Source organism: Pseudomonas sp. 7-41 (assembly GCF_021233075.1).
In the GTDB taxonomy this organism is placed as follows: domain Bacteria; phylum Pseudomonadota; class Gammaproteobacteria; order Pseudomonadales; family Pseudomonadaceae; genus Aquipseudomonas; species Aquipseudomonas veronii.
This window is the reverse complement of sequence record NZ_CP089551.1, coordinates 402,303-517,645: the sequence shown is the minus strand read 5'-3', so window position 1 is coordinate 517,645 and position 115,343 is coordinate 402,303. Positions and strand designations below refer to the sequence as shown.

98 protein-coding genes, 1 tRNA gene and 3 pseudogenes (2 of these 102 cut by a window edge) are annotated in these 115,343 nt (G+C 60.2%); 51 read left to right on the top strand and 51 right to left on the bottom strand.

The window, feature by feature from the left end:
• The 3 genes in view from LQ249_RS02275 to LQ249_RS02265 are tightly spaced (at most 26 nt apart) and all read left to right on the top strand, a layout consistent with a single transcriptional unit that may run on beyond the window.
• Positions 1-895, top strand: partial view of a sensor histidine kinase gene (locus LQ249_RS02275; protein ID WP_046385040.1) — the 3' portion only. Its footprint begins 914 nt before the window's first position; only the last 895 of its 1,809 coding nucleotides appear in the window; its start codon lies beyond the left edge, outside the window; its stop codon occupies positions 893-895.
• The gene (locus LQ249_RS02270) at positions 892-2,277 is read left to right on the top strand and encodes a sigma-54-dependent transcriptional regulator (protein ID WP_046385041.1); all 1,386 of its coding nucleotides are present in this window, start codon (positions 892-894) and stop codon (positions 2,275-2,277) included. The genes LQ249_RS02275 and LQ249_RS02270 overlap by 4 nt, the downstream gene beginning before the upstream one ends.
• Positions 2,278-2,303: 26 nt before the next feature.
• On the top strand, positions 2,304-2,759 hold the full coding sequence (locus tag LQ249_RS02265; protein ID WP_046385042.1) for a thioesterase domain-containing protein: 456 nt from the start codon (positions 2,304-2,306) through the stop codon (positions 2,757-2,759).
• 59 nt (positions 2,760-2,818) lie between these two features.
• Here LQ249_RS02265 and cysQ read toward each other — a convergent pair whose 3' ends face one another.
• Positions 2,819-3,655, bottom strand: coding sequence for a 3'(2'),5'-bisphosphate nucleotidase CysQ (cysQ, locus tag LQ249_RS02260; protein WP_046385043.1), 837 nt, complete (start codon positions 3,653-3,655; stop codon positions 2,819-2,821).
• Positions 3,652-4,218, bottom strand: a complete 567-nt coding sequence (gene nudE / locus LQ249_RS02255) for an ADP compounds hydrolase NudE (RefSeq protein ID WP_017848557.1) — start codon at positions 4,216-4,218, stop codon at positions 3,652-3,654. Before nudE ends, cysQ begins: the two co-directional genes overlap by 4 nt.
• Before the next feature lie 87 nt (positions 4,219-4,305).
• On the opposite strand from nudE, the gene yrfG reads away from it, so the two are divergent.
• Positions 4,306-4,968, top strand: a complete 663-nt coding sequence (yrfG, locus tag LQ249_RS02250) for a GMP/IMP nucleotidase (RefSeq protein ID WP_232566160.1) — start codon at positions 4,306-4,308, stop codon at positions 4,966-4,968.
• A gap of 42 nt (positions 4,969-5,010) precedes the next feature.
• On the opposite strand, the gene lysM is transcribed toward yrfG, so the two are convergent.
• A complete protein-coding gene (gene lysM / locus LQ249_RS02245) occupies positions 5,011-5,454 on the bottom strand; it encodes a peptidoglycan-binding protein LysM (protein ID WP_046385045.1) in 444 nt (147 codons plus the stop codon).
• A 131-nt stretch (positions 5,455-5,585) separates the two neighbouring features.
• Here lysM and LQ249_RS02240 point away from each other — a divergent pair, with 131 nt between their 5' ends.
• The 4 genes from LQ249_RS02240 to LQ249_RS02225 all read left to right on the top strand — a co-directional run bounded on the left by LQ249_RS02240 (position 5,586) and on the right by LQ249_RS02225 (position 10,431).
• The gene (locus tag LQ249_RS02240; protein ID WP_017848560.1) at positions 5,586-6,473 is read left to right on the top strand and encodes a LysR family transcriptional regulator; all 888 of its coding nucleotides are present in this window, start codon (positions 5,586-5,588) and stop codon (positions 6,471-6,473) included.
• 97 nt (positions 6,474-6,570) lie between these two features.
• Complete coding sequence (fdhD, locus tag LQ249_RS02235) at positions 6,571-7,410, top strand: formate dehydrogenase accessory sulfurtransferase FdhD (protein ID WP_046385046.1); 840 nt, start codon at positions 6,571-6,573, stop codon at positions 7,408-7,410.
• The gene (locus LQ249_RS02230; RefSeq protein WP_232566159.1) at positions 7,407-9,755 is read left to right on the top strand and encodes an FdhF/YdeP family oxidoreductase; all 2,349 of its coding nucleotides are present in this window, start codon (positions 7,407-7,409) and stop codon (positions 9,753-9,755) included. The genes fdhD and LQ249_RS02230 overlap by 4 nt, the downstream gene beginning before the upstream one ends.
• Before the next feature lie 199 nt (positions 9,756-9,954).
• Positions 9,955-10,431 carry a glycine zipper domain-containing protein gene (locus tag LQ249_RS02225; RefSeq protein WP_017848563.1) on the top strand — a complete coding sequence of 159 codons (477 nt, stop codon included), beginning with the start codon at positions 9,955-9,957 and terminating at the stop codon, positions 10,429-10,431.
• A gap of 118 nt (positions 10,432-10,549) precedes the next feature.
• Here the strand turns inward: LQ249_RS02225 and LQ249_RS02220 are convergent, their stop codons facing one another.
• The 3 genes from LQ249_RS02220 to LQ249_RS02210 all read right to left on the bottom strand — a co-directional run bounded on the left by LQ249_RS02220 (position 10,550) and on the right by LQ249_RS02210 (position 14,404).
• Positions 10,550-10,981, bottom strand: coding sequence for an acyl-CoA thioesterase (locus tag LQ249_RS02220; protein ID WP_169881831.1), 432 nt, complete (start codon positions 10,979-10,981; stop codon positions 10,550-10,552).
• Positions 10,982-11,004: 23 nt separating this feature from the next.
• A complete protein-coding gene (locus LQ249_RS02215) occupies positions 11,005-12,942 on the bottom strand; it encodes a RecQ family ATP-dependent DNA helicase (protein WP_232566158.1) in 1,938 nt (645 codons plus the stop codon).
• 286 nt (positions 12,943-13,228) lie between these two features.
• A complete protein-coding gene (locus tag LQ249_RS02210) occupies positions 13,229-14,404 on the bottom strand; it encodes a tetratricopeptide repeat protein (RefSeq protein WP_057005767.1) in 1,176 nt (391 codons plus the stop codon).
• 160 nt (positions 14,405-14,564) lie between these two features.
• Here LQ249_RS02210 and LQ249_RS02205 point away from each other — a divergent pair.
• From LQ249_RS02205 to LQ249_RS02190, 4 genes and pseudogenes are all read left to right on the top strand, one after another.
• Positions 14,565-14,723, top strand: a pseudogene (locus LQ249_RS02205) (Fic family protein); the annotation flags it as partial.
• 365 nt (positions 14,724-15,088) lie between these two features.
• Positions 15,089-15,571, top strand: a complete 483-nt coding sequence (locus LQ249_RS02200; protein WP_046385050.1) for a hypothetical protein — start codon at positions 15,089-15,091, stop codon at positions 15,569-15,571.
• Positions 15,572-15,576: 5 nt separating this feature from the next.
• Positions 15,577-16,212: a DUF1493 family protein gene (locus LQ249_RS02195; protein WP_232566157.1), complete on the top strand. Its 636-nt coding sequence runs from the start codon at positions 15,577-15,579 to the stop codon at positions 16,210-16,212.
• A 269-nt stretch (positions 16,213-16,481) separates the two neighbouring features.
• A complete protein-coding gene (locus LQ249_RS02190) occupies positions 16,482-16,838 on the top strand; it encodes a DUF1493 family protein (protein ID WP_017848567.1) in 357 nt (118 codons plus the stop codon).
• Between the two features lie 86 nt (positions 16,839-16,924).
• On the opposite strand, the gene LQ249_RS02185 is transcribed toward LQ249_RS02190, so the two are convergent.
• Positions 16,925-18,466 carry a phosphoenolpyruvate carboxykinase gene (locus LQ249_RS02185; protein ID WP_017848568.1) on the bottom strand — a complete coding sequence of 514 codons (1,542 nt, stop codon included), beginning with the start codon at positions 18,464-18,466 and terminating at the stop codon, positions 16,925-16,927.
• 179 nt (positions 18,467-18,645) lie between these two features.
• Positions 18,646-19,548 (bottom strand): Hsp33 family molecular chaperone HslO, encoded by a 903-nt coding sequence (hslO, locus tag LQ249_RS02180; protein WP_057005852.1) that lies wholly within the window; start codon positions 19,546-19,548, stop codon positions 18,646-18,648.
• A 126-nt stretch (positions 19,549-19,674) separates the two neighbouring features.
• Here hslO and LQ249_RS02175 point away from each other — a divergent pair, with 126 nt between their 5' ends.
• Positions 19,675-20,478 carry a phosphatase PAP2 family protein gene (locus LQ249_RS02175; RefSeq protein WP_169881833.1) on the top strand — a complete coding sequence of 268 codons (804 nt, stop codon included), beginning with the start codon at positions 19,675-19,677 and terminating at the stop codon, positions 20,476-20,478.
• 45 nt (positions 20,479-20,523) lie between these two features.
• Here the strand turns inward: LQ249_RS02175 and LQ249_RS02170 are convergent, their stop codons facing one another.
• A complete protein-coding gene (locus LQ249_RS02170; RefSeq protein WP_017848571.1) occupies positions 20,524-20,931 on the bottom strand; it encodes an RNA-binding S4 domain-containing protein in 408 nt (135 codons plus the stop codon).
• 116 nt (positions 20,932-21,047) lie between these two features.
• Between LQ249_RS02170 and rimA the strand changes: the two genes are divergently transcribed.
• Genes rimA through rimK form a run of 3 tightly spaced genes read left to right on the top strand, consistent with a single transcriptional unit; the run spans position 21,048 to position 23,225 of the window.
• Entirely contained in the window at positions 21,048-21,827 is a 780-nt protein-coding gene (gene rimA, locus LQ249_RS02165) for a S6 modification regulatory phosphodiesterase RimA (protein WP_017848572.1), read from the top strand.
• A gap of 13 nt (positions 21,828-21,840) precedes the next feature.
• Entirely contained in the window at positions 21,841-22,323 is a 483-nt protein-coding gene (gene rimB, locus LQ249_RS02160) for a retropepsin-like aspartic endopeptidase RimB (RefSeq protein WP_026140222.1), read from the top strand.
• Positions 22,320-23,225, top strand: a complete 906-nt coding sequence (rimK, locus tag LQ249_RS02155; RefSeq protein ID WP_003213178.1) for a 30S ribosomal protein S6--L-glutamate ligase — start codon at positions 22,320-22,322, stop codon at positions 23,223-23,225. The genes rimB and rimK overlap by 4 nt, the downstream gene beginning before the upstream one ends.
• 97 nt (positions 23,226-23,322) lie before the next feature.
• On the opposite strand, the gene LQ249_RS02150 is transcribed toward rimK, so the two are convergent.
• The gene (locus tag LQ249_RS02150) at positions 23,323-24,636 is read right to left on the bottom strand and encodes an ATP-binding protein (protein WP_017848574.1); all 1,314 of its coding nucleotides are present in this window, start codon (positions 24,634-24,636) and stop codon (positions 23,323-23,325) included.
• 117 nt (positions 24,637-24,753) lie between these two features.
• Positions 24,754-25,494 carry an osmolarity response regulator transcription factor OmpR gene (gene ompR, locus LQ249_RS02145; protein WP_003213175.1) on the bottom strand — a complete coding sequence of 247 codons (741 nt, stop codon included), beginning with the start codon at positions 25,492-25,494 and terminating at the stop codon, positions 24,754-24,756.
• A gap of 357 nt (positions 25,495-25,851) precedes the next feature.
• On the opposite strand from ompR, the gene LQ249_RS02140 reads away from it, so the two are divergent.
• The 7 genes from LQ249_RS02140 (at position 25,852) to tauD (ending at position 34,077) form a co-directional block, all read left to right on the top strand.
• A complete protein-coding gene (locus tag LQ249_RS02140) occupies positions 25,852-28,176 on the top strand; it encodes a Tex family protein (protein WP_232566156.1) in 2,325 nt (774 codons plus the stop codon).
• Positions 28,176-28,559: a PaaI family thioesterase gene (locus tag LQ249_RS02135; protein WP_017848576.1), complete on the top strand. Its 384-nt coding sequence runs from the start codon at positions 28,176-28,178 to the stop codon at positions 28,557-28,559. The genes LQ249_RS02140 and LQ249_RS02135 overlap by 1 nt, the downstream gene beginning before the upstream one ends.
• A gap of 214 nt (positions 28,560-28,773) precedes the next feature.
• Positions 28,774-30,357: a glutamate--cysteine ligase gene (gshA, locus tag LQ249_RS02130; protein ID WP_126587746.1), complete on the top strand. Its 1,584-nt coding sequence runs from the start codon at positions 28,774-28,776 to the stop codon at positions 30,355-30,357.
• A 262-nt stretch (positions 30,358-30,619) separates the two neighbouring features.
• Complete coding sequence (gene tauA / locus LQ249_RS02125; RefSeq protein ID WP_017848578.1) at positions 30,620-31,597, top strand: taurine ABC transporter substrate-binding protein; 978 nt, start codon at positions 30,620-30,622, stop codon at positions 31,595-31,597.
• A gap of 16 nt (positions 31,598-31,613) precedes the next feature.
• The gene (gene tauB / locus LQ249_RS02120) at positions 31,614-32,393 is read left to right on the top strand and encodes a taurine ABC transporter ATP-binding subunit (RefSeq protein ID WP_017848579.1); all 780 of its coding nucleotides are present in this window, start codon (positions 31,614-31,616) and stop codon (positions 32,391-32,393) included.
• Positions 32,390-33,226 (top strand): taurine ABC transporter permease TauC, encoded by an 837-nt coding sequence (tauC, locus tag LQ249_RS02115; protein ID WP_017848580.1) that lies wholly within the window; start codon positions 32,390-32,392, stop codon positions 33,224-33,226. Before tauB ends, tauC begins: the two co-directional genes overlap by 4 nt.
• Before the next feature lie 14 nt (positions 33,227-33,240).
• Entirely contained in the window at positions 33,241-34,077 is an 837-nt protein-coding gene (tauD, locus tag LQ249_RS02110) for a taurine dioxygenase (RefSeq protein WP_079442629.1), read from the top strand.
• 143 nt (positions 34,078-34,220) lie between these two features.
• On the opposite strand, the gene mgrA is transcribed toward tauD, so the two are convergent.
• The 4 genes from mgrA to epsC form a co-directional block, all read right to left on the bottom strand.
• Positions 34,221-35,258 (bottom strand): L-glyceraldehyde 3-phosphate reductase, encoded by a 1,038-nt coding sequence (mgrA, locus tag LQ249_RS02105; protein ID WP_017848582.1) that lies wholly within the window; start codon positions 35,256-35,258, stop codon positions 34,221-34,223.
• A 108-nt stretch (positions 35,259-35,366) separates the two neighbouring features.
• Positions 35,367-36,695, bottom strand: coding sequence for an OprD family outer membrane porin (locus LQ249_RS02100; protein WP_082107807.1), 1,329 nt, complete (start codon positions 36,693-36,695; stop codon positions 35,367-35,369).
• Positions 36,696-36,907: 212 nt separating this feature from the next.
• Complete coding sequence (gene betT / locus LQ249_RS02095) at positions 36,908-38,869, bottom strand: choline transporter BetT (protein WP_017848584.1); 1,962 nt, start codon at positions 38,867-38,869, stop codon at positions 36,908-36,910.
• Between the two features lie 1,100 nt (positions 38,870-39,969).
• Complete coding sequence (gene epsC, locus LQ249_RS02090; protein ID WP_108526209.1) at positions 39,970-40,896, bottom strand: serine O-acetyltransferase EpsC; 927 nt, start codon at positions 40,894-40,896, stop codon at positions 39,970-39,972.
• Positions 40,897-41,062: 166 nt separating this feature from the next.
• Between epsC and LQ249_RS02085 the strand changes: the two genes are divergently transcribed.
• The 13 genes from LQ249_RS02085 to LQ249_RS02025 all read left to right on the top strand — a co-directional run bounded on the left by LQ249_RS02085 (position 41,063) and on the right by LQ249_RS02025 (position 53,011).
• Complete coding sequence (locus LQ249_RS02085; RefSeq protein ID WP_046385058.1) at positions 41,063-42,058, top strand: D-cysteine desulfhydrase; 996 nt, start codon at positions 41,063-41,065, stop codon at positions 42,056-42,058.
• A gap of 279 nt (positions 42,059-42,337) precedes the next feature.
• Positions 42,338-43,132: a cystine ABC transporter substrate-binding protein gene (tcyJ, locus tag LQ249_RS02080; protein ID WP_017848587.1), complete on the top strand. Its 795-nt coding sequence runs from the start codon at positions 42,338-42,340 to the stop codon at positions 43,130-43,132.
• Positions 43,132-43,797 (top strand): cystine ABC transporter permease, encoded by a 666-nt coding sequence (gene tcyL, locus LQ249_RS02075; protein ID WP_017848588.1) that lies wholly within the window; start codon positions 43,132-43,134, stop codon positions 43,795-43,797. Before tcyJ ends, tcyL begins: the two co-directional genes overlap by 1 nt.
• Before the next feature lie 3 nt (positions 43,798-43,800).
• A complete protein-coding gene (gene tcyN, locus LQ249_RS02070; RefSeq protein WP_046385059.1) occupies positions 43,801-44,547 on the top strand; it encodes an L-cystine ABC transporter ATP-binding protein TcyN in 747 nt (248 codons plus the stop codon).
• A 306-nt stretch (positions 44,548-44,853) separates the two neighbouring features.
• Positions 44,854-45,618 carry a hypothetical protein gene (locus tag LQ249_RS02065; protein WP_104904127.1) on the top strand — a complete coding sequence of 255 codons (765 nt, stop codon included), beginning with the start codon at positions 44,854-44,856 and terminating at the stop codon, positions 45,616-45,618.
• 198 nt (positions 45,619-45,816) lie between these two features.
• Positions 45,817-47,058, top strand: a complete 1,242-nt coding sequence (locus LQ249_RS02060; protein WP_126587740.1) for an SfnB family sulfur acquisition oxidoreductase — start codon at positions 45,817-45,819, stop codon at positions 47,056-47,058.
• A 41-nt stretch (positions 47,059-47,099) separates the two neighbouring features.
• Positions 47,100-48,293 carry an SfnB family sulfur acquisition oxidoreductase gene (locus LQ249_RS02055; protein ID WP_057005860.1) on the top strand — a complete coding sequence of 398 codons (1,194 nt, stop codon included), beginning with the start codon at positions 47,100-47,102 and terminating at the stop codon, positions 48,291-48,293.
• On the top strand, positions 48,294-49,655 hold the full coding sequence (locus LQ249_RS02050; protein ID WP_177030239.1) for an LLM class flavin-dependent oxidoreductase: 1,362 nt from the start codon (positions 48,294-48,296) through the stop codon (positions 49,653-49,655).
• Positions 49,656-49,765: 110 nt separating this feature from the next.
• Positions 49,766-50,575: a MetQ/NlpA family ABC transporter substrate-binding protein gene (locus LQ249_RS02045; RefSeq protein WP_102617773.1), complete on the top strand. Its 810-nt coding sequence runs from the start codon at positions 49,766-49,768 to the stop codon at positions 50,573-50,575.
• Positions 50,576-50,577: 2 nt separating this feature from the next.
• Complete coding sequence (locus tag LQ249_RS02040) at positions 50,578-51,693, top strand: methionine ABC transporter ATP-binding protein (protein WP_232566155.1); 1,116 nt, start codon at positions 50,578-50,580, stop codon at positions 51,691-51,693.
• Complete coding sequence (locus tag LQ249_RS02035) at positions 51,683-52,327, top strand: methionine ABC transporter permease (RefSeq protein WP_010214125.1); 645 nt, start codon at positions 51,683-51,685, stop codon at positions 52,325-52,327. Before LQ249_RS02040 ends, LQ249_RS02035 begins: the two co-directional genes overlap by 11 nt.
• Before the next feature lie 99 nt (positions 52,328-52,426).
• Positions 52,427-52,624 carry a hypothetical protein gene (locus LQ249_RS02030; protein ID WP_232566154.1) on the top strand — a complete coding sequence of 66 codons (198 nt, stop codon included), beginning with the start codon at positions 52,427-52,429 and terminating at the stop codon, positions 52,622-52,624.
• 189 nt (positions 52,625-52,813) lie between these two features.
• A complete protein-coding gene (locus LQ249_RS02025) occupies positions 52,814-53,011 on the top strand; it encodes a hypothetical protein (RefSeq protein WP_156180012.1) in 198 nt (65 codons plus the stop codon).
• A 92-nt stretch (positions 53,012-53,103) separates the two neighbouring features.
• Here the strand turns inward: LQ249_RS02025 and LQ249_RS31480 are convergent, their stop codons facing one another.
• Entirely contained in the window at positions 53,104-53,232 is a 129-nt protein-coding gene (locus LQ249_RS31480) for a hypothetical protein (RefSeq protein ID WP_262376866.1), read from the bottom strand.
• Between the two features lie 409 nt (positions 53,233-53,641).
• On the opposite strand from LQ249_RS31480, the gene LQ249_RS02020 reads away from it, so the two are divergent.
• Complete coding sequence (locus LQ249_RS02020) at positions 53,642-54,286, top strand: class I SAM-dependent methyltransferase (RefSeq protein WP_232566153.1); 645 nt, start codon at positions 53,642-53,644, stop codon at positions 54,284-54,286.
• On the opposite strand, the gene LQ249_RS02015 is transcribed toward LQ249_RS02020, so the two are convergent.
• From LQ249_RS02015 to LQ249_RS01975, 9 genes are all read right to left on the bottom strand, one after another.
• Positions 54,272-55,588, bottom strand: coding sequence for an amidohydrolase family protein (locus tag LQ249_RS02015; protein WP_232566152.1), 1,317 nt, complete (start codon positions 55,586-55,588; stop codon positions 54,272-54,274). The genes LQ249_RS02020 and LQ249_RS02015 overlap by 15 nt on opposite strands.
• A gap of 153 nt (positions 55,589-55,741) precedes the next feature.
• Positions 55,742-58,789: an efflux RND transporter permease subunit gene (locus LQ249_RS02010; RefSeq protein WP_232566151.1), complete on the bottom strand. Its 3,048-nt coding sequence runs from the start codon at positions 58,787-58,789 to the stop codon at positions 55,742-55,744.
• Complete coding sequence (locus LQ249_RS02005; protein ID WP_232566150.1) at positions 58,786-59,856, bottom strand: efflux RND transporter periplasmic adaptor subunit; 1,071 nt, start codon at positions 59,854-59,856, stop codon at positions 58,786-58,788. Before LQ249_RS02005 ends, LQ249_RS02010 begins: the two co-directional genes overlap by 4 nt.
• A complete protein-coding gene (locus LQ249_RS02000; protein ID WP_169881837.1) occupies positions 59,853-60,956 on the bottom strand; it encodes an efflux RND transporter periplasmic adaptor subunit in 1,104 nt (367 codons plus the stop codon). The genes LQ249_RS02005 and LQ249_RS02000 overlap by 4 nt, the downstream gene beginning before the upstream one ends.
• Positions 60,957-61,535: 579 nt before the next feature.
• Positions 61,536-62,318 (bottom strand): MetQ/NlpA family ABC transporter substrate-binding protein, encoded by a 783-nt coding sequence (locus LQ249_RS01995; RefSeq protein ID WP_046488782.1) that lies wholly within the window; start codon positions 62,316-62,318, stop codon positions 61,536-61,538.
• Between the two features lie 131 nt (positions 62,319-62,449).
• Positions 62,450-63,370 carry a sigma 54-interacting transcriptional regulator gene (locus LQ249_RS01990; protein WP_232566149.1) on the bottom strand — a complete coding sequence of 307 codons (921 nt, stop codon included), beginning with the start codon at positions 63,368-63,370 and terminating at the stop codon, positions 62,450-62,452.
• Between the two features lie 49 nt (positions 63,371-63,419).
• A complete protein-coding gene (locus LQ249_RS01985) occupies positions 63,420-64,001 on the bottom strand; it encodes an alpha/beta hydrolase (RefSeq protein ID WP_017848603.1) in 582 nt (193 codons plus the stop codon).
• A gap of 228 nt (positions 64,002-64,229) precedes the next feature.
• Positions 64,230-64,595 (bottom strand): response regulator, encoded by a 366-nt coding sequence (locus LQ249_RS01980; RefSeq protein WP_046385071.1) that lies wholly within the window; start codon positions 64,593-64,595, stop codon positions 64,230-64,232.
• Between the two features lie 38 nt (positions 64,596-64,633).
• A complete protein-coding gene (locus LQ249_RS01975) occupies positions 64,634-65,320 on the bottom strand; it encodes a Crp/Fnr family transcriptional regulator (RefSeq protein WP_232566148.1) in 687 nt (228 codons plus the stop codon).
• A gap of 83 nt (positions 65,321-65,403) precedes the next feature.
• On the opposite strand from LQ249_RS01975, the gene LQ249_RS01970 reads away from it, so the two are divergent.
• Complete coding sequence (locus LQ249_RS01970; protein ID WP_057005865.1) at positions 65,404-65,931, top strand: Mpo1 family 2-hydroxy fatty acid dioxygenase; 528 nt, start codon at positions 65,404-65,406, stop codon at positions 65,929-65,931.
• A 109-nt stretch (positions 65,932-66,040) separates the two neighbouring features.
• On the opposite strand, the gene LQ249_RS01965 is transcribed toward LQ249_RS01970, so the two are convergent.
• The 6 genes from LQ249_RS01965 to dibA form a co-directional block, all read right to left on the bottom strand.
• Positions 66,041-67,021, bottom strand: a complete 981-nt coding sequence (locus LQ249_RS01965; RefSeq protein WP_017848607.1) for a sulfate/molybdate ABC transporter ATP-binding protein — start codon at positions 67,019-67,021, stop codon at positions 66,041-66,043.
• Positions 67,022-67,024: 3 nt separating this feature from the next.
• Positions 67,025-67,897, bottom strand: coding sequence for a sulfate ABC transporter permease subunit CysW (gene cysW, locus LQ249_RS01960; RefSeq protein WP_017848608.1), 873 nt, complete (start codon positions 67,895-67,897; stop codon positions 67,025-67,027).
• A gap of 13 nt (positions 67,898-67,910) precedes the next feature.
• On the bottom strand, positions 67,911-68,729 hold the full coding sequence (cysT, locus tag LQ249_RS01955; RefSeq protein ID WP_017848609.1) for a sulfate ABC transporter permease subunit CysT: 819 nt from the start codon (positions 68,727-68,729) through the stop codon (positions 67,911-67,913).
• 168 nt (positions 68,730-68,897) lie between these two features.
• Positions 68,898-69,908 (bottom strand): sulfate ABC transporter substrate-binding protein, encoded by a 1,011-nt coding sequence (locus tag LQ249_RS01950; RefSeq protein ID WP_104904136.1) that lies wholly within the window; start codon positions 69,906-69,908, stop codon positions 68,898-68,900.
• A 177-nt stretch (positions 69,909-70,085) separates the two neighbouring features.
• Positions 70,086-70,268 carry a sulfur starvation response protein OscA gene (oscA, locus tag LQ249_RS01945; protein ID WP_010565387.1) on the bottom strand — a complete coding sequence of 61 codons (183 nt, stop codon included), beginning with the start codon at positions 70,266-70,268 and terminating at the stop codon, positions 70,086-70,088.
• Positions 70,269-70,507: 239 nt separating this feature from the next.
• On the bottom strand, positions 70,508-72,421 hold the full coding sequence (gene dibA, locus LQ249_RS01940; protein ID WP_046385074.1) for a phosphodiesterase DibA: 1,914 nt from the start codon (positions 72,419-72,421) through the stop codon (positions 70,508-70,510).
• A 166-nt stretch (positions 72,422-72,587) separates the two neighbouring features.
• Between dibA and desA the strand changes: the two genes are divergently transcribed.
• On the top strand, positions 72,588-73,772 hold the full coding sequence (gene desA / locus LQ249_RS01935) for a delta-9 fatty acid desaturase DesA (RefSeq protein WP_046385075.1): 1,185 nt from the start codon (positions 72,588-72,590) through the stop codon (positions 73,770-73,772).
• Between the two features lie 201 nt (positions 73,773-73,973).
• Positions 73,974-74,975: a sensor domain-containing diguanylate cyclase gene (locus tag LQ249_RS01930; protein ID WP_232566147.1), complete on the top strand. Its 1,002-nt coding sequence runs from the start codon at positions 73,974-73,976 to the stop codon at positions 74,973-74,975.
• Between the two features lie 64 nt (positions 74,976-75,039).
• Here LQ249_RS01930 and LQ249_RS01925 read toward each other — a convergent pair whose 3' ends face one another.
• The 3 genes from LQ249_RS01925 to gabD form a co-directional block, all read right to left on the bottom strand.
• On the bottom strand, positions 75,040-76,248 hold the full coding sequence (locus tag LQ249_RS01925; protein WP_046385077.1) for an HDOD domain-containing protein: 1,209 nt from the start codon (positions 76,246-76,248) through the stop codon (positions 75,040-75,042).
• Between the two features lie 139 nt (positions 76,249-76,387).
• Positions 76,388-77,665 (bottom strand): 4-aminobutyrate--2-oxoglutarate transaminase, encoded by a 1,278-nt coding sequence (gene gabT, locus LQ249_RS01920; RefSeq protein ID WP_017848615.1) that lies wholly within the window; start codon positions 77,663-77,665, stop codon positions 76,388-76,390.
• A gap of 181 nt (positions 77,666-77,846) precedes the next feature.
• Positions 77,847-79,289, bottom strand: coding sequence for an NADP-dependent succinate-semialdehyde dehydrogenase (gabD, locus tag LQ249_RS01915; protein WP_017848616.1), 1,443 nt, complete (start codon positions 79,287-79,289; stop codon positions 77,847-77,849).
• A gap of 370 nt (positions 79,290-79,659) precedes the next feature.
• Between gabD and LQ249_RS01910 the strand changes: the two genes are divergently transcribed.
• The 4 genes from LQ249_RS01910 (at position 79,660) to LQ249_RS01895 (ending at position 82,023) form a co-directional block, all read left to right on the top strand.
• Positions 79,660-79,736 (top strand) — tRNA-Arg (locus LQ249_RS01910).
• Between the two features lie 105 nt (positions 79,737-79,841).
• On the top strand, positions 79,842-80,126 hold the full coding sequence (locus LQ249_RS01905) for a hypothetical protein (protein ID WP_232566146.1): 285 nt from the start codon (positions 79,842-79,844) through the stop codon (positions 80,124-80,126).
• A 96-nt stretch (positions 80,127-80,222) separates the two neighbouring features.
• Complete coding sequence (locus LQ249_RS01900) at positions 80,223-81,344, top strand: PIN domain-containing protein (RefSeq protein WP_232566145.1); 1,122 nt, start codon at positions 80,223-80,225, stop codon at positions 81,342-81,344.
• Positions 81,345-81,498: 154 nt separating this feature from the next.
• Positions 81,499-82,023, top strand: coding sequence for a hypothetical protein (locus LQ249_RS01895; RefSeq protein ID WP_232566144.1), 525 nt, complete (start codon positions 81,499-81,501; stop codon positions 82,021-82,023).
• Positions 82,024-82,328: 305 nt separating this feature from the next.
• Here LQ249_RS01895 and LQ249_RS01890 read toward each other — a convergent pair whose 3' ends face one another.
• Positions 82,329-85,682 (bottom strand): P-loop NTPase fold protein, encoded by a 3,354-nt coding sequence (locus LQ249_RS01890; protein ID WP_232566143.1) that lies wholly within the window; start codon positions 85,680-85,682, stop codon positions 82,329-82,331.
• 169 nt (positions 85,683-85,851) lie between these two features.
• Between LQ249_RS01890 and LQ249_RS01885 the strand changes: the two are divergent.
• The 3 genes and pseudogenes from LQ249_RS01885 to LQ249_RS01875 all read left to right on the top strand — a co-directional run.
• Positions 85,852-85,941: pseudogene (locus LQ249_RS01885) on the top strand (AraC family transcriptional regulator); the annotation flags it as partial.
• A 630-nt stretch (positions 85,942-86,571) separates the two neighbouring features.
• A pseudogene (locus LQ249_RS01880) lies at positions 86,572-86,781 on the top strand (transposase domain-containing protein); the annotation flags it as partial.
• Positions 86,782-86,959: 178 nt separating this feature from the next.
• Positions 86,960-88,579, top strand: coding sequence for a methyl-accepting chemotaxis protein (locus LQ249_RS01875; RefSeq protein WP_232566142.1), 1,620 nt, complete (start codon positions 86,960-86,962; stop codon positions 88,577-88,579).
• A 276-nt stretch (positions 88,580-88,855) separates the two neighbouring features.
• Here LQ249_RS01875 and LQ249_RS01870 read toward each other — a convergent pair whose 3' ends face one another.
• The 7 genes from LQ249_RS01870 to LQ249_RS01840 all read right to left on the bottom strand — a co-directional run bounded on the left by LQ249_RS01870 (position 88,856) and on the right by LQ249_RS01840 (position 96,127).
• The gene (locus LQ249_RS01870) at positions 88,856-89,920 is read right to left on the bottom strand and encodes a 2,3-butanediol dehydrogenase (RefSeq protein ID WP_226926362.1); all 1,065 of its coding nucleotides are present in this window, start codon (positions 89,918-89,920) and stop codon (positions 88,856-88,858) included.
• A 417-nt stretch (positions 89,921-90,337) separates the two neighbouring features.
• Positions 90,338-90,925: a hypothetical protein gene (locus LQ249_RS01865; protein ID WP_232566141.1), complete on the bottom strand. Its 588-nt coding sequence runs from the start codon at positions 90,923-90,925 to the stop codon at positions 90,338-90,340.
• The gene (locus tag LQ249_RS01860; protein ID WP_232566140.1) at positions 90,922-91,494 is read right to left on the bottom strand and encodes an RNA polymerase sigma factor; all 573 of its coding nucleotides are present in this window, start codon (positions 91,492-91,494) and stop codon (positions 90,922-90,924) included. The genes LQ249_RS01865 and LQ249_RS01860 overlap by 4 nt, the downstream gene beginning before the upstream one ends.
• A 38-nt stretch (positions 91,495-91,532) precedes the next feature.
• Positions 91,533-93,155 (bottom strand): vWA domain-containing protein, encoded by a 1,623-nt coding sequence (locus LQ249_RS01855; RefSeq protein WP_232566139.1) that lies wholly within the window; start codon positions 93,153-93,155, stop codon positions 91,533-91,535.
• A gap of 1,249 nt (positions 93,156-94,404) precedes the next feature.
• The gene (locus tag LQ249_RS01850; protein ID WP_017848622.1) at positions 94,405-95,058 is read right to left on the bottom strand and encodes a DUF799 domain-containing protein; all 654 of its coding nucleotides are present in this window, start codon (positions 95,056-95,058) and stop codon (positions 94,405-94,407) included.
• A complete protein-coding gene (locus LQ249_RS01845) occupies positions 95,055-95,417 on the bottom strand; it encodes a DUF4810 domain-containing protein (RefSeq protein WP_017848623.1) in 363 nt (120 codons plus the stop codon). Before LQ249_RS01845 ends, LQ249_RS01850 begins: the two co-directional genes overlap by 4 nt.
• A 29-nt stretch (positions 95,418-95,446) precedes the next feature.
• Positions 95,447-96,127: a CsgG/HfaB family protein gene (locus LQ249_RS01840; RefSeq protein WP_017848624.1), complete on the bottom strand. Its 681-nt coding sequence runs from the start codon at positions 96,125-96,127 to the stop codon at positions 95,447-95,449.
• Between the two features lie 328 nt (positions 96,128-96,455).
• Between LQ249_RS01840 and LQ249_RS01835 the strand changes: the two genes are divergently transcribed.
• From LQ249_RS01835 to LQ249_RS01825, 3 genes are all read left to right on the top strand, one after another.
• Entirely contained in the window at positions 96,456-97,067 is a 612-nt protein-coding gene (locus LQ249_RS01835; protein WP_046385095.1) for a hypothetical protein, read from the top strand.
• Between the two features lie 16 nt (positions 97,068-97,083).
• The gene (locus tag LQ249_RS01830; RefSeq protein WP_046385096.1) at positions 97,084-97,671 is read left to right on the top strand and encodes a hypothetical protein; all 588 of its coding nucleotides are present in this window, start codon (positions 97,084-97,086) and stop codon (positions 97,669-97,671) included.
• A 553-nt stretch (positions 97,672-98,224) separates the two neighbouring features.
• Entirely contained in the window at positions 98,225-98,482 is a 258-nt protein-coding gene (locus LQ249_RS01825) for a hypothetical protein (RefSeq protein ID WP_046385097.1), read from the top strand.
• A 170-nt stretch (positions 98,483-98,652) separates the two neighbouring features.
• Here LQ249_RS01825 and LQ249_RS01820 read toward each other — a convergent pair whose 3' ends face one another.
• The 3 genes from LQ249_RS01820 to LQ249_RS01810 form a co-directional block, all read right to left on the bottom strand.
• Positions 98,653-98,874, bottom strand: a complete 222-nt coding sequence (locus LQ249_RS01820; protein ID WP_128192263.1) for a hypothetical protein — start codon at positions 98,872-98,874, stop codon at positions 98,653-98,655.
• Between the two features lie 101 nt (positions 98,875-98,975).
• Complete coding sequence (locus LQ249_RS01815) at positions 98,976-99,422, bottom strand: pentapeptide repeat-containing protein (RefSeq protein WP_227778761.1); 447 nt, start codon at positions 99,420-99,422, stop codon at positions 98,976-98,978.
• A gap of 29 nt (positions 99,423-99,451) precedes the next feature.
• Entirely contained in the window at positions 99,452-100,723 is a 1,272-nt protein-coding gene (locus LQ249_RS01810; RefSeq protein ID WP_057006051.1) for a DUF637 domain-containing protein, read from the bottom strand.
• 254 nt (positions 100,724-100,977) lie between these two features.
• On the opposite strand from LQ249_RS01810, the gene LQ249_RS01805 reads away from it, so the two are divergent.
• Positions 100,978-101,232, top strand: coding sequence for a hypothetical protein (locus tag LQ249_RS01805; protein WP_057006050.1), 255 nt, complete (start codon positions 100,978-100,980; stop codon positions 101,230-101,232).
• 147 nt (positions 101,233-101,379) lie between these two features.
• Here the strand turns inward: LQ249_RS01805 and LQ249_RS01800 are convergent, their stop codons facing one another.
• The 6 genes from LQ249_RS01800 to pgaB all read right to left on the bottom strand — a co-directional run.
• Positions 101,380-102,045 carry a hypothetical protein gene (locus tag LQ249_RS01800; RefSeq protein WP_079442594.1) on the bottom strand — a complete coding sequence of 222 codons (666 nt, stop codon included), beginning with the start codon at positions 102,043-102,045 and terminating at the stop codon, positions 101,380-101,382.
• A gap of 663 nt (positions 102,046-102,708) precedes the next feature.
• Positions 102,709-109,779, bottom strand: a complete 7,071-nt coding sequence (locus tag LQ249_RS01795; protein WP_232566138.1) for a two-partner secretion domain-containing protein — start codon at positions 109,777-109,779, stop codon at positions 102,709-102,711.
• A 31-nt stretch (positions 109,780-109,810) separates the two neighbouring features.
• Positions 109,811-111,532: a ShlB/FhaC/HecB family hemolysin secretion/activation protein gene (locus LQ249_RS01790; RefSeq protein WP_046385104.1), complete on the bottom strand. Its 1,722-nt coding sequence runs from the start codon at positions 111,530-111,532 to the stop codon at positions 109,811-109,813.
• Positions 111,533-111,964: 432 nt separating this feature from the next.
• The gene (pgaD, locus tag LQ249_RS01785) at positions 111,965-112,447 is read right to left on the bottom strand and encodes a poly-beta-1,6-N-acetyl-D-glucosamine biosynthesis protein PgaD (protein ID WP_046385105.1); all 483 of its coding nucleotides are present in this window, start codon (positions 112,445-112,447) and stop codon (positions 111,965-111,967) included.
• Positions 112,444-113,790, bottom strand: coding sequence for a poly-beta-1,6-N-acetyl-D-glucosamine synthase (pgaC, locus tag LQ249_RS01780; protein WP_046385106.1), 1,347 nt, complete (start codon positions 113,788-113,790; stop codon positions 112,444-112,446). Before pgaC ends, pgaD begins: the two co-directional genes overlap by 4 nt.
• 2 nt (positions 113,791-113,792) lie before the next feature.
• A protein-coding gene (gene pgaB / locus LQ249_RS01775; RefSeq protein WP_046385107.1) for a poly-beta-1,6-N-acetyl-D-glucosamine N-deacetylase PgaB crosses the window boundary here: on the bottom strand, positions 113,793-115,343 show its 3' portion. Its footprint extends 447 nt past the window's final position; 1,551 of the gene's 1,998 nt are visible here — the last part of the coding sequence; its start codon lies off the right edge, out of view — the gene reads right to left on this strand; its stop codon occupies positions 113,793-113,795.

The window sequence follows — 115,343 nt, the reverse complement described above, 5'->3', positions numbered from 1 at the left end:
ACACTACCTGGACCGCATCGCCTTCGAAGCCAAGGCCCGACGCGAACTGGAAATGCGCGTGGCCGAGCGTACCAGCGACCTGGAAGGGCTCAACCGGCGTCTGAAACAGGAAGTGCTGGAGCGCGAACATGCGCAGCAGGAACTGGTGCGCGCCCAGGACGACCTGGTGCAGGCGGGCAAACTGTCGGCGCTGGGCACCATGTCGGCGAGCATCAGCCACGAGCTCAATCAGCCCCTGGCGGCGATTCGCAGCTACGCGGAAAACGCCGAAATCCTGCTCGACCATGAGCGAACCGACGACGCGCGCGGCAATCTCAAACTGATCAGCGAGCTGACCGGGCGCATGGCCTCGATCATCGCCCACTTGCGCGCGTTCGCCCGCCGCGATCGGCATGCGCCGGAAAGCGTCGCCCTGCAACCGGCACTGGACGACGCGCTGGCGTTGCTGGCCAAACGGCGGCGCGCGATGGAAGTCGAGCTGATCCGCGATTTGCCCGAGGCGACCTTGTGGGTCGAGGCCGGTGAAACCCGCCTACGCCAAGTGCTGGGCAACCTGCTGGCCAATGCCCTCGACGCCCTCACCGAAAAAGGCCCGCCGCGCAAACTCTGGCTGAGTGCCGAAACCACCGAGCAGGGCGTCAACCTGTACATTCGCGACAACGGCCCGGGGTTTTGCATGGAAGCCCTGGGACGCGCCAGCGAGCCGTTCTATACCACCAAGACCCGCACCCAGGGCCTCGGGCTGGGCCTGGCGATCTGTGACACCTTGATGCGTGCCTTTGGTGGCGAACTGCTGTTTGCCAACCACAAGCAAGGCGGCGCGCTGTTAACCTTGAAATTGCGTGCCGGCTCGCCGGGCGTCAGTCTGCAACCGTCCGAGGACCGCAGTGTATGAGTATCGATAACCAGATTCAGGTGGTGTTGATCGACGACGATCCACACTTGCGTCAGGCCCTGTGCCAGACCCTGGACCTGGCCGGGCTGAAAGTCCTGCCCCTGGGCGAAGCCACCGGCCTCACCGCGCAGCTGTCGCGGGATTGGCCGGGCGTGGTGGTCAGCGATATCCGCATGCCCGGCATGGACGGCCTGGAGTTGCTGGCCGAGCTGCACGGCCAGGACCCGGAGCTGCCGGTGCTGCTGATCACCGGCCACGGCGATGTACCGCTGGCGGTGCAGGCCATGCGTGCCGGTGCGTATGACTTCCTCGAAAAGCCGTTCGCCAGCGACGCCCTGCTCGACAGCGTGCGCCGCGCCCTGGCCCTGCGCCGGCTAGTGCTGGATAACCGCAGCCTGCGCCTGGCCCTCAGCGATCGCCAGCAATTGAGCACGCGCCTGGTCGGGCATTCCCCGCAAATGCTGCGCCTGCGCGAGCAGATCGGCGCGCTGGCGGCAACCAAGGCCGATGTACTGATCCTCGGCGAAACCGGCGCCGGCAAAGAGGTGGTCGCCCGCGCACTGCACGACTTGTCGAGCCGGCGCAGCGGGCCTTTCGTGGCGATCAACGCCGGGGCGCTCGCCGAGTCGGTGGTCGAAAGCGAGCTGTTCGGCCACGAGCCGGGCGCCTTTACCGGCGCGCAAAAACGCCGCATCGGCAAATTCGAATTCGCCAACGGCGGCACATTGTTCCTCGACGAAATCGAAAGCATGAGCCTGGATGTGCAGGTCAAGCTGCTGCGCCTGCTGCAGGAGCGCGTGGTCGAGCGCCTGGGCGGCAATCAACTGATCCCGCTGGATATCCGCATCATCGCCGCCACCAAGGAAGACCTGCGCCAGTCCGCCGACCAGGGCCGCTTCCGCGCCGACTTGTATTACCGCCTCAACGTCGCGCCGTTGCGGATTCCGCCGCTGCGTGAGCGCGGTGAAGATGCGCTGATGCTGTTCCAGCACTTTGCCGACGAAGCCAGCAGCCGCCATGGCCTGCCGCTGCACGAATTGCAGCCGGGCCAGCGCGCACTGCTGCTGCGCCACAGTTGGCCGGGCAATGTGCGGGAATTGCAGAACGCCGCCGAGCGCTTCGCCCTGGGCCTGGAGTTGGCGCTGGACAACACCCCGGACAATCTCTCCGCCGGCCTGCTGACCTCCACCCCCGGCGGCCTGAGCGAACAAGTCGAACAGTTCGAAAAAAGCCTGATCGCCGCCGAACTGAGCCGCCCCCACAGTTCCCTGCGCAGCCTCGCCGAAGCCCTCGGCGTACCGCGCAAGACCCTGCATGACAAACTGCGCAAGCACGGCCTCAACTTTGCCGACAGCGCCAGCCACAGCAGCGACGACGAATAACCCACCCTATCCGCCAAGAGGCCGCCATGAGCCGCGACAGCCGTTACCTGGAATCTATCCTCCACCACGACATCCCCCTCACCCGGGAAATGGGCCTCAAGGTGCTCGACTGGCAAAACGGCCAATTGCAACTGCACTTGCCCCTGCAAGCCAATATCAACCACAAGAGCACCATGTTCGGCGGCAGCCTGTACTGCGGCGCGGTCTTGGCGGGTTGGGGTTGGCTGCACTTGCAGTTGCGTGAAGAAGGCATTGAAGACGGGCATATCGTGATCCAGGAAGGGCAGATCAGTTACCCGCTGCCGGTCACACGAGACGCGACCGTGATCTGCCAGGCGCCGGAGGAGAAAGTGTGGAAGCGCTTTGTGGCGACGTACAAGCGCCATGGCCGCGCACGGTTGACCCTGGAAACGTGGATTGTGAATGACGGCAGTGACGAGCGGGCGGTGGTTTTCAGCGGCCAGTACGTCCTGCACCGCTAGCCGCCGCGCCACAAAACAAAGTGGGAGCAAGCCCCCCTACATTTTGATCTGCTGAGGCCTTAAGCGCGAGCCAGGGTGAGCAGGCGTTCGCGCCACGCGGCTTTGGCCGGCAGCGCCAGGAAGAACGGGTTCAGCAACGATTCCCGCGCCGGATAGCTGAACGGCTCGCCGCTCAACTCCAGCACTTCGCCGCCCGCACCTTCGAGCACGCCCTGGGCTGCGGCGGTATCCCACTGGGAGGTCGGCGCCAGGCGCGGGTAGCAATCGGCACTGCCTTCGGCCAACAGGCAAAACTTCAACGAGCTGCCGATATTCGCCAGCTTCAACTCACCCAAGCCTTCGCTCAAGCCCTGGAGCAAACGCTCCTGCTCAGGGCTGCTGTGTCGGCGGCTGGCAACCACGGTAAACGCCTCGCCGGCGGCCGGGGCCAGGCGCACCTGGATCGGCCTGGGCGCTTCGTTCACATCGGAGCGCCACGCCCCCAGGCCCGCGCCGCCAAAGTAGCAACGGCCGCTGGTGGGCATCGACACCACGCCAAACACCACGCGGCCCTGTTCGATCAACGCGACGTTGACAGTGAATTCATCGCTGCCGGAAATGAATTCCTTGGTGCCATCCAACGGGTCCACCAACCACCAGCGCTGCCAGCCGGCACGCACGCTCTGGTCGATATCGGCGTCTTCTTCAGAAAGCACCGGGATGCTCGGGTCCAGCGCGGTAAGGCCGGCGAGAATCAGATGATGAGCGGCAAGGTCGGCCGCCGTCACGGGTGAATTATCGGACTTGGACGTCACGGCCACATTGGCGCGCCAGAACGGCATGATGACTTCACCGGCCTGGCGCGCCAGCTCGATCACCGGGGCAATGAATGGGTGGCCTAGAAACAATTCGCTCATGCGCTGAACACTCCACGCTGGGTCAACAGGTCTCGTACCAGGTACAGCGCGGCCAGGGCACGGCCTTCGCTGAACTGCTCGTTTTGCGCCAGTTGCGCCAGCTCGCGCAGGTTGACCCGGTCTACACGCATCGGCTCGGGTTCATCGCCTTCCAGGCGTTCTTCATACAGATCGGTGGCCAGTACCACCTGGATTTTCTGGCTCATGTAGCCAGGCGACAGCGAAAGCTCGGTGAGGTGCTCCAACTGGCGTGCGCCATAGCCGGCTTCTTCCTTGAGTTCACGGTCCGCCGCCGCCAGCACATCCTCGCCCGGCTCGATCAAACCCTTGGGCAGCGAAAGCTCGTATTCGTCGGTCCCGCCGCAGTACTCCTCCACCAGCAACGCATGCTCGGCGTCGATCATCGCCACGATCATCACCGCGCCGTAGCCGGCACCGCGCCCCACCAGGCGCTCGTAGGTCCGTTCTACGCCGTTGGAAAAGCGCAATTGCACTGCTTCCACGCGGAACAAACGGCTACTGGCGACTATTTCGCGGGAGAGGACGGTGGGTTTCTGGCGCATAAGCGGCTCCTTGGGGTGATCGGGTTACTATACCGTGGCTTTTCCGATTGTCTGTGTCGGATATCTTTACTTACGTGAGAACGCCCCATGCCCTCTTTGCCCTGGCACGCCATCGACACCGTCCTGCTGGACATGGACGGCACCCTGCTCGACCTGCATTACGACAACCACTTCTGGATGGAACACCTGCCCCAACGCTACGCTGAGTTGCACGGGGTGAGCCGTGCCATGGCCGAGATGGAGTTGCAGCCTCTGTTCGAGCGTAACGCCGGCCAGTTGCAATGGTATTGCCTGGATTTCTGGAGTACCGAGCTGAAAATCCAGGTGCGCGAACTCAAGCAGGAAACCGCCCACCTGATCGCCCTGCGTGCGGATGCCGATACGTTTCTGGCGGCGATCCGACAGGCCGGCAAGCGCGTGATCCTGATCACCAACGCGCACCGTGATTCACTGTCATTGAAGATGGAACGCATCGAGCTGGCGCCGTATTTCGAGCGGATGATCAGTTCCCACGACTACGGTTTCGCCAAGGAAAACCCACAGTTCTGGGACGCCCTGCAGGCCGATATCGACTTCGACCCGGCGCGCAGCCTGTTCATCGACGACACCTTGCCGATCCTGCGCAGCGCCAGGGACTTCGGCGTGGGGCATTTGCTGGCGGTGAAAGAGCCGGACAGCAAAAAAGGGCCAAAGGACACCGGGGAATTTGCGGCAGTCGAGGACTACCGGGATCTCATTGTCGGACTCTGAACCCATGTGGGAGCAAGCCCCCACACAGGTTTACCGCGTGTACTACTCGGGAATGCGCAGCGTCTGCCCCGGGTAGATCTTGTCCGGATGCGACAACATCGGCTTGTTGGCCTCAAAGATCTTGTTGTACAGATTGGCGTTGCCGTACACCGCCAGGGAAATCGCGCTGAGGGTGTCGCCCTTTTTCACCACGACAAAACGCGCCGCCACAATCGGTGCGGGGTCGGTGACCTTGATCTGGTCATCCACACTCGCGACCCCGGCAATATTGCCCAGCGCCAGCAGGATCTTCTCTTTCTCTTCCTGGCTGGCAACTTCGCCGGTCACGGTCACCTTGTCGCCGTCAACCGTGGTCTGTACGTTCGGATTACCCAGACCGACCTTGGCCACATGCTCTTTCAACTGCTCGCTGGCGTTCGCATTACCCGGCGTCAACAGGTCGATCAACTTTTCGCCGGCTTCCTTAACAAAGCTAAAAATACTCATGCTGCTCTCTCCTTGGGTTTGAGTTCCAGATGCCAAAGACTAGACCAGCCCAACAGATCTGGGTTCCCAGCCGCCTAAAGACCCAAACACGCTAGAATCCCCCCGCCATTGGAATAAGCCCTGGAGCGAAGATGGACATCAAGCAACTGAAATTCCTCATCGCCCTCGACGAGACGCGCCACTTCGGCCAGGCGGCCGCGCGTTGCCATATCACCCAGCCGACCCTGTCGATGCGCCTGCGCAGCCTCGAAGAAGAACTCGATCTGCCACTGGTCAACCGTGGCCAGCGCTTCGAAGGCTTCACCGCCCCAGGTGAGCGCGTGCTGGCCTGGGCGCGCACGGTGCTGGCGGCGTATGACGGCCTGCTGGCCGAAGCCGCAGCCTGTCGCGGCAACCTGGTGGGGACGTTGCGCCTGGGTGTGGTGCCGCTGTCGAGTTTCGATCCGTTGGCGCTGATGCAACAACTGCACACAGAACACCCAAGTCTGCGCTTTGAGCTGTCGGCCCTCAGCTCCGAACAGATCCTCGAACAATTGGCGAGCAATCGCCTGGACCTCGGCGTGTCCTACCTCGACCGCCTGGACAACGAGCGCTTCGACTCCCTGGCCCTCGGCGAAACCCGCATGGGCCTGCTGTACGACCAACGCTATTTCAGCTTCGGCGAAAAGCCCCTGAGCTGGGAAGCCCTGATCGAACTGCCGCTGGGCATGCTCACCAGCGGCATGCACTTCCGGCAGTCCATCGATCACAACTTCCATAGCCGGGGCCTGCACCCGCAACCGTTGTTGCAGACCGACGCGGTCCATCAGTTGTTACAAGCGGTCCACGGCGGGCTGTGCTGTGCGGTGATGCCCTTGGACGGTGGCCTGGACGCGCTGACCGAGCATCTGCGCCTGCAACCGATCGAAGACGCCCACACCCTGGCGCGCCTGGGGCTGATCATGCGCCGCAGCGCCCCGCGCTCTGCGTTGGCGGAAGCGTGTTTCGCGCTGTTTCAGAAATCGCAAACCGAGTCTTGATCGACGTCATCTATCGGTAGATCAGTACTGGCAATTAGACGCGACGCTTTGTCGCGCCTAGTCTAAACACTGACCCATCCGCCGTCGGTACTGCCTCATGAACGCCAAGCGCCCAGTCTGCGCGGCGCCCGCTGTTCAAACGCCCGCGCCCGCCGCCAGCCAGAGCTACCAGTTTTGCACGCTCGAACACACGGAAGTCGCCAGCACCGCGTTGGCGGAAGAAGTGGCGTTGGCGATTGCCTATAACGACATCAGCCAGGCCGTGATGCTGGTGACGCCGACGGACCTGGAAGACTTCATTGTAGGCTTCAGTATCGGCAGCGGCATTATCGCCGACGTTAGCGACATTTATGACCTGAAACTCAGCGGCACGGGCTCTGCCCAGTACGCTCAGGTGCAGATTTCCAGCCGCGCGTTCTGGAACCTCAAGCAGCAGCGCCGCCAACTGGCCGGTACCAGCGGTTGCGGGTTGTGCGGCGTGGAAGCGCTGGAACACGCCCTGCCGGACCTTGAGGTACTGCCCGGCGCGCCCCTGCCGCCGGCCGAGTGGCTCGACGGCCTGCGCCAGCGCATCAGCGCGTTCCAGCCTCTGGGCCAGCACAGCGGCGCGGTGCATGCGGCGGTGTTCATGAACAACCAGGGCGAACTGCTGCTGGGCCGCGAAGACATCGGCCGACACAACGCCCTCGATAAATTGATCGGCGCGCTGATCCGCCAACGGATTCCAAGCGAAGGCGGCCTGGCCATTGTCACCAGCCGTTGCAGCCTTGAGTTGATCCAGAAAGTCCTGCGCGCGGGCATCCAGACCCTGGTCAGCCTGTCGTCGCCCACCGGCCTGGCCCTGCAATGGGCACGCCGGCACAACCTCAATCTCATCCACCTGCCGCAGAAAAGTGCGCCGCGGGTCTACAGCCCTGCGATGGAGAAACAGCCATGAGCAATCACCACCAAGCCGACCAAACCCCAACCCCGCGCTACAAGCCTTACAAGGGTGCGGCGGGCGGCTGGGGCGCGCTGATCAGCGTGGCGCAGGCATGGCTGACCAGCGACAACGCGCTGAAAAACCTGCGCATGATGCTCAAGACCAACCAGAACGGCGGCTTCGACTGCCCGGGCTGCGCCTGGGGCGACTCGCCGGAAAGCGGCATGGTCAAGTTCTGCGAAAACGGTGCCAAGGCAGTCAACTGGGAAGCCACCAAACGCCGCGTCGATGCCGCGTTCTTCGCCAAGCACAGCGTCACCGCGTTGCTGGAGCAAAGTGACTATTGGCTGGAATACCAGGGCCGCCTGACCGAGCCGATGCGCTACGACGCACAGACCGACCGTTACCAGCCCATCAGTTGGGAGGCGGCGTTCGAGCTGATCGGCCAGCACCTCAACGCCCTGCCGAGCCCGGACATGGCCGAGTTCTACACCTCGGGCCGCGCCAGCAACGAAGCGGCGTACCTGTACCAGTTGTTCGTGCGCGCCTACGGCACCAACAACTTCCCGGATTGCTCGAACATGTGCCACGAAGCCAGTGGCGTGGCCCTGGCGCAAAGTGTCGGCGTCGGCAAAGGCACCGTGACCTTTGACGACTTCGAACACGCCGACGCAATTTTCGTCTGGGGCCAGAACCCCGGCACCAACCACCCGCGCATGCTCGAACCGCTGCGCGAAGCGGTGAAGCGCGGCGCTCAAGTGGTGTGCATCAACCCGCTGAAAGAGCGCGGCCTGGAACGCTTCCAGCACCCGCAACACCCGCTGGAAATGCTCACCAACGGCGACAAGCCGACCAACACCGCATACTTCCGCCCCGCGCTGGGGGGCGACATGGCCATCCTGCGCGGCATGGCCAAGTTCCTGCTGTTGTGGGAGCGCCAGGCCCAGGCCGAAGGCAAGGCAGCGGTGTTCGACCACGACTTCCTTAACGAACACACCACCCACGTGCTCGATTACCTCGGCCAGATCGACGACACCTCCTGGGAAGAAATCGTCGCGCAGTCCGGCCTGCCCCTGGTAGAAATCGAGCAAGCGGCGCGCATGTACGCCAAAGGCAAGAACGTGATCATGTGTTGGGCGATGGGCATCACCCAGCATCGTCACTCGGTGCCGACCATCCAGGAAATCGCCAACCTGATGCTGCTGCGCGGCAATATCGGCCGCCCAGGCGCCGGCCTGTGCCCGGTGCGCGGCCACAGTAACGTGCAGGGCGACCGCACCATGGGCATCAACGAACGGCCGCCGGTGGCGTTCCTCGACGCCCTGGAGCGGCGCTTCCAGTTCCAGGTGCCGCGCACCAACGGGCACAACGTGGTCGAGGCGATCCACGCCATGCTGGAAGGCCGCGCCAAAGTATTTATCGGCCTGGGCGGCAACTTCGCCCAAGCCACCCCGGACAGCCCGCGCACCTTCGAAGCCCTGCGCAATTGCGACCTGACCGTGCAGATCAGCACCAAGCTCAACCGCAGCCACCTGATGCACGGCAAAGACGCGCTGATCCTGCCGTGCCTGGGCCGCACCGACATCGACATCCAGGCCGAAGGCCCGCAGGCGGTGACGGTGGAAGACTCGTTCAGCATGGTCCACGGCTCCAACGGCCAGCTGCAACCGCTGTCGAGCCTGATGAAATCCGAGCCGGCCATTCTCGCCGGCATCGCCGCCGCCACCCTGGGCAGCCAACCGGTGGACTGGAACTGGCTGGTGGGCGACTACGGACGTATTCGCGAGCTGATCGCCGACACCATCCCAGGCTTCAAGGACTTCAACGAGCGGATCAAAAACCCGGGCGGTTTCTACCTGGGCAACGCCGCCGGGGCACGTCGCTGGAACACGCCTTCGGGCCGCGCCAACTTCCGCCCGAACGTCCTGCCCAAGGACCTGATCCACGAACGCACCCACGCCACAGGGCACGTGCCGGACCTGATCATGCAGTCGATGCGCTCCCACGATCAGTACAACACCACCATTTATGGCCTGGACGACCGCTATCGCGGGGTCAAAGGTCAACGCGACGTGTTGTTCGTCAACGAAGCCGACATCATCCGCCTGGGCTTCAAGCCGGGGCAAAAGGCCGACATCGTGTCGCTGTGGGAAGACGGCCGTGAGCGCCGCGTAAAAGGCTTCACCTTGCTCGCGTTCGATATTCCGGCGGGGCAGGCAGCGGCTTACTACCCGGAAGTGAACCCGCTGGTGCCCTTGGAAAGCACCGGGGATGGCAGCCATACGCCGACGTCGAAATTTGTTGCGATCCGCCTGGAAGCGGCGAGCGACAATGGCCTGATCATGGCGCGCTCGGCGTAAATCCCAGGCACAAAAAAGGCCGCTTTTGCATAAAAGCGGCCGTTCCGAAGTAACTAAAGACCCGCCGAAATCACTTAAGTTCCCTAGCTAAAACAGTAAGTTAGAGAATTGTGTACAAGTCGTGTTACTGGTCGGATTTCTATTGTCACAATGTCGACACAGCCTCAGGATCGCGCCGTCATCCTCTTGAGGTCTCTCTATGAAGTTCTCCTCGATTCTCTTGTTGTCCCTTGGCCTGGTCAGTGGCGCAGCCATGGCCGGTGGCACCACCGAAGCCGGTGTAGGCGGCGCATTGGGCGGGGTACTCGGTTCGGTTGTCGGCCAGCAGGTCGGCGGTAATACCGGTTCAGCCATCGGTGCAGCCCTGGGCGGCGCGGGCGGCAGTGCGGTCGGCGCTGACAAGCGCAGCCGCGGCGAAGCAGCCATTGGCGGCGCCCTGGGCGCAGCGGGCGGCAACGTGGTAGGCCGCAGCATGGGCGGCACCACCGGCAGCCTGATCGGCGCAGCCGCTGGCGGCGGCGCGGGCGGCGCGCTGGGCAACTACATGGGCAACAAGAGCGATGACGACGACCGTCGTTACCGTGGCCGTGACGACCGTCGCTACTACCGGGATGGTCACCCTGGCCGTGGCCATGCCTATGGCCATCGCAAGAACAAGCATCACTACCGTGATTGATCAGATCTAAAGAACACTGAAGAAACACTGTGGGAGGGAGCTTGCTCCCGATAGCCGAGTTTCAGTCACCCATGTGCTGGCTGATACACCGCTATCGGGGGCAAGCCCCCTCCCACAGTCAGGCCACCAACCGCTGCAACGCCTCGCGCAACCGCTCCGGAATCGTCACCGGCTGGTTCGTCCCCCGATCCACGAACACATGCACGAAGCGCCCCGCCGCACAGGCGTCCTCCTCGCCTGCCTTGAACACCGCCAACTCATACTGCACCGAACTGTTGCCCAACTTGCCGACCCGCAGGCCTATTTCGATGCGTTCGGGAAAGGCGACGGAAGCAAAGTAATCACACGCCGAACTCACCACAAACCCCACCACCTCGCCGTCATGAATATCCAAGCCACCGTGTTCGATCAGGTAGGTATTCACCGCAGTGTCGAAGAAGCTGTAGTAGGTCACGTTGTTCACATGGCCATACACATCATTGTCGTGCCAGCGCGTAATGATCGGCTGGAAGTGCCGGTAATCGGCGCGTTGGGGCATGGAGTCAGGCATCGGCGCGTCTCGTCAAAGTGGGTTTACAGGTTATTCAAATGGATTTCGGCCCACTCGCGTACCTCGGCGTAGGGGTAGTCCTCCAGCGCAGCAAAACCAGGGATGCCGCGTGCCTTCAATTTGGTGAACAGCGGCACGCTGATACCGCCCAGGAACCGCGTCAGCCGTTCGGCGCCGGGCAGTTGGCCGCAGTACTCATGATGCCTGTGGATAAAATCACCGCACAGCCCCATGAAGTTTTTATCCACAAGCGGCGCCAGGCTCGGCGGCGCCGGCAAATGCGCGACATGGCCGTGGCACACCGAACAATGCCCGCAGCGCTGCGGTGCATGTTCATCACCGAAATAGCGAGCCAGGCGCTGGCCCAGGCAGTGTTCGGTGGCGAACAGGTCGAGCATGGCGTGAATCCGTGCCACTTCCGTGACCTCGTGTTGCTTGAAGCCTGTGTATAACTCGGCGCTCAACACCTGCGGATCGAAATCGGTCTTCAGCAGGCTGTAGACCTCCGTCATCTGCTTGCTTTCCAGCTCGATCAGGCCCTGCTCCTGGAAGTAATCCAGCGCTTTCACCACGCGATTGCGCTCGGCCTGGTGCTGTTGATAAAGCGTGTCGAAATCCACTGTCGCCCAGGTCTTGGCCCGCTTGCACACCTGGACGATCGCTGCGACAAACGCCTGCCGCTCCCCGGAAAACCGCGCCAACAAGGCGTCGGGCTCGATCAGGTACTTGAACCGGTACTCGGCGTAAAACGCGTAGCGCGGCGCAATCACGCCTTTGAGTTCCAACTGCACCAGCAGCGTCTTGAGGGGCAGCTCGCGGATGTTGCTGTGGTCCGACAGCGAGCGCAGCAGAAACTCCCACTGCCCGTCCCCTCGCGCGGCCTGCAACTCGTCCAGCACACGGCGAATGCCTTCCTGCTCAGGCGTGTCGCCGTACACGAAGTTTTCCAGCACATTGAGGCTGTCGCGGTTGGCGAGCACCAGGCAATCCGAGGATTGCCCGTCACGCCCGGCGCGGCCGATTTCCTGGCTGTAGTTTTCGATGGATTTGGGCAGGTCGAAATGCACCACGTTGCGGATATCGCTCTTGTCGATGCCCATGCCAAACGCGATGGTGGCGACGATGCAATTGGAGCGCCCACCCATGAAACGCTGCTGGATGCCCTCGCGTTTGTCGTGGGGCAAGCCGGCGTGATACGCCTCGGCCTGGATGCCATGGCGATTCAGGTGCTCGGCGATCTGCTCGGCGGTTTTCTGCAAGGTGACGTAGACGATGCTCGGCTGGCCGGGCCGCTCGTTCATCCATTGGACCAGCCGCCGACGCTTGTCCGCGCCGCTCACCGGCTCTACCAACAGGTTGAGGTTCGGCCGGTAGAAGCCCGTGGTGATCACGTCGTCAGGCGCAATGGCGAACTTGGCCTGCATGTCGGCAATCACCTTGGGCGTCGCTGTAGCCGTCAGCAGCAGCGCTTGTGGGATCTTGAACTGACGCTGGTAGTCCGGCAGCTTCAAATAATCCGGACGGAAGTTGTGGCCCCATTCGGAAATACAGTGCGCCTCATCCACCACCAGCAATGAAATGGGCACGCTCTGCAGGAAGTTGCGAAAGCGCTCGTTCTTCAAGCGCTCCACGGAAATCATCAGGATTTTCAACTCGCCCGAGCGCGCGCGCGCCATCACCTCATTGGCCTCATCGCGGCTTTGCGCCGAATCGATACTGCCGGCCGAGATGCCATGGCGTTGCAGGAAACCCAACTGGTCCTGCATCAGCGCCAGCAACGGCGACACCACCAGCGTCAGGTGCGGTAGCAACACCGCCGACAGCTGGTAACACAGGGACTTGCCCGACCCGGTCGGAAAAATCGCTGCCGCCGAACGACCGGCCAGCACGGCGCTGACCGCGGCTTCCTGGCCCAAACGAAATTGTGGATAACCAAAGACCTGCTGGAGGGTGTCGTGCATAAGCTGTCACTCCATTGACCGCTGAAGGTGGCTCAAAAACATAGCCTGGGACGCTCAGCGAATCGAGATAGGTCGCAAGGAAAAAAGAGACAGGATGATACACAGGCTGGGGCAATGGCCTTGGGCCAAATATGACAAGTTCGACTGTGTAAGTAGGAACATCACAAACCAAATGTGGGAAGGGGATTGCTCCCGATGGCGGTGTATCAGTCAGAAATTAACCGACTGAGTTACCGCCATCGGGAGCAACCCTCTTCCCACACCTTAGAACGGCCCTACAGCTAAATCAGCGGTTCTGCACACGCTCGATCGCCGTGTCATACACCGGATTGGCCTTCTGTTCCTTGGCCAACTGGTAGTGACGCAACGCATCCGCGAACTGCCCCGCCGCTTCGTAGATCCGCGCAATATTGTAGTAGGCGCCGGCACGCACGGTCGCGGCAGTGGCACCGTTCGCCAGGGCGATGGCCTTGCGGTTGGCCCAGATCGACTCGGCGGTGTTGCCGGCCTTCTGATACGCCAGACCCAGGTTGCCGTAGGCTTTGCCGAAGCTATTGTCCAGGTCGATGGCCTGACGGAACAGGTCGATGGCTTCATCCAGCTTGCCAGCCTGGTAGGCCGCTTCACCTTGCAGGTTCAGACGCTTCGCATCGGTTTGCGCGGAAGAGCTGACAGCCACGGCCGCGACTGCAACGCTGTCATCCAGCAACGGTTTGACTTCATTGAGCACGTCCTTGGCTTCCACCTTCACACCGCTGAAGGTGTTGATGTCCTGGAAGTCACCGCTACCGGTCATGCGGAACACTGTCCACAGGTTACCGCTGCGGTTTTTTGGCACGTAGTAGGTACGCACAAGGGACTGGCCCATGTACACGAACACCTTGGCCTCGCTGTTGGACAGCTGACGCGAACCTGGGTTCTCGATGTTGGTGAAGTCATGCACGGCATACACGTAGCTTTCGCCGAAGTGTTTTTTCTGCAGGGTAATGGTTTCCGGACCGTAGCTGTCGACGTCGTCCACATCCAGCTCGGCATCGGCACCCTGCTGATTCTCGAAGTAGATGTTGTTGCCGGGGAAAATCATGTGGGAGTCGAGGTCTTCCGGGGTCTTGCCCCAAGTCAGCACCACACGCAGGCCGTCGAGGTTTTCCATCACCGGGCTGATGGCGTAGGTCATGCCGGCGCAGGGGCACTTCACTACCAGGTTGGAATAGCCGGGCTTCTTGATGATCAACAGGTTGCTGGCATCATCGGCCGCTTCGCTGGTGAGGGTCACCTGGCCCTGGGCGTTGGTGCGGCCCACCACGTTCTGTGCGCCGTTACGTTGCAGCAGGACTTCGGCGTCGGCGATTTTCTGGTCCTTGACCACCGCACTGAGCACCTCGATCGGCAACTGCTCGGCCTGGATCGAAAAAGCCACTGCACACAATGACATCGCCGAAGCGACACGAAGCAAACCCATGCTTAACTCCCTTTAAGTAGTGGACGGGATCGTCCTACAAGATTTTGCGGTGAAACATACGCTGAATTTAGAGCCCTTGCGGACTTTTTATACAAAATGTGACGTGATTTTATTTCGCTACAATCAAGCCTTGCTACCCCGGTAACGGCGTCCTGCGTAACCGCCCTACGACCTCGACCGCCTGCAACACATCCACCGCACGCTGTTCGACGACATCTACGACTGGGCTGGCGAGTTGCGCAGCGTCAACATCCAGAAAGGCAGCACACTGTTCTGCACCCCGGAACGCATCCCGCCGGAAGCGGCGAAAATCATCCAGGGTGTATCAGTAGGCCTGTCAGTGCCTGATCGAACCACGAACGGCTAAACCAGCTATTAAGCAAACACAACCAAGCCAGCCACACAGCTAAAACTGTGGGAGTGGGCCTGCCTGCGACGGCGAAACTTCAGGCTACATTTCTATACCTGACCCACCGCCATCGCGGGTAAGCCCGACTCCCACAATTGATTGGCTTTGCCCTGCAAATCTCGGTGAAATTGAAAATGCGGGAATCTTCCGTAAGAAACTATCTATTACTACGTAGTCCCCTTCCCAAACTGCTCAAAACACCCGCCCAATCCTCTACATAACCCCTCTTCGCATGGCCGAAACTATTGATCTCTCAACTGCCTCGGCAAAAACCCATGGACATCGAAAGGACTCAACACATCGGCCACTACGGCGTCACCTTCACGGTCATTCGCCTTACCGTTCTCCCCACTCACAAGCATGCTCTGGCAAACCTTTGCTTGTTAGAAGCCGGTGCTTCAGCAAACGAGGTGCGCTATCGACTGGTGGATCTTTATGAAAAGATGTTTGCTCGTGATTTGCCCTGCAAGATGACTGTCGCGATTTCCAAGCCGCTGACCCGGCAACAAGCCGATCTGCTTAACGAACGCGGGACCATCGTCGCCTTATTATTGGCAGGGGCCTTCGGTGCGCCCATTCACCCGCTTTCAAAACCTGTAGCACGCGTCGTTGGCACCACGGTGGGCTTAATCATCAAAAGCATCATCCGTAGCTACCCCGCTGGCGACGTGGTCATTGGAATTGAAGCCCAGGTCGAAGGCGGGATAGGCCCTCAACGCTCCATGTCTGCCATTGTCGTCCCGTTCCTAGGCGGTTAAGCCCAATGATTGAATATTTTCAATGGATCGTTTTTATCGTTTTGGACATTGTCCTTGTCAAAAAAATCAGATCCCATAACCTCAGGAAATACGCAGGCCTGTCCCTACTGGCTGCGGGGCTGATCTGTTCAATATGGCTCCCTTACTGGATAACTGAAATCCAACTTCCCAGCATCCCGATAGGCGCTATCCTAATAGGCTCAGGATTGTTCTTGGACCGCGACCGCTACAGTCGAATCAGGTCAACTCACCCGCTACTCGTCGCCCCAACGTTGAACCTGGCCCCCGGTTTTCCTGACGATCCTGTCATGCTCCATCTTCTGCAGCTAATTCATGAAGATGTAGGTCTGCCCAAACACCAAATCATAACCATCAATACCTCAATCAACCATGATCTCGGCTGTAACGGCGTCGAGGCAAAACAACTGATGGCAGCGCTGAAACAATATTTCGGCATAAACCTCGGCGACTATAAAAACAACCGCTACTTCAAGCACCGAGGTTTTGATGCGTACTTACGACTCGTGGAAAGAGGCTGCGAGGGAAAGATCCCGCTAACCATCCACATGCTCTATCAAGCCGTCAAAGCCAAACGCTGGGATACCCGAACACTCGAAGCGACGGGACCTCAGAAGCGATGAATTTCTACCTGCAATTAATGTGTTTCCTCGGGTTCTACCTTGTGCTGCACTACCAAATAACCGACTGCACGCTCAGAAAGCGCTTGGCAATCACATTTCTCGCAACCGGCCTGATTTTCACCTTCCTACTACCCTACGTAGCAGTAATCCTTAGAATGCCCTTCCTGCCTGTTTTTCTATTCTTGATAGGCTTGGCACTCTTCATCACCCGAAACAAATTTCGCCTCAAACGCGACCGTCCCCCTCACCCACTCCTGCGTGCTCCCACCATGAACCTCGCCCCCAACTTCCCCGAAGACCCGGTCATGCAGCAACTCCTGCAACTGCTGCACGAAGAAATCGGCCTGCCGAAACACAAGACCATTCGCCTGCAGACCTCACTCAACTTCGACCTGGGCTGCGACGGCAGCGAAGCCAAGCAACTCATGGAAGCGCTGGAACAGGAATTCGCCCTCGATCTGGGCGACTACGACACTTATCGTTACTTCAACCCACCGGTGTTTGATGTGTTCCTCAAGCGGCGGGCCAAGGGGCGTGGCGAAAAGGTGCCGCTGACCATCGGCATGCTTTATCTGGCGATCAAAACCCACAGCTGGGACACGCAGACGCTGGAAAACTTGAGCTAACCGGCAAAACAGCGGCAGGCGCCAACTGACCGTTCGCGCACAAAAAAGCCGCCCACAAGGGGCGGCTTTTTCACAACGACCGAATCTTACAACTTCGGACCCGCTGCCTTGATCGCATCGCTCACGTCAAACTTCTTGAAGTTCTCGATGAACAGACCCGCCAGCGCCTTCGCCGCTTCGTCGTAGGCAGCCTTGTCAGCCCAGGTGTTACGTGGGTTCAACAGGCCGGTCTCAACACCCGGTACAGCCAATGGCACGTCCAGGTTGATGGTGTCGAGGTGTTGCGTTTCAACGCCGATCAACGCGCCGCTCTGGATCGCTGCGATCACGCCGCGGGTGGTCGGGATGTTGAAGCGTTGGCCGACGCCGTAGCCGCCGCCGGTCCAGCCGGTGTTGACCAGGTAGACCTTGGAGCCGAAGCCGCGGATGCGCTTGATCAGCAGCTCGGCGTATTCGCCGGCCGGGCGTGGGAAGAATGGCGCACCGAAGCAAGTCGAGAACGTCGACTTGATGCCGCTGCCCGAACCCATTTCAGTCGAGCCCACCAGTGCGGTGTAGCCGGACAGGAAGTGGTAGGCCGCTTGTTCTTCGCTGAGGATCGACACAGGCGGCAGTACGCCGGTCAGGTCGCAGGTCAGGAAGATCACAGCGTTTGGCTCGCCGCCGAGGTTCTTCTCGGAACGCTTGGCCACGTGCTCGAGCGGGTAGGCGGCACGGCTGTTCTGGGTCAGGCTGACATCGCTGTAGTCGGCATGCTTGGCCTCGTCGATGACGACGTTTTCCAGCACCGCGCCGTGCTTGATGGCTTTCCAGATAACCGGCTCGTTCTTCTCCGACAGGTCGATGCACTTGGCATAGCAACCGCCTTCGATGTTGAACACCACGCCCTTGCCCCAGCCGTGTTCGTCGTCACCGATCAGGTAACGGCTTTCGTCGGCGGACAGGGTGGTCTTGCCGGTGCCGGACAGGCCGAAGAACAGGGTCACGTCGCCTGCTTCGCCAATGTTGGCGGCGCAGTGCATCGGCAGTACGTCGGCGGCCGGCAGCAGGAAGTTCTGCACCGAGAACATGGCTTTCTTCATTTCACCAGCGTAAAGCATGCCGGCGATCAGCACTTTTTTCTGGGCGAAGTTGAGAATCACGCAACCGTCGGAGTTGGTGCCGTCACGCTCAGGCACGCACTCGAAATTGGCCACGTTGAGCACTTGCCACTCGTCACGGCCGGCCGGGTTGTACTGGGCCGGGTTGATGAACAGGCAACGACCGAACAGGTTATGCCAGGCAGTCTGGGTGGTCATCTTCACGGCCAGGTAGTGGTCTTCGGAGGCCCCTACATGCACGTGGGAAACAAAATGTTCTTGCGCGTTGTTGAACGCCTCGACGCGAGCCCACAGGGCATCGAACTTGTCGGCCGGGAACTTGCGGTTGATCGGGCCCCAGGCAATGGCGTCCTGGGTCGAAGGCTCTTCAACGATGAAACGGTCGACTGGCGAACGGCCGGTACGGTGACCGGTTTCTACGACCAGTGCGCCAGTATCGGCAAGCACGCCTTCACCGCGCTGCAGGGCTTCTTTGACCAGATCGTCAACACTCAGATCGGTGTATACGGCGTTATTGGCTTGCGTCATGAGGTTCCCCGTCGGCCTGTGGCCGAGTGCTCCAAACGTTTTGTAGTAGAAAGTTGCGCACTACTACCGCGAAAAAAGTGGGCCGGATTATGCCAGAAAAGCCCAAAAAAAGTAGGGCCCTCCCGTCAGAACAGCGCTAATCCGGCATTTGTCAGGTGATTTACCTGTGCTTAAACGTTTTAGTGGCGGGTATCGGAGGGGGTACCGATACCGGCGCCGGCGAACAATTGGACGATATCGGCGGCGTCGAACAGGTAGCGCTGGTTGCAGAACTGGCAGTCGATTTCGATCTGACCACCGTGTTCCACCACCAGATTTTGCGCATCTTCCAGGCCGAGACTGACCAGCGCGTTCGCCGAACGCTCGCGAGAGCAACTGCAATGGAAGCGCAAACCCTGCGCGTCGAACAAGCGCACAGTCTCTTCGTGGTACAGGCGATGCAGGATGGTTTCGTTGTCCAGGGCCAGCAATTCTTCGGCGGTCAGGGTGCCAGCCAGGGCGGTGAGGTTGCGCCAGCTTTCGGCGCGTTCGTCGTCGTCCTTGATGCGGTCGGCGGGCAGCTGTTGCAGCAACAGGCCACGGGCGCGCTTGCCGTCGGCGTTGAGCCAGAAGCGCGTGCCGATCTGCTGGGACATAACGAAATAGTTGGTGAAGCAGTCCGACAGGTTTTCGCCGTCGAGGTCGACGATGCCCTGGTAACGCTGGCCGTCGGTCGGGTCGACGGTGAGCGCCAGCACGCCGTTGGGCATCAGGTCGGCCAGGGTCGCGTCCGGGGCGATCAGGTCAGCCTCATACCGGGCCAGGCCACGGATCTCACGCTCGCTGGAGCACTCGATCATCAGCAACGGGACCGGACCTTCGGACCGCGCCTGCAGGATCAGCAACCCGTCGAATTTCATGGTGCCTACCAACAGCGCCGCCGCCGCCATCAATTCACCGAGCAGTTGCGCGACCGGCTCCGGATAGGGGTGCTTGGCGAGGACTTCGGCATAGCTGCGCTCCAACGAGACCAGTTCGCCGCGGGCGTCGTTCTCGTCGAAGATGAAGCGTTGGGTGAAGTCGGTATCCGGTAAATCAGTCATAGGTCTAGGTATCTGAATTGATGACAAAATTGTTACAACGTTTATAAAATTGAACGCTTTAGCACCATTTTGGTGCGGCTCTCTCCTGGAAACAGAGAGCTTATATAGAGCAAAGAGGGACAGTTTATGAACAATCCGGGTTTGTTCCAAGCCAAGTGGAACCTCCGGCGATGGGCTTTTTGCAATCTACTCGCATTCGGACTGCTGTGTTTTTGGCTGTGGCCCGCAGGCCAGATGCTATGCGTGTTTTTCGACGAGTGGCTGTTTCACCTGTTCAATGCCCCCCTGGCGAGCAATCCGACCTGGCTGCATGTGTGGGCCGTGGCCAGCCTGCGGCCGTTTGATGCGGTGGTCGGCGTGATTCTGCTGACGCTGTTGATTCGCGGCGATTGGGTGTTCAAGGCGGCGCAGGTGCGCCAGGCGTTTCTTGGCTTCTTCGGGATTCTGCTGCTGTTGCTGTTTATCCGCATGCTGTTTTCCAAACTCGCGGCGCAGATGGGTTGGCAACACAGCAGCCCTTCGATAGTGCTCAGCGGCGCGATTCGGATGAGCGACTATTTCCCGGGGCTGGAGAAAACCTGGGAGTTGAAAGACCGTTCGAGCCAGAGTTTCCCTGGGGATCATGCTTCGGTGCTGCTGATCTGGGGAATGTTCATGACGGTATTCGCCCAGCGGCGGGGCCAGGTGCTGGTGATCTGGGGCCTGGCGTTGGTGTTCATGATGCCGCGGCTGGTGGCGGGCGCACATTGGGCGCAGGACGATTATATCGGCGGAGTGTTGCTGGCACTGCTGGCATTGGGATGGGGCTATTACACACCGTTTGCGGCAAAGGTGTCGCAGGTGTTGCTACGGCTGACCGCGCCGGTGTTCGGGTTACTCGCCAAGCTGCCGGTGATCGGGCGATTGAGCGTCATGCGCGCATCCTGCTGACGCTCCCACATCTATCGATCTGCTTTGCGCTGACGATGTGCGCGGTCAATCGTCATTACCGCTGCCGCGAAACTTGAACAGGTCGCGGCGCTGCTTTTTGCTCGGCTTGCCATCGGTGGTCATGCCTGTGGCGCCGGCCTTACGCATCGCCGCTGCGTTTTCGCGCTTGGCAACGCTGGCTTCGGTCTCGGCATACAGCGCCTGCGCTTCGGGTGCGCCACGGCGCACGCTGGAAAGCGCCTGGACCACGACAGTTTTTTCGTCAAATCCGATACGAATCTGCAACTCATCACCCACGCGCGGCTCTTTGCCCGGCTTGCAGCGTTCGCCGCGATGATGCACCTTGCCACTCTCGATAGCGGCCTTGGCCAAGGCACGGGTTTTATAGAAACGCGCCGCCCACAGCCATTTGTCCAAACGGATTTTTTCTTCCTCTGCCTGCTTCTGAGCCACTTGAATTCCTCGTTCTGAAAAATGTCGCAACTTTACTGTTGAAACCCTTCGACGCATAAACCCCAAGGCTCACCTAAGATACGCCAGGTAGCCCCCTGTTTTCGCGAGGATACCCTGTGACCGACTTCCCGACTTCACTCACCTCGCCCAACCAGCATTGCGTGGGCTGCCAGCAAAGCGAGCCCTTGGGTTTTGATTTTGCATTCGCCTACCAACCGATCGTAGACCTTCGCGACCATTCGGTTTTTGCCCACGAAGCCTTGGTGCGGGGTTCACAGGGCGAAGGGGCGTTGTCGGTGCTGGCCCAGGTCAACGATAGCAACCGCTACCGTTTCGACCAGCGTTGCCGTACCCAGGCAATCGCCGGCGCCGCGGCCCTGGGGATGCAAACCTGTCTTTCCATCAATTTCATGCCCAACGCGGTGTATCGACCCGAGCTGTGCATTCGCAGCACCCTGGAGGCCGCCCGCACGCACAATTTTCCGCTTGACCAACTGATTTTCGAGACGCTGGAAAGCGAACACATAGATAACCATCGCCATTTGACGAATATTCTGCGTGAATACCGCGAATTCGGCTTCAAAACTGCCATCGACGATTTCGGCGCGGGCTATTCGGGGCTGAACCTGCTGGCCGATTTCCAACCTGACTTGATCAAACTCGACATGGCGCTGATTCGCGATGTCGACCAGGATCGTGTCCGCCAGGTCATCGTCCAGGGGATTGTCACAATCTGTGAGCAGTTGGGCGTTACTGTCATCGCTGAAGGCATTGAAAGTGCCGGTGAGCGCGACTTCCTGTCCGACTGTGGAATATTTCTGATGCAGGGCTACTGGTTCGCCAAGCCCGCATTCAACGCGCTGGCCGAGGTTTCCCCTCAAGCCTGGGCGAATTGACCGGTTACCCATATTGAAGACATTTGACCATTTGACCGTTGTCGGTCTGCGTGAGTGGGTGGCACTTCCCGACTTGGGAGTGGCAGGCCTGCGCGCGAAGATCGACACCGGTGCCAGCACTTCGAGCCTGCACGCCACCGATATCGAACCCTTTGAGCGCGACGGTGAGAAATGGGTGCGCTTTACCGCACACCTGGGCAGCGTCGTGCAGTTGCGTCACCGCCGCTGCGAAGCGCCGCTGGTGGCGATGAAAACCATCAAGAGCTCCAATGGTCATGCGCAGGTGCGCTATGTGATCAGCACCACCCTGGCGCTGGGCGACCGGGTATGGCGGGTGGAATTCACCCTCGCCTGCCGCAAGGCCATGCGCTACCGCCTGCTCCTCGGTTCCAAGGCGCTGATTGACGGCCAGTTGGTGGTCAATCCCGGCGTCAAGTACGTTCAAGACAAGCCGGTGTTCCCGGTCTCCACTATTTCTGCCCCAGGTGCTGCATGAAGATTGCTGTGCTGTCGCGAAACCCGCGTCTGTATTCCACCCGCCGCCTGGTCGAGGCCGGCACCGAACGTGGCCACGAAATGGTGGTGATCGACACGTTGCGTGCCTATATGAACATTGCCAGCCATAAGCCGCAGATCCATTACCGCGGCAAACCACTGGAAGGCTTTGATGCGGTGATCCCGCGTATCGGCGCCTCGGTGACCTTTTATGGCTGCGCGGTGTTGCGCCAGTTTGAAATGATGGGCGTCTCCCCGCTGAATGAATCCGTCGCGATCGCGCGCTCGCGGGACAAGCTGCGCTCGCTGCAATTGCTGTCGCGCCGGGGTATCGGCCTGCCGGTCACCGGCTTTGCCCACTCCCCCGACGACATTCCCGACCTGATCGAAATGGTCAACGGCGCGCCGCTGGTGATCAAGGTGCTGGAAGGCACCCAGGGCATCGGCGTGGTGCTGTGCGAAACCGCCACGGCGGCGGAGTCGGTGATCGAGGCATTCATGGGCCTCAAGCAGAACATCATGGTGCAGGAATACATCAAGGAAGCCGGCGGTGCGGATATCCGCTGCTTCGTGGTCGGCGACAAGGTGATTGCCGCGATGAAACGCCAGGCCAAGCCCGGGGAATTCCGCTCCAACCTGCACCGTGGCGGCAGCGCCAGCCTGATCAAGATCACCCCCGAAGAGCGCATGACCGCGCTACGGGCGGCCAAGGTCATGGGGTTGAGCGTGGCGGGCGTGGACATCCTGCGTTCCAACCATGGCCCGCTGGTGATGGAAGTCAATTCATCACCTGGCCTGGAAGGCATCGAGACCACCACCGGCAAGGATGTGGCGGGGATCATCATTCAGCATCTGGAAAAGAGTGGCGGGCCGAACATGACCCGGACCAAGGGCAAGGGCTAGAGGAGCAGTCTTCAGCTTGAAGCTTCAGGCTGCAAGAGACGGGCAGAAGCCGTTTGCTTTTCTCTTGCAGCTCTAAACGTGCAGCTTGCCGCTGCAGCTACACCGCGTCTCGGGGCAACATCAAACCCAACGGCAAGCGCACCCGCGCTTCCAGCCCACCGCCCTCGCGGTTGCGCAACTCAACATTGCCGCCATGCATCGAGGCAATCCGCCGCACAATCGCCAGCCCCAAACCGGTGCCCTTGCCACCCCGAGCACGGTCGCCACGGGTGAAGGGGTTGAAGATGCCTTCCAGCTCGGCCGGGTCGATACCGGCCCCGCGATCCATCACGCTCAGCACCACATAGGGCGCAGCACTGTCACCGGAGACATACGCCGCCACTTCCACATCCGAACCGGCGTGGTGCAAGGCGTTGCCGATCAGGTTGTTCAGCAGGCGCTTCATCGAGACCCGACGCAACGCAAACGGCTGGATCGGCTCCAGGCGCATCCGCACCTGCTCGCCATTCTGGTTGTAGGGCGCTACCACCTCGCGCACCAGGTCCGTCAGGTCGACGACTTCCACCACCTCATCGCGACCATCGCGGATAAAGGCCAGGAACTGGTCGAGAATCGCGTCCATGTCCTCGATATCACGCACCATGTCGTCCGTGAGATCGGTATGGTTGCCCATCAGCTCCAGGGACAGCCGCAAACGCGTCAATGGCGTGCGCAAGTCATGGGACACGCCCGCAAGCATCAGCTCGCGCTCGCGCCCGGCCTGTTCGACGTCCTCGGCCATCTGGTTGAACGCGCTGTAGACCTCGGTCATCTCGCTGGGCGTGTCGCTGACCGGCAGGCGCACACTGCGCCCCTGTCCCAGCTGGCGGGCGGCGAACACCAGGCGTTTAAGCGGTTGATTGAGCTGGCGCACGAAAATCCACGCGGACGCCGTCGAAAGCAAGCCGATAGCCAGGAACCAGCCCAGTACATTCCAGATCTTCTGCCCTCGCAAAGGGTGCGGATACAGCGGCACCTTCAGCCAATCTTCCCCCAGGCTCGGCGCGCGCACCCACAGCGCGGGTGACACATGCATACGCAGCCGAACTTCGGTGTCGTCGCCCAGTTCCGCCTGCATCTGGCGCTGGTAAATCTCACTGTAGGGCCAATGCTGCTCGCCTTCCGGCACACCTGCACCCGCCACGCGCACCAGTGTCGCCGCCTTGGCGATTTTCTCGCGGTTCTCGGGGTCGGCCGCCCAATAGGCGCGCAAGGTCAGGGCGACACCGTGGCTGTACTGTCGATCCACCAGCACGTCTTCGTTCATCAACAGATAAACCAGCGTGAGTGCCTTGGAAAACAGAACGACGATGAGCACCAGCCAAAGGGTGCGGGAGAAGAAACTTTGCGGGAACCACAGCGGGGTTTTCATAGGAGACAGCTAGACACCTTGCAGGAACGAGCGGCGCTCGCAGAATTGCAGACGCCGGACATCCCGTCGCCCCTCATGGAGCCAAACGCCAGGATGCCCGCCCCTGCAAATCATCGGTCACTTGGTTGCAGTGCCATCCGGCACAAACACATACCCCACGCCCCACACCGTCTGGATATAACGCGGCTTGGACGGGTCCGGCTCGATCATTCGGCGCAGACGGGAAATCTGCACGTCGATGGAGCGCTCCAGAGCGTCCCATTCCCGACCACGGGCCAGGTTCATCAGTTTGTCGCGGGTCAGCGGCTGGCGCGCGTTCATCACCAGCGCCTTGAGCACGGCGAACTCGCCGGTGGTGAGCATGTGGACTTCATCGCCACGCTTGAGCTCACGGGTGGCCAATGACAGTTCGTAATCGCCGAAGGTGACGCTTTCGTCTTCACTGCCCGGTGCGCCCGGCACCGGCGCCGCCTGGCGACGCAATACGGCCTTGACCCGCGCCATCAGCTCGTCCGGGTTGAACGGCTTGGCCAGGTAATCATCAGCGCCCAGTTCGAGGCCCTTGATGCGGCTCAGCTCATCGCCCTTGGCGGTGAGCATGATGATCGGAATCTGGTTGTTCGCGCCGCGCAGGCGTTTGCAGGCGGTGAGGCCGTCTTCGCCGGGTAGCATCAGGTCGAGCACGACCAGGTTGAACACTTCCCGCCCCAACAGGCGGTCCATCTGCTCGGTGTTCGGCACCGCGCGGGCACGATAACCCTTGGAGTTGAAAAAACGCTCCAGCAGGCTGCTCAGCCCCGGATCGTCATCAACGATGAGAATTTTTTCGCCTTCAGCAGTTTGTGCAGTGCTGCTCATTGGATGCTCCTCTTATCTCGGCGCGCATTATGGCCTAGCTGCCGTTATACGCACCGTGTGCATTGTTAGCAGATTTTTCCTCTACTGCCAGCGAACCCACGCCCTACAACCTGTGGCGCAGTCCCCCCCAAGGACAGAACGCTGGTTATAATGCGGCGCCTTCGTGCAGGGCAACGTCAGATCGTTACCGTTTACTGCCGGGCTTTTTTTCACCCGCTTGTCGTGTTTTTTACGATTTCGAGGGTCAATAGGCAGCCTCTTGACCCAGGCAGCGGCGCCAGTCGGGCCGCTCAACCAGCCTCGTCGGGCCTTGTTTTCCGGGCTTGCGAGCTGCTTTTAAGAATTTCAGGTGGTTTTATGGACAGCATCAACAGCCGCATCGCCGAGGAACTCGGCGTACGCCCCCAACAGGTCGAAGCGGCCGTCGCTCTACTGGATGAGGGCTCCACGGTGCCCTTCATCGCCCGTTACCGAAAAGAAGTGACCGGCAGCCTCGACGACATTCAACTGCGGCACCTGGAAGAGCGCCTGCGCTACCTGCGAGAACTCGACGAACGGCGCATCAGCATCCTCGCCAGCATCGCGGAACAGGGCAAGCTGACCCCGCAATTGGAACGCGACATCAAACTCGCCGATACCAAGACCCGTCTCGAAGACCTCTACCTGCCGTACAAACAGAAGCGCCGCACCAAGGGCCAGATCGCCCTGGAAGCCGGCCTCGGCGACCTGGCCGACGACCTGTTCAACGACCCATCGCTGAACCCGGATACCGAAGCCGCGCGCTTCATCAACGCTGAAAAAGGCGTCGCCGACGTCAAGGCCGCCCTCGAAGGCGCCAAATACATCCTGATGGAACGCTTCGCCGAAGACGCCAGCCTGCTGGAAAAGCTGCGCACCTACCTGAAGCAGGAAGCCATCCTCAGCGCCCGCGTGATCGCCGGCAAAGAGGAAGAAGGCGCCAAGTTCCGCGACTACTTCGAACACGACGAACCCCTCAAGAGCATGCCGTCCCACCGCGCCCTGGCGATTTTCCGCGGCCGCAACGAAGGTATTCTCAGCTCCGCGCTGAAAGTCGGCGACGAACTGCCGGGCACCATGCACCCGTGCGAAGGCATGATCGGTCAACAATTCGGCATCCAGAATCAGAACCGTCCTGCGGACAAGTGGCTCGGTGAAGTCGTGCGCTGGACCTGGAAGGTCAAGCTCTACACCCACCTGGAAACCGACCTGCTCGGCGAGTTGCGCGACGGCGCCGAAACCGAAGCAATCAACGTCTTCGCCCACAACCTGCACGACCTGCTGCTGGCCGCACCGGCCGGCCCGCGTGCCACCCTGGGCCTCGACCCGGGCCTGCGCACCGGCTGCAAGGTCGCCGTGGTCGACTCGACCGGCAAGCTGCTGGACCACGCCACCGTGTATCCGCACGTGCCCCACAACAAGTGGGACCAGACCCTCGCGATCCTCGCGGCCCTGTGCGCCAAGCACGCGGTGGACCTGATCGCCATCGGCAACGGCACCGCCAGCCGTGAAACCGACAAACTGGCCGCCGAACTGATCAAAAAATACCCAGCCATGAAGATGACCAAGGTCATGGTCTCCGAGGCGGGCGCTTCGGTGTACTCGGCGTCGGAACTGGCTTCCAAGGAATTCCCGGACCTCGACGTGTCGATCCGTGGCGCAGTGTCCATCGCCCGTCGCCTGCAAGACCCGTTGGCCGAACTGGTGAAAATCGACCCGAAATCCATCGGCGTCGGCCAATACCAGCACGATGTGTCGCAGCTGAAACTGGCACGCGGCCTGGATGCGGTGGTGGAAGACTGCGTGAACGCCGTGGGCGTGGACGTGAACACCGCCTCCGTCGCGCTGCTGGCGCGGATCTCCGGCCTCAACGCGACCCTGGCGCAGAACATCGTGACCCATCGCGACGAAAACGGTGCGTTCAAGACCCGCGCCGCGCTGAAAAAAGTCGCACGCCTGGGTGAAAAAACCTTCGAACAGGCCGCCGGCTTCCTGCGCGTGATGAACGGCGACAACCCGCTGGACGCCTCGGCGGTCCACCCGGAAGCCTACCCGCTGGTGCAACGCATCGCCGCCGAGACCGACCGCGACATCCGCTCGCTAATCGGCGACGCCGCGTTCCTCAAGCGCCTGGACCCGAAGAAGTACACCGACGAGACCTTCGGCGTGCCGACCATCACCGACATCCTGCAAGAGCTGGAAAAACCCGGGCGCGACCCGCGTCCCGAGTTCAAGACCGCCGAGTTCCAGGACGGCGTCGAAGACCTCAAGGACCTGCAACTGGGCATGATCCTCGAAGGCGTGGTGACCAACGTGACCAACTTCGGTGCCTTTGTGGACATCGGCGTGCATCAGGACGGTTTGGTGCATATCTCCGCGCTTTCGGAGAAGTTCATCAAAGACCCGCGCGAAGCGGTGAAGGCCGGTGACGTGGTCAAGGTCAAGGTCATGGAAGTCGACATCCCGCGCAAGCGCGTCGGCCTGTCGATGCGTATGAGCGACACCCCCGGCGAGAAAATCGACGGTGCCCGTGGCGCCCGCCCAGGCTCGGCGCCGCGCCAGTCGCAAAACAACGCGCCACGCAAGGAAACCGCGACCGCAGCGCCGAGCAACAACGCCATGGCCTCGCTGTTCGCCAACGCCAAACAGTTGAAGAAACGCTGATGGAGATTCCAGCCGGTTTGACCCAAAGCGCGTTCAGCGAACTGATCGGCTGCCGCCTGCAACGCCTGGAGCAGGGCGTTGCCGAGGTGGCCCTGAGCCTGGAGCCGCAACTGCGCAACCGCGCAGGCAAGCTGCATGGCGGGGCGATTTTCAGCCTGGTCGACATCACCATGGGGCTGGCCTGTTCCAGCGCCCACGGGTTCGACCAGCAGAGCGCGACCATCGAATGCAAAATCAACTACATCCGCGCGGTGGAAAACGGCGAGGTGCTGTGTACCGCGCGAGTGATTCACCCCGGGCGGCGCACGTTGGTGGTCGAAGCCGACGTGTACCAAGGTGAAAGACTTGTCGCAAAAGCGCAGGGCACCTTCGCTGTCCTATAGCTCCCCGCCCTCGATTTGAGTTAATTTCGGCGCTGCGATAACAGCGTCGGAATTTTCTTGCTGCGCTACAGCCCAATTCATGGAGTGATGTAGGCTTTTTCAAAGCGGGTCAAATCGACTCAAAACCAGGCGATCACGCCAGTTTTAACTTCACCCTTGTAGACCGTCCTGCCCACCCCCATATTGGGGCGACTGACGCGTGAAGGAATCCAACTTGAGCGAACTTCTCAACCGCCGCCTGGCCCTGCTCGGCAAGCGCGAACACCTCTCCCTGCTGGAGCATTGCTTGCACGGCATCGAGCGCGAATGCCTGCGTGTCACCCATGAAGGTCGCCTGGCGCAGACGCCGCATCCCGAAGCCCTGGGCGCCGCGCTGACCCACGAACAGATCACCACCGACTACTCGGAATCGTTGCTGGAGTTCATCACCCCAGCCCTGCCCAACCCGGCCGATACCCTGAGCAGCCTGGACAAGATCCATCGCTTTGCCTACAGCAAGCTCGGCAGCGAATACCTGTGGAGCCCCTCGATGCCGTGCCCGTTGCCGGCCGAGGAAGACATTCCGATTGCCTACTACGGCACCTCCAATATCGGACAGCTCAAGTACGTGTATCGCAAGGGCCTGGCCCTGCGTTACGGCAAGACCATGCAGTGCATTGCCGGCATCCACTACAACTTTTCCCTGCCGGAAAAATTGTGGCCGCTGCTCAAGGAAAGCGAAGGCTTCGTCGGCACCGACCGCGACTATCAGTCCGACGCCTATATCGCGCTGATCCGTAACTTCCGCCGCAACAGCTGGCTGCTGATGTACCTGTTCGGTGCCTCGCCGGCGCTGGACGCAGGCTTCCTGCGCGGCCGTTCGCACCAGTTGGACGTGCTGGATGCCGACACCTTGTACCTGCCGTATGCCACCAGCCTGCGCATGAGCGACCTGGGTTACCAGAGCAACGCCCAGGCCGGCCTGACGCCGTGCTACAACGATTTGGCCAGCTACACCGACAGCCTGCGCGAAGCGGTGGCAACGCCCTACGCGCCTTATGTCGAAGTCGGCACCCACAAGGATGGCGAGTGGGTGCAGCTCAACACCAACATCCTGCAGATCGAAAACGAGTACTACTCCAACATCCGCCCCAAGCGCGTGACCTACACCGGCGAGCGGCCGATCCAGGCGCTGATGGCCCGTGGCATCCAGTACATCGAAGTGCGCTGCCTGGACATCAACCCGTTCCTGCCGATGGGCATCGACCTGCAAGAGTCGCGCTTCCTCGATGCGTTCCTGCTGTATTGCGCGATGAACGACAGCCCGCTGTTCGCCGACAACGAGTGCGGCAACGCCACCTCGAACTTCCTCAGCGTGGTCAAGGAAGGCCGGCGTCCGGGCCTGCAACTGCAGCGCAAGGGCCAGGCGGTGGACATGAAGGAATGGGCCACCGAGCTGCTGGAGCAGATCGCGCCGCTGGCGGCACTGCTCGATCAGAGCCACGGCATCGAGGAACACCGCCAGGCACTGGACGCCCAGTTGGCCAAGGTCAACGACCCGGCCCTGACGCCATCGGCCCAGGTGTTGGCCGCAATGGCCGAGCGCAAGGAAAGTTTCGCCCAGTTCTCCCTGCACCAGAGCGAGGTGCATGCCGAGTATTTCCGCAGCGAACCGTTGCCCGCCGAAGAGCAGGCGCACTTTGAAGAACTGGCACGCAAGTCGCTGGCGCAACAGGCGGAGCTGGAGCAGAACGAAGTGGGCGATTTCGATGTGTTCGTCGGCTCGTACCAGGCCAGCATCCTGGCCATCAGCAACTAAAAAACGAACTCACTCCCCCAGGGAAATGAGCTCTATGTGGGAGGGGGCTTGCCCCCGATAGCAGTCCTCAGTTAACTGATCAGTGACTGAACCACCGCTATCGGGAGCAAGCTCCCTCCCACATTTGCCCTCACTGGGATGAAGAATCCCGCCCACCCTTCTCCTCATAAGCTAATTCGAAAAAGTTATTTATTTTCGCATTCTTAGATCATTTAGTCTCCTCACACGCCGACACTCGGCCGCCTGATTGAGGAGCTTCCCCTTGAAACTGCATTCCCCTCTCCGCCTCTTGGCGGCATTGTCCCTGGCCGGTGCCAGCCTGTTCGCCCAGGCGGCGGATGTGACCATCGCCTACCAGACCACCGTGGACCCGGCGAAAGTCGCCCAGGCCGACGGCGCGTATGAAAAAGCCACGAACGCCAAGATCGACTGGCGCAAATTCGACAACGGTTCCGACATCATCGCCGCCATCGCGTCCGGCGATGTGCAGATCGGCTACCTCGGTTCCAGCCCGCTGACCGCCGCCATCACCCGTAAAGTGCCGGTGCAGACCTTCCTCGTCGCCACCCAGATCGGCGGTGCCGAAGCCCTGGTGGCGCGCAACGGTTCGGGGATCAATGGCCCGCAGGACCTGATCGGTAAAAAAGTCGCCGTGCCCTTCGTATCCACCGGCCACTACAGCCTGCTGGCCGCGCTGAAGCACTGGAACATCGACCCGGCGAAAGTGACCATCCTCAACCTCGCGCCGCCGGCCATCATCGCCGCCTGGAAGCGCGGCGATATCGACGCCACCTACGTATGGGACCCGGCCCTGGGCGTGGCCAAGGAAAACGGCAAGGTGCTGATCACTTCCGGCGAGCTGGCCACGTTCGGCGCGCCGACCTTCGACGCGTGGATCGTGCGTAAGGACTTCGCCGAGAAGCATCCGCAAATCGTCAGCGCTTTCGCCAAAGTCACCCTGGATGCCTACGCCGCGTACCGCAAAGACCCGCAAGCCTGGCTCGCCGACAAAAGCAACGTCGACAAGCTGGTGAAACTCTCCGGGGCCAAGGCCAGCGACATCCCCGCGCTGCTGCAAGGCAACGTCTACCCGCTGGCCGCTGAGCAGGTGACCCTGCTGGGCGCGCCGACCATCAAGGCGGTGACCGATACCGCGGCATTCCTCAAGGAACAAGGCAAGGTCGAGGCGGTGCTGCCGGATTACGCCCCTTACATCAGCGCCAAGTTCATCACCCACTGATCAGGAGTTCATCGCGATGGCCTTGCTACAACTGGAGCGCATCAGCGCACGGTACCCAGGCGCCACAGAACCGGTACTGTCTGATATTTCACTCGAACTTGGGCCCCGGCAATTGCTGGTGGCCCTCGGCCCGTCCGGCAGTGGCAAGACTTCGCTGTTGAACCTGATTGCCGGTTTTGTCGAGCCCTCTGCCGGGCGCATCAGCCTCGATGGCGTGCCAGTCAAAGGCCCGAGCGCCGAACGCGGCGTGGTGTTCCAGGACGATGCCCTGCTGCCCTGGCAGGACGTGCTGGCCAATGTCGGCTTCGGCCTGGAGCTGGCCGGCGTGAGCAAGGCGCAACGCGAAGTGCGCGCCCGGGAAATGCTCGCGCTGGTGGACCTGGCCGGTTTCGACAGCCGGCGCATCTGGCAACTGTCCGGCGGCCAGAAGCAACGCGTCGGCCTGGCCCGCGCCCTGGCGGCGGACCCGCGTGTACTGCTGATGGACGAACCCTTCGGCGCCCTCGATGCATTCACCCGCGAACAGATGCAGGAGCTGCTGCTGCAAGTCTGGCGGCGCACGGCCAAGCCGGTGTTCCTGATTACCCATGACATCGAAGAAGCGGTGTTCCTTGCCACCGATCTGATCCTGCTGGCGCCCAACCCCGGTCAGATCGTCGAGCGCCTGCACCTGGATTTCGGTCAACGTTATGCGGCCGGCGAGTCGGCGCGAGCGATCAAATCCGACCCGCGCTTTATCGAAACCCGCGAACACGTGCTGGGCAAAGTGTTCTCCCAACGGCAGGTGTCCGCATGAGCAGCTACGAACTTCCCGCCACGGTCGCCAAGCCGGTGGCGCGCACCGTTATCCCGCTGCGGCGCAGCCTGAGTACGCGTTGGATCAGCCTGTTGACGCTGGTTGCCTTGCTGGTGATCTGGTGGGCGGTGACCGCCAGCGGACTGATCGAACCATTGTTCCTGCCGCCACCGTCCGCCGTGCTGCAAAAAGGCTGGTTGCTGGCGACCACGGGCTATATGGATTCCACCTTGTGGCAGCACCTCGGCGCGAGCCTCGAACGTATCGGCCTGGGCCTGGGCTTTGCGGTGCTGACCGCGGTCCCGGTGGGGATTGCCATCGGCTCGAACCGTATCGCACGGGGCATTCTCGACCCGTTGATCGAGTTCTACCGGCCGATTCCACCCCTGGCCTACCTGCCGCTGATCGTGATCTGGTGCGGCATCGGTGAGCTGTCCAAAGTGCTGCTGATCTACCTGGCGATCTTTGCCCCGATTGCCATCGCGACCGCGACCGGCGTGCGTACCGTCGACCCGGCCAAGCTGCGTGCCGCGCAGTCGCTGGGGGCCACGCGCGCCCAGCTGATTCGCCACGTGATCCTGCCGAGCGCGCTGCCCGACATCCTCACCGGCGTGCGTATCGGGCTGGGAGTTGGCTGGTCGACCTTGGTCGCCGCCGAGCTGATCGCCGCCACCAGCGGCCTGGGCTTCATGGTGCAGTCGGCGGCGCAGTTCCTGGTCACCGATGTCGTGGTGCTGGGGATTCTGGTGATCGCACTGATCGCCTTCGCCATGGAAATGGGCCTGCGGGCCCTGCAGCGTAAATGGGTGCCGTGGCATGGCCAGGCACACTGAGTGATGAGAACCCAATGAGCAGCCTGACCGTTACCCCATTAAGCACCGCCCTCGGCGCGCAGATCAGTGGCGTCGATATCACTCAACCGCTGAGCCCCGAACAGCGCGACGCCATCGAACAGGCGTTGCTCACTCATTCGGTGGTGTTTTTCCGCGACCAGCCGCTCACGCCGCAGCAACAAGCACGCTTCGCGGCGAACTTCGGCGATCTGCACATTCATCCGATCTACCCCAACGTGCCGGAACAGCCTGAAGTGCTGATCCTCGACACCGCCGTCACCGACGTGCGCGACAACGCCGTGTGGCACACCGACGTGACCTTTCTGCCCACCCCGGCCCTCGGCGCGGTGCTGAGTGCCAAGCAACTGCCGGCGTTTGGCGGCGACACGCTGTGGGCCAGCGGGATTGCTGCGTATGCGGCCCTGTCCGAGCCGCTGAAGAGGCTGCTCGACGGGCTCACCGCCACGCACGACTTCACCAAGTCCTTCCCGCTGGAGCGTTTTGGCAACACTGCCGAAGACCTGGCGCGCTGGGAAGAAACCCGCAAGAAGAACCCGCCGCTGTCACACCCGGTGGTACGCACCCACCCGGTGAGTGGGCGCAAGTCGCTGTTTGTCAGCGAGGGCTTCACCACCAGAATCAACGAGCTGGAAGCGGCGGAGAGCGAGGCGATCTTGAAACTGCTGTTCGCCCACGCGACACGCCCGGAGTTCACGATTCGCTGGCGCTGGCAGGAGAATGACGTGGCGTTCTGGGATAACCGCGTCACCCAGCATTACGCGGTGGACGACTACCGGCCACAGCGGCGGGTGATGCACCGGGCGACGATTCTTGGCGATGTGCCGTTCTGAGCCGAACACGACAGTCGCCACACTGAAGACAAAATGTGGGAGGGGGCTTGCCCCCGATTGCGCTGTATCAGTCAATGCATGTACTGACTGACCCACCGCAATCGGGGGCAAGCCCCCTCCCACATTGACCGGGTCGTGCCGGGTTATTCAGCCGTCGATGGCTTTTCCCACAAGTTGATCCCGCCTTCCAACGCGAACCGATCGATCTCCGCCAGTTCTTCGGCGGTAAAGCTCAAGTTCTTCAGCGCCCCGACGTTTTCAATGATCTGCTCCGGCCGGCTCGCGCCGATCAGCGCACTGGTTACCCGTGGGTCACGCAGGGTCCAGGCCAGGGCCAGTTGGGCCAGGCTTTGGCCACGGCGCTTGGCGATTTCATTCAGCGCGCGCACGTGAGCGAGGTTGGCTTCGGACAAGTGCTTGGCCTGCAACGAACCGCCACCGGGGCGATTGACCCGTGCATCGGCCGGCACGCCATTGAGGTACTTGTCGGTCAGCAGCCCCTGGGCCAACGGCGTGAACGCGATCACCCCGGCGCCGAGGGCTTCGGTGGTGTCGAGCAGGTCTTTTTCCACCCAGCGGTTGAGCAGGTTGTAGGCCGGCTGATGGATCAGCAGCGGGACTTTCCACTCGTTGAGCAAGGCCGCGATTTCGCGGGTTTTCACCCCGGAGTAGGAAGAAATACCGATGTACAACGCCTTGCCTTGCTGCACGGCGGTGGCGAGGGCGCTGGCGGTTTCTTCCAGGGGGGTGTCGGCATCGAAGCGGTGCGAGTAGAAAATATCCACATAGTCGACGCCCAGGCGCTGCAGGCTCTGGTCCAGGCTCGCCAGGATGTATTTGCGCGAACCGCCGCCCTGGCCATAAGGGCCGGGCCACATGTCCCAACCGGCCTTGCTGGAGATGATCAATTCGTCGCGGTAATGCTTGAAGTCTTCGCGCAGCAAACGCCCGAAGTTGATCTCGGCGCTGCCATAGGGTGGGCCGTAGTTGTTGGCCAGGTCGAAGTGGTTGATCCCCAGGTCGAACGCTGTGCGCAGCAGGGCGCGCTGGGTGTCGATCGGGGTGCTGTCGCCAAAGTTGTGCCACAGCCCCAGGGACAGTGCCGGCAGCACCAAGCCACTGCGGCCGACGCGGCGATACGGAATAGATTCGTAGCGGTTTTCGGCAGCGATATAAGTCATCGAATCCTCTCTTGGACGGGGGCAAATAAGGCCTGGGAATAAGCCTATTCCCAGGCCTTTTAAGCAGCTGAATCGCTTAACGTTGCCTTTCCGTTTTACAGCAAACTCCTACCAGAGTGGAACGACATAGCTGACATAAAAGCGGTTTTCATCCTGCACGGTGGCACCGGTAATGTCTGGGCTGGCGTGGGCGTTTTTCCAGGTCACGCCCAGGCCCTTGAGGGTGCCGGTCGGCACTTGGTAGGCCACGGCAACGTTGCGTTCCCATTCGCTGGTAGTGCCTTGTGCGGTGCGGATGTCATCGCCGTGGGCATAGGCGGCGGAGAACGTCAGGCCGTTGAGGCCCAGTTTGCCGAAGTCATATTTGTATTGCGCCAGCCAGGTGCGTTCGCCGGCGTGCTGGAATTTGTTCAACTGCATGTTGGTCAGCGCCGGGGTGTCGGCACCCGAGCCGGGGCCCTGGCGGCTGTCGCCGCTGTTCAGGCCGGAATCCAGGTAGGGGAAGTCGCTGCTGCCGCTGTTTTTCTGGATGCCGAGGCCGACGGTATGACCTTCCAGGCTGTAGCTTTCCAACAGGCTGACGGTGGACTGGTTGATGCGGCCCTTGTTCACGCCATCGCCATAGACCCCCGCCGCGGCATAATCCTTGTCGCCATCGGCGTTACCGCCCACCCCCAGGCTGCGGAACATACGCACATCGGTGTCGATCGCACCGACCGACAACGCGTCATGGCGCTTGGCACCGAGGAAGAACTGTTGGTAGTAATCCTCAAGGTTGGAATACCACAGGCTGACGGTGGTGCCCGGCAAGCCGGTGTAGTCGGCACCGCCGAAGAGGAAGCGGTCGCTTTCCTTGGTGCCGCCCGCGGTGATCATGCCCTGGTCGCCGGTTTCATTGCGGATCTTGGTCTTGAAGATATCGCCACCGGTGAAGGTGAAGTCGCTGAGGTCCTTGGAGACCAGTTGCACACCGGTGTTGGTCTGCTGGTACAGGCGGCCGTCGGTGTTGGCCAGCACCGGGTTGTTGCCATACAGCGTACCGACCCGCAGTTCATCCTTGGCGAAGCGCATTTTGAACGTCGGGCTCAGCACGCCGAACTGGTCAGCGGATTTACCGTCGTCCAGCGGGAACATGCTGCCGGGGTAGCGGCCCTGGTGATTCTTGTCATTGAGGTCGCCGCCGGAGTCCAGTTTCAAACCGTAAAACGCCTGCAAGTCGAGGCCGAAACCCACGGGGCCTTCGGTGTAGCCGGACTTGAAGTTGAACTCGAAACCCTGGCCCCAATCGCGAATGCTGTGGGCCTTGGCATTGCTACCGACCACGTCACGCCCCTGCTGGTTGAGATAGCGGTTGAGCAGGGTCACATCGGCGTGGCTGTCATCGATAAAATCGGCATGGGCGGACAGCATAAAGCTCGCCATGGCGACACCGACCATGGGGCTTAATAACGTCTTCATTGTTACCGGTCTCCGTCACTGTTCTGAAATGAAAGCGTCAAACGCTTCACACAATTACGCAGTGGCTAGATGACAGTTGCGCGTCAAAACGCGGCGGGGGCACATGAAATTAAGTTTAAGAAAGCCCCGTAATAGAGGCTTTGCGTGGGGGTAAAGCGCGCCCTGCCCACGCGGGAGCAGGGCCTGGAACATCAACGCACCAAATGCAGGAACTGCAGGTGGCGCTCGTACTGGTCGAGAATATCGTTGATGACCTGCTCCTTGGTATAGCCCACCAGATCGTAGTCCTGGCTGCCCTCGCTCAAGTGGACTTCGGCCCGGTAGTAGCGACGGTTGTTGAGCTCCTTGGAACCCATGCCGCCACGGGCAAACGACGGTGTGAAGTACCCGCGCATTTGTACCTGATAAACGAACGGATGCTCTTCGCCATGGCCGATTTCCAGGCTGACGCTGTCGTTGGACGGGTCAGGCTGGGTCACCACATTCAGGCCCTTCTCGACGAACACAGCGGTCACTTCTTCAATCGCCGGGCGTACCGTCGACTCAAGGAAGCGGTACACCTCGTCGCGCGACGGGAAATGCACCGCCTGGCTCAAACGCTGGCGCCAACCGCCACGGCCCTTGCGCGCCGCGGACACCGGGGCCAACGAATGCAGTTGGGCGATCTGCTTCTGCGATTCGAGGTAGAAGGCTTTGTGCAGCCCCCACATCATCAGCAGCAGGATCAACGAGAACGGCAACGAGGTCAGCACCACCGCCGATTTCAGCGAATCGATACTGCCGGCAAACAGCAAGGCACTGGTCACCAGCGCGGTCATCGCGCCCCAGAACACCCGCAGCCACTTCGGCCCGTCTTCATCGGCGTTACCGCCTTTGGATGACAGCGTGGACAGCACCACGGTGCCGGAGTCGGCGGAGGTGACGAAGAACACGAAGCTGATAAACACCGTGACCGCGATCACCGTCTTGCTCCACGGGTAGGTTTCCAGCAGCAGGTAGAGGCTCATCGACGGGTCATCGATGGCCGACTGGCCGAGCGCCGTCATCCCGTGATTGAGCACCTGGTCGATGGCGCTGTTGCCGAAGATCGACATCCACGCCAGGGTGAAACCCAGCGGGATCAGCAGCACGCCAAACACGAATTCGCGGATGGTGCGGCCACGGGAAATACGCGCGATAAACAGGCCCACGAACGGCGACCAGGCAATCCACCAGGCCCAGTAGAACACGGTCCAGCCACCCAGCCAGTCGCTCGGCTTGTCGTAGGCGTAGACGTCGAAACTCTTGGTCGGCAGTGCGCCGAGGTAGTCGCCGATGTTCTGGATCAGGGTGTTGAGCAAGTGCTGGGTGGGCCCGGCGAACAACACGAACAGCAGCAGCGCACAGGCCAGCAGCATGTTGATGTCGGACATCACGCGCACGCCCTTGTCCACGCCGGCCACCGCCACCAGGATCGCCGCACCCATCATCAGGGTGATCAGGCCGACCTGGATCCACTGGGTGTGGGCAATGCCAAACAGGTAATCCAACCCGGCGTTGAGGTGCAGCACACCGAAGCCCATGTCGGCACCGAGGCCGAACACCGTGGCGATGATGCCGAAGCCGTCCACCGCGTAGCCGATCGGGCCGTTGATGCGCTTGCCGATCAGCGGGTACAGCGCCGAACGCAACGCCAGCGGCAGGTTATGCCGGTAGGCGAAGTACGCGAGGGCCATGCCGACAAAGGCGAACACGCCCCAGCCATGCAGGCCCCAGTGCAGAAACAGGATCTGCATGGCCTGGCGCGCGGCATCGGCGTTCATCGCCGCGCCCTGGGGCGGTTGCACCAGGTGCGTCAGCGGCTCGGAGACGCAAAAGAAAAACAGCGTGATGCTGATCCCGGCGGCGAACAGCATGCCGGCCCAGGACAGGTAACTGAACTCGGGCTCGTCGTGGTCGGCACCGAGTTTTATCTTGCCGTAGCCCGATAGCGCGGTGACCACCACGAAGACCAGATACAGAGTCATCGCGAGCATGTAGTACCAGCCGACCGTATTGGCCGCCCAGTTTTGCGCCGCCAGCAACCAGGCACCGGCCTGTTGCGGGATGGCGATGACGGTGATGCCAAACAGCAGGATGAAGCTTGCGGCGAAATAGAACACGGGCGCATTCATACGCACCAGACCGCTGGGTGGGGTGGTCGATGCACTCATGAACGATGCACCCCTGAGGTGTGAGATGTGGCTGTGAATAACGGACTCAGCAAAGGTAAGCCTCCTGTTGTGAGCGGGCAGCGAACCACCGATTTAACTTGAACGAACGTTCAAGTTAAACATGGATAGGCGGTTTTGGACTAATCGCAGGGCTGAGTGGTAGGTGATTCCTACACTAGCTCAAGGACTGGTATGACGCCTGGGCGAGGCAAATCGTTCAGCGGTTGCCGACTGAAATACCGCTCACATTTGAAACGCAGTCAACCTGTGGGAGGGGGCTTGCCCCCGATTGCGGTGGGTCAGCCAACACATGCATTGAGCGGCCCACCGCTATCGGGAGCAAGCTCCCTCCCACAGGGTTTTGTGTGATCTTTTGGGTGCCGTCGTCATGCTGAGGAATTGAACATGGATAGGCCGCAGGCTGAGGGGTAGGTGATTGAACGAGGCAAATCATCCAGCGGTTGCCGACTGAAATACCCCTCACATTTGAAATACAGTCACCCTGTGGGAGGGGGCTTGCCCCCGATTGCGGTGGGTCAGCCAGCACATGCATTGAGCGGCCCACCGCTATCGGGAGCAAGCTCCCTCCCACAGGGTTTTGTGTGATCGATAGGCCGCAAGGCTGAGGGGTAGGTGATTGAACGAGGCAAATCATCCAGCGGTTGCAGGCTCAAATACGGTTCACATTTGAAACGCAGTCAACCTGTGGGAGGGGGCTTGCCCCCGATTGCGGTGGGTCAGCCAGCACATGCATTGGGCGGCCCACCGCAATCGGGAGCAAGCTCCCTCCCACAGGGTTTTGTGTGATCTTTTGGGTGCCGTCGTCATGCTGATAAATTGAACATGGATGAGCCGCAAGGCTGAGGGGTAGGTGATTGAACGAGGCAAATCATCCAGCGGTTGCCGACTCAAACACCGCTCACATTTGAAACGCAGTCACCCTGTGGGAGGGGGCTTGCCCCCGATTGTGGTGGGTCAGCCAGCACAGGCATTGAGCGGCCCACCGCTATCGGGAGCAAGCTCCCTCCCACAAGTTTGTGTGTGATGTTTAAGGGCGTGCGTTACTTTTGGGTGCCGTCGTCATGCTGCAGATTCGCCTGCGTGATGTTCGCCCCCACCGGTACGCTGCGGGTCAGCCACACGTTGCCGCCAATGGTCGAGCCCTTGCCGATGGTGATCCGCCCGAGGATCGTCGCCCCGGCATAGATCACCACGTCGTCCTCGACGATCGGATGGCGTGGATGGCCTTTCTGCAACTGCCCGTCCTCATCCGCCGGGAAGCGCTTGGCGCCCAACGTCACCGCCTGGTAGATACGCACGCGCTCGCCGATGATCGCGGTTTCGCCAATCACCACACCCGTGCCGTGGTCGATAAAGAAACTCGGGCCGATCTGCGCGCCGGGGTGTATGTCGATGCCGGTGGCCGAGTGGGCGATCTCCGCGCTGATGCGCGCCAACAACGGCAGGCCGGCGCGGTACAGATGATGGGCCAGGCGATGGTGAATCACCGCCAGTATCCCCGGATAGCACAGCAGCACTTCATCCACACTGCGCGCAGCCGGGTCGCCGTGGTAGGCGGCCAGCACATCGGTGTCCAACAGGCTACGCAGGGACGGCAAGGCCAGGGCGAAATCCTGGATCAGGCGGATGGCGCGGGCGTCGACCTCACTGTCATCCTGGCCGCTCTGGCGCGCGGCGTAGCGCAGTTCCAGGCGCGCTTGGCCGAGCAAAGCATTCAAAGCGACGTCGAGGGTGTGGCCGACGTAGAAATCTTCACTTTCCTCACGCAGGTCCACCGGCCCCAGGCGCATCGGAAACAGCGCGCCGCACAGCGCTTCGAGGATCTGCGCCACGGCATCGCGCGAAGGCAGCTCACGACCGCCGTGCTCGCCACTCATGCGGCCATTGCGCGCTCGCCACTGGTCCCGCGCGCTGCGCAGTTGGCTGACAATGGTGGGTAATTGCCAATGACTGGAACGCTCACTCACGGTATTCACTCCTGACAAAATGGCCATCACTTTACGATAGGCACCCCGGCTGCTCTTAAGAACCAATGGTGCAATGCTAAGAACCATCAAGCATAAACGATTGGCGGTTGCCCGATGAAAAGTGCCTGCCTATAGTCGCCCCATCACTTAGCAACCGTGCGTAGCCATGATCAAACAACAGCTCGACCGTTTTAACCGCCTGGAACTGCTGGGCGGCGCCACTGCCCTGGAAAAACTCGAGCGGCTGTCGACCTGGCTGGGCAGGGACATCTACGTCAAGCGCGACGACACCACACCGCTGGCCATGGGCGGCAACAAGCTGCGCAAACTCGAATACCTGGCGGCCGATGCCATCGCCCAGGGCGCCGATACCCTGGTGACCGCCGGGGCCATCCAGTCCAACCACGTGCGCCAGACCGCCGCGCTGGCCGCCAAGCTGGGCCTGGGCTGCGTCGCTCTGCTGGAAAATCCCACCGGCACCGAAGACCCCAACTACCTCGGCAACGGCAACCGCCTGCTGCTGGACCTGTTCGACGCCAAGGTCGAGTTGGTAGAGAACCTCGACAACGCCGACGACCAGCTCAACGCCCTCGCCGATCGCCTGCGCAGCAACGGCAAGAAGCCGTACCTGGTGCCCATCGGCGGCTCCAATGCGCTCGGCGCCCTGGGTTATGTGCGGGCCGGGCTGGAACTGGCTGCGCAGATCGAAGACAGCGGTCTGGAATTCGCCGCCGTGGTCTTGGCCTCGGGCAGTGCGGGCACCCACAGTGGCCTGGCCCTGGCGTTGAGCGAAGTGCTGCCGAACTTGCCGGTCGTCGGCGTTACCGTGTCGCGCACCGACGAAGCCCAACGCCCGAAAGTGCAGGGCCTGGCCGAGCGCACCGCCGCGTTGCTCGGTGTGGACATCCCCGAGGCCTTCAAGGTGATCCTGTGGGACGAATACTTCGGCCCGCGTTATGGTGAACCGAACGCCGGCACCCTTTCAGCGGTCAAGCTATTGGCGAGCCAGGAAGGCTTGCTGCTCGACCCGGTCTACACTGGCAAGGCCATGGCCGGCTTGCTGGACGGTATCGGGCGTCAGCGCTTTGAGGATGGCCCGATCATTTTCCTGCATACCGGTGGGGCGCCAGCGTTGTTTGCTTACAACGCCGTATTTAACTGAATAAACAGGGATCAACATGTGGGAGGGGGCTTGCCCCCGATAGCGGTGGGTCAGTGATACATGCATAAACTGACACGGCCCTATCGGGGGTAAGCCCCCTCCCACATTGGACCAAGCACATATTCAAAAATAGAATATCAATTTAGATTTATATTATTTTCAAGTCTTAAAAACCGGCTTTATCATCGCGCCGTAGGCGAAGACGCGCTACGCGCTTTAAGGCAGGATACGTCTACCGCGTCACCTGCTTCGCTCAACATAACAACACAGGGGCTCTTCATGACTATTTCTGTATTCCGTCGCACATTGCTGGTCGGCACTCTGGGCCTGGCCCTCGGCGCTGGTTGGTTGGGCCAGGCCGTGGCTGGCGAACAGTTGGGCAACATCAAGAAAGCCGGTGAGATCAAGATCGGTCTCGAAGGCACTTACCCACCGTTCAGCTTTGTCGACGAAAGCGGCAAGCTCAGCGGTTTCGAGGTCGAGCTGTCGGAGGCGCTGGCCAAGGAGCTGGGCGTCAAGGTCAAACTGCAGGCCACGCCATGGGACGGCATCCTCGCCGCCCTGGAATCCAAGCGCCTGGATGCGGTCGTCAACCAAGTGACCATCTCCGAAGAGCGCAAGAAGAAGTACGACTTCTCCAAGCCTTATACCGTCTCCGGCATACAGGCCCTGACCCTGGCCAAAAACGTCGACACCATCAAGACCGCCGACGACCTGGCCGGCAAGAAAGTCGGCGTGGGCCTGGGCACCAACTACGAACAATGGCTCAAGGACAATCAGCCCAAAGCCATCATCAAGACCTACAACGATGACCCCACCAAGTTCCAGGACCTGCGCATCGGCCGCATCGACGCGATTCTGATCGACCGCCTCGCCGCACTCGAATACGCCAAGAAAGCCAAGGACACTGCCGCCGCCGGCGACGCCTTCTCCCGCCAGGAAGCCGGTATTGCCCTGCGCAAAGGCGAGCCGGAATTGCTCGAGGCCGTGAACAAGGCGCTCGACAAACTGCGCGCCGACGGCACCTTGAAGAAGCTGTCCGAGAAGTACTTCAACGCTGACGTCACTCAATAATGGAAGCAGGTTTCCAACTCGCGCTGGACTCCGCGCCCTTTCTGCTCAAGGGCGCGTATTTCACGGTAATCCTCAGCCTCGGCGGGATGTTTTTCGGCTTGCTGCTGGGCTTCGGCCTGGCCTTGATGCGCCTGTCGCGCTTCATGCTGCTGCGTGGGGTCGCTCGCGTCTACGTGTCGTTCTTTCGCGGCACGCCCCTGCTGGTGCAACTGTTCCTGATCTACTACGGCTTGCCGCAAGTGGGCATCGAGCTGGACCCGATCCCGGCCGCCATGATCGGCTTCTCGCTGAACATGGCCGCCTACGCCTGTGAAATCCTGCGTGCCGCCATCGCGTCCATCGAGCGCGGCCAGTGGGAAGCCGCGGCCAGTATCGGCATGACCCGCGCGCAGACCCTGCGTCGGGCCATCCTGCCGCAAGCGATGCGTACCGCGTTGCCGCCGCTGGGCAACAGCTTTATTTCGCTGGTCAAGGACACCGCGCTGGCGGCCACCATCCAGGTGCCCGAGCTGTTCCGCCAGGCGCAACTGGTGTCGGCGCGCACCTTCGAAATCTTCACCATGTATCTGTCCGCCGCCCTGATCTACTGGGTCCTGGCAAGCATCCTGGCGCATTTTCAAAATCGTCTGGAAGACCGGGTCAACCGGCATGACCTGGAGTCTTGAAGCATGATCGTGGTTGAAAAACTGACCAAACAATTCAACGGCCAGGTGGTGCTCAACGGCATCGACCTGGAGGTCAAGGAAGGCGAAGTCGTCGCCATCATCGGCCCCAGCGGCTCCGGCAAGACCACGTTCCTGCGCTGCCTGAACTTCCTCGAAACCCCCACCAGCGGTCGCATCAAGGTCGGTGACATCGAGATCGACAGCAGCAAGCCGCTCAACCAGCAACAGGGCCTGGTGCGGCGCCTGCGCCAGCACGTGGGTTTTGTGTTCCAGAACTTCAACCTGTTCCCGCACCGCACCGCGCTGGAAAACGTCATCGAAGGCCCGACCGTGGTCAAGAAGATGCCCCGCGAGGCCGCGACCGCCCTGGGCCGCACGCTGTTGGCGCGGGTCGGCCTGGCCGGCAAGGAAGACGCCTACCCTCGGCGCCTCTCCGGCGGCCAGCAACAGCGCGTGGCGATTGCCCGGGCGTTGGCCATGGAGCCGGAGGTGATCCTGTTCGACGAACCCACCTCGGCCCTCGACCCGGAACTGGTGGGCGAAGTGCTGGCGACCATTCGCAGCCTGGCCGAAGAAAACCGCACCATGGTGATCGTCACCCACGAAATGAGCTTTGCCCGGGATGTCGCCAACCGGGTGATCTTCTTCGACAAAGGGGTGATCGTGGAGCAAGGCGAGGCCAAGGCGTTGTTCGCCAACCCCAGGGAAGAACGCACGAAACAGTTCCTGAGCAAGTTTCTCGCGCATTGACGCGCGCCCACCGGCAGCACAACGCGTGTGGGGGAGCCCGCTCCCGCACACGCCCGGCCTGCCTGGGTAAAACAGCCCCCGCGCCACCCCCGAAATTCCCGCGCCCAGTCAGACCGTTCTGAATCGTCCCAAACCCGCCGTTTAGCCTTTTGCCGCCATTGACGCCCTCCGGCCAACGCTCTTATCTAGCGCCCAGAGGATTGGATCCTATCCCGGCTTTTCACTGAATCGTTCCTTTCGGCCCCCGTCGCGTTCCCGCGCCAAGGGTCCGGAACGATTGCTGCTGGCTGCATCAAGGAGATTACTATGACGCGCACCGCAACCCCGGCCCTGCTCACTGCCCCGACCCTGCCCCAGGCACTTGGCAACGGCATCAACGCCCTGGCCGCCACACAGCTGCAAGTCGACATCGCGCCCTACCCCGGCATGGATGAGGGTGACCTGATCGAGCTGTTCTGGAACAACTGCTTTGCCGACTCGCGGCGTGTCACCGCGTGCAAGGTCGGCACCGCCACCCAACTGCGGGTGCCGGAAAGCTTTGTGCAGGACGGCCATGCACGGGTTCACTACCAGGTCATGCAGATCGGCCACGGCCCCGCACGCTCAGCGGTGACCACGGTGCAGGTCAAGACCAACTACCCGGGCGGCCAACCGAGCGCGCTGTACAGCGACGAAAACCAGAACCTCGCCCCTGTGGGCCTGCCCGACATGATTCGTCGCTACGGCGTCAACAGCAGCCAGGTGCGGCGCGGTATTCCGCTGACCATCGAACCCTACCTGAACATGACCCGCGGCGACGCCATCACCCTGCGCTGGGGCGATGCGCGCCTGGACCTGCCGAAAATCCAGGCCCGAGCCGTCGGCATCGCGGTGCAGGTGTGGGTGCCGTCGGCGATCATCATCGAAGCCGGCGACGACAGCCGGCTGGACGTCACGTACTGCATTCTCGATCGGGTGGGCAATAACTCACGCTGGGCGCCGGCCCGCACACTGCGCATCGCCGCCTATGTGCCGGCGACGCCGAAGCGCCCTTCCAGCGCCGCGCAGATCTATCAACCGCGTCGCCCCTGAAGCGTGGGTAACGGCCCTTCTATGCATATTCCTAAAAGTTAGTTTATTTAAATATTTAACACGTTTAGGGTATATAAACCGGACCACCGGACATTCCTGATTGTTTTGTTTCCATTTCATTGAATGCGAGGTCGGTATGGTCAGAATTACCCCGGTGCATAACGCCAGGGCATTACGTGCAGCCAAGGAGCGGCGCTGATGTCTAACTTGGCTCTAACACCCCCCCAGAGTGATCTGGACGTCGCCCCCCTGCTGTTGCCGGCCGTTGTGCTGCGCAACGATGCCCAAGCGCTGAGCGCGGCCCATGAGTTGGCCCAGGCCGCGCGCGTACAGGCCGCCAAGCGCGACCAGCAGCGCAAGCTGCCCTGGGCGCAGATCGAGCAATTCACCCGCAGTGGTCTGGGCAGTATTTCCATTCCCCGCGAGTACGGCGGCCCGCAGGTGTCGTTCACCACCCTGGCCGAAGTCTTCGCGATCATCAGCGCGGCCGACCCGGCCCTCGGGCAGATCCCGCAAAACCATTTCGGCATCCTGCACCTGCTGCAGGGCGCGGCCACCGAGCGCCAGAAAAAACAGCTGTTCCAGAGCGTGCTCGACGGCTGGCGCATCGGTAACGGCGGCCCGGAGCGCGGCACCAAAAACACCCTGGAGCTCAAGGCGCGGATCAGCGCCGAAGGCGACGGTTACGTGATCAGCGGCCAGAAGTTCTACTCCACCGGCGCCCTGTTCGCCCATTGGGTCGCGGTGAAGGCGCTGAACGACGACGGCAAGCAGGTCATGGCATTTGTGCGCCGTGGCACGCAAGGACTGCGCATCGTCGACGACTGGTCCGGCTTCGGCCAACGCACCACCGCCAGCGGCACCGTGCTGCTCGACCGGGTGCCGGTGGACGCAGAGCTGGTGGTCGAAAACTGGCGCCTCGGCCAAAGCCCGAATATCCAGGGCGCGGTCTCGCAATTGATCCAGGCAGCCATCGATGCCGGCATTGCCCGTGGCGCGCTGGATGACGCCATTGCGTTCGTCCGCGAGCGCTCACGCCCATGGATCGACGCCAAGGTCGAACGCGCCAGCGATGACCTGTATGTGATCGCCGACATCGGCAAATTGAAGATCGAACTGCACGCCGCCGAAGCCCTGCTGCGCAAGGCCGGCCAGGTGCTGGACCAGGTCAGCGCCGCGCCGATCACCGCGCAGTCCGCCGCACGCGCCTCGATTGCCGTGGCCGAGGCCAAGGTGTTGACCACCGAAGTGTCGCTGCTGGCCAGCGAAAAACTCTTCGAACTGGCCGGCAGCCGCGCCACCCTCGCCGAATTCAACCTCGACCGCCACTGGCGCAATGCCCGGGTCCACACCTTGCACGACCCGGTGCGCTGGAAGTATCACGCGGTGGGCGCTTATCGCCTGAACGGCACATTGCCGGCTCGTCACTCCTGGATCTAACCGCCCAGAACACTTTTTCCACGCGCTTCTGGAGAACACCGATGACTTTATCTACCCACGTCGCGCTCATCACCAGCGACGAACAAGCCCTGATTGTCGCCAGCGACCTGGCTGAAGACCTGCGCCGTGACAGCGCCCAGCGCGACCGCGAGCGCCGCCTGCCGCTGCCCGAACTGGACGTATTTTCGCGCTCCGGCCTGTGGGGCATCAGCGTGCCGAAAGCCTACGGCGGCGCTGGCGTGTCCAACGTCACCCTGGCCAAGGTCATCGCGCTGATCGCCCAGGCCGACGCCTCGCTGGGCCAGATCCCGCAAAACCATTTCTACGCCCTCGAAGTGCTGCGCGTGAACGGCAGCCCCGCGCAGCAACAACGCCTGTACGCCGAGGTGCTGGCCGGCCAGCGCTTCGGCAACGCCCTGGCGGAACTGGGCACCAAGACCGCCCACGACCGCGTGACCCGCCTCACCCGCGACGGCGACGGTTTTCGGATCAACGGCCGCAAGTTCTACGCCACCGGCGCGATCTACGCGCAACGTATCCCGACCTCCGTGGTGGACGAAAACGGCATCCAGCACCTGGCCTTCGTGCCCCGCGACAGCGCGGGCCTGACGGTGATCGACGACTGGAGCGGCTTCGGCCAGCGCACCACCGGCAGCGGTTCGGTGGTGTTCGACAACGTGCGGGTCGCAGCGCACGACGTGCTCCCGTTCCAGAGCGCCTTCGAACGCCCGACCACCGTCGGCCCGCTGGCGCAGATCCTCCACGCCGCCATCGACACCGGCATCGCCCGCGCCGCCTTCGAGGACGCGCTGCACTTTGTACGCACCAAGACCCGCCCGTGGATCGACTCCGGCAGCGACAAGGCCAGCGAAGACCCACTGACGCTGAAGAGCTTCGGCCACTTGAGCATTCGCCTGCACGCCGCCGAAGCCTTGCTGGAGCGCGCGGGCGAGTTTCTCGACCGCGCCCAGGCCGACAGCCACGCCGAGACCGTGGCCGCCGCCTCGATCGCGGTCGCCGAAGCACGCGCCCTGAGTACCGAAATTTCCCTGGCGGCCGGCAGCACGCTGTTCGAACTGGCCGGCAGCCAGGCGACCCTGGCCGAGCACGGCCTCGATCGCCACTGGCGCAACGCCCGCGTGCATACCCTGCACGACCCGGTGCGCTGGAAGTACCACGCCGTGGGTAATTACTACCTCAACGATGAAAAACCGCCACTGCGGGGGACCATCTGAATGGCGAAGAAAAAAATCCTGCTCAATGCCTTCAACATGAACTGCATCGGGCATATCAATCACGGCTTGTGGACGCACCCGCGGGACACGTCCACCCAGTACAAAACCCTCGAGTATTGGACCGACCTGGCGCGAACCCTGGAGCGCGGGCTGTTCGACGGGTTGTTCATTGCCGATATCGTCGGCGTCTACGACGTGTACCAGGACGCCATCGACGTGCCGCTCAAAGAGTCGATCCAACTGCCGGTCAACGACCCGTTGCTGCTGCTCTCGGCCATGGCCGCCGTGACCCAACACCTCGGTTTCGGCCTGACCGCCAACCTGACCTACGAGCCGCCGTATCTGTTCGCCCGGCGCATGTCCACGCTCGACCACCTGAGCCGTGGTCGGGTCGGCTGGAACATCGTCACCGGCTACCTCGACAGCGCCGCCAAGGCCATGGGCCTGACCGAACAGGTCGAACATGATCGGCGATATGACCAGGCCGACGAGTATCTGCAGGTGCTGTACAAACTCTGGGAAGGCAGCTGGGAAGACGACGCCGTGCTCAACGATCCGCAGGCGCGGGTGTATGCGCAGCCGGGCAAGGTGCACAAAGTCGAGCACCACGGTGAGTTCTACCAGGTGGAGGGTTATCACCTGTGCGAACCGTCGCCGCAACGCACACCGCTGCTGTTCCAGGCTGGCACTTCGGCGCGTGGCCTGGTGTTCGCCGGACGGCATGCCGAGTGCGTGTTCATCAGCGGGCGGGACAAGGCCAGCACCCGGCTCCAGGTGGACAAGGTGCGCGCCAGCGCGGTGGCGGCCGGGCGCAACCCGCACGACATCAAGGTGTTCATGGGCCTCAACGTGATCGTTGGCGCCACTGAGGAACTGGCCTGGGCCAAGCATGCCGAGTACCTGAGCTATGCCAGCGCGGAAGCCGGCGTGGCGCATTTCTCGGCGTCCACGGCGATCGATTTTTCCCAGTACGCCCTCGACGAACCGATCCAGTACGTGAAGAGCAACGCGATCCAGTCCGCCACCCAGCACCTGCAGAACAACGATTGGACCCGCCGCAAATTACTCGAGCAGCACGCCCTCGGCGGGCGCTACATCACCGTGGTCGGTTCGCCCGAGCAAGTGGCGGACGAGCTGGAATCCTGGGTCGCTGAAACCGGGCTGGATGGCTTCAACCTCACACGCATCGTCACCCCGGAAAGCTATGTGGACTTCATCGACCTGGTGGTGCCGGAGTTGCAGCGGCGTGGGTCGTACAAGACCGCTTACGACACTGGAACGCTGCGGGAAAAAGTCTTCCACGGCGGCGCCCGCTTACCCGAACAACACACCGGCTCCACCTACCGCCACGGCCCCCTGTAGGAGCGAGCTCGCTCGCGAAGATCGTCAACGATAACGCGGGGCCTCTGATACCCCGCAGCGCCCTCAAGTTTTTCGCGAGCAAGCTCGCTCCTACACATTGGAAACTACCTATGAAAAAGACCCTGCTCTCTCACCCAGTCAAAGCCCTGGCCCTGGCCTTCGGGCTGTTCAGTTCGACGCTGTTCGCCGCCGACGCGCCGCTGAAAGTCGGCACCACCGCGGCCTTCGCGATTCCCCTGGAAGCCGCCGTGGCCGAGGCCGGCAAGCAAGGCTTGAACGTCGAACTGGTGGAATTCACCGACTGGATCGCGCCCAACGTCAGCCTGGCCGCCGGCGATATCGACGTGAACTACTTCCAGCACATCCCCTTCCTGGAAAACGCCAAGGCCGCCGCCGGGTTTGATCTGGTGCCGTATGCGCCGGGCATCATCAACAACGTCGGGCTGTATTCGAAAAAATACAAAAGCTTCAACGAGCTGCCCCAAGGCGCCAGCGTGGCGATTGCCAACGACCCGATCAACAGCGGGCGCGGCCTGCAACTGTTGGCCAAGGCGGGGCTGATCACGCTCAAGCCGGGCGTGGGTTACAAGGCCACCGAAGAAGACATCATCGCCAACCCGAAGCAGCTCAAGATCCTGCAAGTCGAGGCCGTGCAGTTGGTGCGCGCCTATGACGATGCGGATCTGGTGCAGGGTTATCCGGCGTATATCCGCCTGTCCAAGACCTTCGATGCCGAGTCGGCGCTGCTGTTCGACGGCCTCGACCACCCGGAATACGTGATCCAGTTCGTGATCCAGCCGAAAGCCAAAACCGACCCGCGGGTGATCAAGTTCGTCGACCTCTACCAGCACTCGCCGGTGGTGCGCGCCGCCCTGGATAAATCCCTCGGCAAGCTCTACCAAGTCGGCTGGGAAGGTTGAACATGAGGGCCGCCAACATCCAACTGCGCGACCTGGGCACACCACCCAGGAACGCCGAGCAGACTGAACTGCATCCGCACCTCAACCGCGCCCATGTGCGTTTTATCAACCTGGGCAAGACCTATGACGGCACGGTACACGCGCTGCAAGGCATCGACCTGGCGATCCAGCGCGGCGAAGTGTTCGGCATCATCGGCCGCAGCGGCGCCGGCAAGTCGTCGCTGATCCGCACCATCAACCGCCTGGAACAGCCCAGCAGCGGGCGCGTGCTGATCGATCAGGTCGACATCGGCGCGTTCGACGAAGACCGCCTGGTGGCGCTGCGGCGGCGCATCGGCATGATCTTCCAGCACTTCAACCTGATGTCGGCCAAGACCGTGTGGCAGAACGTCGAGTTGCCGCTCAAAGTCGCCGGCGTCCCCAAGTTGCAGCGCGAGCAGAAAGTGCGTGAACTGCTGGAGCTGGTGGGCCTGAAGGACAAGCACAAGGCCTACCCGGCGCAACTCTCCGGCGGGCAGAAACAGCGCGTGGGCATCGCCCGTTCGCTGGTCCACGACCCAGAGATTCTGCTGTGCGACGAGGCCACCTCGGCCCTCGACCCGGAGACCACCCAATCGATCCTCGGCCTGCTGCGCGAGATCAACCAACGGCTGGGCCTGACCATCGTGTTGATCACCCATGAGATGGCGGTGATTCGCGAGATCTGCGACCGCGTGGTGGTGCTCGAACACGGGCGCATCGTCGAGCAAGGCCCGGTGTGGGAAGTATTCGGCAACCCGCGGCACGAGGTCAGCCGAACCCTGCTGGCGCCGCTGCAACACGGCCTGTCGGAAGAACTGCAAAGCCGCCTGCAACCCACGCCGGCCTCGGCTGACGCCGCGCTGGTACTGCGCTTGCAGTTCACCGGCAGCGCCACCGATGAACCCGACCTGGCCGCGCTGTTCGGCGCCCTCGGCGGGCGCGTGCGCTTGCTGCAAGGCGGCGTGGAACGGATTCAGGGGCATGCCCTGGGGCAATTGCTGCTGGCGGTGAATGGCTCGCCCCATGACCCCGACACACTGCGCAGCCGCGCCGGGCATTGGGCACAACAGGTGGAGGTGCTGGGTTATGTGGTTTGATCGTTTAGTGCAGGGCGCCATCGACACGCTGTTGATGGTCGGCGTGTCGTCGCTGATCGCGTTGCTGGTGGGGATTCCGCTGGCGGTGTTCCTGGTCACCAGCGACAAGGGCGGCATCTACCAGGCTCCGGCGCTGAACCGGGTGCTGGGGGCGTTCGTCAATCTGTTCCGCTCGATTCCGTTTCTGATCCTGATGGTGGCGCTGATCCCGTTCACCCGGCTGATCGTCGGCACCACCTACGGCGTGTGGGCGGCGGTAGTGCCGCTGACCATCGCCGCGACGCCGTTCTTTGCGCGCATCGCCGAAGTGAGCCTGCGCGAAGTCGACCACGGCTTGATCGAAGCCGCACAAGCCATGGGCTGCCGGCGCTGGCACATCATCTGGCACGTACTGTTGCCCGAAGCGCTGCCGGGGATCGTCGGCGGGTTCACCATCACCCTGGTGACCATGATCAACTCCTCGGCCATGGCTGGGGCGATTGGTGCAGGTGGGTTGGGGGATATTGCCTACCGCTATGGTTATCAGCGCTTTGATACGCAGATCATGCTCACGGTGATTGTGCTGCTGGTGCTGCTGGTGGCGGTGATTCAGCTGGGCGGAGACCGCTTGGCGCGGGGGCTGAACAAGCGCTGAGCACTCGTTTGTACCTGTCAAGGTTGACAGTTGTTGGAGGGGGTTTTCGCGGGTTTAATCGGCTCGACACTGTCTGCGACGGATCAGGGAGCGAATACCATGTCCACTGTAACCACCTGCGCCAGGTGCGCCACGCTGGTGTTGGCGCTGGCCGCCGTCACGCTTGGCGATGCAGCGGCAATTCCGCTTCACGGGCAATATTCAACAACTACCGTTAACGACTCCTTCACGTTCAACAAAGGAGGGATCTTTAACTGGGGTAATAATGTGTTTATACAGAAGCTCCAATACAAATAGACACTGACTGACATGTAGTGTGAGTGGACTCCCCCCCCTTACTCATCACTGTGATTAATTCACAAAGCGCGGGGGCTGAACGAGCCCTGAGCACTCGTTTGGACCTGTCAAGCTTGACAGTTGTTGGAGGGGGTTTATGCAGCTTTAATCGGCTCGACACCGTCTGCGACGAATCAGGGAGCGAATACCATGTCTACTATAACCACCTGCGCCAGGTGCGCGACGCTGGTGTTGGCGCTGGCTGCCGTCACGCTTGGCGATGCAGCGGCAACTCCGCTTCACGGGCAATATTCAACAACTACCGTTAACAACTCCTTCGCATTCAACAAAGGAACGATCTTTAACTGGAAAGCTAGCACTTTCTATAGATCGCTTGTCCAATACTGACGTTACTTCAGGGCACGCCTTTACGCGCATGAACCATATCGCCACGGGCCTCGACGGTCACGGCCTGGTAATACAAGCCCCCTCCCACATTTTCAACTGCCCTGCTTCGGTTCGCGAATCTTGTACCAAGCCACATGCAGCGTCAGCAGCATGGCGATGATGACCCCGTCAATCATCGCGTAGGCCATCGTTGGGTCGGGATCGGTTGGCGCGCTGAGCACTCGTTTGGACCTGTAAAGGTTGACAGTTGTTGGAGGGGGTTTACGCGGGTTTAATTGGCTCGACACTGTCTGCGACGAATCAAGGAGCGAATACCATGTCTACTATAACCACCTGCGCCAGGTGCGCGACGCTGGTGTTGGCGCTGGCCGCCGTCACGCTTGGCGATGCAGCGGCAACTCCGCTTCACCGGCAAAATTCAACAACTATCGTTAACAACATCCCCCAACCCAAATACAGTTACATCTTGATGTCCTCTTTACGGAGTCTACAAATCCTATCCAATGAGTCGTACTACTCCGTAAATTTCACTGATTAATTCAAGCGCAGTCATCAAATGAAGAGCCGTCTCAGGGGGCAGTCAACTGGACATGGGATATAGTCAGCACTTCACCTCCAAAGCGCCTCCCCATGAAACTCGCCCCCGACGACCTCAACCAGATCACCGTCACTACCCTCGACCACTACAACAGCGTGGCCGAGGACTTCCGTGAAGGCACCCGCGATCACGATGTGAGCCAGAACATCGACGCGCTGCTGCGGCATATCCAGGGCGCGGCGCCGTTTACCGTGCTGGACTTCGGCTGCGGGCCGGGGCGGGATTTGCAGACCTTTACGCGCATGGGCCACATCGCCGTGGGCCTCGACGGCTCCGAGCGCTTTGCGCAGATGGCGCGCGAAGACAGCGGCTGCGAGGTGCTGCAGCAGGACTTCCTGAAGCTGGACCTACCCAACGCACGCTTCGACGGGATCTTTGCCAATGCGGTGCTGTTTCACATTCCCAGGCAGGAACTGCCGCGTGTGCTCAAGCAGCTGCATGGCGCGCTGAAACCGGGCGGGGTGTTGTTCAGTTCCAACCCACGCGGTGACAACCGCGAAGGCTGGAATGGGCCGCGCTACGGTGCCTATCACGACCTCACGGCCTGGCAAGCCCTGCTGACTGCCGCCGGGTTTGTGGAGTTGGAGCATTACTATCGCCCCGCCGGCCTGCCCCGGGAACAGCAACCCTGGCTGGCCAGCGTGTGGCGCAAGCCGGCCGCTTCATCGGGCCAATGACACGCCATCCACGAATACTTCCCGGATATCCTTCACGCCCGCGGCAAACACCAGCGCGGCGTAAGGTTCCTGCCAGGGCGTGAAAGCCCGTGGGTCCAACAGGAGCATGTCTGCACGCTTGCCCACCTTGAGACTCCCCACCTGCGAATCAATACCGAGCACCTCGGCACTGCCCAGGGTGTGCAAGCGCAGCACTTCATAGGCTTGCATCGCCGCCGCACGTTGTTGCCTGGCGCGCACTTGATACAAGCCCATACGCATGTTTTCAAATGGGTCGGCCCGGTCGGCGCTGGCCTCGCCATCCACGCCCATGCCGACTTTCATGCCCGCCGCTCGATAGGCCAACACATCCGCCATTCCCGATCCCAGCCGCCCATTGGACATTGGATTCCAGGTCATACCCACCCCCGCCCGCACCGCCATGGCGGTCAGCTCGGGCGTGGAATGAATGAAATGACCGAAGATCAAGTGCGGCCCGGCGATACCGGCCTGCTCGAGCAACGGATAGCGGGCGCGCTCTCCCGCTGAGTCCACCACAGACTCCAGGTAATGCTGCTGGTTGCCCAGGAAAAACTCACGCATCAAGTCGCCCTCGACCTGTGCCTGACCCGGCGTCGCGCTGACATATCCGGCGGCGCCCGCCAACATCGTGCCCAGGTAACGCCCCGACTCGGGCTGAGCACTGGCCCACGTCAGAAAGGCCGCCGTGCGCTCACGCGCCATTGCCGGCGTCCAGCTTTCATTGACTGTACGCACATTGAGGCCATGCACCACGCGTAAGCCGGCATCCAGCGCGCCGCGTAATTGCTGGCGATCGACTTCGCCGCTGCGATCGGCGCCGGTGTAGGTGAAATTGAACACGCTGGTTATACCGTTCTGCAGGTGCTGTGTGGCACCGCGCCGGGTCAACTGGTAAAGCTGCGCAGCGTCCAACTTTGGCGCCTCCACGCCATAGAGCCGGTCAATCCAGCCTTCAAGATTATCGTTGGCGGCAATACCGTAGAATCCGCTTTGCCACAGGTGACTATGGGCCGACACAAATCCCGGCAACAACCACTGCCCCTGTGCATCGAGCCGGCGTTGTACCACCAGGCCAGCAGGCGGTTTGCCGGCGGCCAGCTCGCTGATGACACCCTTGTGGTCAACCAGCAAATAGCCCTTCACCGGTTCGCGCTGGCCCTGTTCAAGGGTGAGGATATAAGCGTTTTCGACCAGCAACCGTGGGTCACTTTGTCGAGGCTGATGCTGACACGCGATGACAATCAGTAGACTCAGGGCAAGTACCGCAGATCTGAGAAACATAGCGCTCTCTCCTGTCGTGGTCGACACTCCAAGCCATGAGTGTCGACGCATACTGCATTAGTGTTCCGCCTTCCTTTAAAACGCGGTAATGCTGTATCCGACAAGGGTGGCACGGTGAATCCTAGCTGAGCGCGAGCGTTCTTGTGAGGCGCGTTATTCGCTCTTCGGCTCGCGAATCTTGTACCAGGCCACATACAGCGCCGGCAGGAACAATAGCGTCAGCAGCGTGGCAATGATGATCCCGCCGATCATCGCGTAGGCCATCGGCCCCCAGAACACTTCCCGCGCAATCGGGATCATGCCCAGGCTCGCCGCAGCCGCCGTCAGCAGGATCGGCCGGCGCCGGTGTTCGGTGGCTTGCACCACCGCATCCCACGGCGTGTAGCCGGCCAGTTCATATTCCTCGATTTGCGTCACCAGGATCACCGAGTTGCGGATGATGATGCCGATCAGCGCCAGAATGCCAAGGATCGCCACGAAGCCCATGGGCGTGCCGGTGGGGACCAGCGCCAGCACCACGCCGATCAGCCCCAGCGGCGCGACGCTGGCCACCAGGAACATCTTCTGCACGCTGTGCAGCTGGATCATCAGGAAGGTCGCCATCAAAAACAGCATCAACGGCACCACGCTGGCAATCGGGCCCTGGGCCTTGCCGCTTTCTTCCACGGTGCCGCCGGTGGCGACCTTGTAGCCCACCGGCAGGCCGGCGTTGAACGCATCGATCTCAGGCTTGAGCTGCTTGACCAGATCGGTCGGCTGCATCGCGTCGCGCACCGCCACCTTGAGGGTGATCGTCGGCTTGCGGTCGCGGCGCCACACCAGCGGCTGTTCCAGCTCATAACGCACGGTGGCGAAGGCCAGCAGCGGAATCGAGACGCCGTTGGGCGTGACGATCTGCAGGTTCTGCAAGGTTTCCGGCGTGCCGCGCTCGGCATCTTCGGCGCGGCCGACCACGTCGATCAGGTAGATATCGTCATGCACCTGAGTCACCGACGCGCCGCTGACCACGCTGTTCATCAACTGCGCCACGTCTTCGGAAGACAAGCCCAACTGCCGCGCCTTGTCCTGGGCAATCTCGATGCGCAGGACTTTGCCCGGTTCGTTCCAGTCGTAAATGATCTCGCCCAGGTGGCGGTTCTTGTCCAGCAAGGTCGCCAGTTCGATGGCGTGCTTGCGCACCTGGTCAGTGTCTTTGCCAGAAACGCGGTACTGGATCGGCCGCCCCACCGGCGGGCCCATCTCCAGCGGCTGCACAAAGCTGCCGACGCCGACGAAATCCTCACGCAGGCGTTTTTGCAGGCGCGCGATCAACTCGCCGCGCGCCTTCAGGCCCTTGCTGACGATTACCAACTGCGCGTAGTAGGGGTTTTCCAGTTGTTGGTCGAGAGGCAGGTAGAAACGGATCGCGCCCTGGCCGATGTAAGTGCTCCAGCGCTCGATATCCGGGTCGTCCTTGATGATCGCTTCGAGGCGGTCGACGGCTTTGCGGGTTTCGTTGATCGAGGCGTTTTGCGGCAGGTTGAGGTCGACGAGGATCTCCGGGCGGTCCGACGACGGGAAGAACTGGTTCTGCACAAACTGCATGGAAAACACCGACGCCGCGAACAGCGCCACGGTGATGCCGATGGCCCACCAGCGGTTGCGCATGGCCCACAGCATGCCGCCATTGAAAGCGCGGCCGATGCGCCCCGGTTCGGCACTGTGGGGTTTCACGTTGGCGCTGAGGATATGCACGCCGATCACCGGCGCAAACAGCACCGCCACCACCCACGACACCAGCATCGCCACGGCAATCACCGCGAACAGGGTGAAGGTGTACTCGCCCGCCGAACTGGCGTTGAGGCCGATCGGCACAAACCCGGCCACGGTCACCAGGGTGCCGGTGAGCATCGGGAACGCGGTGGAGGTGTAGGCGTAGGTCGCCGCCTGCGCCTTGGTTTCGCCTTTTTCCAGGCGCGTGATCATCATCTCCACGGTGATCATCGCGTCGTCCACCAGCAAGCCGAGCGCGATGATCAGCGCCCCCAAGGACACGCGCTGCATGGTGATGCCGGTGTATTCCATGAACACGAACACCAGCGCCAGTACCAGCGGGATCGAGCACGCCACCACCAGCCCGGCACGCAGGCCGAGGCTGATAAAGCTCACCACCAGCACGATGATCACCGCTTCGAACAGCGCGCTGGTGAAGCCGCCGACGGCCTCTTGCACCACTTCCGCCTGGTCGGAGACCTTGTAGACGCCGACCCCCACCGGCAGGTCGGCGGTCAGTTCGTCCATGCGCGTGTGCAGGGCCTCGCCGAACGACTGGATATTGCCGCCCTTCTGCATCGCGATCGCCAAACCGATCGCCGGCTTGCCGTTGAAACGGAACATTGGCGTCGCCGGGTCAACGTAGCCACGGCTGATGTCGGCGACGTCCGCCAGGCGATAGAAGCGGTCGTTGAGGCGCAGGTTGACGTTGGCCAGGTCTTTTTCCGAGGCGAACTGCCCGGACGTCCGCACGGAAATGCGCTCCGGCCCGGCTTCGATCACCCCGGCCGGGGTCACTGCGTTCTGCGCCTGCAGGCTCTGCACCACCTGGCGTTGGTCGATCCCCAGGGCCGCGAGTTTGCGCGTGGAGAAATTCAGGTAAATCACTTCGTCCTGCTGGCCGATCAGCTCGACCTTGCCCAGGCCCGGCACCGCACGGATCTCGGCGCGCGCCTGCTCCACGTAGTCGCGCAGCTGGCGCATCGACAGGCCGTCGCCGGTAAAGGCGTACACCGAGCCGAACACGTCACCGAACTCATCGTTGAACGACGGCCCCTGCAAGCCCTGGGGGAAGCTGCCGCGAATATCGTCGATCTTCTTGCGCACCTGGTACCAGATCTCGGGGATCGCCTTGGCGCTGGTGGTGTCCTTGAGGTACACGAACACCGTGGACTCACCGGGCCGGGTGTAGCTGTTCACGTAGTCGAGGGCGTCGAGTTCCTCGAGTTTTTTCTCGATGCGGTCGGTCACCTGTTTGAGCGTTTCTTCCTGGGTCGCGCCCGGCCAGCGGGTCTGGATCACCATGGTTTTGATGGTGAACGAAGGGTCTTCCTCGCGGCCCAGGTTCTTGTAGGAAAACACGCCCATCAGCAGCGCGACGAACATCAGGTACCAGACGAAGGACTGATGCTTGAGGGCCCATTCGGATAAGTTGAAACTCCCTTTCATCGCGGGCTGTCCTCGTCGATCTTGACTGTTTGCCCCGGTTGCAGGCTGTTCACACCGGCGACGATGATGCGCTCACCGGGCTTGACCCCACCGTTGAGCAAAACGCTGTCGGCGTCACGACTGAGCACCGTGACTTCACGCGGCTGCACGGTCCGGCTTTGGGTGTCCAGCAACCAGATCCGCGTTTTGCCGCCGATTTGCTGCAAGGCGCTCAACGGCAGTTCGATGCGCGGTGGGATGGCCGAGCTCAAGGTCACGCTGATCGCCGTACCCAGCAGAAAAGCCGCCGGCGTGTCGGCCAGGGTCAGGCGCGCGCGACGGGTGCGCGTGGCGCTCTGGGCCTGGGGTTCGATTTCGCGCACGGTGGCGGTGGTGTTCACGCTGGGGTCGAGTTGCCCGGCGACGAGGAACACCACATCGGGCGGCAGACGCTCGGCGAGGCCGGCGGGCAGGTCGATCACCGCCTCCTTGATGTCCGGGCGCGCCAGGGTCACCACTTGCTGGCCCGCGCTGACCACCTGGCCGGCCTCGGCGTTCCAGGCGGTAACGATGCCGCCATGGTCGGTACGCAATCGGGCGTAGTTGAGCTGGTCCTTGGCCTGGTTGACCGAGGCCTGCGCCTGGTCGAGGCTGGCCTGGGTGGTTTTCAGGTCGGTCTGGGCCACGTCCAACTGGGCCTGGGCGCCGACGCCACGGTTGAACAACGCCTGCTGGCGACGGGCGCTGGCCTGGGCGTTGACGAACTGCGCCTGCACGCGGGCGAGGTCACCTTGGACCGCGCGCAGTTGGTTCTGCTGGTCGGTGGGGTCGAGTACGGCAAGTACCGCGCCCTTCTCCACCTCGGCGCCGACATCCACAGTGCGGTGGGCGATGCGCCCGGGCACGCGGAACCCCAGGTTGCTTTCGTAGCGCGCCTGGATGGTGCCGGCGAAACGGCCGAGGGTTTCCTGGTCTTCGGCTTTCACTTCCATGGACAACACCGGGCGCACGGGCTCGGGTGGCGGGTCGTTCTTGGAGCAGGCCAGCAGCAACAGGCTGGCGGCGAGCAGGCCGGTCAGGCGCATCATGGTTGCACTCCTTGGGCCTGGGCCGAGTCGGGCGGCTGGGCGACTTCGACGCGCATGCCGGGGTGCAGCAATTGCCCGCCGGCCACCACGACTTTTTCACCGCCCTGCAGACCGTCGCTGATGATCACCTTGCCGGTGAGGTAACGCGCCACACTGACCTTGCGCAGCTGCGCCAGGCCGTCGCCATCCACCAGCCACACGGCGGGGTCGCTGAGGTCTTTGGTCAGCGCCGACCATGGCAGCTCGATGCTGGGCTTGGCCGGGCCGTTGGCGGTAGCGCTGACCACCGAGCCCAGATGCATGCCCGCGGGCAGGGCCTCCAGAGCGATTTTGACTTGCACCGTGCCGGTATTGGCAGCGACGGCCGGGGTAACTTCGCGGACGTGGCCCTGGACCTTGATACTGGGGTTATCCAACAGGCTCACCGTGATCGGCGCATCGGCCGGCGGTTCCACCAGCAACGACTCGTACACGTCGAATACCGCGTCGCGCTCGCCCTCGCGGGCCAGGCTGAAGATCGGCACGGTGGCCTGCACCACCTGGCCCACTTCAGCCTGGCGCGCAGTAATCACCCCGGGGGCCTCGGCGAACAGCGCGGTGTAGCCCAGTTGCTCGCGGGCATTGGCCAGTTGCGCCTGGGCGGCGGCCAGGGCGCTTTGGCTGCTGCGCAACGCCGCCTGGGCGGTGTCGTATTCGCTGCGGCTGGTGTAGCCCTTGGGCAGGAGTTTTTCCTGGCGCACGAACGCGGCGGCGGTCTGCTTGACCCGCGCCTGCTCGGCCACGACCTGGGCCTGGGCGGAGTCGACATTGCTCTGCAAGTCCTTGGGGTCGAGCTTGGCCAGCACTTGCTTGGCGCTGACATGGTCGCCCACATCGACCATGCGCTGAATGATCTTGCCCCCCACGCGAAAGGACAGATCGGTTTGCACCCGCGCCTGGATATCGCCGGTCAGCGTGACGGCCACTGCGTAGTCAGTCGGCTGCACGGTCTGCACGAACACCCGCGCATGCTGCTTGGGCTCGGCTTTTTCCTGGCCGCAGCCGCTCAGCAGCGCCAACAGGCCAAGTGCGAAAATAACTGTCGAAGGGTGACCGCCCATGCAGGCTCCTTTACGTGATGCCAACTTGCCGGAGTGTAGGCGACTGCGACCTTATAGCAGGGTTCCATGTGCATGGATGGCGCCCAACGCCAATGGTTCCGAAGCTAAACGAACGCCCACGCTCAAGACGCCGGATCGCCCGGCCTTTATTGGCATAAACCGTCGATTTTTGATACCGAAATATCACATTGATATCGCCCAACACGATAGCTACCAGATTCGCGGGGTTGGCGAGTGACGGCTATGGTTGTGGGGTCTGTGATTCGAGGGAATGAACAATGAACGAAGCGAAACCGATTGATCCGCAGGAGCTGGTGAAATGGTTGGTGGCATTGCGCAGGGCGATCAACGCCCGAGTGCGGTGAAACGCTGAAAATCCACGGTGAGATAAAAATCAAATGTGGGAGGGGGCTTGCCCCCGATAGCGGTATGACAGTCACCGATGCATTGACTGAACCACTGCTATCGGGGGCAAGCCCCCTCCCACAATTCTGAGCGCATTCCAAATTCCACCCATAAAAAAACGCCGACGCTATGCAAGCCGTCGGCGTTTAAACCTTGAAAGGTTTTACCGCTCGATCAGAACGCCGGCACAACCGCGCCGTTGTATTTCTTCTCGATGAACGCTTTGACTTCCGGGCTGGTCAGGGCCTTGGCCAGTTTCTGGATAGCAGCACTGTCCTTGTTGTCCGGGCGCGCCACCAGGAAGTTCACATACGGCGATTTGGCGTCTTCGATGATCAACGCGTCCCTGGCCGGGTTGAGGCCGGCTTCCAGGGCGTAGTTGGTGTTGATCAGGTCCAGGTCAACCTGGTCCAGCACACGTGGCAGCAGGGCTGATTCCAGCTCTTTGAACTTCAGGTTCTTCGGGTTGCTGGCAATGTCTTTTGGCGTCGCCAGCGCATTGGTCGGGTCTTTCAGGGTGATCACACCGGCCTTCTGCAGCAGCAACAGGGCACGGCCGCTGTTGGAGCCTTCGTTCGGAATGGCCACGGTGGCGCCATCTTTGAGCTCCGAGATGTTTTTGATTTTCTTCGAGTAACCGCCGAAGGGTTCAACGTGTACGCCCACCACGGTGACCAGGTTGGTGCCTTTACCTTTGTTGAAGTTTTCCAGGTACGGCAGGGTTTGGAAGTAGTTGGCGTCCAGACGCTTCTCGGCCACCTGCACGTTGGGCTGTACGTAGTCGGTGAAGACTTTGATTTCCAGATCCACGCCTTCTTTGGCGAGGGTCGGCTTGACCAGTTCGAGGATCTCGGCGTGCGGGACCGGGGTAGCGGCCACTATCAGCTTTTCGTTGGCCTGGGCGAAGCCCGCAGTCAGGGCAGCCGCCAGTGCGGTAAACAACAGAACCTTTTTCATGAGTGTCCTTATCGACATTCCGGGGCGTCTCTGACGACCGTATTGGGGTGGAGTGCCAGCGAAGTGCTATCGCGGCGTGAGAGTGACAATACCTAGATTTTTTATTCCCGAACAATACCTTTTATTCAGGTTTATATTCCATTTTGTTCATGTAGGAATTTGCGCAAGGTTTCCCGTTCGGCCGCACTGGCGCTTTCGAATATCCGCTGCACCTGCTCCAGCGGCGAACCGGCGGTCGGCAGGTTCAAATGCTCCGGCAAGATTTCGTCGCCGCTGCTGACCAGCAAGGCAAAGTGGATGACGTTCTCCAGCTCGCGGGTATTGCCCGGCCAGCTGTGGTGTTCCAGCACGCGCTGGGCCGCGTCGCTGATCAGCGGCACCGGCAGGTCCAGGCGCTGGCTGTAGATGCCGAGGAAGTATTCGGCCAGGGACAGGATGTCGCCGACCCGCTCGCGCAAGGCCGGCAGGTCCAGTTGGCCTTCGCTGAGGTAATGGAACAGGCGCTCATTGAACTTGCCTGCGGCCACGGCCTGGGCCAGGTCGATGCTGGTCGCCGCCACCAGGCGCACGTCCACCGGGCTTGGTTGCTGCGCGCCGACGCGGGTGACTTCGTGGTTTTCCAGGGCGGCGAGCAATTTGACCTGGATCGGCAACGGCAAGTCGCCGATCTCATCCAGGTACAAGGTGCCGCCGTTGGCCGAGCCGAACCAGCCGGCCCGGCTGCTCGCCGCGCCACTGTGGGCGCCGGCGGCGTAGCCGAACAGCTCGGCATCGGCATAGGTCGGGCTGATCGCGCCGCAATTGACCGAGACAAACAGCCCGGCGCGGTCGCTGCCCCGATGGATATGCCGCGCCAGCAACTCTTTGCCGCTGCCGGTCTCGCCACGGATCAACACCGGCAAGGCGCGGGGCGCGAGGTGTTCCAGCGCTTCGCGCAGTTGCCGCGAACGCGGGTCGACGAACACCAGTGCCTTGGCGCGGATGCTCAGCGGGCTTTTTTCGGCGTCGGGGAAGGTCAGCAGCGGCTGACCGAAGGTTTCATGCAGACTCATGGCAGGCTCCCGCCCCCAATCCGCTCAGGGACGGGGCGTTGAAAAAGGTTCAGGCCGTGCGCCGGGCGTGATGCTCCAGGCGGCTTTGCAGGCGATAGAGATACGCGAAACCCTGCTCCCAGCGCTGGTGGCCGGACTTCACATTGATATGCCCGGCACCGGACAAAATGCCGGCTTCAGCACCCCAGTCGCGCGCCAGCTCCATGGCCCTGGGGGCGCTGACGGCACTGTCGTTGTCGGAGCTGACCACCTGGCTGGGAAACGGCAGCAGGTCGCGTGGAATCGGCGCGAAGTTACGCAGCGCGGGGGCACAGGCCGGGCGTTCGACATCCGCCGGCGCCACCAGCAACGCCCCGCGCACCTGCCGCAAAAATTGCAGCGGTGCAGTGGCAGCCCAGTGGGCCACGGTGATGCAGCCCAGGCTATGGGCGATCAGAATCACTGGCGTGCTGTCGGCGGCGATCGCCTCGGCCAGCGCGGCCACCCAGTCTTCGCGACGCGGCGTCAGCCAATCGGCCTGCTCCACCCGGGCGCTGTTGGGCAGGCTGTTCTGCCAATGCGTTTGCCAATGATCTTCTGGCGATCCTTGCCAGCCCGGCACGATCAGGTAACGAATCGATTCGCTGTGCATGGGTGTGCCCTCCTGCAGCGTTTAACGTTGCTGGACAGTATAGGGACGGGGTTTATATTCGTTAAGGAATAAGAAGCTATTTATTAATAACTAAAAAATCAAACTATGGGAGGGGCGGTGTATCAGCTAGCGCATTCATCAATTGATCCACCGTCATCGGGGCAAGCTCCCTCCCACATTTAACAGCCGGGCTTGCCCGCGATCGCGAGAGCCCAGGCCACACATCTATCAGCGCCCGCGATCGCGACGCAGTAGTTTTTTCACGCGCATGACCAGCGCCTTGTCTTCAAACGGCTTGAGTAAATAATCATCCTCATGCAATTCCAAGTCGCGCAGACGGTCTTCGATCCCACCCGGGCTGGTCAGAAACAACACCGGCGTCTCGCCCTTGTGCCGAATCGCCTGCTGCAGTGTCCAGGCATTCAGCCCCGGCAGCATCACGTCCAGAATCACCAGGTCGTACTCGTTGCCCTCGACAAGCCGCTGGGCGGCCATGCCGTTGGCCGCGACTTCCACGGAATAACCGGCCTCGTTCAAACCCTGGGCCATCCGCTGTGCTTCTTCGGATTCATGTTCCACTAACAGCACGCGCATAACACACCTCGATTGATCAGACCTGCAGGCTAACACCCTCAGGTGTGCGCCGCCTCACGCAGGCGCTGTGCATCGAGGATTTCGATCTCGCCATAGCCCAGGCGCACGATGCCCTGGGCTTGCAGGTCCTTGAGCAAGGCGTTGGTGGTCTGGCGCGACAGGCTCAACATCGCCGCCAGGTCTTCCTGGGGTAACTGCAGCCGGCGTTTTGAGGGCTCGATGTCGCCGTACCCTTCAATGATCATCAACAAACGATGGGCCAGCCGCACCGAGGCGGGCATCAGGCTGAGCTGTTCGAGGCCGATGAAACTCAGGCGCAACTTTTGGCTCATCAACAAGGCCAAGTCGCGCCAGTACTGCGGGGTTTCATCGAGAATGTCGAGCAATGCCTGCTGGGGCACCTGCAACAGCTTGCACGGCCCGACCGCACAGGCGTCGTGGGTGCGCGGCAGGCCGTCGAACAGGCAGATTTCACCGAACCAGTAGGGCGACTCCACCAGGCTGAGCAGCGCTTCCTTGCCCTGCTCGTTCACCGCGCTGATCCGCAAACTGCCGTCGAGCACCGCATACAAGCCGCAGGGCTGGTCACCGCGCTTGAACAGGTATTGCCCCGCCGTCAGCAGCCGCAGCCGCGCGTGGGCCAGCAGACTATGCTGAAAAGCGCCGGGCAAGTGGCTGAACCAGTGCCCGGCAGCCAGCCGGCGTCGCCATTGCTCTGCGTTCATGAGAACTCCGAAGATTGTCGCCCAACTGACAGTTAGGCGAAGGCTGACAGGGCATGATCAAACATCCTACAGGAGGAATAACAATGAAAAGCCTCGTCGACCACCTCAGTCAATACGCCGCCTACCACCGCGACCCGCGCAATATCGCCAGCCACTTTATCGGCATCCCGCTGATCGTGGTCGCCGTCGCCGTGTTGCTTTCACGCCCGGAGTGGCCGCTGGCCGGGCTCTGGCTGTCGCCGGCGCTGATCGTTGCGCTGCTTGCGGCGTGGTTCTACCTGCGCCTGGAACTCGCGCTGGGCGTGCTGATGAGCGTGCTGATGGGCTTGTCGGTGTGGGCCGGGCATGTACTGGCGGCGCAAAGCACGCCGGTCTGGCTCAGCGGCGGTATCGGTATGTTCGTGGTGGGTTGGGTGATTCAGTTTGTCGGGCATTACTACGAAGGCAAGAAGCCGGCATTTGTGGATGATGTGTCGGGGCTGATCGTCGGGCCGTTGTTTGTGGTGGCGGAGTTGGCGTTTTTGCTGGGGTTGCGGCACGAGCTCAAAGAGCAGATTGAACGCCGCTCCGGGCCAGTCGCTCGCCGCGATCTAAAGCCGAGAGAAGTCTGAATGTGGGAGGGGGCTTGCCCCCGATTGCAGTGGGTCAGTCACTGAAGATATTGACTGATACACCGCTATCGGGGGCAAGCCCCCTCCCACATTGGGTGTTGTAGTGTCCTTAGGCTTTTTGCCAGACCTTGGGTTTGAAGAACAAGGTCTCGCCCCGGGCCAGGCCGATCAGGCTGTCGTGGTCTTTCACCACTTCGGCTTCGATCAGTTCGCTCTGGCCTTCGACTTTCAACGTCACCCGCGTGGTCGCCCCCAGCGGCCGGATATCGCGCACTTCGGCGGCATGGTGGTCTTCCAGTTCATGGCGCGACAGCGACACTTCGTGAGGGCGGAACAGCACGTGTTGGTCGCCCCCCAGGTGCAGGCGGTTGGAGTCGCCGAGGAAGTGGTAGACGAAATCGCTGGCCGGGTTTTCGTAGACGTCGCCCGGTGAGCCGATCTGCTCGATCACGCCCTTGTTCATCACCACGATACGGTCGGCAACTTCCATCGCCTCTTCCTGGTCGTGGGTCACGAACACCGAGGTCAGGTTGATATCTTCGTGCAGGCGCGCCAGCCAGCGGCGCAGCTCTTTGCGCACCTTGGCGTCGAGGGCGCCGAAGGGTTCGTCGAGCAGCAGCACTTTGGGCTCCACCGCCAGAGCGCGGGCCAGGGCGATGCGCTGGCGTTGGCCGCCGGAGAGTTGTTCCGGGTAGCGGTCGGACAGCCAGTCCAGTTGCACCATGTTCAACAGTTCGTGGACTTTGACCGCGATCTGGCTTTCGTTCGGGCGCTGGTTTTTCGGCTTCATGCGCAGGCCGAAGGCGACGTTATCGAACACGGTCATGTGGCGGAACAGCGCGTAGTGCTGGAACACAAACCCGACGTTGCGATCACGCACGTCGTGGCCGGAGACGTCTTCACCGTGGAACACGATGCTGCCGGTATCCGGGGTTTCGAGACCGGCGATGATGCGCAGCAAGGTGGTCTTGCCGCAGCCGGAGGGCCCCAGCAACGCCACCAGCTCGCCACTCTGGATGTCCAGGTTGATGCTGTTCAGGGCCTTGAAGGCGTTGAAGTTCTTGCTGACATTACGGACTTCGATGGACATGGATTATTCCTCAGCCGCAGCTGCGCGCAGGCGGTTGATACGGTTCTCGCTCCACTGCTTGAGCAGCAGGATGAAGAGCGCCAGGATCAGCAACAGACTCGCCACCGCAAACGCGGCGACGTGGTTGTATTCGTTGTAGAGAATCTCGACGTGCAGCGGCAACGTGTTGGTCACGCCGCGAATGTGGCCGGACACCACCGACACCGCGCCGAACTCACCCATCGCCCGCGCGGTACACAGCACCACGCCGTAGATCAGGCCCCATTTGATATTCGGCACGGTGACATGCCAGAACATCTGCCAGCCATTGGCGCCAAGCAGCCGCGCGGCTTCTTCTTCCTGGGTGCCTTGTTCCTGCATCAGCGGGATCAGCTCCCGGGCCACGAACGGCACGGTGACGAAGATGGTCGCCAGCACGATGCCCGGCAAGGCGAACACGATCTGGATGTCATGCGCCTGCAGCCACGGGCCAAAGAAGCCCTGGGCGCCGAACATCAGCACATAGACCAGGCCCGCGATCACCGGCGACACCGAGAACGGCAGGTCGATCAGCGTCACCAGGATGCTCTTGCCACGGAACGAGTACTTGCTCACGCACCATGCGGCGCTGACGCCGAACACCACGTTGAGCGGCACCGAGATCAGCACGGCGACCACCGTGAGCTTGAGCGCCGACAGCGCATCGGGCTCGAGGATCGCGGTGAAGAACGCGCCGAGGCCATTCTTCAAGCCCTGGGACACCACGATAAACAGCGGCAGCACCAGGAACAGGAAGAACACCAGCCAGCCCAGGCTGATCAGGATGCGCCGCGACAACGCACTGCCACGCCGGGCAGCGTTGGCCGAGGACGCGGCGGAGATAGACGATTGGGACATGTTCCGCGCCTCCTTATGGGTGTTCGATGCGCCGCTGCAGCAAGTTGATCAGCAGCAGCAACACGAAGGAAACCACCAGCATCAGCACACCGATGGAGGTGGCGCCGTGGTAGTCGTACTGGTCGAGCTTGACCATGATCAGCAGCGGCAGGATCTCGGTCTTCATCGGCATGTTGCCGGCGATGAAGATCACCGAACCGTACTCACCGACGCCACGGGCAAACGCCAGGGCGAAGCCGGTCAGCCAGGCAGGCAGCAACGCGGGCACGAGGATGTAGCGGAACACCTGCAACGGCTTGGCGCCCAGGCAGGCGGCGGCTTCTTCGATTTCCCGGGGGATATCGGCGAGGACCGGCTGCACCGTGCGGACCACGAACGGCAACGTGACGAAGGTCAGCGCCAGGGTGATGCCCAAGGGGCTGTAGGCGATCTTGAAGCCCAGGTCGGCAGCGAACTGGCCGACCAGGCCAGTCGGGGTGTACAGCGCGGTCAGCGCGATACCGGCGACGGCCGTGGGCAGGGCGAACGGCAGGTCGATCATCGCATCGATGATCTTGCGCCCGGGGAAGGTGTAGCGCACCAGCACCCAGGCCAGCAGCGTGCCGATCAGGCCATTGATCAGCGCGGCGTACAGCGCGGTGCTGAAGCTCAACTTCAATGCCGCCAGCACACGCGGTGCGGTGATGATGTTCCAGAACTGATCCCAGGTAAGTTGAGCGGCGTGTACAAACATCGCCGCGAGGGGGATGAGTACGATCAGGCTGAGGTACACCACGGTGTAGCCCAGCGTCAGCCCGAAGCCGGGTATGACGGGGGAAATACGACGCGACATAAAAGTCCTTGGTTAGCAGGTCTGACACACAAAACCCGCAGGTGAATGCGTGCTCTGTAGGAGCGGGCTTGCCCGCGAAAAACGTCAACGATAACGCGCACATTCTGGGTGCACGCGGTGCCTGGACCTTCTTCGCGAGCAAGCTCGCGCCTACAGAGGGCGGTGTTTTTATTGCGCCGAGTAGATCTGGTCGAACACGCCACCGTCGTTAAAGAATTTCGGCTGCGCAGTTTTCCAGCCGCCGAAGTCTTTGTCGATAGTCACCAAATCCAGCTTCGGGAACTGCTGGGCGTATTTGGCGGCGATTTTCTCATCGCGTGGGCGGTAGAAGTTCTTCGCCGCAATCTCCTGACCAGCCGGGCTGTACAGGTGCTTGAGGTACTCGGTAGCGATCTCGGTGTTGCCCTTTTTCTCGGCGTTCTTGTCGACCACGGCCACAGGCGGCTCGGCGAGGATCGACAGGGACGGTACGACGATGTCGAACTTGTCGGCGCCGCCGTTTTCTTTCAATGCCAGGAACGCCTCGTTTTCCCAGGCCAGCAACACGTCACCCTGACCGTTGTTGACGAAGGTGATGGTCGAACCGCGCGCCCCGGTGTCGAGGACCGGTACGTGCTTGAACAGCTCTTTGACGTATTCCTGCGCCTTGGCTTCGCTGCCACCGGCTTTCAGGCCATAGGCCCAGGCGGCGAGGAAGTTCCAGCGCGCACCGCCGGAGGTTTTCGGGTTCGGGGTGATGACCGACACGTCTTTCTTGATCAGGTCGCCCCAGTCCTTGATGCCTTTGGGGTTGCCCTTGCGCACCAGGAACACGATGGTCGAGGTGTACGGGGTGCTCGCATCCGGCAGGCGGGTCTGCCAGTTTTCCGGCAGGGTCTTGCCCAACTTGGCGATTTCGTCGATATCACCGGCCAGGGCCAGGGTCACGACGTCGGCACGCAGGCCGTCGATCACCGCACGGCCCTGTTTGCCCGAGCCGCCGTGGGATTGCTGGATCTTGACGCTATCGCCGGGGTGGGACTGTTTCCAGTAGCTGGTGAACTCAGCGTTGTAGTCCTGGTACAGCTCACGGGTCGGGTCATACGAGACGTTGAGCAACTCGTAGTCCTTGGCAACGGCAGACCCGGCAAACACGGCGCTGGCCAAGGCAGCCAGGGCGTAACGGCGAATCGACGACATAGAAAGCTCCTGAAATTCCGGGGTGTTGGCTGACGACTGCAGGAGCGAGCTGGCTCGCGAAAAACGTCAACGATAACGCTGCGCATCAGGTGCAACGCGTTGCCTTCAAGCTTTTCGCGAGCAAGCTCGCGCCTACAGGGGCATTTTTTATAGTGATGGGTCTATCGCCGCTCTTGCTCAGGCCGGTTTGTTACCCGGGTTCTGCAGGCGGAATTTTTCTTTGCGTTCGATCTGTACCACTTGAGCGTTGTGTACAGTGATTTCCACCGCGCCAAAGCGCAGATCGCGCAACGCGCTCTGGATCTCACGCAAAATGGCTGCTTCGTCCTGGCCGTCGACGCTACGTAGAGATGCGCTCATGGTCTCGCTCCTGAAATGAAAAGTGCCGCGCAGTGGCGGCACTGCTTGCGGCGTGAGGGCGATAGTAGATAAGCGCGGATATTCTTAAAAATACTATTTAAGAATGTTTATATAACCAGAAAGAATTTTCTGGCCGGACGTGGGGTTACGACGGCGTTTTGTGGCCAAGTGCCAAAATCGAGCCTGGCGAATATCCAATTGTGGGAGGGGGCTTGCTCCCTCCCACAGTTGACTGCATTTCAACTCTGGATGGCGGGTGCCCGGTCCCAGTCGATTTCACACGCTGGCATCGGGCGGCCAAACCAATAGCCCTGGCCCATGTCGCAGTTTTGCTCCAGCAGGAACCGCGCCTGTTCCACCTGTTCGATCCCTTCGGCGTGTACCTGCATGCCCATGCTTTTCGCCAGGGCGATCACCACGCGCACGATGGCGGCGTCGTCTTCATCCCACGGCACCCCGGCGACAAAGCCCTGGTCGATCTTGAGCTTCTGCACCGGCAGGCGCTTGAGGCGCAGCAGCGACGAATAGCCGGTGCCAAAGTCATCAATGGCCAGGCGCAGGCCCAGCTCGCGCAGGCGGTGCAGTTGTTCCAGGGCCACTTCGGGGTCTTCCATCACCGCGCTTTCGGTAACTTCCAGCTCCAGGTAAGCCGGGTCCAGGCCAGTGTCGTGCAGCACCTTGGCGACTTGCTCATACAACTCGCGTCGCGCAAACAAGCGACTGGACACGTTGATCGCGATAAACCTCAACGGCGCGCCGTCCTCCAGCCACTGGCACATCTGGGCGCAAGCCTCGTGCATGACCCAGGCGTCGATATCGGCAATCAACCCGGTGCGTTCGGCGATGGGGATGAACTCGACCGGCGGCACCAGGCCGCGCTCCGGGTGTTGCCAGCGCACCAGGGCTTCTACGCCGATCAGGCGGCTGGTGTGCAGGTCGTGAACCGGCTGGTAGTAGACACGCAGCTCCTGCTGGTCGAGGGCGCGGCGCAGTTCGCCGGCAATTTCCACGCGGTTCTGCGCGTGGGCAGTCAACTCTTCGGTGTACAACGCGTAGCCTTCACGGCCGACGCTCTTGGCCTTGAACAACGCGGAATCGGCGTTACGCAACAACTGCTGGGCACTCAGCGCGTCGCTGGGAAACAGGCTGATGCCAACGCTCGCACTGATAAACAACTGGTGGCCGTCGAAATTGAACGGGAGTTTCATCGCATCGAGCATGCGTTGCGCGAGCGCGGCAGCCTGCACCACCTGTGGACAGTTTTCCGCCAACACTGCGAATTCGTCCCCGCCCAGCCGCGCCAGCGTCACGCCGGTGCCGAATTGGCTTCTCAGGCGTTCACCGACCAATTTGAGCAACTGGTCGCCGACGTTATGGCCCAGGCTGTCGTTGATGATCTTGAAGTGGTCCAGGTCGAGCAGCAGCAACGCACAACCGCGTTTATGCACTTGCGCCGAAGCCAGGGCCTGTTCGGCGCGGTCGGTGAACAGCAGGCGGTTGGGCAGGTCGGTCAGCGGGTCGTGGTGCGCGAGGTGCGCCAGTTCGTGCTCGGAATCCTTGATGGCGCTGATATCGGAAAACACCGCGACGTAATGGCTGACATGGCCGAGGTCGTCGTGAATCACCCGGATGGTTTGCCACTGTGGATAAATCTCGCCGCTTTTGCGCCGGTTCCAGATTTCCCCGCTCCACTCGCCGGTTTGTTCCAGGGCCAGGAACATCTGCTGGTAAAAACTCGACGAATGGCGGCCTGACTTGAACAAGCTGGGTTGCTCGCCCATGACATCTTCGCGCCGATAGCCGGTGATCGCCATAAAGGCCCGGTTCACATGGACGATCTGCCCCTTGGCATCGGTGACCAGCACCCCTTCACGGGTGCAATCGAACACGGCAGCGGCCTGGCGCAGGCGCTCGCGGCTCTCTTTGAGCGGTTGCTGCAATTCGTTGACGCGCGCAAAGCGCGCGCACATCAGGTAAATCACCAGGGCGCTGAGGGCCACCCACACATAGCCGCGCAGCTGCAGCCACTGATTTAACTCAACCGGGTCATCGAGGAACTTGATCAATACCCGGTGAGTAAGCACAACCCACAGCAGCGAAACCAGCAGATATACCAACCCCGCACGCCGGGCACCTCGGTATGAGAACAACATATGGCCAGTAATCCTTACTAAAAAGCTAGATTCGCCCTACAAAGGTTACGGATTATAGAATAAGAAACATCCCGTCACTCCTATCTGAAAGGTCGGCTGGTTTTCTCTGTGAGCTTAGTGATAATGCGTGAGCTGTTTTTTTCTTTTTCTGAGGGCCATACAGCCTATGTGGTACAACGGTTTTCTTGACCTGTCAGCCTGGCAACTGGTGGCAGTCACCCTGTTGATGACCCACGTGACCATTATTGGGGTCACCGTCTATCTGCACCGCTATTCAGCCCATCGCTCCCTGGAGCTCAATGCCGGCCTGAAACACTTCTTCCGCTTCTGGCTGTGGCTGACCACGGCGCAGAACACCCGCGAGTGGACCGCCATCCACCGTAAGCATCACGCCAAATGCGAAACCGTCGACGACCCGCACAGCCCCGTCATTAAAGGCCTGTCTACCGTATTGCGCAAAGGTGCCGAGCTCTATCGCGCCGAAGCGGAGAACCCCGAGACCCTGCGCATCTACGGCAAGAACTGCCCGGACGACTGGATCGAACGCAAACTCTACACGCCCTACCCGCTCTTGGGTGTGGCAATCATGGGTGTGATCGACCTTCTGCTGTTCGGCACCATCGGCATCACCATCTGGGCGATCCAGATGATGTGGATTCCATTCTGGGCCGCCGGTGTAATCAACGGCCTCGGCCACGCCGTGGGCTATCGCAACTTCGAATGCCGGGACGCGGCGACCAACCTGGTGCCGTGGGGCATCATCGTGGGCGGCGAAGAGCTGCACAACAACCACCACACCTACCCCAACTCCGCCAAGCTGTCGGTGAAGAAATGGGAGTTCGACCTCGGCTGGGCGTGGATCAAGCTGTTCAGCCTGCTGCGCCTGGCCAAGGTGCAGCGCGTCGCGCCGATCGCCCACCGCGTCGAAGGCAAGGGCCACCTGGACATGGACACCGCCATGGCGATCCTCAACAACCGTTTCCAGATCATGGCCCAGTACCGCAAGCTGGTGATCGGCCCGCTGGTCAAACAGGAACTGGAGAAGGTCGATCACTCGGTGCGCCATCAGTTCCACCGTGCCAAGCGCCTGCTGTCGCGGGAAACCAGCCTGCTGGATGACCGCCACCACCTGCGTATCCAGAGCATGCTGGAACACAGCCAAGCCCTGAAAGTGATCTACGAAAAGCGTCTGGCCCTGCAGCAGATCTGGCTCAAGACCAGCTCCAACGGCCACGATATGCTGGCCGCGATCAAGGAATGGGTGCATGAGGCCGAGGCCAGCGGCATCCAGTCCCTGCGCGATTTTGCCCACCAATTGAAGACCTACTCGTTGCGCCCTGCAACGGTGTGAACACGCGGAGGGGAAGGCTTGCCTTCCCCTTTGATCGCTTTTTTGACGCCATTCTCCAGACACCCATAAATCCGTCACAATCGCCCCCAATGACGGAACTTAGACGCAATTCGCCCCTCTCAAACAACACTTCGCCATCATGGTGGCCCCTTGTTGTGACCGCTGCTGAACCCTGCGGCGCGCCCAGAGAGAGTTGTGCCGATGGTCCAAGAAAAAACGCACCTGCCCGATCCCCCCACCGCTGAACCCCCACGCCCCGCAGCCGCAGCAACCTTGCTGGCGTTGATGCACGCCCAGGGCGAGGTCGAGCGGCTGAGTGAGCGTGAGCAATTACTCAGTTCCCTGCTGGTCAGCGTGAATGCGGTGCTATGGGCCATCGACTGGGCGTCGCGACGCGTGCTGTATGTGAGCCCGGCGTATGAGCGGGTGTTTGGCCGTTCCGCCGGCATGCTGCTGGCCGACCACCGGGAATGGCGCAACAGCATTCACCCCGAAGACCTCGACTACGCCGAACACAGCCTGGCCCGCGTACTCGAACAAGGCGCCGTGGAAGACCGCGAGTACCGCATCATCACGGCCGGCGGGCAGATTCGCTGGCTCAGCGACAAGTGCTACATCAACCAGCAGGCCGAACCGGGCGAACCGTTGATCGTGGTCGGCATGGCCGAGGACATCACCGACAAGAAACAGTTGGAGCTGGAGCTGCACCGCCTGGCCACCACCGACGTGCTGACCCAGAGCAGCAACCGCCGACACTTTTTCGAATGCGCCAACCAGGCCTTCGACAGCGCCCGCGCCCAGGCTGCGCCGCTGGCATTCCTGCTGCTGGACATCGATGACTTCAAGGACGTCAACGACACCTACGGCCACTTGGAGGGCGATCAGGTGTTGCGGCGCATTGCCGAGAGCGGTCGTGGCGTACTGCGCCGTGGCGACCTGTTCGGGCGCATTGGCGGCGAAGAGTTCGCCGCCGTGTTGCCCGGTTGCGCGCCGGAGATGGCGCTGCAGGTCGCTGAGCGGCTTGGCAAGGAAATCCAGGCGTTGAGCTTCAGCTATGAAGGCCACGCGTTCACCGTGACGGTCAGTCAGGGCCTGGCCAGCCTCAACGAGCAAGACTCGACCCTGAACAGCCTGTTCGCCCGCGCGGATGGCGCCATGTACGAGGCCAAGCGCCTGGGCAAAAACCGCGTAGTTGCTGGTTAGAGGATCAACACAAAGCAAATGTGGGAGGGGACTTGCCCCGCCCACATCTGAACTTCATAGCCCTTTAGGCCTTGCGCAACCTCATCAGCTCCGACAGCCCCATTTTCAGCAAGCGCGCGGTCTTGCTCCTGGCCAGCGCTTCCAGCCCTTCATGCTCGGTCAACCGCGCCATCTGCGCCGCCAGGTTCATCACCAGCGCCTCCCGCGAATACACCCCGCCTTCCAGGGAGTAGATCGCCGCGATCAACTGGCGCAGTTCCAGCGGCAAGCGCCAACGCGTGCGCAACGCCGAACCGTAGGCGGCACCCAAAGCGTGCAGCGACTCGCCAATCGCTTCGTCATCCAGCGCCCCGCCACCCTGGCGCCAGTCTTCCAGGCAGCGCAACAACGCCAGGTCGCCGAGCCGATGCAGGATGCCCGCGCTGTAGCAGCGCTCGTGGTCCAGCTCCAGCATGCGCGCCAGGCGGCGGGCGTAGTCGGCGGTGTCCTGGGACAACTGCCAGTGACGCTCGGCATACGCCACCAGGCCCGGATCACCCAATACCACGTTGTGCTTGAGCGCCAGGCCGAGTATCAGGTTCATGCTTTGCCCGGCCTGCAGCTTGTGCAACGCCGCCGACAGGGTCTGCACCGGCGTGCCGTGATGGCCGGCGCTGTTGGCGGCGGCGATCAGCACGGCGGTGATCTGCGGGTCCATACACACGCGGTCTTCCAGGCACTTGAGGTCCAGGCCCTCCGGCCCGAGGCTGTCTTGCACGGCGGCCTTCACATCGACCCACAGCGGCGCGCCATCGCAGGCGTCGCGGCGGCGCTCGAGGAACACCGGCAAGGTCATGCCCGGCGCCAGTCGCGGCACTTCGCAGTACACGCTTTCGCCTTCGTTGAGCAGCAGGTCTTGCAGGCGCTGGGTCAGGCCGTCCATGTTCAGCGGTTTGGTCAGATACGCCGTGGGCGCCAAGGGCAAGGCCTCACGCACACTGGCGCTGTCATTGCGACTGCTCAAGAGGATGAACGGCAACGCGGGCGAGCGACGCTGCTGACGCACATTGCGCAACAGACTCAGGCCATCGATGCCCGGCAGTTCCCAATCCGCCACGATCAGGTCGTAGGCTTTGTCGCGCAGCAGCGTAGCCGCTTGCCGGCCATCGCCACACATATCCAGCCGTGCGTCGCAACGCACATTCAACAACACCTGCTTGAGCAGGTCCCGCGACCAAGGGTCTGCCTCAGCAATCAACACCCGGGGTACAGCGGGTAAATCCACAGCACTCATCCTGCACGCTCCATCTGCAATGCCTGCACCTTAGACAATGCGGCGGCCTACGTACAATGAACAACCACTGAATGTGCTGCATCAGGTAAAAAAAAACCCGCCGAAGCGGGTTTTTTCTATCGATCGGTTCAGCCCGGGCTTACAGCTCGGAGAAGCACTCTTCGATGATTGCCAAGCCTTTGTCCAGTTGCTCGTCCGGCGCGGTCAGCGGCACCAGGATGCGCAACACGTTGCCGTAAGGGCCGCAGGACAGCAGGATCAAGCCTTTCTCACGCGCCTTGGCCACTACAGCGGCAACGGCAGCAGCGTTTGGCTTGTGGGTGTCGCCACCTTCGAACAGCTCGATCGCGATCATCGCGCCCAGGGCACGCACGTCGCCGATCACCGGGTACTTGGCCTGGATGGCCTTGAGGCCGGAAACCAGACGCTCGCCGACGGCTTTGCAGCGATCCAGCAGGTGCTCTTCTTCGAACACTTCCAGCACGGCCAGGGCCGCGGCGCAAGCGATCGGGCTACCGGCGTAGGTGCCGCCGAGGCCGCCTGGCGCGATGGCGTCCATGTATTCGGCCTTGCCGCACACACCGGCCAACGGGAAACCGCCGGCGATGGATTTGGCGAAGGTGGTCAGGTCGGCAGTCACACCCATCTGTTCCATGGCGAAGAACGTACCGGTACGGCCGGCACCGGTTTGCACTTCGTCGGCGATCAGCAGGATGCCGTGCTTGTCGCACAGTTCGCGCAGGCGCTTCATGAAAGGTTTAGGCGCGACGTAGAAACCGCCTTCGCCCTGCACCGGCTCGATGATGATGGCAGCGATATCACGCGGCTCGGCATCGTTCTTGAAGATGCGTTCGATGCTGGCGATGGAGTCGTCGACGCTCACGCCATGCAGTTCGTTCGGGTACAGCGCGCGGAAGATGCCGCCTGGCATCAGGCCCATGCCGGCCGAGTAAGGCACGACTTTACCGGTGAGGCCCAGGGTCATCATGGTGCGACCGTGGTACGCGCCGGTGAACGCGATGATGCCGGCACGGCCAGTGGCAGCGCGGGCGATTTTCACGGCGTTCTCAACCGCTTCGGAACCGGTGGTGACCAGCAGGGTTTTCTTGGCGAAATCACCTGGGACCTTGGCGTTGATTTTTTCGCACAGTTCCACGTAAGGCTCGTAGGCCAGTACCTGGAAGCAGGTGTGGGTCAGCTTGTTCAGTTGCTCGGTCACGGCCGCGATGATTTTCGGGTGTACGTGGCCGGTGTTCAGCACGGCGATACCGCCGGCGAAGTCGATGAACTCGCGACCTTCAACGTCGGTCACGGTGGCGTTCTTCGCGGACTCGGCGAAGATCGGGTGAATCTGGCCAACACCGCGCGGTACAGCGGCTTCACGGCGTTTCATCAGGGAAGCGTTGGTCTTGCTCATAAAGTCCTCATTCGCCACTCATCGGGTGGCGTTGTTCAAGGAATACGTGGCGGGGGGCAACTACGGCAGCATGCGATGATCGACTGACACAGCGTTCCCGGCCACTACGAATAACGGTGTAAAACACGCAAAGGGTCAGCGCTCTCGTGCCCTTTGCGTTTGCAGCAATGCCTTGCCGGGCTTAGATGCCCAGGCAGAGGTATTTGATTTCCAGGTAATCCTCGATCCCGTACTTGGAGCCTTCACGGCCCAGGCCCGAAGCCTTGATACCGCCGAACGGCGCCACTTCGTTGGAGATCAACCCGGTGTTGACGCCGACCATGCCGTATTCCAGGGCTTCGGCCACACGGAACACACGGCTCAGGTCACGCGCATAGAAGTAGGACGCGAGGCCGAACTCGGTGTCGTTGGACATCGCGATCACTTCGGCTTCGTCCTTGAAACGGAACAGCGGCGCCAGTGGGCCGAAGGTTTCTTCCTTCGCCACAGCGGCATCTTTCGGCACGTTGGTCAGGATGGTCGGCTCGAAGAAGTTACCTTCCATGACCTTGCCGCCCGCCAGCAGCGTGGCGCCTTTGGCCAGCGCGTCCGCAATGTGTTCCTGGACCTTGGCCACGGCTTTGCCGTCGATCAGCGGGCCAGTGGTGGTGCCGTCTTCCAGACCGTTGCCGATCTTGAGCTTGGCCACCGCCACTTTGAGTTTTTCCGCGAACGCGTCGTACACCGCGTCTTGAACGTACAGACGGTTGGCGCAGACGCAGGTCTGGCCGTTGTTGCGGTACTTGGAGATGATCGCGCCTTCGACGGCCTTATCCAGGTCAGCGTCGTCGAACACGATGAACGGCGCGTTGCCGCCCAGCTCCAGGGACACTTTCTTGATGTCCTTGGCGCATTCGGCCATCAACTGGCGACCGATTTCGGTCGAGCCGGTGAAGGACAATTTACGCACGATCGGGTTGCTGGTCAGCTCGCTGCCGATATCGCCGGCGCTGCCGGAGACCACGCTGAACACGCCTTTCGGAATGCCGGCACGCTGCGCCAGTTCAGCCAGGGCGAACGCCGAGAACGGCGTTTGCGAGGCAGGCTTGAGCACCATGGTGCAACCGGCGGCCAGGGCCGGGCCGGCTTTACGCGTGATCATCGCGGCGGGGAAGTTCCACGGCGTGATCGCAGCGGTCACGCCGATCGGTTGCTTGATCACGATCAGACGCTTGTCCGGCTGGTGGCCGGGAATCACATCACCGTAGATGCGCTTGGCTTCTTCGGCGAACCACTCGATAAAGGAGGCGGCGTAGACAATTTCGCCCTTGGCTTCGGCCAGCGGCTTGCCCTGTTCCAGGGTCATCAGGCGCGCCAGGTCTTCCTGGTTCTCGATGATCAGCTCGAACCAGCGGCGCAGCTTGTTGGCGCGCTCCTTGGCGGTCAGCGCACGCCAGGCCGGCAGCGCTTTGTCCGCCGCTTCGATGGCGCGACGGGTTTCAGCGGCGCCCATCTTCGGCACGGTGCCAAGAATCTCGCCCGTGGCGGGGTTGTTGACCTTGATGGTCTGACCGTTGTCCGCATCGACCCAAGCCCCATCGATAAAGGCTTGCTGGCGGAACAACTGGGCATCTTTAAGCTGCATGTCGGCTTTCCTTAACAGCACCGCGCGCGCGCGGAGCGAATTAGAGTTGTTGAAAGGCGCCTTTCGGGGCTGCCGTCAGGGAAATCAGCCCCTGCGTGCAAGCAAGTGGAGAGCGCACGGGAGACAGAGCGTTTGAAATCTCAAACGAATCCTAGGATCAAAGGGGGTACAGGGCAATAGGATGTTCGAAAAAAAGAACGAAAACCGCTTATTTGCCGGATTTATCAGATCAACGACCTCAAGCCCCGCACCCCACCACCGAGCCACAGCGCCCGACGCAAGGCCCCAACACAGACAATTCCCACCCGCCAGCGGCCAAAAACCAGCATGGACGCCCAAGGTCGACATGGGTATGATGTCGCCCGCACAAGCATCCGTAGCTCAGCTGGATAGAGTACTGCCCTCCGAAGGCAGGGGTCGTGGGTTCGAATCCCGCCGGGTGCACCATCTTCTTTCCCTTGTATTACAAGGGGATAGCGCTCCTGACAGAAACCTGTCCTAGTCCTGAAAGTCGTTTTTGCCACAAATTTGCCACACTCAAAAGTGGCGGGAATGGTCGAAATGGCAACAATCAGGAATCGCGGCGAGTATCAGTGGGAAGCGCAAATCCGCCGTAAGGGCTATCCAGCCCAGCGCAAAACCTTCGAAACCAAATCCGATGCCCAGGCCTGGGCACGCATGATCGAAAGCGAAATCGACCGGAGTATTTTTGTTTCTCGGGTTGAGGCTGAGCGCACCGCCTTTCATCAACTTATTGATCGCTATATCTCTGAGATTGCTCAGAAGCACAAAGGCGCTAACGCCGTGCCTTTCGTTCATGAACAAATCCCTATTTAATGCGAACATCGGATTTAACGTAGATAATTCACGTTACAGTCAATTCTGCGAAAAAACAAATAGACCAAAAAGCTAACGCCAACGATGAAAGACGCTATGAGCATAGATCCTGCACATTTCAAAAATTTACGTCAAAAGCTTATTTCTGGTGAAATTACCGCGATCACTTTCGATACGCAGGCTTTTGACCGAAATAGCAGAACATTCAGAGGAGGCTTAATAGGCCAGTTGAGTCAGCTAAAAAACTCAAATATAAAACTGATTGTTACCGAGTTGGTGCGTGATGAAGCTGAAAGGCATATGTTGGAAATGCATCAATCAAGATACAAACGAGTCAATGATGCGCTTGCGCTTGTGAGCCATCATTTGAGTGATGATTTAGTTGATGATGTTCGTGAGGAACTGGATGCAAGGCCTGATCCACAGCATGTGGTTTTCAACGAGATCAATGATTTTTTTCTGAAAACCGATGCTGAAATTATTTATTACGAGGAGGTTTCTACCAGGAAGCTCTTTGAACTCTATTTTACTGGTAAACCTCCATTCCATAAGAGTAACGAGAAAAAACATGAATTCCCTGATGCAGTAGCGCTTCTAAGTCTAGAGGCCTATGCCGAAAATAATGGGATCTTAGTAGTTTCCGAAGATAAAGACTGGGTGACTTTTTGTAGCCAGTCCGAAAGCAAGAGGCTCTACTGCGTTCCAGATCTCACTACTGCGCTCGCCTTGATAAATTCGGTGGAAGTCGATGTCAAGGAAATCGTAAGCCAGCGTTTTTTGAGATTTCAACAATTCAATGAAAATGGAGAGCTTCAATCAGCTGTTAGATATAATGTGCTCAAAGGACTTAAAGACGCGCTGTTATTTAGCGCTAGAACGAGTTACTTTTATAATTCGCGCTGCTCAAGCATAGAAATTATCTCAATTAGGCACGGAGAGGACAAAACGTTTGGGACAATACGGGATGACTCAAGCCAAACGGTTTGGGTGATTGAGTTAGACGTAGAGTGTCGCATAATGGTGGATGTAAGCTTTTCCGCGGCTGATGAGACTTACATTGGCAGCAGTCACTATGAGCATCTTATTTTGGTGCCAACTATTTCCATAGTGAAAATCACTAGTGAAAATATAGGTATTGAAACGACCTTTGACCCGAAAACCACTTTGGATCTGGGGTTTATAGCACCAAATGAGCTTAGCGAGGCGGAGGAGTGTTAAGACCTGTACGAAATCTTGTGAACCCCGCCCGGCACCAATTAATCGCTAGAAAGTTGGCGCCCTCCTATCTAAAAATCCCTAAAATCAAATCTAAACATTTATTTTTTGCCCTTTGGCAAGATTTAAAAAATGACCATGAGTGCCTGAGGTCTGCATGTACAAGATAAAAAATCTAGTTACGCTCGAATTCGAGCTAAAAACAAGCATGCAAAAGCACTTCGTAGATTTTTTTTCATCTTACGACTACAAAAAAACCAGCAAATTAGTTGTTATACAGTCAATGAGTGATTTGCTCGATGCAGAGGCTGCGTACTCTGGAAGAGGTCTATACGTAATCATGTCTGACTATCAAATCGAGCAAAACAATTGCAGCTTTATTATCGATGGATTAAAGGCAATATATCGGGGTCACGGCTACACAGTCAAAAATCGCCTTAAGAGCCACTTATTCAATGATCACTACCGTAAAAATCTACCAGAAAGAGGCGTTCGCTACGACGTCTGTATGAAGTTAGATGGCAAAAATGGAATTAACATCAATGAATTCCCATACAGCAATTATCGCTGGAAGGTTGTAGTCCACAAGATGATTGGTAGTTCAAGGATGATGCGCGAACAAGCAGAAAGAGCTTTTGACGAGGTGTTTAATCGCCCCCTCGCCTCTAAAGAGCCTGGGTGAGCTTCCTAATATTTTCGTAGATTAATATCTCCCGCGAGCCAACCACAACGCCCGAAATAGAGTTCCTATTTGATCTGCACATAGGAAAAGCGTCCAACCCCCGTTTGCCGATTTCCGTAATGCGCGGCCGGCGGCTTTGGGTCGTCTTCTGCCGGTCATGATCAAGAATCGTGCCGGTTGAATCCGGCCCAAAGGGCTGGTCAGGTCGAATGCAAACGGGCGAGCAAGTCTGTGCAACTACCCACCAGCTCGCCACTTCGTGAACGGTTACGCCTAGGGCCTCGATCAATTGTGTTATGGCCGGTCTATTCCTTGCCAAAGAAAGCTTTTGCCAGCTCTTTCATGCGCGTCCTGTACCCGTGTTGCTCGGACAGATTGGCATAGATGGTTGGGAGGCTAGCCTTCAGTTTGGTCACCAGAGAGGAGTAGGTATCTTTGTGCTCCTTCGAGATTTTCCATTCAGCGAACTGCGCTGCTCTCGAGTCTAGGAAAGTCGCAGCGGATGCAGTTCCTATAGGATCGCTGTTCATCTGTAGCAGTATCTGAAGAAGGCGTTCCTCTTCCTCAGGCGTTCTGGGCGTGATGCTTGGTAACAGCTCACCGTACTCCCCAAGAATGAAAAGTAACGCTTCCACAACTACCTTTTGGTCATAAATAAAAGGTCGAAGCACCGTACCGATAATGGCCTGGGTGTCTTTTTCGAAGAGGTCGAGCAGTATCTTGGAGTTGGAAATGATTGCAGCGGATGGCTTGACGAATAGAGCCTGTTTGATCGTTGTCGTGAGGAAAGCTGAAACTGCTTGGTAGGCGAATGCCTCACCTGAAAAATCGATCTTATTGTCTAGCATATACCTCAGGGCGGTTCGCTCATTGGTGTCCACACCTTCGATGATCTTTGTCCAGCCGGCAATATCAATATTGGCGCCAAAGCTCCTATCAAGTAACACCGCACGCAACTCTAGTAACTTGGCGTTGTTTCCACCAAGAACATGGTTCAAGAACAGTGTATCTATGTCAGGTAGCGCTGGTAACCGTTCTGCCTTCAGCTCGAACGACGTAAACCATTCCAGCAGTTCGTTATCCGTCAGGTCATATTCACTCAGCGTGTCGGCGAACCTTGAATAAAACTCGTACAGATAATCGGAGGATACTGTAGATATAGCGTAGTCCTTGATCAGTCTCGCGAGGATTGGCGCTATAAGGTGTGACGCCTCATCCTCCAAAATCAGTTTGAAAAGCTGTTCGGAAGTAGTCGCTGCTCGTACCAAAGTGTACAGGTACTCTTGTTCGGCTTCGAAAGCTTCGTCGATTCCTGGAATTTCGGTTAGTGGCAATCCCGTTTTCAGCCTCATGTACATGACTGCCATTGATACCTTGATCCGGCTGGATTTCGTAGTAGGAAGATGCTGCAGGATCAACTGTGGAATCGTGCTAGAAAACTCTCCGAAGAAGGCTGCTGCAAACCACACCCGGTGTTCCGCAGGATTCAAAGAGATTGCCGTCGTAACTGCCGCGACCTGCACCTCGTCTATGAAATAGGATCTACGAGCGATGCCCAGCCTTTTCCCGCCAAAATAAGCAGTGAAGCAGGGCAGCCAATCGTCCTCATCGAGCGGAATTCTGTCCAGATTTTCGTGTTCAGATGATGCCAATTGAAGCACAGCATCCTTAAGGCCTCGGTCGTCGAGGCTGATGTTACCCGCATCAATTCTCTTGAGATCCGGGTCGGGCATGATCATCTGGAAGAGCAGCTCCGCGCTGCCAATAACCAAGGGGTTGAACGCTTCACCCATTGAGTCCAAGTAGCTGTCGTACCTCGATATGGTCTCTCGGTAACCTTCAACAGAGTCCAGATCGTAGGATTCCTCCGCCATTTCCTCGAACGCAGTCTTGGCGGCTGACAGTGCATTCGTGAAAATGCCTTTGTGCAAGCCGAGTGCGATCAAGCCTTTGATCGACTCAAAGTATCCGGCGTCGACCTTTTCCGTTTTCAACTGATCGCCAGTAATAAATTTGGCGCTTACGTGAGGCAATAGGTCGTCGACTTTGCACCCCTCGATCCTGGATGCCTGATAGAGCGTTTTGAGAAGACTTGATGCGGAAATCGCGCCCTCTAGACGACGCATGAAGGAGTCCTTGAATCCGAAGTATGGGATAAGCGTGGCGAGCTTTTTGCCGTCTTGGGAGTCGATAGCATCCTCCAGCGGCTGATCGATCAGTTCCGCGATGGCGATGTCCGAAGATGTCTGAAAGTGAATCTGTAGGATCTGGATGGGCCAGCCAGTTTTCATGTCTTCGCCGAGTAGTGCCTTCAACGTGCGCTTGGTCTTGTCAATATTGAGTGCCACTGCTTCAGCGGCCGCATCTTCAGCCTCCGTTGCACTCGCTACTGCCTGCTCGACCTTTGGGGTATCCGGATCTTTCAGCATGGTCTCAATAGCCACACCGTTGTATTTGCAAATTGCTAGGTACGCCGCGATACATACCACGCTTGGCTTGTCCGCGGTGACCAGCAGCGTGGTGGCGATGTCATTGATGAATCTCTTCTGAAGGCGAGGGGTCACAAGCCCTCCAGCCATTGGACTATGGCGCTGCAGAATCACGCTGCAAGCATCGGCTTCTGCTAGATCAGATGTCCCAAAGCTCTCACTCCACAGCTTTCTGAATGCATCTTTCCAGCCGGAGGTGATGATCGGCGGAGTCCGGAACACTACCGGGAATTTCTTAGCGATGAAGTCCTTGGAGTCATACGACTGCTCACTGTCACCATTTAGATACTTGGAGACTTTCATTGAGCAGAAGGGAACGATGACACTGAGATTTTCTTGACCGGTAACGGAGGTAAAAATTTCAAGATCGCTCCACACAGAGCGCAGAACGTCCCGTGGTAGCCTGTCCAGGTTATCGATCACGATGATAATGTGATGATCCTTAACCGCATGCAGGTGGCACCCTAATGCTCGTTTCAAATCGAGAGGGCTGACCTCCTTGCTCACCTCAACAGTTTCAGTGATGCGGTCGTCGGAGTTGCCTTTGAGCAGGCTTGTCAGATTCCATCGTTTCTTTGGGTCTTTCTCTTTCCGGCTGGCTAGGTATGCGAAAAGCAGGATAAAGCCAGGCGCCGTGCATGCGAGTAGGTAAAGGCTGTGGAGCGATGTGGCGAGCGGAGTTTCGCTGTGAAGTCGAATCAAATAATCACGAATGAATGTCGGAGCGAGAACACCGCTAACGATCAGTAGCACTGCCCAGATACTTATATGGCTGCGGGTGTCCTTCGTGTAGCTGTAGTGTCGACCAAGCGCGATGTCGCGATTTTTTTCTACATCGGAAATTTCTTTATCGCGACTCAGCTCTTTGAGGAGCGTAGTGACCTTTTCGGTAAGCACCTCAATGAAGTTGCTTTTGATCGAGCCCTGGTAGTTTTGCTCACAGTCAAATACCCATAGCTTTGTCTTTTCCCCCTCCTTCGCGATCTTTTTTTCAAGCATCTGTAAGATTGAGCTCTTCCCGGAGCCGAACTCGCCGTCAAGGCCAATGACTCTGTGATTGCCCTTGCTCTTGATGTAATCGTGCATTGCTTGAGCCACACGATTATGGCTTTCACCTTTGAACGCGTCGACATCCGCCGGGCTTTCGTTTTGGAAGTTTAGGTTGTTCATCAGTCCCTTACACCTAGGCGGGCCAGCTCTGCGTGGCCAATTGCCTCCAGAATACGACTTTGACATCGGCTTGATAAGCGGCTGGGTATAGCGCGGTACACATATCTTCGAAAAGGCAGTGCGCGGAAAACACTTTCTGTTTACGGGACGAGCGCTTGACATAATGAGTTTTGAAAACCCGGAGGTATTCTTTAGGGCCGTCAGGCGGGCGTTCGGTACGATACCAAGTGCGTTCAGGAAGGAACCGAGGTGGCAGGTGTAGAATTCGGTGTTCGAATACATATGTGTATATTCCGCTGCAATAGCGGAGTAAGCAGTCTTAGACCAGGAGCTGGAGACTGATGAGTATCCGTTCAGAGTCGATTGCGGTCCTTTGAAGCGCTACGGATTTCGAAGAAACCTCCAAGCCTCAACGTAGACCTGTTAGGCCATTGCTGAACGGTCTGCTTTTGGCCGCTTACTGCCCTTCATTACTGACTACTTTGGGTGAGCTCAGTCGATTAGGTGTGTGGAGAGGCTTAGCTACTGATCGGAATGCCACAAATTTGCCACACTAGCCCCGCTAACTGGGGCGAAAATCCACTAACCCCAGCTAACACAACCCATTGATTCCCCAGCTAATCCCCGCTAACGTATTGATTCTAAACGTCGACTTTTAGGACTCCGAAGGCAGGGGGCGTGGGTTCGAATCCCGCCGGCTACTTGTTTCTGGCTATCCGTCTCTCTCCAACCCGATAACTTCCCGCAGTGCTTGCCTTGAGATTCCTATAACTGGAGGCATACAGAAAACCGCCCCTTAGCAAACACCACGCTCGCCGGCCTGGAACCTGACCACGCTACCTATAGCGAGCAGGACGGGAACGGCCTCTACTTCAGCGTGAAACCTAACGGACAACGGTCTTGGCTGGATCTCGGCAGCCAACGCGCGGCTCCGCTGATGAGGCTGAGCCAGTCGGCCAAGCTCAATGGGCATGATCCATCTGGTTATCTCAAGGATGTACTAACCAGCGCGCCAGCAAGATCCCCGGGTTGTTGCCGCATAACGGGTTACCGTTACGCAACCTGTAATGCCCATTCGGTTACCGCGCAACTCGCATGAAAGTCCTTGTGCATGACGGCTTCGGGAGCTGGCTCCCCCCGCAGATTGAACCAAGGCAAGCTCCACCGGCCAGGCGTTCGCCAACCACATCGCCTTTCGACGACATCCTTAAAGTTTCCGACTTTGAGTCGATATCCTGTTGAACATATCAACAACCGTTGGAAAACAGGAATCTTGTATGCACCTTAGAAATCTCAACGTAGCGCCACGCGCTGCCCTGTTTTTCGCGTTGATTATTGCGTTGGTTTTTGTGCTCGGCGCATTCGCAGTCGTGCAAATGGGCAAGCTGAGGGACTCCGAAAAAGACGTCGAACTCAATTGGATGGCTAGCATCCGACAAACGGGGCTGATGAACAGTACAGCCCTTCGCTTGAGGCTCGAAACACAGCGTGGCCTTGCTGACCCTCAGTCGATACAAAAGACGATTGATAGCTTCGCCAGCTACCGTAAGGCGTTCAACGATGCGGTGGCGAATTATGAGCCTCTGATAGCGAGTGATAAGGAGCGTTCGTTTTATACACCGGTAAAAAACAGCGCCGATGCCTACTCCAAACTAATGGATAGTCTTGAACCGTTGATGAGGCAGGGTGACGTAGCGGCGGCGGTCAGCCTGGTGCAGACCGGCATCCGCCCTCTGACGAACACGATGGAAATGCAGATCAAAGACTTGACCAACTTTAACAACGACGGCGCGGCGCAGGCTGGGCAAAACGCAACCGATCTTTATAACAATGGGTTGTGGTTGGTTGTCGGCCTTATTGCTGCCGTTGTCGTCCTGACAGTTGGTTTGGCATTGCTGTTGACGAAAAGTATTACCTCTCCGATTAAAGATGCCCTGTCTGTCGCGGAGCGCATCGCGGCCAGCGATCTCTCCAAAGAGGTATTGGTCAGCGGGACTGATGAAGCCGGACGACTGTTGAAAGCCCTCGCGCAGATGCAGACAAATCTGCGAACTACAATTATGCAGATATCCGATTCGTCCACCCAACTGGCCTCTGCGTCAGAAGAGATGACAGCGGTCACTGAGGAGTCGAGTCGGAGTCTTGTCGCCCAAAATGACGAGGTCAATCAGGCTGCCACAGCGGTCACAGAAATGAGCGCAGCTGTTGATGAGGTCGCTCGTAACGCGGAGTCGGCTTCCGAAGAGTCAAAGCGTACCCAGGGCTATACCGAAATAGGTTTGGAGCGAGTGGCTCAGACATTGAAGTCCATTCAAAAGCTGAACGGGAACGTTGAGAACACGAGTGAACAAATTCAGGGGTTGTCAGATCGTGCTCAGAGCATCACTAAAGTTGTCGAGGTGATTCGGGCCATTGCAGAACAAACCAACCTGCTGGCTTTGAACGCGGCTATCGAGGCAGCACGCGCAGGCGAGCAAGGCCGTGGGTTTGCGGTAGTTGCTGACGAAGTAAGGGCGTTGGCCCATCGCACTCAGGTGTCGACACAAGAAATCGAGCAGATGATCGCTGCCATCCAGAACGATTCTGATCTCGCCGTGAAGGCGATGAATACGAGCAGAGACCTGGCGACCGAATCACTTGGTGTCGCCCAAGAGGCCAGTACCTCGCTGGATCAAATAGCCACCGCCATTGTTCAGATCAATGAACGTAACCTCATGATCGCCACGGCGTCTGAAGAGCAGTCGCATGTTGCGCGTGAGGTTGATCGTAATCTGGTCAGTATTCGCGAGCTGGCAATTCAGAGTGCTGCGGGTGCCAGCCAGACGGCCAGTGCAAGCGGTGAGATGTCAAAACTGGCGGTCAACCTGAATCAGTTGGTTAACCGATTCGCGGTGTGAAAAAGGCGCCGAGCGAAATTCATGCTTGGGGCATATCACGCCTCGATAGATGACTTGACCAAACGCGTGCTGATGTCGGCACGCCTGTCTGGCAGATGTGCTGATGCAGCGCTTACCCACAAGCCCAGGCCGGACGGGTGATCGGTGGCGACTCGCTACTCGTCGGCAAATTCCGGCAATACGGCATGAGAGGCCGTCGATAGACTCCATCAGCCGCACGCCACCCTTGCCACTCACAACGAAGTGGCAAGGGTGACGTGCTGCTCATCGCTCGCTTCAGACCCGAGCGGGCGACACGATGATTTTCACGTTGTGCTCCTTATTCTTGACCAACTCCTCAAAGCCCTGCCCCACGATCTGTTCCAACTGAATGCGCCCCGTCACCAGCGGCGTAATGTCCAGCCGTCCATCGGCGATAAACGCGATCACGTCAGCGAACTCGCCGTTATAGGCCAGCGCGCCCATTACCTGTTTTTCCGTCGCCACCAACTCGAAAAAGTTGAACTCGCTGGGTTCCTCGAAGATCCCCACCAGGACGCACTTGCCGGCCTTGCGGATCAGGTCGATTGCGAGTTTGGCCGTGTGTTTGTTACCGATGCATTCGAAGCTGACATCCGCGCCGAGCCCGCCCGTGAGGCGGCGGACTTCGGCCAGGGCGTCGCACTCATTGGGATCGAGCACATGGGTCGCGCCCACTTCCCGGGCCTTGGTCTTGCGGGCGCCGGACATTTCCAGCGCGATCACCTGCGCCGCACCGGCCGCCTTGGCGCACATGATGGTACACAGGCCGATGGTGCCGGCACCGACCACCACCACGTTTTGCCCGAGCAGGCTTCCGGCTTTTTTCACTGCGTGCATGCCCACCGCCAGCGGCTCGATCAGTGCCCCGGCTTCAGCGGGAAAATTCGCCGGCAATTTGTACAGCAGGTTGGCGGGCACGTTGACCAGTTCGGCGAAGGCACCATTGTTCATCAGCCCGGTGAAGGCCAGGTTTTCGCAGATGTTGTACATCCCGTGGGTGCAGTAGTAGCACGTGCCGCAATGCTGGCACGCATCGGCCGCCACCGGCTCGCCGACGCTGAAGCCCTGTACGCCGGCGCCGAGTTCGACGATCTCGCCACAAAACTCATGCCCGAGGATGCACTGCCCCTTTATCCCGGTCAGCGGGTGCGGGGCGTCGACCGGTATGAACACCGGCCCGGCCACGTACTCATGCAAATCGGACCCGCAGATTCCGCACCACTGCACGCGGATCTGCACCCAACCGGCCGGCGGCGAAATGGGCAGCGGGACGTCTTCGACGCGGATATCGTGACGGCCGTGCCAGACAGCGGCGCGCATGCTGCGTTGCGGATTGATCGAAAGGGTCATAGCGAAATCTCCTTGGAACGATTGGCCCTGGCGCCCCGCAAGAGTCCGCCAGGAGGGGCGTCAGCGCGGTAGCACAAGGTCCAGAACCAGTCGATTGAGCTGTTGCGGCATGCGACTCATGACGCCGCCACGGGCAGAACCGGGAAAGGGAGTTGGGCAGGACATCGGGCACCTGTTTTTATTATTGGGTCACCAGTCGGGCTGGTTACCAGTGCCAGAGCAAGGCCGGTGCCAGATCCGCAAAAGCACCTGAACAGGCCTTGCTTAGAGCGGTCCGCTGGAACCCCAGGGGCGGCCGCGATCGCGTTCGAATGAGACGCGCCATGTCAGACCACACCTGGTGGCAATGAGACGGCGAGACGTTGCGTCTCACCGCCCGCCCCGCGTTCAGCGCTTGCGCAACACCTCCAGGCGCGCCGGCAAGTCCTCCTGGGGAAAGCGCGCGTGCAACGCCAGCAGCTTCTCATCCGCCGCTTGGCTTTCCCCGGCCGCCCGCAGGTTGACGATTTCCTGCAAGCCCTCTTCCAATGAAGGCAGTGCAACCGGTGCGCGCTTGCTGAGCCTGGCCGGCGATTGATCCGACAACGCACCGGCAATTTCGGCTTGGACCGGCGCGCTTTCGGCTCTGGGCGCGACGGCCATCCGGGCCATCGGCGCGGGGGCCGGGCGGGCGCTTTCTGGGTGGGGCGCGGAGAACGTCGCCGGGGAGATGTCGGGTTGAGGCACGGGCGAGCGCATGACCACGCCGATCATCAGCGCTAACCCTGCGACGGTGGCGAATGCCATCTGCCAGCGTGGGCGTTGGCAGGCGTGCAGCCAGCGTTGCCAGCGGCTGGGTTGCGGCGCTGGGGTTTCGCGGCGGGCGGTGGCGAGGATGAAGGCGTCGAGGGACGCCGGTGGCTCGCCGCGGCTGTGTTGACGCACGTGCTGGATGAGCAGGTCGTCGGGGTCGGGGGTGTATCGGGAGTCGGTCATGCGGGTATCTCCTCGGCCAGCAGGCGGCGCAGTTTCTGCTGGGCGTAACGCAGGCGGCTTTTCACGGTTTCCAGCGGGGCGCCGGTGAGGGCGGCGATCTGCGGCACGTCGAGGTCGCCATGCAGGCGCAGCAGGAAGACTTCGCGCTGGTCTTCGGGCAAGTCTTGCAACGCGGCGTCGAAACGCGCCTGGTCGCGGCTCAGGCTCAGATGCTGCTCGGGGCCGGCGCTGGTGTCGGGCTGGGCGTGCAGTTGTTCATCGTAACTGTCGTGCAACGGGTTGTGGATGCCGTGCTTGCGCCAATAGTCGATCAGGCGGTTGCGGGCGATCTGGAACAGCCAGGTACGAAAACTCGCCCGGCCTTGTGGCTGGGTGGCGCTGCGGATCAGGCTGAGCCAGGTCTCCTGATAAATTTCCTCGGCCAGTTCGGCCTTGTTGCTCAGGGACACCAGGAAGCGGTAGAGACCTTGGCGGTGCCGCGCGTATAAGGCCTCGAACGCGGCGCCGTCACCGCTTCGGTAGCGGGCCAGCAGCGATTCGTCGCTGGGTGAATCATCTGGAGCGGGCATGTTGGTGGCGAACTCCTTTCTGGTCGCTGTGTTCACGATCAAGGTTTGAGGCTTTGCGCCACTTCCACCAGTTGCACGAATTCATTGCGCAAGCCGAACGGGTCATCGCCCCGGGCAGAGCGGGCGAGTGCGGCGGTGTCCTGCAAACTCATGCTGCCAGTGTAGCGGCCATCGCCCTTGAGTTGCTGGGCGAAGGCGGCCACGGCGGCGCAGAAGCGCAGGTCGTCGCTGGCCTTGGCCGCGGCGTTGCTCACCGGCCGCTCGATCAAGCGGCTCGCGCCACCGGCCGCGGGCTTGTAGCGCACGCGCAACATGGCCAACTCATCGGAAGCGCCCGACACCGCAGGCGCGGCGGCATAGCGCAGTGGCTCCAGCCAGCCCTGCTGGCCCTTCGGTACAATTTCGTACAGCGCGGTCAGCGTGTGCCCGGCGCCGATCTCTCCCGCGTCGACCTTGTCGTTGTTGAAGTCCTCACGCTTCAACACGCGGTTTTCATAACCCAGCAAGCGGTATTCGCTGACCTGGGCCGGGTTGAATTCCACCTGCACCTTCACATCCCGCGCCACCACCGCCAGGGTCGAGCTGAGTTGGTCCACCAACACCTTGCGCGCTTCGCGCAGGGTGTCGATGTAGGCGTAGTTGCCGTCGCCCGCGTCGGCCAGCTGCTCCATCAGGTGTTCGTTGTAGTTATCCACACCGAAGCCGAGGGTGGTCAGCGACACACCGCTTTTGCGTTGTTCCACGGCCATTTGCTTGAGGCTGTCGAAATCGCTGACGCCGACATTGAAGTCGCCATCGGTGGCCAGCAGGATGCGGTTGATGCCCTGCTCGATAAAGCCTTCGCGGGCCATCTGGTAGGCCAGTTCGATGCCTGAAGCACCGGCGGTGGCGCCGCCCGCGCTGAGTTGGTCGATGGCGTTGCGCAGCTTCACTTTGTCGCGCCCGGAGGTGGGAGGGAGCACCACGCGCGACTCGCCGGCGTAGACCACCAGCGACACGCGGTCTTGCTCGCGCAATTGATCCACCAGCAATTTCAGGGTGCTTTTCACCAGCGGCAAGCCTTCGCGGCGGTCCATGGAGCCGGACACATCAACCAGAAACACCAGGTTGGCCGGCGCCAGCTGCGCTACGGCGCGGTCGGAGGCCTTGATGCCGATGCGCAGCAGTTGGGTGCGCGGGTTCCACGGGGTGGCCGCCAGTTCGGTGGTCACGCCAAACGGCGAACCGTCGGTGGGCAAGGCGTAGTGATAGGGGAAGTAGTTGAGCATTTCCTCCAGTCGCACAGCACCCTCGGGTGGTAGACGGCCTTGGTTGAGGAAACGTCTCACGTTGGCGTAGCTGCCGGTGTCGACGTCGATGCTGAAGGTCGAGACCGGCGTTTCGGCGACCCGATGCACCGGGTTGTCCGGTAGGTTGGCGTACTGCTCGCGGGGTTCGCTTTGGTAATCCAGGGTTGCCGACTCCTGCATCCGCATCGGTGCAGGCATCGCCTGGCGCTTGACCAACGCGCCCTGGACCGGCGCGCTGTGCAGCTCGGCGACGGGCTCAGCCGGTTTGGCTAAATCTGGGGACGAAGACAGCCCACAACCGGCCAGCGCCACCAGCAAGGTAACCGCAAAGCCCTGGGCAGCAGGACGCAGGAAAAGCAGAGGATGGGACATGGACTGAACCTCGTGAATGAATGATCCGTTCACAAGGTCAGACGCAGGGTGCGGGGTGTTCGGGTTAAACCCTGGATTAGATATCGCCTCGGTCAGTGTGGGAGGGGGCTTGCCCCCGATTGCCAACTGTCAGCCACTGCATCGGGCGACTGACCCACCGCCATCGGGAGCAAGCTCCCTCCCACCTTTGATCTTTGGTGGTGCCAGAATCGAGACGGTTAACTCAGCCCGGTGCACTGCCCCGCCTGAATCCTGGTGTAGATAACACCTCGATCAGTGTGGGAGGGGGCTTGCCCCCGATGACCAAGCGTCAGCCACTGCATCCGGCGACTGACCCACCGCCATCGAGAGCAAGCTCCCTCCCACATTTGATCTTCGGTGGTGCCAGAATCGAGACGGTTAACTCAGCCCGGCGCGCTGCCCCGCCTGAATCCTGGTTTAGATAACACCTCGATCAGTGTGGGAGGGGGCTTGCCCCCCACATTTGATCTTCGGTGGTGCCAGAATCGAGACGGTTAACTCAGTCCGGCGCGCTGCCCCGCCTGAATCCTGGTTTAGATAACACCTCGGTCAGTGTGGGAGGGGGCTTGCCCCCGATGACCAAGCGTCAGCCACTGCATCGGGCGACTGACCCACCGCCATCGGGAGCAAGCTCCCTCCCACCTTTGATCTTCGGTGGTGCCAGAATCGAGACGATTAACTCAGCCCGGCGCGCTGCCCCGCCTGAATCCTGGTTTAGATAACACCTCGATCAGTGTGGGAGGGGGCTTGCCCCCCACATTTGATCTTCGGTGGTGCCAGAATCGAGACGGTTAACTCAGCCCGGCGCGCTGCCCCGCCTGAATCCTGGTGTAGATAACACCTCAATCAGTGTGGGAGGGGGCTTGCCCCCGATGACCAAGCGTCAGCCACTGCATCGGGCGACTGACCCACCGCCATCGGGAGCAAGCCCCCTCCCACCTTTGACCTTCGGTGATGCCAGAATCGAGACAGTTAACTCAGCCCGGCGCGCTGCCCCGCCTGAATCCTGGTTTAGATAACACCTCGATCAGTGTGGGAGGGGGCTTGCCCCCGATTGCCAACTGTCAGCCACTGCATCGGGCGACTGACCCACCGCCATCGGGAGCAAGCTCCCTCCCACCTTTGATCTTCGGTGGTGCCAGAATCGAGACGGTTAACTCAGCCCGGCGCGCTGCCCCGCCTGAATCCTGGTTTAGATAACACCTCCCACCTTTGACCTTCGCTGAGATCAGTCCGTACCGTATTTCGGGTTGCGCGGACCGTACAGCAGCCCGGTACGCTGCCCTGCCGAGAGCAGGCGCGCACTGGTGATGCCCGCGATCGGATGCGCTGCGTCGGTGGAGCTGTTGATCACCTGCTTGACCGCCGCTGTGATCAACATGCCCACCAGGCCGCCGCCGTTGTTATTGTTGCCTTCCTCACTGGACGCGCGCGCCGAGCCGGTCCACAGGGTGGTGCCGGTGCGCAGGTCCACCAGTTTGGCCGAGGCGGTCACCGCGGTGTTGCTGGAGATCAGCATGTACTGGGTGCCGTACTCGCTGATGGTGATGTACAGCGCTGCATCCGCACCGAAGATGTCATGCAGCTTGGCCGGCGGCACGCCCTGGATATCGTTGGCGGTGGTCAGGCCGTTCTGGCGGAAGGTTTCGTCCACCAGGGCAATCGGCAACACGTAGTAGCCGGCTTCGGCCAACGGGTAGGTCACCTGCGAAACCATGCTGTAGGACGCCTGCACTTCCGGCGATTCATTGATCGGCGGCAGCACCAGGATCGACTTCGGCCGCGCCTGTTTGTATGCCGTGTAATCAATCGTCTTCGGTGCCGCGCAACCGCCGAGCAAGGCCAGGGCCAGCAAGGCGCCGGTGAGTTTCAATAGGCTCATTTGGTGGCGACTCCAGTCTTGGCGTTTTTCAGCAGAAAGTCCATGTACGCAGCGGATTCGGGGAACAGCGCCTTCTCGGTGCGGAACTCCTGCACCATCTGGTCATCCTTGCCCATGCTCAGGTACAGCATGCCCAGGTGGGCGTGGTAACCCGGCGGTGCTTTGCGGCCACTGGCGTTGATCTTCTGCAGATCGCGCTCCAGGGCCTCGACCTGCGCTTCCTTGGGCTCGCCCTTGAAGTACTCGTAAACCTGCGGCTGGTAGCTTTCCCATTGATACAGGGGTTGAGGCGCCGTCTGGCACCCGGCGACCGTCGCGATTGCTGTCAGCATCAGCGCCAACTTCACTGCCTTGCTCATCCGTGTACTACTCCTTGAGAGGTTGCCAATCAGTTGCGCGGGTTCCAGGCGCCGGCGTTGATGCCGTCGACCAGGCGGTTGATCGCTTCACGCATGGCCAGGTCGAGCACCTTGCCATTGAGGGTGGAGTCGTAGCTGGCGGTGCCGCCGAAGCCGATCACTTCACGGTTGGACAGCGCGTACTCACCGGCACCCTGGGTGGAATACACCACTTCGGAAGTGCTGATGTTGACGATATTCAACGCGACTTTGGCGTAGGCCACTTGCGTCTTGCCACGGCCGAGGATGCCGAACAACTGGCGGTCGCCGGTTTCTTTGCGGCCGAACTCGGTCACATCGCCGGTCACCACGTAATCAGCGCCTTTGAGCTTCTGCACGGTGCCTTTGATCGCGGCTTCCTGGGAAATTTCGCCCATGTTGTCGCGGTCCAGCACGCTGAAGCGGTTGGTCTGCTGCAGGTGGGTGATCAGGATGGTCTTGGCCTGGCCGCCGAGACGGTCGACGCCGTCGGAGAAGATGCCGCGCATGTAGCTGGAGCGGTTATCGAACTTGCCCACGGCAATCGGCACGCGCACGCCGGAATAGGCGACGTGGGCGCTGGCGACTTGTTCCACCGGCATCGCGCGGTTGCTCTCCGTGGCGCAACCGGCCACGGTCAGCAGCGCTGCGACGGCAACGCCGGACAGCAGGATTTGGGACAGTGTTTTCACATGTTGCTCCTAAAGTGAGGAAATCAGCAGCGCTCGGTGTAGCGAGAAACCGGGCACGAGGCGATACCCACCCCTTCGAGGTCGAAGGCGTCGGGCCAAGGGCGGCAGTTTCAGGGAGGGGAGCAGGCTGGCCTGCGCAAAGGCAAGAACACGCGCGTAACTGACTTCATCCCTGAACATGTCGGGTCGCAACGGCTGCAGCATTTTACGGGGTTGAGAGGGGTTCTCAAGGTGTTTCGTCGGAGCGCGTGCGGTGACGCACATTCCTCAAGTTTTCGGCCCGTCAGTCGAGACAGTGGCCTGGCTCATTTATTAATAGGGATATTGCGTGTTGAAAAACCTCTTCCGAGCAGCGACCCTGATCGCCGCCCTGTCGATGACCGGTTGTGTGTCCTACACCGTCACCGGCCCCATTGGCGCCCCGCTCCACCCTGCCGCCGTCACCAGCCCGCGCAGCGCACAAGTCGCCGATGTGACGGTGAGCGTCGCCGACGTCAACGACGCCAACAAGACCGCGATCAGCCGCTCGCTGACCGCTCAGCTCAATCAGTACGTGAGTACTGCGGGCTACTTCAAGCAGGTCACCGAATACCCCGTGCGCCTGGGCGAGCAGGACGTGTCGCTCAAGTTCAACATGACCTCCCTCAAGGGCCACCGTGGCATACACCCAGGCTATGTCCCCGGCGCCTTGCTGACGCTGACGGTCTGGATCTGGGTCAACGGCCCAATCTACGTCGACACCTTTGACGTGGCCGGCGACCTGGTGATCGTCGATCGCGATGGCAAGGAACTGGCGAGCGCCAAACACGAGGTCAAGTTCGAGCGCAACGTCGGCCTCTACGGTCGCGAATACTGGGCCCCAACCATGGGCGCCAAGCAACTGAACGAACTGGTCGCGCAACTGCTCGACACCGCTACCGCGAAGCTGGCCAAACCGTAATTTCAAGGAGCGACACATGAAAGGATTGATCAAACACAGCCTGGTCCTCGCGGCCATCTTGCTGACAGGTTGCGTGTCTTACTCGCAACACGAACTGCCGCCTGTGCAAACCTGGCCGCCGACCGCCAACGCACCGGCGCAAAAACCCACGGCGTTCGTGCGTACCACCGCGCTCCGCCAGGTCAACAGCGGCCCGGGCAACACTGCAGCCGGCGCTCCGGCGGCGTTGTGGGAAAAGGCCGTGGCGGATTCGTTTCGCCAGTCCAACCGCTTCTCGCGGGTGAGCACCGACAAGGTCGACTCGGACATCTACGCCGACGCCACCCTGTACAACAACGAACAGTTCAACATGGCCTCGGCGATCATCACTGGCGTGACGTTCTTCATCATCCCGTCCACGGCGAAGAACACCTTCACCCTGGAAACCGTGTTCAAGGACAAAGACGGCAAAGAACTCGGGCGCGTGAAAAAGAGTGAGTCGGTACGCACCTGGATGCACCTGGTGCTGATCGTGGGCATCCCGTTCCAGGCGGACACGCGGGAAGTGGTGGAGGCGTTGACGCGCAGCACGCTGGATGAGGCGGTGCAGCGCAAGTTGTTCTGAGGTCAAAAGTCGCTGTGAGGGCAGGCCAGCCCTCACGCTGCTCAGTGAAAAAACACAACGCTCGAAAAGCGACCTGTGGCGCGGGAGCTTGTTCCCTCGCCACAGGTACAGTGTTTGCCCTTGACCCGGCGGCGTTCTGGCTTGGAACGCGTAACGCGCCTTGAGCATTACCCCATCCACTCATGTCATTTGAAAACGCTGCAATCCATGCAACCCGACCGGGTGGGGCGTTTGAGGGCTGCGGGGCTTGAGGGAGTGGCGGGGTGCTATACCTTGCGTGGTTTTGGGCAGGGGGCTTATAGTCCGGCCGTCGCCCAACCGGGCGATCGGATTTGGCGATCCGTAAACGAGTGCAAAAGCGTTCTGCGTTTTTTTGCAGGCATTTTGCACCCGCAGAGTCGCTGTTATGGCGGCTGTGCGTGGGAGGCCTTCGGGTCTGCCGGTTACTCGTTTCCGGTTCGCCAACCTGCGTACAGCTGCCACCTAATTCGTTTGGCGACGATTAGGTGGTAGATCTCATACCCTCTAAACGAGACTTCAAATGAATCGATACATGCCCCTAACCGGTCACGATAGCACCGTACCCGCCCTGCTCATCGACACTCAGGCACCCCTCGACGTCCTCCACGACGCCGCCGTGTACCGGATTCGAGCCGTCACCCAACTGCTGGAAAACCTAGCCTTTCGCGAACAGCTCAGCAGCGATGCCGTGGTGCTGCAAGACTTTGCCCATCTACTGGCGATTCCGCTGCGCGATGGGTGTGATTTGTTGGATGTGATCAGCCGCAGGCTCAATGCCGATCCAACCTGAATAAAATCGGGCGGCCTTAGTGCCGCCCCGGTTTGTGCAGATAATCAACTCTAGGCCCCACCATTAAAGAGAAATAGGGGTCAGACCACCATTATAAGACTAAGAAAAAACAGCCTTCGGACGACATACCACTCCTCGGAGAACTCTCTTTTTAAAGGACTGAACAATAGTCACAAAAACTCCATAAATGCAAAACGTGGTCTGACCCCTATTTCCCCAACCGAAATCTTGCGATCAACTAAAACTTCACCATCCACACCATCGAATTTAACCAACCTTATTGATCCATCCGGCATTGTTCTTTCTAGCGCAGGAGCTTGGCCAGATTGGGTTGCAGGATTGGAGCGAGCACCGGTTGCTGAGTCATTGTAATCACGGGCACGCGAACTCATACCTGCATTCTCATCAACCCACTTGACCTTAGTTGACGCAAGATCATCTACCTTTCCAGCAGCGCCACCAGTAGCTTTTGCACCGAATAGAGAGACTAAAATTAAATTTTGGTCGCACCAAACATTATAGGATCAAAACCTTCAGGCCAAACTGTCCCTTCATTATATATAGCACCAGAAAAAGAAGCGTTTTCTATTCTTTTAACGTCAAAATTAACATCGCATAAATTAGCTCTTACGAAACTAGCGCCAAAAACATCCGCATTTTTCAGACCAGACGATGAAAGATCGGCCTCGGTAAAGTCAGCCCCAACTGCTATAACACTTGAAAGATCCGCCCGTTTCATCTGTACGCCAACCAGTGTCGCATTCATAAGAGCGGCACCATGCATTACCGCCCCATTCAATATAGAGTGATTAAAAGATGCATTTCTCAAATTCGAATTTGTAAAATTTGCTCCAGAAACATCAAAATTATCAAAAATTGCACGATGAAGCTCCAACCCACTAAATATAGAATTAGCTAGACTATCCAAAGGCAAGTCCATAGTCTCACCTGTCTCAAAGTAAATAGTTATCATCTATTCCCCCAATCTACCGGATCAATTTTTACATCTGATACAGGTTTGGTTTGTCCAGCTTTGCTCGGTGACAATGTTCCTGGAGCCACCTCTGGACTTCGCCCTAATATTTTCGCAGCGATATAACGATGATTCCCATCAACAATTATATTTCCATCCATTTTAATTGGAGGAGCGACATCACCCTTAAGAAGACGATCAACGTATCTCTGAACCGCAGGTAATGAAACAAAATTTTGACCGCTAATAGCAGGATCACCTTGTAATGCTTTTTGAATGATCTCTGGCGTTACATCGGACCCTTTAGAAACCAAAGGTCCCTGAACTGTCGCTTTTGCACCCTGCGGTACATCAGGACCCACAGCTTCACCCTGACTACCCTTCCCTTTCCCTGCTCCAGAGCGCGAGGGTAATGTTACTCCAACTCCAGCCTTGATAGCCTCCGCCCCGAGCTTAACCAACACCCCACCGCCAGCAGAGCTGATATCTGCAGCAATTTTGCTGGAAGCGTCTAGGTTGCTCCCTATCACAAAACCTACAGCAGAAGCAGCACCACCCTGTCCCTGGGACCTAAGTTTACCTACCAGATCGACGAGTTTCTGATCATCGTTCGCCAACGAGATAGCAATACCCCTGCAGCGTTGCGGATCGCGCGCGCAGAGCGCATCCAATTCGTCATTTCTCTGCTGATCAAGGGCCGCATACCGCTCCCTAACCGCCCTTTTCTCTTGTTCCGTACTTTTGCTGTCAACCTCCCGAAGCATCTCCTCGACTTCTTTGTGGTAAAGGTAGTTAAACGTCGTCGCCTTCTGAGCAATCTGAGAGCCTTTCTCTAAATCACCATCAACCGCCGCCGCTGCTAACAACCCAGTCAGTTGTGAAAGCATCAAAGTGATGTCTTTATTGCCTTGGGCGGCCCAAGTTAATTGATTGATGAGCGCTTCATTCAACCCAGCCGCCGCAGCCCCGGTTTTGAAATCACTGCCGGTCGCTTCCGCCAGCAATCCGCCCATCAATGCATGAGCAATGATCTTTTGAGGGCTTCCATTCGGGAAGGTGACGTAGTCACCCACCCAATTAAAACCGGTAGCCATCGCAACGTTGCCAGCCTCTCCCAGCAAGGCAGCATTGAAATTGTCGCCGAAACTTCCGCCCTGGATGGCCGTAGAAATCCCGCTAGAGATTACCGCCCGACCTCCAGTGCGCAGGGCGATATCACCCGCTGACGTCCAGGTGAAAATATCTTTGGAGGAGTTAGTAACCGCCAAGGTTGAGCCCGCACTCGGGTTAACACCTTGGACGGTGCTAGTACTTGCACCTGCTTTGTCGGCACCAGCGAACCAATTAGAGAAATAGGGGTCAGACCACCATTATAAGACTAAGAAAAAACAGCCTTCGGACGACATACCACTCCTCGGATAACTCTCTTTTTAAAGGACTGAACAATAGTCACAAAAACTCCATAAATGCAAAACGTGGTCTGACCCCTATTTCCCTATGACCCCTATTTCCCCTATTTCCCATGCCATTAACAGGCCACGACTCAACCATTCCCGCGTTGGTGATCGACACGCAAGCGCCCCTCGATGTCCTCCATGAGGCTGCCGCGTATCGTATTCGTGCGGTGACTCAGTTTTTGGAGAATCTGGCATTTCGGGAAAAGATCAGCAGTGATGCGGTTGTGTTGCATGATTTTGCGCTGCTGCTGGCTATACCGCTGCGGGATGGGTGCGATCTGCTGGATGTTATTGGACGGAAATCAAACTCGAAGATCTAAAGCAGAATCCGGGCAGTTAAACCATAACTGCCCGGCCGATATATAAAACAATTTTATTAAAGAACCATAAAAGCAGAATCTTCCCAACAACTCTACCAGGCCCAGTCAAAACAGCCCTACACCGACCATTTTGACCCAAAAAAACAATCAAATCACCAAGCTTTTTAGTCGATCACCCGCACTGAGGAGCTCGTCGGCAGATAGCGGATTATAACTAATCACAATCAAAACTCCATCTTCAAACTCACGCACTTCTTCTACATAATCACATATTAAATCAACAAGTTCACGAGGTCCCTTTCCAAAAGCACGAAAACACAATTCCTTATCGAAATAATTCGCTGCATTTATACGAAAAACACCATCCCTACCATTGACGTCTTTCTTTGTAGCTTCACAAGCTTCTACCACTAAAGGCCAATCGCTTCTCGTAACACTCCAATCATGCAAAGCCGAGCGATAGGAACCAAACGCCTTAATATATCTAGGAAAAACAACTTTCAACAAATCTGAATAGTCGACTTTTGAAGCTGTAAATTCAATAAATAGAGTATCATCAAACTGCGCATCATCTTCCAGATACTTCTGATCTCGCAGGGCGTATGAAATACGACCTTTAACGCCGACTGGAAGTAGCTTATCTAATGACGCCGAGGTCACCAACTCGCTTCCAATAGGGGGAACTTTAAGGGAATCGCTCAAACCCCATGGAACGCCCAAATCGCTTACAGCTCTCAAAAAATTATTATGCCTATCTTCGATAGACTCTGAAAAATTAGGTCTATGTCGAAATTCAAGCTTATATTTAGTCATTAAGGTGCCACCCTTACAGAAATATTTCTGATATTTTGCTCAACAAGGATATCTGTTGCCCTATGAGAAATAGGGGTCAGACCACCATTATAAGACTAAGAAAAAACAGCCTTCGGACGACATACCACTCCTCGGAGAACTCTCTTTTTAAAGGACTGAACAATAGTCACAAAAACTCCATAAATGCAAAACGTGGTCTGACCCCTACCTATTTCTGTAAAACGAAGGCCAAAACCTTACCCCAAGCTGATGCAGGCACGAGGAGCGGCAAGGGCCGAGGTACGCAAGAATGGGCATCCGAAGAAGGTTAAGTAAGTGCCATTCTGGTCTGCCCCCTATTTCCACTAGTATATATAGCAATTTTCATCACTGCTTCCCTCGGGCCGCCACGCTCTAATGATACCCTCCTCGGAAACCAACACAGAGTAATGGCAATCCCTGATCCACGTAATGTAAATCCGTTTATTTTTTCCTTCAGCAACAACACGATCAAACACGCGATTTTTATTCACCGGGGACCATAGCGACCCGCCACAATCTCGTTGACAAATGGAGTGATTATGCGAATCCAATGTTGTTCCCACCCAAGCATCCTTACTGTTCTTCCATCCAGAGTAAGAAGGTGCACACCCTGTGATTAAAAAGGCGAATAATACAAAGAGACTAATTCTGCGCACGTTTTTTCTCCGCTTCGATTTGAGGCCGATATTTGTCATAGATCGCACCATAGTTAACAAATAGCGCCGGGGGCATACTTCCAATATTTTCAAGAAACGACATTTCATCTCCCTTGTACGTTTCCAAATCACTCATCCATGTGTCATGCAAGGTCGCGAAAGAATTAAATCCAGGAACTTGATTTAACCCATTACTAATTGGAGTGCCATGACAAATAGAAAATATGCCACAGCCTTCGGTTAGATTGAGACCGATATTTTTACCATCTCTGTCTACCCCGTTGTAGACTCCACGAGGAACAAATCCATCAGGTAACACCTCGTATTCAGGCCCCTTCACTCTGTCGACTCCCGGTCGTGTATCCGGACCGCGCCCAGCGGAATATTGATAAATTTCAGTCAACGCTCCAGTGCCCGCGATCGTCAGCCAAGAGCTTTTATCTTTGCCGCTCAGCACGCCTTTCAACGCCGTATTCGCGGTATAGGCTTTAACCCGCTCCGCGTAACTCACCGTTTTATAGTTGCCCTCAGACGTCAACTCTCTGCCCCAACCGTCGGTGAAGGCTGCGCCAAAGCCGGCGATTACCGCACCCGTGGCATACCCTTTCAGAGCGTCTTGGCTCGTCACGTCCTTAAGCACCAGGCCAATGTTGCCTTTGTTGTTGATAGTGCTCGCCGCTGCGGTACCCGCCATGGAAGAAAGCGCGGTGGTGATCATCATGTTCCCCCATCCTGCCGCCGCAGTCCCAACTGCAGTACCTGCCGTCACCATCGCGGAACTGCCCGCTGCCGCCATCGCAGTGCCTGAGCCCGCACCAGCCCCTGCCGCAGCTCCTAACGCGCCACTCGCAGCGCCCGCAGTCAAGGCGGTGACCACAATGATGATTGCCAACATTGCGCCCTGGCCAAGGCTGGAGTGACTATATTTAAAGGAGTCATGCATCTCCTGCACTTTTCTCCAATCCACATCTCCGCGCTTTTCTGCCTCTTTGAGCCAAGCCAATTGGGGGTCAGCTTTGACCATCACATCAATGGTCTGGGATATAGACTGTTGGTCGATATGCTTGATATCAATCTTCAAGCCATCAGCCGCCTGGATAGCAAATTTGCCCTGCGCGGCGATTTCAGTCTGACGCAGCAGCTCGTCAGTATTGCCCTTGCCTTTGGCGCTGGTCCAGGCTAAGTCGCTTTTACTCTTTTCGTGACTCTCCTGATGCAAGTCCTTGACCGCCTCGAACGTCACCGAGCCACCGCTGAGAATCGTGATGTCCTTATCTCCGGTGAGTTTGGCATGCTGATACAACTGGTCACCGCCACTCACCAAGGCGATGTCGCCGCCCGCATTGATTTCGGTGCCGACGTGCGTGACTCGTGTCTCTTCGTCCCGGCGGGTTTCCTTACTGCCCCAGCCGCTGTTTTTCTTCATGTCGTACAAGGTATACGAGCTATTTTGCGCTGCCAGTAATCCGAGGCGTCGGTCGCTATACAGATAAGCCTCATTCCCCGCGCTGATCTTGCTCGCCACGATCGTGGTGTCACGCCCCGCCTGGCTGACAAAATCCCCACCCGCCGTCAGCACGCTCGCCACTTGGGTGGTCTGGTCATCCGAGGTTTTGATGCGCTTCTTGCCGTGCTTCTCCTTGCCTTCGACGTTGTGCACATCGCTGACCGACGCCACGTTGAAGTCACGCCCGGCGTCGATGTTGAAGTCTTTGCCGGCGGTGGCATTACTGCCGATGATGTTGACGTCCTGCCCGGCTTTCATGTTGAGGTTGCCGCCCGCCGTGACGCTGGCGGCGAGGTTTTTGACGTCGGTGGTGATGCTGGATTTTTGCCCGCCGTCGCTGAAGGCGTGTTTCACGCTGGTGTCGCTGACGGGCAGGATGCTGATGTCGCGGCCGGCGGTTAAGGTGACGTCGGTGCCACCTGCCAGGGCGCCTCGGGTGATGAGGTCGCGCCCGGCGTTCATGGCCAGGTTTTCGCGGGCGACGATGAGGCTGGTGCCATTGTCGGTGAGGGTGCGCATGCCCGCGCCGTCACGCACCTGGATGGCGGTGTTGTCGTTGGTGATGTCGCCTCTGACCGCCGCCATGCTCACTTGCTTGCCGCGAATTTCGCCGGCCATGGCGTTGCGGATGCTGTCCTGGGCCAGCAGGCTCAGGTTGTTGCCGGCTTCGATCAGGCCGCCGTTGTAGAGACTGCCGCCGGCGGCGGCGGAGAGGTTGTTGCTGGCGCGCAGGGTGCCGACGTTGATCAGGTCACCGCCAGTGAACAGGTTGAGGTCACGGCCCTGGATCAGGCTGTTGCCGCGTACGTTGCGCGAGTCGGCCTGGGCCAGGTAGAGCACCGGCACGAGGACGGTCTGGCCGTCGATGACGCGGTTTTCCATCCACACGATGTCGTGGGTCAGGGCGCCGACTTGCTGGCCGGTGAGGGACACGCCGAGGCTCAGGCGCAGGGCGTCCTTGCTGGCCAGGGCGTTGTCCATCAGGTAGCGGAACTGGTCGGCGTCGCTGGTCAGGCCGCCGGCGAGGAAGCGTTGGCCGGTTTGCGCGAGCACCGCGTCGCGGATCAGGCGGCTTTCGTATTGGCCATCACCGAGGCGGCGCCAGGCGTTGTCGCTGGTGAAGCCGAGTTTGCCGAGCATGTAGTCGGAGCTGAAGAAGCCGGTGAGGCTGGCAAATTCCGGGTTGGTTTCGATCAGATAGTGGCTGGTGGGGTCGGCGTTTTTGACGAACAGGCCGTACTCGCCCTTGGGCAACTGGAAGTTGGGCGCGGTGGTGGGGTCGACCGGGGCGAAGGCCACGCCGGTGTAGTCAACGGGTACGAAACCGCCACCCGCTGCAGGGGTAACCACCGGCAGTACGCTGCCAGGCGCCTGGGCGCCGGGGTTGTTGGCGTGTTGGCTCAGGTTGATGTTGATGCCACCGACCGGGACACCGGTCTGGTCATCGCCGAGGGTGCCGGTCAGTTGCGCCAGGGTGTTTTCGTGCAGCGTGCCGTTTTGCGTTTTTCGGGTGACTTTGGAAAGGTCGACCGTACCACCGGCCTGAAGCGTGGCGTCGTACTCATGGCCGGCGTTGGGGGTCCAGGTGGTGACGTCGCTTAAGTGGGCGAAAGGCAAGCTATTGGGTGAGCGGTTTTTCAGTTCTTCGAAGCGCGCCTTATCGAAATGCCCAGCCGCCGTGGCCGCATTGAAAGCGGGAACATCGACATATTGCATGCTTTCAAACAAATCGTCGGAAATGCGACCTGGCGTGCTAACAACAATCTTGCGCTGCCCTGTGCGCGTGGCGGCGCCCTGGTTGAGCAAGTCACCGGCGGTGATACTCAGGTCGCCATTGGCAGCCATCAGGCTGTAGCGGTTCTGCACATTGTCGCCTTGCAGCAGCATGTTTTTGCCAGCCACCAGGCGCGCCGCCACCGAATCTTTGGTCGCCGCCTCAAGGTACGTCTCGTAGATGGTGATCAGGCCTTTTTCCCAGTTGTCTTTCTCGCCGCAGTGCTGGCCACAGATCCAACTCAAGCTGCCTGTGGTAAGCGTCTGCCCGAGTTCGAACGCATCTTTGGCGTTTTCGATAAAGCCTGCATTGATACCGATCGAGCCTTCGCTTTCCACGGTGCCGGAGCGGTTGCTGAACAGCACGGCACGCCCGCCATCCTGTGCGGCGAAGCTCAAGTTGCCTTTGCTGTAGACATCGCCATAGAGGTTGCTGAAACCATTGCTGCGCAAGGTCATATCGCCGCCGCTGAACAACAGCGAATCGGCAGCGTTGGTGATGCCATTCACGGCGGTCAGGTTCACCGCGCCCTGGGCGCCCAAGGTGCCACGGTTATTGATCTGCGCCGCCGCGATATCCAGTTGCTGACGTGCGGTGAGGAAACCGAGGCTGTCGAGGGTGCCGGTCAGGCTCAGACGGGTGTCGGTGCCGGCCAGACGGCCGCCGTTCTGGCTCAGGTTATTGGCTGTAACGGTGAGCGTTTGCAGGGCCGATACGCGGCCGCTGTTGGTCATGTCGCCGGTGGTGATGCTCAGGTCACCGTCGCTCAGCAGTTCGCCGCCGTTATCCAGGCTGGCCACGTCGATGACCAGGCCCTTGCCGCTGGCCATGCGGTCACCGGCTTTCAGCGCCAGCGCCTGGCTGCTTTTATAGGTGATGACTTCGTTGAGTTGCACACGGCCCAGACCATCGACCTTGCCGAATGCCCAGTCGGCTGTGCCCATGCCGTTGATGTTGCCCTGGCTGCCGGTGAGGCTGGCGGTGTGGACGCGCATCAGGCCGCTGCCGGCGTGCTGCAATTGGCCGGACTGGTTGTTCAGGCTGGCGGCGTCGAGGCTGAAGCCCTGGCTGCCAAACTCCAGAATGCCATTCTGGTTATTGACTGCGCCGCTGACGTTGATGCTGCTGGTGATCCCTTTCAAGGTGCGCAGTTGACCATCCGCGCTGTTGTCGAGGTTGCCGCCACCGACGGTCAGGCCCTGGTTGGCCTCAATCAGGCCGCCCCGGTTGGTCAGGGTGTCGCGTGACGTGAGGTTGAGCTGATTGCCGCTGAGCTGGCCGCCCGCACTGTTGTCGAGGGTGGCGCCGCTGATGGTCACCTGCTCTTTGCCGAACAGCTTGCCGCCGCGGTTGGCCAGGGCTTCAACGGTCAGTTGCAGATTGCCGATCAGGCTCGCCATCAGGCCGTCGCTGCCGTTGTCGACCGAGTCGGCGGTGACGGTCAGGGTATCGCCCTGCACGGTGCCGCCCTGGTTGTCCAGGCTGCCGGTGGTCAATTCGGTGAGGGCGCCGCCGCTGAGGATCAGGCCTTTGCGGTTGCTCAGCTCTTGGCCGCTGTAGTTCAGGCCGAGGTTGCCGGCCAGCAGTTGGCCGTTATCGTTGTTCAGATGCTGCGCGGTGATGTCCAGGCGCTTGCCACGCAGCAGGCCGCCGCTGTTGTTGAGGGTGGTGAGCTGTTTGACCAGCACGCTGCGTTCGCCAGCGTCAATCGCGCCACCGGTGTTGGTCAGCAGGTCGCTGATGTTGAGCGTCACGTCACCGGCATCGCTGATCAACGAGCCTTTACTGCTGTTGTTGAGGGTCCCGGCGGTCACATCGACGGCGTTGCCCAGCACGGTGCCGGCGCGGTTGTCGATGTCACCGGCGGCGAGCAACAGTTGCTTGCCGACGATCACGCCGCTCTGGTTATCCAGGCTCGCGGCATGCAGTTCAATATCGCCCTTGCCTGCCTGCAAACGGCCCTGTGCGTTATTGAGCTGTTGCGCAGTCACGAGGGTAAGCTTGCCGGTGTCGGCGCTCAGCACGCCATTGGCGTTACTGCTGAGGCTGCCGGCGTTGAGGTTCAGATCCGTGCTGGCCTGGGCAAACCCCTGGCTGTTGTTGAAGGCATTGGTGACGTTGAGGGTGAGCGCGCCGGCGTCGGCCTGGATCAGGCCCTTGAGGCTGTTATCCAGGTCAGTGGCGTTCACGGTGGTGGCGCCGGCGACCACTACGCCGTTCTGGTTGTTGAGGCTGCCCGCATTCACGGTCAGATTGTTGGCGATGATTTGTCCGCCGTTGTTGTTGAGGTCGGCACTGGTGAGCACCAAGCTGCCGCCGGCCATTTCGATGCGGCCCTGGCGGTTATCCAGCGAGGCGCTGTTGAGACTTGCGGCCTGGCCGTCACCAAAACGAATCAGGCCGCCGAGGTTGACGATGGCCGGCGAGTTGAGCGCCAGGCTTTGTTCGCCAAACAGGCGTGCCGTAGCGCCCTGGTTGGTCAATTTGGCGCTGCTGACGTCGACGGTTTTGGCCTGGATGATCGCACCCTGGTTGGTCAACGCCTGCGCGGCGGTAATCGCCAGGTTGCGGCTGGCCAGAAGGTTGCCGGTGGTGGTGACGGTTTGCGCGTTAATCACCAGGTCGCCGGTGGTATTGCGGGTGTTGTCGGCGGCGACGCCGGCTTCGATGATGCCGGGATTGTTGACCGTGGCCGCATTGATGTCGATGCGTTGGCCGGCGGCCACACTCTTCTGGTTGACCAGGGCCTGGGCGCTGGTCACTTGCACGTTGCCGGCGGCGTAGACCTTGTCGGTGAGGTCGACGTTCTGCGCCGTGACCTTGACGTTACCGGTGGCCTGGGTTTGCGCCATGCTCAAATGGCCATTGGCATCAAGCTGAATATCCCCACCACTGGCCGCCAACGTACCGTCGAGCTTCACACCCACGCCGGCTTCGGTGCCGACCAGTTTGATCGCGCCGGCGTACATGCCGCCCAAGGCGCTGGAGTCGATTGCCAGCTCAGGCTTGGCACTGCCGTCATCGGCGCGTGCGGTGGCGTTCAACGTTTGTGCATCCACGTCATTGCGACCGGCAATCACGGTGAGTTGGCGCGCGTTGATTTGCGCGTTGATCTTGGCCGAGCGGGTGATGATTTCGAAGCGGTCGACGTTGCTCGCGTTCAGGCCCTGGCCGTCAATGGTCACCGCGCCGCCGTCGACCTGGTAGCTTTTCAGTTGACCGGTCGGATCGATGACGGGTTTGCCGGTGGTCAGGGTGGCGTTGGGGGTGTTGATGAAGCCGCAGCCGTTGCAACTGATGCCGTAGGGGTTGGCGACGATGACTTTGGCCGACTGCCCCGCTACTTCGGTGTAGCCGCGCAACTGGCTGGGGTTGCCGCCGTTGACTTCGTTGAGGATGACGCTGGCCGCGCCGCCCTTGAGGTTGGGGTTGCCGACGATGTAGCCGCCCAGCTGGGTGTTGGTCACCGCGCCGCTGGCGTTGTTGAGGATCACGCCGTTGGGGCCGACGTTGTAGTCCTTGAACTGGTTGTGCGACAGGCCACTGCCGTTCGGTGTGGCGATGTTCACCACCGGCACGCCATTGCCCGCGGCGCCGACGGTGGTGCCGGGCGCGCTGACCACGATGCCCTCGGCCTGGGCCAGCAGCGGCTGCCAGAACAGCGCGTTGGCGAGGATCAATGCCAGCCCGCGCTTGGGCAGGCCGAAGAACGCGTCGCGCGGCTTCATGGCGGCAGAAGGTTGGCGGGCCAGGAAGGCAAATTGGCGAACATCCATTTTCAAATTCTCGATGTAACGGGGCGTTGAATTACAGGAAGAAATCCATGCGGAAGTAGATCGGCGCTTCGCGCTCGCTCATCACTGCCGGGCGTTCCAAAGAATGGGCAAACGTCACACTGGTGCTGACGTGTTTGCCCCGGGCGAACAGCTCCAGGGAGTTGCTCGAGACCCGACCGTGTACGTCGTCGTTGTAGCGACCGTGGCTGATCACTCCTTGGTCGTAGCCGACGCTGGCGCCGTATTCGGCAAAGGCCGGGCGCAGCCAATCGAGCGTCACCGGGCGCGCCCAGCGCACGTCGTTGCGCCAGTAGCCGCCGCTGTCGCCGCTCAGTTGCTGGTCTTTGAAGCCGCGCACCGAGGCCGAGCCGCCGAGGCTGATGCGCTGTGGACTGAACAGGATGTCTTCACTGCGTTGGCCGGTGGCCAGGCTGGAAAAACTGAACGACTCGCCCCACAGCGTGAACGGCTGCAGGAAGCTGGCGGTGGCGGTGTATTTGCGATAGCGCGCGTTGGGCTGCCGATTGCCAGCGTCATCACGCTCGTCCTGGGCCTGGGCATCGAGCAAGCCGATGCCGTTCTGCATGCCCAGGTCAACGTTGACGAACCCGCTGCCGATGCGACGCCCGTGGTTGAAGCCCAGTTGCAATTCGCTGAGGCGGTTGCTGCTCGAGGCGGTACGGGTATCGAGGATGTAGTTGTTGGTGCGCAGGTGCGCCACGCCGACGTTCAGCGATGTCTTGCTCACATCGTCACGATGGACCACCCGCTCGGCGCGCAACTGGTGATTCTGGTTGTCGCCGTTCTGCTTGAATTTGTAGTCGTTGGTCACGCCAAAGGTGCGGTAGTCGCTCTCGTTGTAGGTGTAACTGAAGTTCCACCAGCCCCACGGCACGTTGTAGTAGAGCATGCTGTTTTTCGAGGTTTTCTGGTGGTCGCTGACAGCATCGTGGCCGCCGCGCAGCACCAGTTGGTCGGCCAGGCCGAGCGGGCTGTCCCACTCCAGGCCGGCGCCCCATTGCTGTTCGCCGGTGCTTTTCTGCCCGTCGTTGTTGCGCGACAGGCTGGCGCGCCAGGGCTTTTGCGGGGTGTTCTTGACCACGACGTCACTGCCGCCTACCTGGGTGCCGGGGGTCAGTTCCATTTGCGCCTGCTTGGAGGGCAGGCGGTTGAGCTGGTCCACCAGTTGCTCGACTTCGCGCAGGTTGAGCGCCTCGCCGACCTTGCCGGGAAAGGCCATGGCCAGCTCGCGATCGGTCACGCTGCTGCCTTGGGCGCCTTTGAGTCCTTCGAGTTTGCCTTCAACCACCAGCACCTGGAGGTGGCCGCTGGAAAGGTCTTGTTGCGGCAAGTAGGCGCGGCTGGTGACCCGGCCTTTGTCGATGTAGTAATCGGTGATGACCTTGAGCAGTTCATTGAGCTGCGACACGCCCAGGCACTGGCCGACATAGGGTTTGAGCAGGCGCTCGCGGTCGGTGGCGGGCAGGCTGTCGGCGCCTTTGAGCGTGATGTCCCGGATCGGGAAGCAACGGCTGTCGGCGGGCGTGGCCGGGGCCTGGGGCTTGGCTTCTTTGCCGGGCAGGTCCTTGAGCTCGTCGAGGCGCCGGCGCTGCTCGTCGAGCAGGCGGTTCTGGCGGTCGCGGATCAGGTCCTGATCGCCCGGCGTGGGGGCGGCCGTGGCGCTGTTCAGGCTTAACCAGGCGAGCAGCAAAGTACACAGAAGATACCGAGTCCGTGGCAATAACAAAGACATGTTCGATCCGTCGAAAATCAAGGCGCGGCAAACTAACATCGAACTTCGGCTGACCCAAGGAACTGGATTAGTTGCACGAAAGTTCTAGATAGTTCTGCAACACACTGATTTATAACCATAAAAATAATCAAAACAGATAAGCAAGCGCTCACCGGAAGTATTATTCCGACAAACGGCAACTATTTTGATGTTGATTCAGCGAATAACTTATTAATTGCCACTACTTGGCCATCAAGTTATTGCCGAGTTAGGTTAGTACCGGGAAAGACGGAAAAGTTCGCAGGAGTTTTGTGAACCAGGGCTCATTTATCGAGATTGCAGGGCAAACCGATTGGCGACGAGCGGCAAACCTGATGCTGCAGAACCGCTGGAGGCGCTGTAGAGCCTTGCCGGGGCTCCACAGCGACCACAAAGAGCGGCGTGGTCTGGCCTTCAGCCGATGTCCTTGCCTTTTTCCTGGCCGGGCACCAGGGTCAGCGGCGGGCGTTCCACGTCGCGGGAGACATGCGACTTCACGTCCTCGACGCCGCCGTGCTCGTCGTTGTGGATGACCAGCACACCCGGCCTGCGCAGTTGCTCCAGGGCCCCCTCGTCCAGCTTGAAGCTCTCACTGAGGTTCTTATCACTGAGCGCATTGGCCTCGGCGCGGCGCTGGGCGAACTTGCGTCCCTTGCGTTGCTGGTAACGCGCCCAACTGATCAGGATCACAGCGTTGAACAGGGCGATCCACAGGTAGATCTGCAGGGTGTTGAGCGCCGCGAAAATCGGCGCTTCCAGGCGCGGGCCGCCATGGCTGTCCAGCATCGACGTAATGCCGCGCACCAACAACCAAATCAGCCCGGCCCAGGCCAGCAGGGTCAACACCACATCGATAACCCACATCACCGGGTTTTGACGAGTTCTCACCAGTTTCATGATCTCGCGTCCTTATTGACAGGTTTGATACCGCGATCCGGGCTGACCCAGCGCGCACGCTTCTGATGCTGCTTGAACAACACCTTGGGAAAACTGACCAATGTGGTGAACAAGCTGACCAGCCAGAACACCATCGGGTACCACACGGTCCAGAACAGGGTTTTCCACAGGTCTTTTTCGTAGCGCCGGTCGATCAGGATGCTCACGGCAAACTGCACCAGGCACACCATCGCCAGCACCAGCCCGGTAAAGGCCGGAGGCACCAGGGAGTCCACCGCGATCGCCGGGGGCAGCACGATGAACTTACCCACGGCCCAGAAGATCACCGACAACAGGAAGGTGAAGGCCCAGCCGGTGGACAGGCAGTATTCGAACAGCAGCGGCCACAGGTAACGATGCCGCCATTGCCAGATGCCACGGATGTTCTTGAACAGCACTTCGGCGCCACCCTGGGCCCAGCGCAGGCGCTGTTTCCACAGGCCGCCGACGGTTTCGGGCATGAGAATCCAGCACAGGCCGCGCGGCTCGTAGAAGATGCTCCAGTGATCGAGTTGCAGCTTCCAACTGATATCGATGTCTTCGGTGATCATGTCGGTGCTCCAGTAGTCGACGCGGTCGAGCGCCTTTTTACGGAACGCCACCACCACACCGGAGACCGTGAAGATCCGCCCGAACACACGCTGGGTGCGCTTGATCAAGCCGATGATCGAGGAGAACTCGCCGACCTGCACGCGGCCGATCAAGGTCGAGCGCGTGCGGATGCGCGGGTTGCCGGTGACGGCGCCCAGGCGCGGGTTGTCGAGCATCGGCGCCACCAGGTAGGCCGCCGCGTTTTTGTCGAGCAGCGCATCGCCGTCGATGCACACCAGGTACTCGCTGCGCGCCGCCACGGCGCCCATGCGCAAGGCCACGGCCTTGCCCTGGTTCTGCGCCAGGTGCAGCACCCGCAGGCGCGGATGCTCCAAGGCCAAGGCATCGAGCACCGCTGCCGTGTTGTCCTTGGAGCCATCGTTGACGGCGATCACTTCAATGTTCGGGTACACCTGGCCCAGCGCCGCATGAATGGTCTCGGCGGCGTTATCGCCTTCGTTGTAGCAAGGGATGATGATCGAGATCAGCGGGTTGCCGGCCAGGGTCGGCGCCGGCGTGTCTTCTTCCCACGGCCAGTGGCGCTCCCAGTGCAGCCAGAAGTACAGGCCGCCGGCGATCCACAGCGCCGACATGAACAGCGGGTAGAAGAACACGAAGTCCATCAGGAATTGCCCGGTGATCAGGAAGATCAAGCCCAGGGGCACGCCCAATACCAACGCCAGTACGAATAAAGCCAGGATTCTATCGAACATGGTCAAGGGTTCCATTGGTTGGAAAGGGCCGGACGCACGGTTTTCAAGTCCGGGGAATTTTCCAGGAAGTTGTCCGGGTAGTAGCCAAAACTCGTGACCCCCTGGCGTTTGAGCACGCCCATCCATTCGGCCAATTGCGCACCGTTCAGGTCCGGCGCGGCCTTGGTGCGCCAGTCTTTGGCTTGCAGTTCGAATACGGTACGTTCCAGCGCACCAGGGCGCGCCTTGACCGTGGCGACCAGTTTTTCCAACCAGGCGTTGGAATTCTTGAGTGTCTCGCCTTCCATCAGCGGCATGGCCATCGGCGCAGTCCAGTCATAGGTCTGGAGGAAGTCGTCGAGGTTCTGCGCGAACCACGCTTCGCTCTGCGGGTTGAGCATCGGCTCGGCGAAGATATTGCGCGCGGTCTGCACCTGCGGACCACCGATGGCGCGGACCTTGGCGGTCAGCTCCTGGGTGAAGTCGATCAGGTAACGACTCTTGAAGCGCGTCCAACGCTGCATCACCGCCGGGTCGGCGCGCAGGGCCGCGATGCTGGCGGGCAGGCCGTTGGCGGCATAGACCTTGAGCGCGGCGGGGCTGGCGTCTTCGAAGTCGGACAGCAGCGCATCGTCGTGGTACAGCACGCCGTCGATGGCATTGTTGCGGGCCAGGTCCTCATAGATCTCGCCAATGATCTTGCGCACCTGCGGGTCGAACGGCGACAGGCGCTGGTATTGATCCGGGTCGAGGCCGACCTTGCCGGTCTCCGGGTCCCAGCGGGTCACGCGCGGCAGCTTGGGGTCGAGGGCGAAACTGAGCACCGGCATCCAGGCATACACGCTGGCATGGGCACGGGTGTGCAACTGCCAGGCGACACGGTTGAACAGGTCGGCACGCACCGGCAAGTGGCGGTTGGGGAAGTACAGTTGATGCACCAGGCCATCACCCTTGGGGTCGGCGAAGGCTTGCAGGAACACGGTGCCCGCGCCCATGTCCACCACGCGCTGCACCAGTTGGTCGAGGTTGCGCGCTTGTTGGGCCGGGTCCGGGTCGTAGACGTTGTCCAGGTCCACATGCAGCACCCGCAGCGGTGCCTGGGTTTGCACCGCGACGATGCTGTTGGCGAAATGTTCGCCGTCCGGGTCGGACGCCACCAGGAAGCGCGGGCTGTTCATCAGGTTGGACGAGCTGTCGAGGCCGTCTTCCAGGGTCAGGGCCATCTCATAGCCCTGCTCGCCGACGATCGCCAGCGAGGTGCCCTTGGCTGCGCCGTAGGGCCATACCCACACCCGCGGTGCCTTGCCGGTGACGCTGCGGATCTTGTTGGAGATCGCCACGACATCCGCGCGCATCCGCGCCTCGAACTGCGCCTGGGTTTCATAGCGGCCGGTGGCCGGATCGAAGCGCAGGGAGGTCGCCGCCGGCTCCAGGTTGCCCTGGGGGTTGGCCAATATCCCTTTGTGACTGGCATCGGTGTGCGCGGCGATTTCCACCAGACCCGAGCGGGACACTTCGCGGATCTGCGCCCAGGTCAGGAACTCACCCCGCGGGCGCGGTGAGCCGGCGAAGTC

Bases quoted from the DNA above. Each gene is read 5' to 3' on its own strand.
- LQ249_RS02270 (WP_046385041.1), top strand. From the start codon at position 892: ATGAGTATCGATAACCAGATTCAGGTGGTGTTGATCGACGACGATCCA.
- LQ249_RS02265 (WP_046385042.1), top strand. From the start codon at position 2,304: ATGAGCCGCGACAGCCGTTACCTGGAATCTATCCTCCACCACGACATC.
- cysQ (WP_046385043.1), bottom strand. From the start codon at position 3,655: ATGAGCGAATTGTTTCTAGGCCACCCATTCATTGCCCCGGTGATCGAG.
- nudE (WP_017848557.1), bottom strand. From the start codon at position 4,218: ATGCGCCAGAAACCCACCGTCCTCTCCCGCGAAATAGTCGCCAGTAGC.
- yrfG (WP_232566160.1), top strand. From the start codon at position 4,306: ATGCCCTCTTTGCCCTGGCACGCCATCGACACCGTCCTGCTGGACATG.
- lysM (WP_046385045.1), bottom strand. From the start codon at position 5,454: ATGAGTATTTTTAGCTTTGTTAAGGAAGCCGGCGAAAAGTTGATCGAC.
- LQ249_RS02240 (WP_017848560.1), top strand. From the start codon at position 5,586: ATGGACATCAAGCAACTGAAATTCCTCATCGCCCTCGACGAGACGCGC.
- fdhD (WP_046385046.1), top strand. From the start codon at position 6,571: ATGAACGCCAAGCGCCCAGTCTGCGCGGCGCCCGCTGTTCAAACGCCC.
- LQ249_RS02230 (WP_232566159.1), top strand. From the start codon at position 7,407: ATGAGCAATCACCACCAAGCCGACCAAACCCCAACCCCGCGCTACAAG.
- LQ249_RS02225 (WP_017848563.1), top strand. From the start codon at position 9,955: ATGAAGTTCTCCTCGATTCTCTTGTTGTCCCTTGGCCTGGTCAGTGGC.
- LQ249_RS02220 (WP_169881831.1), bottom strand. From the start codon at position 10,981: ATGCCTGACTCCATGCCCCAACGCGCCGATTACCGGCACTTCCAGCCG.
- LQ249_RS02215 (WP_232566158.1), bottom strand. From the start codon at position 12,942: ATGCACGACACCCTCCAGCAGGTCTTTGGTTATCCACAATTTCGTTTG.
- LQ249_RS02210 (WP_057005767.1), bottom strand. From the start codon at position 14,404: ATGGGTTTGCTTCGTGTCGCTTCGGCGATGTCATTGTGTGCAGTGGCT.
- LQ249_RS02200 (WP_046385050.1), top strand. From the start codon at position 15,089: ATGGACATCGAAAGGACTCAACACATCGGCCACTACGGCGTCACCTTC.
- LQ249_RS02195 (WP_232566157.1), top strand. From the start codon at position 15,577: ATGATTGAATATTTTCAATGGATCGTTTTTATCGTTTTGGACATTGTC.
- LQ249_RS02190 (WP_017848567.1), top strand. From the start codon at position 16,482: ATGAACCTCGCCCCCAACTTCCCCGAAGACCCGGTCATGCAGCAACTC.
- LQ249_RS02185 (WP_017848568.1), bottom strand. From the start codon at position 18,466: ATGACGCAAGCCAATAACGCCGTATACACCGATCTGAGTGTTGACGAT.
- hslO (WP_057005852.1), bottom strand. From the start codon at position 19,548: ATGACTGATTTACCGGATACCGACTTCACCCAACGCTTCATCTTCGAC.
- LQ249_RS02175 (WP_169881833.1), top strand. From the start codon at position 19,675: ATGAACAATCCGGGTTTGTTCCAAGCCAAGTGGAACCTCCGGCGATGG.
- rimK (WP_003213178.1), top strand. From the start codon at position 22,320: ATGAAGATTGCTGTGCTGTCGCGAAACCCGCGTCTGTATTCCACCCGC.
- LQ249_RS02150 (WP_017848574.1), bottom strand. From the start codon at position 24,636: ATGAAAACCCCGCTGTGGTTCCCGCAAAGTTTCTTCTCCCGCACCCTT.
- ompR (WP_003213175.1), bottom strand. From the start codon at position 25,494: ATGAGCAGCACTGCACAAACTGCTGAAGGCGAAAAAATTCTCATCGTT.
- LQ249_RS02140 (WP_232566156.1), top strand. From the start codon at position 25,852: ATGGACAGCATCAACAGCCGCATCGCCGAGGAACTCGGCGTACGCCCC.
- LQ249_RS02135 (WP_017848576.1), top strand. From the start codon at position 28,176: ATGGAGATTCCAGCCGGTTTGACCCAAAGCGCGTTCAGCGAACTGATC.
- tauB (WP_017848579.1), top strand. From the start codon at position 31,614: ATGGCCTTGCTACAACTGGAGCGCATCAGCGCACGGTACCCAGGCGCC.
- tauC (WP_017848580.1), top strand. From the start codon at position 32,390: ATGAGCAGCTACGAACTTCCCGCCACGGTCGCCAAGCCGGTGGCGCGC.
- tauD (WP_079442629.1), top strand. From the start codon at position 33,241: ATGAGCAGCCTGACCGTTACCCCATTAAGCACCGCCCTCGGCGCGCAG.
- mgrA (WP_017848582.1), bottom strand. From the start codon at position 35,258: ATGACTTATATCGCTGCCGAAAACCGCTACGAATCTATTCCGTATCGC.
- LQ249_RS02100 (WP_082107807.1), bottom strand. From the start codon at position 36,695: ATGGTCGGTGTCGCCATGGCGAGCTTTATGCTGTCCGCCCATGCCGAT.
- betT (WP_017848584.1), bottom strand. From the start codon at position 38,869: ATGAATGCGCCCGTGTTCTATTTCGCCGCAAGCTTCATCCTGCTGTTT.
- LQ249_RS02085 (WP_046385058.1), top strand. From the start codon at position 41,063: ATGATCAAACAACAGCTCGACCGTTTTAACCGCCTGGAACTGCTGGGC.
- tcyJ (WP_017848587.1), top strand. From the start codon at position 42,338: ATGACTATTTCTGTATTCCGTCGCACATTGCTGGTCGGCACTCTGGGC.
- tcyL (WP_017848588.1), top strand. From the start codon at position 43,132: ATGGAAGCAGGTTTCCAACTCGCGCTGGACTCCGCGCCCTTTCTGCTC.
- tcyN (WP_046385059.1), top strand. From the start codon at position 43,801: ATGATCGTGGTTGAAAAACTGACCAAACAATTCAACGGCCAGGTGGTG.
- LQ249_RS02065 (WP_104904127.1), top strand. From the start codon at position 44,854: ATGACGCGCACCGCAACCCCGGCCCTGCTCACTGCCCCGACCCTGCCC.
- LQ249_RS02060 (WP_126587740.1), top strand. From the start codon at position 45,817: ATGTCTAACTTGGCTCTAACACCCCCCCAGAGTGATCTGGACGTCGCC.
- LQ249_RS02055 (WP_057005860.1), top strand. From the start codon at position 47,100: ATGACTTTATCTACCCACGTCGCGCTCATCACCAGCGACGAACAAGCC.
- LQ249_RS02050 (WP_177030239.1), top strand. From the start codon at position 48,294: ATGGCGAAGAAAAAAATCCTGCTCAATGCCTTCAACATGAACTGCATC.
- LQ249_RS02045 (WP_102617773.1), top strand. From the start codon at position 49,766: ATGAAAAAGACCCTGCTCTCTCACCCAGTCAAAGCCCTGGCCCTGGCC.
- LQ249_RS02040 (WP_232566155.1), top strand. From the start codon at position 50,578: ATGAGGGCCGCCAACATCCAACTGCGCGACCTGGGCACACCACCCAGG.
- LQ249_RS02035 (WP_010214125.1), top strand. From the start codon at position 51,683: ATGTGGTTTGATCGTTTAGTGCAGGGCGCCATCGACACGCTGTTGATG.
- LQ249_RS02030 (WP_232566154.1), top strand. From the start codon at position 52,427: ATGTCCACTGTAACCACCTGCGCCAGGTGCGCCACGCTGGTGTTGGCG.
- LQ249_RS02025 (WP_156180012.1), top strand. From the start codon at position 52,814: ATGTCTACTATAACCACCTGCGCCAGGTGCGCGACGCTGGTGTTGGCG.
- LQ249_RS02020 (WP_232566153.1), top strand. From the start codon at position 53,642: ATGAAACTCGCCCCCGACGACCTCAACCAGATCACCGTCACTACCCTC.
- LQ249_RS02015 (WP_232566152.1), bottom strand. From the start codon at position 55,588: ATGTTTCTCAGATCTGCGGTACTTGCCCTGAGTCTACTGATTGTCATC.
- LQ249_RS02010 (WP_232566151.1), bottom strand. From the start codon at position 58,789: ATGAAAGGGAGTTTCAACTTATCCGAATGGGCCCTCAAGCATCAGTCC.
- LQ249_RS02005 (WP_232566150.1), bottom strand. From the start codon at position 59,856: ATGATGCGCCTGACCGGCCTGCTCGCCGCCAGCCTGTTGCTGCTGGCC.
- LQ249_RS02000 (WP_169881837.1), bottom strand. From the start codon at position 60,956: ATGGGCGGTCACCCTTCGACAGTTATTTTCGCACTTGGCCTGTTGGCG.
- LQ249_RS01995 (WP_046488782.1), bottom strand. From the start codon at position 62,318: ATGAAAAAGGTTCTGTTGTTTACCGCACTGGCGGCTGCCCTGACTGCG.
- LQ249_RS01990 (WP_232566149.1), bottom strand. From the start codon at position 63,370: ATGAGTCTGCATGAAACCTTCGGTCAGCCGCTGCTGACCTTCCCCGAC.
- LQ249_RS01985 (WP_017848603.1), bottom strand. From the start codon at position 64,001: ATGCACAGCGAATCGATTCGTTACCTGATCGTGCCGGGCTGGCAAGGA.
- LQ249_RS01980 (WP_046385071.1), bottom strand. From the start codon at position 64,595: ATGCGCGTGCTGTTAGTGGAACATGAATCCGAAGAAGCACAGCGGATG.
- LQ249_RS01975 (WP_232566148.1), bottom strand. From the start codon at position 65,320: ATGAACGCAGAGCAATGGCGACGCCGGCTGGCTGCCGGGCACTGGTTC.
- LQ249_RS01970 (WP_057005865.1), top strand. From the start codon at position 65,404: ATGAAAAGCCTCGTCGACCACCTCAGTCAATACGCCGCCTACCACCGC.
- LQ249_RS01965 (WP_017848607.1), bottom strand. From the start codon at position 67,021: ATGTCCATCGAAGTCCGTAATGTCAGCAAGAACTTCAACGCCTTCAAG.
- cysW (WP_017848608.1), bottom strand. From the start codon at position 67,897: ATGTCCCAATCGTCTATCTCCGCCGCGTCCTCGGCCAACGCTGCCCGG.
- cysT (WP_017848609.1), bottom strand. From the start codon at position 68,729: ATGTCGCGTCGTATTTCCCCCGTCATACCCGGCTTCGGGCTGACGCTG.
- LQ249_RS01950 (WP_104904136.1), bottom strand. From the start codon at position 69,908: ATGTCGTCGATTCGCCGTTACGCCCTGGCTGCCTTGGCCAGCGCCGTG.
- oscA (WP_010565387.1), bottom strand. From the start codon at position 70,268: ATGAGCGCATCTCTACGTAGCGTCGACGGCCAGGACGAAGCAGCCATT.
- dibA (WP_046385074.1), bottom strand. From the start codon at position 72,421: ATGTTGTTCTCATACCGAGGTGCCCGGCGTGCGGGGTTGGTATATCTG.
- desA (WP_046385075.1), top strand. From the start codon at position 72,588: ATGTGGTACAACGGTTTTCTTGACCTGTCAGCCTGGCAACTGGTGGCA.
- LQ249_RS01930 (WP_232566147.1), top strand. From the start codon at position 73,974: ATGGTCCAAGAAAAAACGCACCTGCCCGATCCCCCCACCGCTGAACCC.
- LQ249_RS01925 (WP_046385077.1), bottom strand. From the start codon at position 76,248: ATGAGTGCTGTGGATTTACCCGCTGTACCCCGGGTGTTGATTGCTGAG.
- gabT (WP_017848615.1), bottom strand. From the start codon at position 77,665: ATGAGCAAGACCAACGCTTCCCTGATGAAACGCCGTGAAGCCGCTGTA.
- gabD (WP_017848616.1), bottom strand. From the start codon at position 79,289: ATGCAGCTTAAAGATGCCCAGTTGTTCCGCCAGCAAGCCTTTATCGAT.
- LQ249_RS01905 (WP_232566146.1), top strand. From the start codon at position 79,842: ATGGTCGAAATGGCAACAATCAGGAATCGCGGCGAGTATCAGTGGGAA.
- LQ249_RS01900 (WP_232566145.1), top strand. From the start codon at position 80,223: ATGAGCATAGATCCTGCACATTTCAAAAATTTACGTCAAAAGCTTATT.
- LQ249_RS01895 (WP_232566144.1), top strand. From the start codon at position 81,499: ATGTACAAGATAAAAAATCTAGTTACGCTCGAATTCGAGCTAAAAACA.
- LQ249_RS01890 (WP_232566143.1), bottom strand. From the start codon at position 85,682: ATGAACAACCTAAACTTCCAAAACGAAAGCCCGGCGGATGTCGACGCG.
- LQ249_RS01875 (WP_232566142.1), top strand. From the start codon at position 86,960: ATGCACCTTAGAAATCTCAACGTAGCGCCACGCGCTGCCCTGTTTTTC.
- LQ249_RS01870 (WP_226926362.1), bottom strand. From the start codon at position 89,920: ATGCGCGCCGCTGTCTGGCACGGCCGTCACGATATCCGCGTCGAAGAC.
- LQ249_RS01865 (WP_232566141.1), bottom strand. From the start codon at position 90,925: ATGACCGACTCCCGATACACCCCCGACCCCGACGACCTGCTCATCCAG.
- LQ249_RS01860 (WP_232566140.1), bottom strand. From the start codon at position 91,494: ATGCCCGCTCCAGATGATTCACCCAGCGACGAATCGCTGCTGGCCCGC.
- LQ249_RS01855 (WP_232566139.1), bottom strand. From the start codon at position 93,155: ATGTCCCATCCTCTGCTTTTCCTGCGTCCTGCTGCCCAGGGCTTTGCG.
- LQ249_RS01850 (WP_017848622.1), bottom strand. From the start codon at position 95,058: ATGAGCCTATTGAAACTCACCGGCGCCTTGCTGGCCCTGGCCTTGCTC.
- LQ249_RS01845 (WP_017848623.1), bottom strand. From the start codon at position 95,417: ATGAGCAAGGCAGTGAAGTTGGCGCTGATGCTGACAGCAATCGCGACG.
- LQ249_RS01830 (WP_046385096.1), top strand. From the start codon at position 97,084: ATGAAAGGATTGATCAAACACAGCCTGGTCCTCGCGGCCATCTTGCTG.
- LQ249_RS01825 (WP_046385097.1), top strand. From the start codon at position 98,225: ATGCCCCTAACCGGTCACGATAGCACCGTACCCGCCCTGCTCATCGAC.
- LQ249_RS01820 (WP_128192263.1), bottom strand. From the start codon at position 98,874: ATGAGTTCGCGTGCCCGTGATTACAATGACTCAGCAACCGGTGCTCGC.
- LQ249_RS01815 (WP_227778761.1), bottom strand. From the start codon at position 99,422: ATGGACTTGCCTTTGGATAGTCTAGCTAATTCTATATTTAGTGGGTTG.
- LQ249_RS01805 (WP_057006050.1), top strand. From the start codon at position 100,978: ATGCCATTAACAGGCCACGACTCAACCATTCCCGCGTTGGTGATCGAC.
- LQ249_RS01800 (WP_079442594.1), bottom strand. From the start codon at position 102,045: ATGACTAAATATAAGCTTGAATTTCGACATAGACCTAATTTTTCAGAG.
- LQ249_RS01795 (WP_232566138.1), bottom strand. From the start codon at position 109,779: ATGGATGTTCGCCAATTTGCCTTCCTGGCCCGCCAACCTTCTGCCGCC.
- LQ249_RS01790 (WP_046385104.1), bottom strand. From the start codon at position 111,532: ATGTCTTTGTTATTGCCACGGACTCGGTATCTTCTGTGTACTTTGCTG.
- pgaD (WP_046385105.1), bottom strand. From the start codon at position 112,447: ATGAAACTGGTGAGAACTCGTCAAAACCCGGTGATGTGGGTTATCGAT.
- pgaC (WP_046385106.1), bottom strand. From the start codon at position 113,790: ATGTTCGATAGAATCCTGGCTTTATTCGTACTGGCGTTGGTATTGGGC.